Here is a 114446-nt window from a genome sequence, read left to right on the forward strand (position 1 = left end):
CCGGCAAGGGACTTGAGATGCACGCGGGCCACGGCCTGTCCTATGAAACCGTGAAACCCATTGCCGCGATCCCGGAATTGATGGAGCTGAACATCGGCCACTTCCTGGTCGGCGAGGCGATCTTTCACGGGCTGGAGGTTTCCATCAAGGAAATGCGCCGCCTGATGGATGAAGCGCGAGCATAATGAGACCTATGAGCAATCAGAAAACCATTGTCGGCTACACTTTCAAAAGCCCCAGCCTTCTCGAGGAAGCGCTGACGCACCCTTCGCTCTCGGGCTCGCACAACTATCAGCGGCTCGAATTCCTGGGGGACCGGGTGCTCGGGCTGTCGGTCGCGACGCTGCTTTTGGAAGCCTTTCCGGGCGAAGCCGAAGGCAAGCTGAACCGCCGCTTCACAGCGCTGGTGCGCCGCGAAACGCTGGCTGAAATGTCCCGCAGCCTCGGGCTGGTTGATGACCTGATGCTGACGCCCGGCGCGGAAACCGAAGGAACACGAACCAAGGAAGCCGTGCAGGCCGATGTTACCGAAGCGGTGATTGGCGCCATGTATCTGGACGGCGGGTTTGAGGTGGCGGATGCCTTCATTCGCAAGCACTGGGCGCCCCTGATGAAGGAAGGCCCCAGCGTCCACAAGGATCACAAGACACAGTTGCAGGAATGGTGTCAGGCGCGCAGCCTGCCGCTGCCCTACTATAAGATGATTGACCGCTCAGGGCCTGATCACAGCCCTGTCTTCACCATCCAGGCAATTGTTGAGAACAAAGGATCGGCGACCGCGCAAGGCAATGCCAAGCGTCAGGCCGAACAAGCCGCCGCAGCAGATCTGCTGGCGACGCTTACAGGAGAAAGAAAATGACAGAGGCGGCCACGCCTGAAACCCGCTGTGGGTTCGTTGCGCTGATTGGCGCGCCGAACGCGGGCAAATCCACACTGCTGAATGCCATGGTTGGCGCCAAGGTAGCGATCGTGACGCACAAGGTTCAAACCACGCGGACCCGCATCACCGGTATCGCGATGGAAGATGACTTGGGCGCCCAGCTGGTGTTTATCGATACCCCTGGTATCTTCCAGCCCAAGCGCCGTCTGGACCGCGCCATGGTCAACGCTGCCTGGAAGGGCAGTGAGGACGCCGAGGAAACCGTGCTTCTGATCGACGCCAAGAAAGGCCTCAGCGAAGAAGTTGAGCGCATTGTGAAGGCGCTCAAGGATGCAGGCCGCAAAGTGCATCTGGCGATCAACAAGATCGATACAGTCCGTCGCGATAGCCTTTTGGCACTGGCGCAAGAGCTGAGTGAAACCGGCGTGTTCGATGAAATTTTCATGATTTCCGCCATGAAGGGTGACGGCGTTGCAGACCTGAAGGCTTTCCTGGCGAAACGCGCACCCGTGGGCCCGTGGATGTACCCGGAAGACCAGGTGGCGGACGTGACCATGCGCATCCTGGCCGCTGAGGTAACGCGCGAGAAGGTGTTCCTGCGCCTGCACGATGAATTGCCTTATGCCACCACGGTTGAAACCGAAAAGTGGGAAGAGCGCAAGGACGGCAGCGTGCGGATCGAGCAGGTCATCCATGTGCAGCGCGAAACCCAGAAGGGTATCGTGATCGGCAAGGGCGGCACCATGCTTAAGACGCTTGGCCAGATGGCGCGTGAAGAACTTGAAGAGATGTTCGACCGCAAGGTTCATCTGTTCCTGCACGTGCGTGTGACCGAACGCTGGGCCGAAGACCGCACCATGTATCAGGACATGGGCCTCGATTTCGTCGAATAGGGAGCCGTAAAGCGTGGAATGGCAGGATGAAGGCATTGTTCTATCCGCTTCCCGCTTCGGTGAGCATGACGCGCTTCTGGAGCTGATGACCCGGTCGCACGGCCGTGCGCGCGGTTATGTGAAGGCGGGGATGAGCCGGAAGAACAAGGCTAACCTGCAGGTGGGTAACCGCTTGTCCGTGAACTGGCGGGCCCGGATCGAGACCAATCTGGGCCGCTTCACCCACGAACTGATCCACAGCCCCCTGGGCCTGATGATGGGGGACGGCAACCGCATCTCGGCCCTGTCGGCCATCACTGCCGTGGTGGCCAGCACCATGCCGGAACGCGAAAGCCACGAAGGCCTGTTCGACCGGCTTGAAGCGGTTGTGGGGCTCCTGCAGGAACATGACGGCGATATCGCCCTGTGGGCGGGTGCGCTGGCGAAGCTTGAACTGGCGATCTTGAAGGAACTGGGCTACGGGCTTGACCTGAGCGCATGCGCAGGCACAGGCACGACCGAAAACCTCAAATATGTGTCCCCCAAAACCGGGCGGGCGGTCAGCGAAGAAGCGGGTGGGCCCTATAAGGGCAAGCTGCTGCCTTTGCCGCCTTTCATGACGGAAGGCGAGCTTTCGGGCGCCAGCAAGCATGATGCGCTCGACGGCCTCAGAACGACCGGCTATTTCCTGGAACGTAATGTCTGGGTGGTCAGCGGCAAGGGCATGCCGCCCGCCCGCGACCGCTTTATCTCAACGCTGGCGCGTGCTGCGCAATCCTAGCTACTTATTCCATGAGGCGGTGCTGCTTCCTGCGTAGACGCCTATGTTATTTCTTGGCTCGTCTTTCGTTTTCAGCGGCAAACATCGCCTGGATAGCCTGGCCATCGGAAGGGCGCTCATCAAGTGTTTCCGGGTCCCATTCACTGCGTGTTGTATGGAAGAAGTCACCACCATAAATGTGAATGCCGCCAGTGAAGCGTAGCAGGGGATTGGTGACCGAATGCACGATATCATGGCCCAGAGTGCCAACATCGCCTTCAAAGAGAGCTTCAGCACCGTATGCCTCAATCGTATGCTCGTTTTTGCGCCAAAGAATATTGTCCTCGCGCCCCGTATAGATGCCAATGTTCGCCCACATTAGATGATTGTGTGGGAGCAGGTTCATCTGCGGTGTCCACATGGCATTGAAAATTGTCAGGGCAGCAGATTGATGAAGTATTTGAATGCCCGCCTTGTCCGGTTCACCAAGGGCATTCAAAAGGGCACCCGGCTTGGAAACCGCTTTTGCCAGAACCTCACGAACAGCCATTTGGGCATCCGCTTCGTTATTCGCTTCAATACAATCTGCGATAAAGTGATCCAGGTTGACCTTCTTATTCAGATTGACCGGTTTTTTAACAGTCTCCGCCTTGGCCATTGGTGTTCTAATGAGCTGGGTAGACAGAGCTGCAGCAGCCAAAAGAAAAGTTCTTCTGGCTACTAAGTTAGGCGCCTTGGTGGTGGACATGATGATTTCCCCTCAGGATCGAAAAACCATACTACATCTGTCAGATTTTACCTAAGGGACAGATTCTCGGGAGGATTTACGCAGTACCGGACGCTACCCTGTCTGGCTTTCTGCCAGGCATGGGACGCCGCCACGCTGATCTTGCTTCAGCATCCATCAAAAGCCTGAATTACGCCCATAATTCCCGGCAAGGTGGACCCTGAAACAAGTTCAGGGTGACAAGCGGCCCACCATCGGTGAATTTTGCTGTGGATAACCACAATATCTTGTGGAAACGCGCTGTCCACTTGCTATAGTCGGCGCCATGACGACAAATCCTGAGTTTAGCGAAAACATCATCGAGGCCCCGTTCGCAGATGCACTGAGCGAACGCTACCTCGCCTATGCCCTTTCAACCATCATGTCCCGGTCGCTGCCGGACGTGCGCGACGGCCTCAAGCCCGTGCACAGGCGGCTCTTGTATGCCATGCGGCTTCTGAAGCTGGACCCCAAGACCGGCTACAAGAAATGTGCCCGCGTGGTTGGTGACGTAATCGGTAAATACCACCCGCATGGTGACCAGGCGGTCTATGACGCCATGGTGCGCCTGGCGCAGGACTTTTCCGTGCGCTTCCCGCTTGTGGACGGGCAGGGCAACTTCGGTAACATCGACGGCGATAACGCGGCGGCGATGCGGTACACCGAAGCGCGCCTGACCGAAGTGGCGGCTATCCTGATGGAAGGGCTGGAGGAAGACGCGGTCGATTTCCGCGAAACCTATGACGGGGAAGACGAAGAACCTGTGGTGTTCCCGGGTGCCTTCCCGAACCTTCTGGCGAACGGGTCATCCGGTATTGCCGTGGGTATGGCCACCAACATCCCGCCGCACAATGTGGGCGAACTGGTTGACGGCCTGCAGCTTCTTATTGAGGCGCGCCGCAATCCAGCCCGTGAAGTGACGGTTTCTGACCTTCTGGACCGTATCCCAGGCCCGGATTTCCCGACAGGTGGCCAAGTGGTGGAGAACCGCGAAACCATCCTGCACGCCTATGAGACCGGCCGTGGCAGCCTGCGGGTGCGCGCCCGCTGGGAAAAGGAAGAATTGCCGCGCGGTCTCTATAACATCGTGATCACGGAAATTCCGTATCAGGTGCAGAAATCCAAACTGATCGAGAAGATCGCGGAGCTGATCGGCGACAAGAAGCTGCCGATCCTGACGGATGTGCGCGACGAATCCGCCGAGGACCTGCGCATCGTGCTGGAGCCGAAGAACCGCACGGTGGACGAGAAGGTCCTGATGGAAAGCCTGTTCCGGTTCACCGAACTTGAAACGCGTTTCTCGTTCAATATGAATGTGATTGCGCTGGACCAACGTCCACGCGTTCAGTCGCTCAAGGAAATCCTCGATAGCTTCCTCGATCATCAGATCGATGTGCTGCTGAGGCGCAACCGTTTCCGTCTCGAGAAGATCGAGCGTCGGCTTGAGATCCTGTCCGGTTACCTGATTGCATACCTCAACCTTGATGAAGTGATCCGCATCATCCGGGAAGAGGATGACGCCAAAGCCAGCCTGATGAGCACCTTCAAACTGACGGACAATCAGGCCGAAGCCATCCTGAACATGCGCCTGCGTGCCCTCAGGAAGCTTGAGGAAATGGAAATCCGTACCGAGCACGCCAAGCTTGAGGACGAGAAATCCAAGATCCTGGCCCTGCTGGACAGTGAAGAGCTTCAATGGATCGCAGTAGGCGACAAACTTAGCGATATCAAGGAGCGTTTCGGCCCCGAAACAGTGCTGGGTAAGCGTCGGACCCGCTTTGGCGATGCGCCTGTGGCGGAAGTCGTGCCGCTTGAAGCCATGATTGAGAAAGAGCCGATTACGGTTGTCTGCTCGAAGCGCGGCTGGATCAGGGCGCTCAAGGGCCATACCAAGCCTGAGGAAGAGCTGAAATACAAGGAAGGCGATGAGGAGCGGTTCCGCTTCCACGCCCAGACCACAGACAAGATCTTCCTGTTTGCAACCAACGGCAAAATCTTCACGCTGGGGGCTGACAAGCTGCCGGGCGGGCGCGGCAACGGGGAACCCGTGCGCCTGATGGTGGATATGGAAGCCAACGACGAGATCGTTTCGATCCTGCCGTACCAACCGGGTGGCAAGCTGTTCGTGGCATCCTCCATCGGCAAGGGCTTCATCGTTGAAGCCGACAATGCTGTGGCCATGAAAAAGGGCGGTAAGCAAATCCTGAACGTCAAAGGCGATGTGGTGGGTACCCACTGTATCCCGGTAGACGGCGACAGCGTGGCTGTGATCGGTGAAAACCGCAAGCTGCTGGTGTTCGATATCGAGGAAGTGCCGACACTGGCGCGCGGGCAGGGTGTAGCCCTTCAGCGCTACAAAGACGGCGGTATGGCCGATGTGATGATCTTCCACAAGGAAGAAGGCCTGACATGGCCGATGGGTGGCAACAGTGACCGCTGGCGTACAGAAACAGAGCTCGCGCCATGGACCGGTCGTCGCGGCAATGCCGGGCGCCTGCCGCCAATGGGCTTCCCAAGGAACAATAAGTTCCGCTGATGGGCTTGATTTAAGCCAAACGCGAAATAGCTTTATGAAGGTGCCCCGGGCAATCCCGCGGCACCTTTTCTTTTGATGCGAGGGGGTGATGATGGACCAGTTACGGCAAAATCTTCGGGCTTGGTATGATTTCGTTGAAAGCGAAGACGAAAAAGCGCTTTCGAACATGCTGGCAGATGATGTGGTGTTTCACTCCCCCGTGGTCCACACCCCACAGGAGGGGAAAGCCATCACCTTCATGTATCTGGCGGCCGCCGGCAAAGTGCTGGGGCATGACGACTTCTGCTATGTCGGCGAGTATCTGACCGAACGCGGAGCAGTGCTGGAGTTCAACACCCAGATTGACGGCATCAAGATCGATGGCATCGACATGATCACCTGGAACGAAGACGGCAAGATCAGCGAATTCAAGGTGATGATCCGCCCGCTCAAGGCCGTCAACAAGGTCCATGAAATGATGAAAGCCATGCTGGAAAAAGCCATGGCCGGATAAAAGGAAAGGCGCCCTGGAGCGCCTTTGTTTTGTCTACTGACGGAAGTGGAAGAAGTTCAGCTTGTTACCGTCCAGATCCCTGAAATATCCCGCATAAAAGGGGCTGTCGTCATTGTCTCGCGGTCGTGGCCCGGGGCTGCCTTCATCGGTGGCGCCAAGCTCGATGGCCTTGGCATACATTTTATCCACCGTTTCCCTGTCGGGGGCAGCAATGGCAACCATCACGCCGTTGCCGACAGTGGCCTCTTTGCCGTCTGCGGGTTTGGAAATGCAGAACATGGGCCCGCCCGCAGACCAGCCCTTGAAGCCGTCGCTGTCCCAGGCGCGCGCAGGCACACCCATTTCTGCGAACAGCGCGTCATAGAATGCGGCAGCACGGTCCATATCGTTGGTGCCAACAGTTGAATATCCGATCATTGTCTTGTCCCTCACATATATGTCGATATGAATGATATAGGGGAGGTTCTGGGGATGGGTACCTTCAAAAATGAATAGCTGGTCTTTCGCAGGTGAAATGCTCAGCTGATGCCTTGGTCCACAAGGAACGCAGCAATATCATCGGCGGATGTCAGGCCAGCTGCGCGCTCGACCTCCCTGCCGTTCCGGAAAACTACGATCAAGCCCGTGCCCCGATATCCGTGTTCTTCGATGAAAGAGCGATCACGGTCAAAGTCCACCCGCACCGCACGAATGCGTGGCGCGCGGCCTTCTTTCTGAAGGGTCTCAAACGCCCGATGTTGCAGCAGGCAGGTGGGGCACCAGGAGGCATAGATCTCTACCATCACCGGTTCATCACGGGCCATAAGCTCCGCAAAGCGGGCAGGGCTGTATTCCTCCCAGCCGGGCAGGATCGGATCTGCGTCACGGAGGTTCATATAGATGAGGTTGCCAAAGAGCGCGAGGGCGATCAGCCCGGTGACCCCAACGGTGGCCCAGATTTTCTGCATCTTGCTTTTCATGCTGAGTGCCTACCCATTTGAGTCTATGGCGGCAACTGAAACTGTCGTGAGGAAAGCGTGATCTAGCTGCCAAACAGCTTGTTTGGCAACCAGGTGACCAGCTCAGGTTCAAGCGCGATCACAATCAGTGCCAAGACCTGGATGACGACAAACGGAATGACACCCCTGTATATGGCCGTCGTGGGGACACTCTCCGGCACCACGCCGCGCAGGTAAAAGAGCGCGAAGCCAAAGGGTGGCGTCAGGAAGCTGGTTTGCAGGTTCATCGCCATCAGGACACCCAGCCAGATGGGGCCATAGGTGCCGTCCATTGCCAGAAGAGCCGGGGCAACCACAGGCACCACAACGAAGGTGATTTCGATAAAGTCGAGGAAGAAGCCCAGCACAAACATCAACACCATGACCAGAAGGATTGCCGTGAACTGACCACCGGGCAGGCCGTGCAGCATATCCTCAATGATCTCATCACCACCCAGGCCGCGGAACACCAGCGAAAACAGCGCGGCACCTATGAGGATGCCGTAAATCATGCTGGAAATACGGACAGTAGAGCGCATCACTTCGCCCAGCACGCCATTCTTTTGGGTCTTGAACAGGGCAAGGCCCAGCCCGGCTGTGAAAACCAGTGTCAGCAGGATCGCCAGATAAAAGGCGATTGTGTCAACTGTTGGGACCACCTCACGGCTCATCCGCAGGTCCGCATAATTTGCAATCGCCAGCAGCCCAAGAAGGGCAATCAGGGTTGCGATTACGATATTTCGCATGCGTGCCTGCAACCGCGCGGCACCCAGCAGAATTGCGCCAATGGCGCCAACGGACGCGGCTTCGGTTGGTGTGGCAATGCCGGTGAGGATGGAGCCGAGCACCGCAACAATCAACACCAGAGGCGGCATCAGGGCCATGAGCAGGCGGCCATAGAAGGCAGCGTCCAGCTTTTGGCCTTCTTTGGCCGGAATAGCAGGGCTGGCGTCCGGCTTCAGGATAGCGACAATCACCTGGTAGACGATATAGAGACCGACAAGTATCAAGCCCGGCAGCAGCGCGCCCGCAAACAGTTCGCCGGCACTCATGGGTGTTGGGGAGAAGATACCCTGGTTCAGCTGCGCCTGCTGCCATGCGCTTGAAAGCACATCCGCCAGCAGGATCAGGACAATCGAGGGCGGGATGATCTGCCCCAGCGTGCCGGCGGCGGCGATTGAGCCGGTGGCCAGCGACGGGTTATAGCCGCGCTTGAGCATGGTGGGCAGGCTCAACAGTCCCATAGTCACTACGGTGGCGCCGACGATGCCGGTTGAGGCCGCCAGAAGCGCCCCCACGATGGTCACCGAGATCCCAAGGCCGCCACGCAAGGGGCCAAACAGGCGCCCCATATTTTCAAGCAGGTCTTCCGCCACATTGGATTTTTCCAGCATCACCCCCATGGCGACAAACAGCGGCACAGCGAACAGAAGCTCGTTCTTCACCACATTGCCGAACAGCCGGTTGGGCAGGATTTCAAGGAAGGTAGCGTCCAGTGTACCGGTGCCAATGCCAATCAGGCCGAACAATAATCCCGTGCCACCAAGGGTGAAAGCCACCGGAAAGCCGGAGATCAGAAACCCGACAAGCACGAGGAACATGGAAGCGGTCAGGACGAGAGACATATCCATGGCTTAAGTCCTCCGCTTTAGCTTGCCGCCGAAACGGATAAGGTCTGCGACTGCGTGCAGTGAAAGCGTCAGCGCAAACAACAGCAGGGTGGACTTGAGGATGTAAACAAACGGCAGGCCGGAGGCCTCAACGCTGGTTTCCATGATCGACCAACTGTCCAGAACGTAGGGCAGGGCGGAAATCCAGAACAGGATCAGGAACGGTACCAGCAGCAGGAGTGTGCCAAAGAAGTTGACGACCGCCTGGCCGCGTTCGCTCATCCGGCTGTAGAAGATATCTACCCGCACGTGACCGTCCTTGACTGCCGTATAACCGGCGCCGCCCAGGAACATCATGGCGTTGATATATTGCAGGCTTTCCTGCAGCTGGATACTGCCGGTGGCGAAAACATATACCATCAGCACCACAGCAAACTGGATCAGGACAAGGGCAAGCGGCAGAATAGCCAGCACATGGCCGCTCTTTTCCTGGAAGGCGTCAAGCGCTTCAACAACCCTGGCTGTCATCTTGAGATTATTCCTGAATCAGGCCGCGAGCGTGGGCGAAGGCCTGCTCCGAGATCGCACCCCAGCGAATACCGCCCTTGCGTGCTGTCTCGAAACTTTCATAGACGCGGGCGGTGATGGCATCGGATTTGGCTGCATCAGCCAGAACGATGGCGGAAATCCGGCCGAGTTCCCGAAGGATGTCATCACTGAAGCGTTTCAGTTTAACGCCGTGATCATTGATCAGGGTTTCAAGCGCGCGCGCGTTGCCGGCTGTGAACTCGGCATACATGATGTCGTTTTCGGCAGCGGACGCAGCGCGGATGATTTCCTGTTCGTGCGGTGTCATGTCGTCCCACAGGTCCTTGTTGAGGCCCAGCGACAGCGTCGTGCCGGGTTCATGGATGCCTGGGTAGTAGTAATTCTTCACAATGGAATGAAAACCGAAGGCCAGGTCGTTCCAGGGGCCGATCCATTCCGTGGCGTCAATGTTGCCCTGGCTCAGCGCCTGGAAAATCTCACCACCCTGTTTGGTTACCGGCGCGGCACCCACGCGCTTGAGCACTTCACCGCCCAGGCCCGGCATACGGATCCTGAGGCCCTGGAAATCTTCAAGGCTGTTGATGTCTTTCTTGAACCAGCCGCCCATCTGAACGCCGGTGTTGCCGGCCATGAACGGCTTGATGCCGAAGCCGCCGGACAGCTCGTCCCACAGTTCCTGACCACCTTCAAAGCGGATCCAGGCATTCATTTCAGACGCTGTCATGCCCATGGGCACAGCGGCGAAGAAGTTGAAGGCCGGGGATTTGCCCTGCCAGTAATATTCGGCGGCGTGATACATATCGGCCTTGCCCTGGCTGACGGCGTCGAAACCGCCCAGCGCGCCGACAAGCTCACCTGCCGCATAAACCTTCACCTTGATGTTGCCGTCCGAGAGCAGCTCAATGCGTTTGGCCAGACGCTCAGCGCCGGTGCCAAGGCCGGGGAAGTTCTTGGGCCAACTGGTAACCATTTTCAGTTGCCGCTGTTTGGTAACAACGGCGGGGGCGCCCGCGCTGTCCGATTTCTGGCTGTTGTCGCAGGCGGCTACCACAGCTGCCGCGCCAACGAGGCCTGCGCCGCGCAGGATGTTCCTGCGGCTCATGGCTTTTGTTTTGGAAGTCGAAGCCTTGTTCTTTGACGGGCCTTTTGCTGGCTGCTTTTTGGCATCGAAACGCACGTGTAACTCCCCTTACATTGATCTGCGCCACCCTCCCGGTGAGTCGCCGGGGCTCAGTATAGTGCGCCAGCCATGCAGAGCAAGCCCAGTTGGATGTCAAATCATTGGGAAGTCAGGGAAAAGCGGCTTATTTTCCAAGCTCGTCTTCAGTGAGCTCATACCAGCCGTTCTGGCCCAGCCGCTCAAGTGGGCGGAAGCGGCCCTTGTAGCTCATCTTCGGGCTGCTTTTCACCCAGTAACCCAAATAGACATGAGGGTGATTCGCAGCCTTCGCCTTGCCAATATGATCAAGGATCAGGTGTGTGCCCAGGCTGCGGTGGGGCTCTGATGTGTCGAAGAAGCTGTAGATCATCGAATAGCCGTCCGAAAGCTCATCGGTCAGGGCAACAGCCATCAGCTTGCTGTCGATGGCGCGGCGGTATTCCACGAGGATTGTCGGTACGGGGCTTGTTTCCACCATGTCGCAATATTCGTCGGCTGTCATGTCGGCCATGGTGCCATCGGCATGGCGGGTGTTCAGGTAGGCCTGCAATAGTTCATATTGCTCGTCGGTTACCTGTGGTGGGCATACTTCGGACTTTAGGTCGGCGTTCGCGCGCGCAACCCGGCGGTGGGAGCGTGACAGGCGGAAATCCTGGGCCCGAACGCGCACGGAAACACATTCAGAACAACCTTCGCAGGCAGGGCGATAGACAACAGATTGGCTACGGCGGAATCCAACCCGCCCCAGCGCTTCATTCAGCGCCGCTGCGTCTGGTCCTCTAAGTTCAGTAAAAACTTTACGTTCTGTCTTGCCGTCGAGATACGGGCAAGGCGAGGGCGCCGTTACATAAAACTTAGGAAATTGAAGCCCTTGATCGGTCATCGGGCCATGACCTCCTTTCTACAGGAGATCATAATACCACGGAACAAACAGCGTAAAGGTTAACCAGACGACAAAAATTAGCGGTGTCCCCACTCGCATGAAGTCGACAAACCGGTAATGACCAGGCGCCATCACAAGAAGGTTGGTCTGATAGCTCATGGGCGTTGCGAAGCTGCAGTTTGCACCGAAGATCACTGCCAACAGGAACGGCATGGGCGGCACGCCCAGCTCATGGGCTACGGAAACCGCAATGGGAGTAAAAAGCACCGCTGTTGCGTTGTTTGACAGCACGTTTGTCAGGACTGCAACAAGCAGGAAGAAGCCGGACAGGATGACCCAAACTGGTGCACCCATCAGGGCTTCTATCATGCTATGCGCCAGCCATGACGCACCGCCTGTAGCCTGCATGGCTGTACCAAGGGCAAGGGCGGCGCCCACAATAGTGAACACGCGCCGGTCGATGGCCCGTGCTGCCTGCCGCACGTTAAGGCAGCGGGTTACCATCATCAGGGTTGCGCCCAGGAGGGCCGCGACAACAATCGGGAATATTTCAAGTGCGGCTGTTGCAACGACACCGGCAAAGATGGCCAGCGCGCGCCAGGCAAATTCCTGCATGGGCACATCGCTGGCCGAGCTTTCCATTAGCATCACATCGCGGTTGTCGCGGAGCGCCAGCACATTTGTGCGGCTGCCCATGATCAGAAGCACATCGCCTGCTTCAAGGCGAAGGGCAGACAGGGCGGCGCGGATCATACGGCTGCGGCGCTGTACCCCAAGCACAGAACAGCCGGTTTCTGCGCGGAAACCTGTTTGCGCGAGTGTACGGCCATCCATCCGGGAGGCAGGCGCAATGACAGCCTCGGCGATGACGCGGCGTTCGCCAGCTTTATCGTCAACGTCCTCGCCCTCGGCCGACGATACCAGTTCGGGTGACGCATTCAGAAGTTCCGTCATGACCGAGCGCGTCGCGGCCACCAGCACGATATCGCCGGTCTGCAGCGTGATGTCGTCATAAGGCGGCAGCAGTTTTTCGGTACCGCGTTGGATCATCCGAACTGTGACTTCCTTAAGCCCCGGGAACATGCCTGCAATGGCGTTCTGGCCCACGAGTCCGTTGTCGGGTGTCAGTTCCATCTGGAAAAGGAACTGCTTGCCGCCGCCGCTTGCCATGCGTTTTGCCAGGCTTGCGCGGTCCACCAGCAGGCGGGGAGCAATCAGGATCACATAGAAGAAGCCAACAGCTGCCAGCACTGCGCCGGGGACTGTGAAGTCAAAGAAGCCAATGGTGTCGCCGCCAATTTGCTCATACGCCCCAATCGCAAGAAGGTTGGTCGAAGACCCGATCTTGGTCATGTTGCCACCAAGGATAGCCGCAAAGCTGAGCGGCATCATCACCATGGCGGACTTCTTGCCCATACGGTCCGCAAGTGCCGCAAGAATGGGGATGAAAATCACCACCACAGGCGTGTTGTTCATTACAGCAGAAATTACCATCACGATGATCAGGCAGGCCAGAATGACCAGAGCAGGATAATTCTTGCCCCACCGAACCATCAGGCGGGCAGGGCTATTGAGGGCCCCGGTCTGAACAAGTCCTTGGCCCGTGACAAGCAGGGCCATAATGGTGATCAGGGCTGGATCAGCGAAGCCCTGCAACAGATCTCGCGTCGTAATGAGTGAATTTCCGCTGGTGTCTACAAGCGGTAAGACCTCAAACACAAACAGCAGCATCGCGATGGTTGTGATGGAGGAAATCTCAAGCGGGATGCGGTCGTAGGCATAGGCCACGATTGCGCCAAGGACGATGGCAAATGTAAGCCACATCTGGATGGTTGGTTCAATTAATTCCATAAAAGTACCAGGTGCCTATGCTCAATTATTGTTGGATGCCCGACGGTGAGCAGCCCCCCCCTCAGAAAGGACAGAGTGTTACAGAGGAGCCCTATCGGGGACAAGTCAAAAGATGTGCAGCTGACTATATGTGCGAAGGGCTAGGGCCGCCGGGTCCTTATTCGGGTCCGGTCAGGTTTGGCGGCACGACGGGCGCTTCCCGAAGCACCAGGATAGTGATGCGGCGGTTTTCCGTGCGATTTGGTTGGTCCGGATACAAAGGATCGGTGCCTGCCTTGCCCACAACTTCATAGAAACGGTCTTGCGTCACGCCTGAATTATCCAGCACGCGGCGCGCGGAGTTAGCGCGGCTTGAGCTGAGCTCCCAATTTGTTTCGCCGTCTGGACCAACAAATGTGCCGCCATCAGTGTGGCCCTGGATGGTCACGCGGTTCGGCAGGGTTTGGATCGACTGGCCGATTTCAGCCAGCAGCTTGCGGGCGAAATCATAGAGCTCATCGGTTCCGCTTTTGAACATGGCACGACGGTCTTTATCCAGCAGTTGGATTTTCATCCCGTCTTCAGTGATCTCCATGATCAACTGATCCGACATATCCGCAAGATCAGGCGACTGTTGCATAGCCAGCCGCAGTTGTTCCTGCATCTGGGCGAAAGCAGCATCTTCCTGCGCTTGCAAATTCTTCACAGACCGGTCGTTGGGAAAGTTCGGATCACCACCACCCGCATCGGTCTGGCCACGTTTGTCACCGTCTGTCGGGCCGCTTTGTGGCGGGCCTGGAACGGTAATGGCCACGACAGGAGACGGGTTGTTGCCGATCTTGTCGCTGGACGGCGCGTTCACTGCGTCAGACCCAGTGCGCCCGGAAACCGCAGCCGTGGTTGGCGAGAAATAGTCCGCGAGGCCCGCCAGCGTTTCAGGGGGCGCCACATTGAGGAGCCAAAGCAGCATGAAGAAGGCCATCATAGCGGTCGTGAAGTCAGCATAGGCCACCTTCCACGCACCACCGTGGTGGCCGCCAGCCTGGACCTTTTTGATCTTCTTGATGATCGGCCTTACATTTTCTTCGTCTGCCACTCTTGTCTCCCGCCAGCACGTGGCTGCTTAAATTCGCCTCACACGATAGTGCGATCAAATCCTGCTGTTAAGGATAATCTGCAAGGTTAAGCATATGGTTAACGCGCAGGAACCAGTTTCAGGACGTGCCGGCTGTCTTTCGGAACCGCATCCTTGGTTTCAATTTTGAAATAAACGCCGTCCCGCCACAGGGGGAAAAGGTCATCATAATGATTCGATAGCGGATTGCCTGATTGCCCCGTCGGGTGTGCATAAAGTGACTTGTCGAGGTCAGACAAATCAAAGATGCCGCGATAGCTCGGCCCGAAGGTAGACTGGTTCTGGCTGCTGTCTGATTGGCTTACACCGGCGACATTGATGGTGTGGGTGCTGCCGCCAATAGGGGTGGTCAATTCAAAATGCTCCTTCAGGAACGGAACCTGGCTAAGGGGCCGGTGCGCCTGTACGAGGATGTGATCGTCACCCCAGCGCCAGTTTTTCCACTCCGGGCCATATTTTTCCGACAGGCCTTTTATTGTTGACCGCATTGCCTCCACAGCCAGGGAAAGGCAGGTCTCTTCGGTGGCGTCCGTTTGGATATTGTCGCACCACGCCATTGTGCTTTCTCGGTCCAGCGGTGGCTGTTCATAATAGGCCGGAGCTATTTTTGTGCGCTTGATGTCTGACCAGAACAGCGTGCTTTTGATCAGCCGGGTCCGCAGGCGCTTGAAGTCACCATACATATCGCCCAGATCATCCGCCATCAGCGCGGCCTGATAGTGCCTGAGCCAGTCATAGAAGATCAGCGGTTCGGGGCGGTCGGCAGCCATGGTGCCATCCCAAGCGGCTAATGCTTCTGCGACGTCCTTCAATTCGGGGTCGGTTCCGGTAGCCGCAGCCACAAGCGGCGCCAATTCCCGCGCCATATCGGATGTAATGTCCTGCTGGATAGCGGTGAAGCTTGCCAGATCGTGCTTTTCTGTTGCCTCAAGTAGGTGCCTGATTCGGTTGCCGCGATAGGGCTGGGCCCAGTCCCGCGTCATATAATAGGGATAGTCTTCGCCAACGATCTTTTCGTTTGCAGTGGCGATCAGGCCCCCTTCTGGATTGAAGTGGGTAGGTAGTTGATCATAGGGGATGAAGCCCTGCCAGTCATACCTCGCCAGCCATCCGGGTGATGGCAGACGGCCCATGATTTCATTCTCCGGGTGTCTGATGGGCACGAGGGCAGGCGCGTAATAGCCAATGTTGCCGCTGGTGTCGGCAAAGACCATATTCTGCTCTGGCCCGAAATAGAAGCGCCCGGCCGCCTTGAAGGCTTCAAAATTCTTGCTGTGTGCCAGCGCAAGCAACCCGCGCACGGCAGTGTCTTCTTTTTGAAGCGCCGTCCACTGAAGCGCCAGCACATAGCCATCGCGCTTGAATTCGGTGGGAGAGGACAGGGCATCGTCCATCACCGGGCCGTGGCGTGTCTCCCGCACTTTGAGAAGCACGTCCTCGCCGCCCTTCACCTTGATCAGCTCATTGCGGATTATGAAGGGAGCGGGGCCTTCCGGCGTCAGATATTCGTCCTCACCAACAAGCTTTTCGATGAAAAAGTCCTGCACGTCAGGGGCCGTGTTGGTGAAGCCCCAGGCGATCTTATCATTCCGCCCGAGGATGATGGACGGCGACCCTGGGAAGCCCACACCCACGAGGTTGGCGCCGGTGGTATTGTTATGTAGCCGAAGCAGGTACCAGATACTGGGCGTTGTCAGCCCCAGATGGGGATCATTAGCGAGGAGCGGTTTGCCGCTTTTGGTGCGCTCGCCGCTGATCACCCAGTTGTTGGAGCCGATACCTTCTGGCAGTTCGCCGCCGATCATGGCGATGGTTCTTTCAAGCGGCAAGGCGGCGTATATGGCGTCCATATCGGGGAAGGGCGGTTCCATGTCGCCTGGATAAGTTGGATAGATGGTGTGTAGCTGGTCGGCCGACAGGGTGGTCAGCAGGCGTGCGCGGGCCAGTTCCTGCCGCATGTTGCCTGACAGGCTGAGCCACATCATTTTCTGCCATACGAGTGTGTCAATCGGGCTCCAGGGCTCAGGCTTCGTCCCAACCAGCAGGAATTCGGGCGGCAAGGTGCCTTTGTGGGATTTGAGGTAGGCATTGACGCCGTCGGCGTAAGTCTGAAGGGCAGTGCGGGTGTCTTCGTCCAGGGTTTCCCAGGCAGACGCCGCGCGGTCTGCGAAGCCAAGCGTGCGGAAATATCTGTCGATGCTCAACGTATCGGGGCCGAGCATTTCGGACAAGCGCCCGAGGCCAGCACGGCGGCTCATTTCCATCTGCCAGAGGCGGTCTTGCGCGTGGACATAGCCGGTCGCGAAAAACAAGTCGCTTTCGCTGTCGGCAGAGATATGCGGTACACCGTGCGTGTCGCGGGCGATAGTGATCGGTGCGCGGGGACCCTCAAGGATAACGGTGCCATCAAGGGCTGGCAGGCTGCTCCTGACCCAGCCAATTCCAATCACAAGCAATAGCACCACAATTCCTGCGATTGCAGTCAACCAGACCTTAATACTGTTCATTTTACATCCCCATCCGTCTTAATATTGGACACCTGCCTGTTCCCACCCTAAACAGAGTCCACAATCTTCACTAACCATGTTGGACTGATGAGTCCAGTTTCGGAGGCGCGTATGGCAAATGTAGCATTCATCGGACTTGGCGTGATGGGGTATCCCATGGCCGGACACCTCGCGAAAGCCGGACACAATGTGACGGTCTACAACCGGACGGGTGCCAAGGCGGAGCAGTGGGTTGAAGACTATGCCAACACCGAGGGTGTAGAGCTGTTCGCGGCACCAACGCCCGCGGGCGCTGCAGCAGACGCAGATATCGTGTTTGCCTGTGTGGGCGCCGATAAAGACGTTGCTGAAATCTGTGTGGGGGAAGAAGGGGCCTTTGGCGCCATGAAGACGGGCGCGGTCTTTGTTGATCACACGACGGCATCGGCCGAATGCGCGCGCGCTATGGCTGCCGCGGCAAAAGAGGCAGGTGTTGGCTTTGTTGACGCGCCGGTTTCCGGCGGTGAAGCTGGCGCGGTCAATGGTGTCCTAACGGTGATGTGCGGCGGTGATACCGCGTCATTTGAAACGGCTGAGCCTGTCATGCAGGCCTATGCGAAATCAGTGAAGCTTCTGGGCGAAGCTGGGTCCGGCCAGTTGGCTAAGATGGTCAACCAGATTTGTATTGCCGGTGTTGTGCAGGGGCTTTCTGAAGCACTGCATTTTGCCATGGAAGCCGGGCTTGATGCCAAGGCGGTGGTCGATGTGATCTCCAAAGGCGCTGCCCAAAGCTGGCAAATGGAAAACCGGGCATCGACCATGATTGACGGCGAATTCGATTTCGGCTTCGCAGTGGACTGGATGCGCAAGGATCTGGGCATTGTTCTTGGTGAAGCCAACGGGATGGGGGTATCGCTGCCGCTCACGGCGCTGGTGGACCAATTCTATTGTGATGTTCAGAAAATGGGCGGCAACCGGCAGGATACGTCAAGCCTGATCCGACGGTTCCGCGGGTAGGTAGCGGCAGCACAGCCTACCCATGCACCGCTTTCACTTCTTCGGCGATCAGCCGGACGCCCTCGCGCACCGTGGCTTCGTCCTGGGCATAGGAAACGCGCAGGCATTCGTGCTTGTGTGCCCAGTCGTCCTCAATGCCGATGAAGAAGTTTTGGCCCGGTACGACCAATACACCACGTTTCTTGAGACGTTCATACAGGTCCTGGCAGCTGATGGGCAGGCCCTCGATCCATAACCACAGGAAAATGGCTCCCTCGGGTTGGTGGATACGGAACGGCAGGCCCTCAAGTGCTTCCTGGAACCATTTGACAGTTTGTCGGGCGCGCTCTTTGTAAAACGGCTGGATATGCTGCTGGCACATCATATCCATCTGGTTTCCTGCAAATATTTCCTTGCCCAGTGCCGGGCCAACGGTGCTACTGGCCAGATTGACGATGGTGTTGATGTTCACATAGGCTTCAACGACTTCCTCGCTGGCGATCAGGATGCCAGTGCGAATACCGGGCAGTCCCAGTTTCGACAGACTGAGCACCAGGATGGTGTTGTCGTTCCAGTGTGGGGTGGCGTCATTGAAAATGATGCCGGGGAAGGGCAGGCCGTAGGCACCGTCAATGATGAAAGGAATGTCGCGGTCGCGCGCGATGGCGTCGATTGCCAGGATTTCCTCATCTGTCAGCACGTTACCGGTAGGGTTAGTGGGGCGCGAAACACACACTGCAGCAGTGTTGCCGTCCACTGCCAGGCCTTCAAGATCCACATGATATTTGAACATATTGTCAGGCAGGCGCTCGATGGTCGGCTTGGTGGCCGTGAAGGTGATTTCACTGAGGCCGGCATCTTTATACCCGATATACTCGGGCGACAGTGGGAGGTGGATCTTGCGCGAGCTGCCGTCAGCCATCTCACCAGCAAACATATTATACAGCGAAAAGAAAGCCGCCTGGCTGCCGTTTGAGACGGCGATGTTGCGGCTCGTGATCTTCCAGCCAAACTTGTTTGCCAGATAGGAGGCCAGCAGGTCACAGAATTCCTTGTTGCCTTGTGGCGACTGGTAGATGCCGAGCATGGAATGGCGCTTTTCAGGGTCGTTCGCGATGGCCTTCAACTTTTCTGCAAACATGTCTTCAACGGCCGGAATGCGGGCAGGGTTGCCGCCGCCCATGAAAATCATGTTCGGGTTTTCATTCAGCGCACTGCCCAGATCATCCATCAGGGAGACGATGCCGGACCGGCCGGAAAATTTCTGTCCGAATTTGGAAAGCTTCACCAGGGAACTCCAATATTGCTGTTCTATATTCAACGTACCTCAATTTCCCTAAAGATTCCAATTCACTGCTTGTGCCACTTGAAACAAGAAACTCTAACTCCTATACTATAGGGGGTATAGTATAGGAGTTTGACATGATTGCTACCCCGGACAGGAAAGCCATGAAGGCGCGGCTTGCACGAATTGAAGGGCAGCTACGGGGCCTTCAGAAGATGATGGACGCGGAAGACGCGGACTGCATGAAAGTGGCGCAGCAGATGTCTGCGGCCCGGAAGGCGCTGGACAAGGCCGCGCACACGATGCTGGCCTGCATGGTGAAGGAGCATATGGCCGGCACCCTGCCGGACGGCGACGACATGGATATCGAGACATTGATTGGCAAATATGCCTAAGGAGTTTGTGACATGAGTGGTGTGAAGACAATTTCGGCTAAGGCCTTCAAGGAAGCCCATGAAGCGGGAAAGTGCAAAACGGTCATCGACGTGAGGACAGGGGCTGAATATGAAACCTGCCATGTTCAGGGCGCGCAGCTGTTCCCTCTGCAGGACCTCAAGCCCACGGAACTCTTGAAGGCTGCCGGTGGTGATGATGCGCCGCTTTACATGCTTTGCAAGGCTGGTGGGCGCGCGAAAAAGGCCGCAGAGGCCATCGCGCCGCATACCGAACGCGATGTGATCGTGGTTGAAGGCGGCACAGATGCGTGCGTGTCGAACGGCTTGCCTGTCAATACCGGCAAGGACGTTATGTCGCTGGAACGTCAGGTGCGGATTACCGCCGGCGCGCTGGTGGTGCTGGGGGTAGCGCTGTCGCTCATCGTCGCGCCGGGGTTCGTGTGGCTGTCGGCCTTCGTTGGCGCCGGCCTCATGTTTGCGGGCATCACCGACACCTGCGCCATGGGCATGATGCTGGCGCGCATGCCCTGGAATAAGGCGAAAAATGCCTGACCCGGACTGTGAGACGGGTTATTGTCGCTCTTGGCGGCGGTAAAAGCCGCTTTTTGCTTGACTTAGGGCGGGGTTTCCCATATTCCCCGCCCGTTAATGAATGGTTCTGGCAATAACGCTAAGAACCGCACGGGTACCAAAGTGCACTGGTTTTCGGACAGCACACCGCCCGTGGCGCTTATTTGAAAGGAGCGATTCGCATGTCCAAGCGTATCCAAGCGAAATATAAAATTGACCGCCGTATGGGCGAAAACATCTGGGGCCGTGCTAAATCCCCAGTGAATTCCCGTGAATACGGTCCAGGTCAACACGGTCAGCGCCGTAAAGGCAAACTGTCTGACTTCGGTATCCAACTGCGCGCCAAGCAGAAGCTCAAAGGCTACTACGGCAGCATCTCCGAGAAACAGTTCCGTCGCTACTATGACGAAGCTGTGCGTCGTCGCGGCGACACCGGTGAGCACCTGATCGGCATTCTCGAGTGCCGTCTGGACGCAATCGTTTACCGTGCGAAGTTCGTTCCGACCGTGTTCGCTGCACGTCAGTTTGTGAACCACGGCCACGTTCTCGTGAACGGCAAGCGCTGTAACATTCCTTCCCGCCTGCTGAAGGCTGGTGACGTTGTGGAAATTCGTGAGAAATCACGCAACATCCCAATGGTTCTGGAAGCAGCACAAAGCCCAGAGCGTGACGTTCCTGAATATGTATCTGTTGATGGCCACAAAGCTACGTACGTTCGCATCCCAGCGCTCGACGAAGTGCCATACCCAGTGATCATGGAACCAAACCTGGTGGTGGAATTCTACTCCCGTTAATTTTTACGGGTCTGGACATTTCGGGAAGGCCGTCCGGCAGACGCTGGGCGGCCTTTTCTTTTGTTCGGTTGCTGCCCAGGGGTGGTGTAGCTGACGACGAAGCGCATGCATCTATAAGCGGTTGCCCTGCCCATTTAGCATGCGCTGCGACAGCTTGTGCCTTGGCGAGCGCGCGGTGATCGGCTACACAAGCTTCAGAAGTTTAGGGGACGACGTGTGGCACAATCACTTCAGGAAATATGGCAGCAAGCGCAGTACGCCCAGAAGCAGGGAGACCTGGAAAGGGCAGAAACACTGCACAAGCAAATCGTCGGGCGTAAGCCAGATGCCCTGGCGTCGTGGCAATTCCTGAGCGCCCGTGCCGCCAGTCGGGGCGATTTTGCTAAAAGCGCCCACGCAATCCGTAATTATCTGAAGGTTGATAATCTGTCTGCCGAGGGCTGGCGCTCCCTCGGGGTTGCGGAAATGCAGCAGGGCCGTTTTCAAGAGGCGGTGAAAGCGCTTAAGGAAGCACTCAAACTTCAGCCTGGTGCCCTTGCCAACCTGGTGTATTTGGGCGGCGCTGCACAGCAAGCCGGCCAGGATGACCTTGCCGCAGATTGCTTGTCCCTTGCACTTCAGGGAATGCCAGTTGCTGATATCCTTTCGGGCAATGGCAAGGCAGAGCCTATGCTCCGAGCGATTCTGACGAAAGCACCAGCGTTCCTGGAAGGCTATGTTGCCGACCTTGTGTTCGGTGACATTGCGCACGACGGGGCACTTGAGGGCGCACGCTGGCGCTTTCATGAAACAGGGGAGCCCGTTTGGAATGACCCAATGCAGCGACCAGAGCGCTTCTTCTTGCCTGCTCTGCCGCCGCAAGCTTGGTTTGATGGTGCGGATCTTCCATGGGCAAAAGCCATCGAAGATGCCTACGAAGATATCCGTGCAGAGGTTCAGGCAGCGCTCTCTCTCGATGACGCTACGCCCTATATCGCGGCCCATATGGCCGAGGCCGAACACTGGAAAGAGTTTGCAGGGAATATGGATTGGAGCGCCATCCATCTTTATAACGGTGGCACGCCTAATGATCGGGTTCTGGAAAAGTTCCCAAAGACCATGGCGGCGCTTGAACCGCTGCCGCTATGCCGCACAGGGGACCGGCCGGTCGAAGTATTCTTCAGCCTACTGCAGCCAGGCATGCACATTGTGCCGCACTTTGGTACTTCGAACGCCCGGCTGACGGTACACCTGCCGATCATTGTACCCGAGGGCAGTGCCTGTGCCCTAAGAGCAGGGGACGAGACGCGGGTGATGGAGGCAGGAAAGCTGATGGCCTTTGATGACACCTTCGAGCATGAGGCCTGGAACAGGTCAGATGGTTTGCGGGTCAATCTGATTTTCGAGGTCTGGAACCCGGCCCTGACTGAAGAAGAGCAGCAGGAAACAGCTGCCATTATGGACCGCTATGACAAATGGTTCTCCGGCCGTGGACGGCGGATGGATTTTCTGGGTACAACCTTTGCCCAGGCGGCCCAGGCCGAGAAACTCTTCCAGGCGGCGGAGCAGGGTTTGCGGGCCGGTGATGGTCAAGCCTTGGGCTCGATGAAGCAGGTTCTGGCGCTGAGCCCGAAGCATAAAAAGGCGCTTCGGTACCTGGCGGACAACGCGTTCGATAGGGGGCAGGAGTCGGAAGGGCTAGAGTATTTGAGGAGGTTGGCAGCTGAAGCGCCGACCCACGCACCAACGCAGTATAGGCTAGCGGTTGTGGAAGAGCAGATCGGCATGCCCGAGCGCGCTCGGGATGCTTATGCGCGTTGCATCAAGGCGGCTCCAGGCAACATGCTGTCTTATTTATACGCAGGGTATTTCTTTGAGGCTCAAGGCGACAGTGAGGCAGCAGCACAGGTTTATTCCCTTGGCGCCGAAATTGATGCCCGCATGACAACGCTCCACGGCAGCCCGGATGCCGAGCCGGAGACAGCCCGCCGTTCCAAGGCAGCATTTGACAGCATCGCCACAAAAATGTTGGGCTTGCATGCAGGTGCAACGAAAGGGGTGCCGCGCATTGAAGAAGCTAAATGGGTTCAACACCTTGAAGGATTTTCAGGATATCGCGAGGCGGACCAGAAGCCCCATGAATTCTATATTCCCGGAATCCGGCCGCTTCGCTACCTAACCCGTGGTGACATGCTCTGGGCTGATGCGGTTGAGGCGGCATTTGACGACATCAGGGCCGAGCTTCTGGCGGCGCTACCGCATGCAGATGAAGCAGGCAGGCCATATCTTGACGCGGGCCAGCAACTGGGGCCCGAATTTGACCCGATCAACGGCACCATGAATTGGACCGCGCTTGACCTTTACCGTGATGGCAAGCCCAATGAAGCGCTCTTGAAGTCCTTCCCGAAGACATTGGCGGCACTTGGTGCTGCACCATTGGTGTGTGTGGGGGATGAACCGTTCGAAGTGTTCTTCTCACTCCTGAAGCCCCATCAACATATCCCGCCCCATTTTGGTCTTTCCAATCACGGAATTACCGTGCATCTACCACTGATTGTTCCCAAAGATTGTCAGATACGCGTCGGACAGGAGTGGAGGCCATGGGTCGAGGGCGAACTGATTGCTTTCGATGATAGCTTTGATCATGAAGCAAGGAATGACAGCGATGACCTGCGCGTTGTTTTGATTTTTGAAGTTTGGCATCCGGACCTCACTGGTGATGAGGTTGAAGCGGTGCGGGCGAGTTTCAGAGCACGGGCCCAGTGGCTTCAGGCGCGCCGTTTGCCTGAAGTTCTCGAGGATGGAAAGGAATAATAATGCAATTGCGCAGCGTAAAGGACAGCGACCGGGATGGTTTGATCGCGCTGATTGGCGGAATCTTCAGCGAATATGAAGGTGTTCACCTGGAACCGGACGACTTGGACGCCGACCTCCAAGCCTACGCAACTTATATGGACAGTATTGACGGGGAAGGCTTTGTGGTTGATGGCGACGACGGCTCGTTGCTGGCCTGTGTCTCGTACGCCCCACTTGACGGCACACGCTTTCAGCTGAAGCGCATTTATCTTTCAAAAGACCTGCGTGGTTCCGGTATGGGGCTCAAGCTGTTGCATTTTGTTGAGGACAAGGCCCGTGCACGCGGCGCTTCTGAAATGGAATTGTGGTCAGACACTCGTTTCACCCGGGCACATCGCTTCTATGAACGCGAAGGGTATGTGAAGCAAGGCTACACGCGGGACCTGAATGACGTTTCGAATACCACCGAATATTGCTTCATCAAAAATCTTTAGTTGGTTGTGTGTTTTTCGCCTTGGTTGAATTTTTGATCTAAAATTACGACCTCATGCTCAGTTTTTGGGGGCTGGTTTTTTATTATCTGTTGATTAGTGAAAATTTAATTCATTTGGAGGAACTATAGAGACCTAAAGGCTGGACGGCTTGCATAGATTGTTTTGTGTGTGCAAGCGCCAAAAGGATCCATGTAGCCGGCGCTGCAAAATGGGGGATGCCAGCCAGACGACCTTGCTTTGATTGCCCTGCATTCGAAAGAGGTCTTTATATGTTGCACCTGAATGGTCTGCGAATTGCCACGCGGCTGCCCTTGGTTGTCGTACTCATCGTAATTCTTACGTCCGCTGCTGTTTCTATTTTCGCATTTTACCAAGCTGGCTCTGAAGTGGAGGCCGGGGTCAAAAGCCGCCTTGAGGCAGTTCTAGCGTCTCGCAAGTCTGAGCTGGGAGGCTACCTGTCCTCGATTCAGGAGGACTTGCATCTGGTGGCAGAGAATGCAAACACCCGAACGGCTTTGGCTTCCTTCAGTGCTGCGTGGTCAGAGGTTGAAGGCAATCCAAAAGATACCCTTCAACGTCAGTATATCACCGATAATCCCCACCCAACCGGCGAAAAAGACAAACTCTATGATGCAGGTGATGGTTCGGCCTATAACGCGGCACATGTCCAGTTCCATCCATGGTTCCACAGTCTCCAGCAACGGCGAGGCTATTATGATGTATTTCTGTTCGACCTGGGTGGAAATCTTGTTTACTCGGTTTTCAAGGAGCTGGACTATGCCACCAACATGTATAGCGGTGAGTGGCGAGATACGGATCTGGCCAATGCTTTCAAGGCGGCGCTGAAGGAAGGCGTCGGCGGTAGTGACAGCTTCTTTGATTTTGAACCCTATGCACCCAGCCACGGTGCAGCAGCCAGCTTTATTTCACAGGCCATACCTGCAGAGGACGGCTCCACGGCAGGGGTGCTGGTGTTCCAGATGCCCATCGATCGCATCAATAATATCATGCAAAAGAACGATGGCATGGGAGAAAGCGGTGAAACCTATATTGTAGGTTCTGACCGCTTGATGCGGTCTGATTCTCGTTTTTCCGAAGAAAGCACGATTTTGAAGACCCGCGTGACGGGACAGACAGTGGATGCTGGGCTGCGCGGCAAACAGGGCATTGAGATTGTGGAAGACTATCGTGGCATCGACGTGGTCTCGGCCTATGTGCCGTTTGAGTTCCTTGGCGCCAAATGGGTCCTTTTGGGCGAGATTGATGTTGCCGAGATGGAAGAACCTGTTGTCGGGATCGGCTGGATGATGATGACGATTGCTACCGCTGCGGCATTGGTGATGGCGGTTGGCGGTTTCTTCTTCGCCCGGACCATCACCGTTCCGATTCATAAAATGGTTGGTGTCATGGGCAAGCTGGCCGAAGGGAATTCCGATGTTGACGTACCCTATCAGGACCTGAATGACGAAATCGGCGAAATGGCCACTACCGTGCAAGTTTTCAAGGAAAATCTGGTTGAACGCAGGCGCTTGCGTGACGAGGCCCGCCAGGAAGAGGCTGCGAAAGCCGAAAGGGAGGCCGCGAGGGAACGTGAGGCAGCCGAACGCCGCGAAGCGGAGATCGCTCGTGAACGCGAAGAGGCTGAGGCTAAAGAAGCCATGGCCAAGCAGATGACTGATCTGATCCTCGGCTTCGATCAACAGACTGCTGAATTGCTGGAGACAGTTTCTTCCGCCGCTACTGAGCTGGAAAGTACAGCCCGGTCCATGAGTGGCACGGCACAACACACCAACGAGCTGACGGCCACGGTGGCCTCCGCGGCGGAAGAAGCCACAGTCAACGTTCAGACGGTGGCCAGCGCGACGGAGGAATTGAGCGTTTCCATCAGTGAAATCGGGCAACAGATCAGCCGATCAACGGAGGCCAATACTTCGGCCGCGAAGAAGGCGGAAGAGGCAGGCGCGGTCATGAATGAATTGGAGGCCGCTTCGTCAGCTATTACAGAGGTTGTTCAGTTGATCAACGATATCGCCGAACAGACGAACCTGCTTGCGCTCAATGCTACCATTGAGGCAGCTCGGGCAGGGGATGCCGGCAAGGGCTTTGCCGTTGTGGCATCAGAGGTGAAATCTCTCGCGGGGCAGACAGCGAAGGCGACGGACCAGATCGAGCAACAGATTCGCTCGGTTCAGGAAAAAACATCGGTGGCCACGGTATCTATGTCCGACATCCGAAAGGCGGTTCAGGAAACCCTGGAGCTCGCCAGCGCGGTAGCTGCATCGGTCGAACAACAGCGTGCTGCAACGGATGAGATCGCCCGCAATATTCAGGAAGCCGCCAGTGGCACGCAGGAGGTGAACCAGAACATCACCAGCGTGGCGCAGGGGGCTTCGGAAACCATGACAGCATCGGGGCAGGTGCTGGACGCTTCTGGTGAAGTTTCGTCCGTGTCCAACACTCTCAAGCAGTCAGTAGAGCAGTTCCTGAGTAGCGTCCGCAGCGTGATGACCCGCTGAGGACGGTGGGGCAACGGGGCCCCGCAATGATCGTGTCAATGACGGCACTGAGGAAGGAAAAACCTATGCCTATGAGAAGAAACGCCAAGAGGAATGTGACTGCTGCAGCACGCATGGCGCATGGATATTTGTTGCTGACTGCAGGCGGTGTTGTTGTGCTGGCTTTTGCCGCGCCTCAAGCGAAAGCCGATGATGGCGCCGGCTTCAGCCTGTCTGCCAACGCGGCGATCGTCAGTGAATATCGCTTCCGGGGGCTCAGTCTTTCTGATCACGACCCTGCCATCCAGGGTGGTTTCGATGTCACGCACGATAGCGGTTTCTACATAGGTACCTGGGGTAGCTCCATCGAGTCATACGAAGGCTCTGAGTTCGAGCTGGACATCTATGCCGGCTATGCCTCTGAGATTGGCGGCCTGTCTACTGATATTGGCGTGCTGGCCTATACTTACCCAGGGTCGTCAGGCACCCACTATATCGAGCTATATGGCTCCGTAGGGGGAACGGTTCAGGACACGGTGGACTGGACGCTGGGTGCCGCCTATGTATGGGATCAGGATAATGTCGGGGGCACCGACAACATCTACCTGTATCTGGATGGCAGCATGCCACTCGGTGAAACACCATTGTCGCTTGCAGGACACCTGGCGTATGAGGACGGCGCCTTTGGTGACGACAAGTGGGACTGGAGTCTGGGTGTGGCCTATGCTTTCGAGCAATTCGAGTTCAGCGTGTCCTATGTTGACACTAATGTCTCCGGGATTGGCAAAGGCGCCATCGTCGCAGGGCTAAGCGCCAGTTTCTAGGGCTGGCGCCCAGCGGGGTGTCTTTTGGTGGCAATTCTTACCAATCTGCTCTTGATCGGGTCGCCCAAGAGGCGTACACCGGGGGCCTACACACCTGTGTTCCGAGGGGAGCCCCGCTGCCAATAAGGGCGTGAAGGGCTGAGAGTCTGCAAGCAGCGATCACGAGTGGTTTCACAAGCGATCTGACCGCATAACAGTGACCCTTAGAACCTGATCTGGCTAACACCAGCGAAGGAACGGAGCTTATTATGCCTGATACAGCCAATACCGATTTCAAAATCACCACCGGTCCGATCTCCGGCTCGAAGAAAGTCTATGTACGGAGCGAGAACGACCCGAGCGTGCGCGTGCCCATGCGGGAAATCCACCTGCATCCAACCGCCAACGAAGTGCCGGTGCGCGTTTACGACACGTCTGGGCCATACACCGATCCGACCGCGGAGATCGACATCTACAAGGGCCTGCCTGAGCTGCGCAAGGAGTGGATTCTGGCGCGCGGTGACGTGGAAGAATATGAAGGCCGCGACATCAAGCCGGAAGACAACGGCAATGTGGAAGACAAATATCTCGCGCCTGAATTCCCGGTCAAGAAGCGCCCCCTCAAGGCCAAGGAAGGCATGAATGTCACCCAGATGCACTATGCCCGCAAAGGCATCGTGACGCCTGAGATGGAGTTCGTCGCAGTCCGCGAAAACCTGGGCCGCAAAATCCAGGCCGAGAAGCTTGAGCGCTCGGGCGAAAGCTTCGGCGCGGAAATCCCGGATTATATCACTGGCGAATTCGTTCGCTCAGAGATCGCGCGCGGCCGTGCGGTTCTGGTGAACAACGTCAACCACCCGGAAAGCGAGCCACAGATTATCGGCCGGAACTTCCTGGTGAAGATCAACGCTAACATCGGTAACTCGGCTGTCAGCTCTTCCATCGCGGAAGAAGTGGACAAGATGGTCTGGGCCACACGCTGGGGCGCGGACACGGTGATGGACCTCTCCACCGGCCGCAACATCCACAACACCCGCGAATGGATCATTAGGAACTCGCCTGTGCCCATCGGCACCGTGCCAATCTATCAGGCGCTTGAGAAGGTGGACGGCATCGCCGAAGACCTGACGTGGGAGATTTACCGCGATACATTGATTGAGCAGTGCGAGCAGGGCGTTGACTATTTCACCATCCACGCCGGCGTGCGCCTGCCGTTCATCCACCTGACGGCCAAGCGCGTCACCGGCATCGTGTCCCGCGGCGGCTCGATCATGGCCAAATGGTGCCTGGCGCACCATAAGGAAAGCTTCCTCTACACCCATTTCGAGGATATCTGTAAAATCCTGAAGCAGTATGACGTGGCCTTCAGCCTTGGCGACGGCCTGCGTCCCGGTTCCATCGCGGATGCCAACGACGAAGCCCAGTTCGCGGAATTGCGCACGCTCGGGGAACTGACCAAAATCGCGTGGGAGCATGACGTGCAGGTCTTCATCGAAGGGCCAGGCCACGTGCCGATGCACAAGATCAAGGAAAACATGGAAGAGCAGCTGAAGCACTGCCATGAAGCACCTTTCTATACGCTTGGGCCGCTGACGACCGATATCGCGCCGGGCTATGACCATATCACGTCGGCCATCGGTGCGGCGCAGATCGGCTGGTACGGCACGGCGATGCTGTGCTACGTGACGCCCAAGGAACACCTTGGCCTGCCGGACCGCGATGACGTGAAGGAAGGCGTGATCACCTACAAGCTGGCGGCCCACGCGGCAGACCTGGCCAAGGGCCACCCGGCCAGCCAGATCCGTGACGACGCGCTTTCCCGCGCACGGTTCGAGTTCCGCTGGGAAGATCAGTTCAACCTGTCGCTCGACCCTGACCGGGCCCGCGATTTCCACGACCAGACCTTGCCGAAGGAAGCCCACAAGGTGGCGCATTTCTGCTCCATGTGCGGGCCGAAATTCTGTTCGATGAAAATCACGCAGGATGTGCGCGACTATGCCGCCAAGAAGGAAGAGGCCGAGACAGGCATGAAGCAGATGTCGGAAGAATTCGCCAAGCGCGGGGCCGACCTCTATCTGCCCGCCGACGAGGTTGAAGCGGCGGAATAAGCCGTACTTGGTGTGTCGTTGAGAATCTGTTGAAGACCGGAGCGTCTGCTCCGGTCTCATTCTTTTTGGGGCTATCGTGAAGCAGTATAAACAACAAATTCTCAAACACCTGCAGGCGTCAGGGTGGGAGTTGACCAGAGTTGAAGGCAGTTCAGACTGGTGGTTCGAGGAAATTTGGTATCTTCAAAGTGTACTTGAAGCTTGGGGGCGGGAAATCACTCTGACATTTCTGGTCGACCCTTCTTCAGGGACGGCGGACGAGAAGAATCCCTTAATCGATGTGGTTCTGGCATCGACTTCCAAACCCCTGGATAGGTTGGACAACTCAGGCGAAATTGCGGGTCTGTCTATGAGCAAAGGCTTGTTCGAAGACAAGTTGAGGGCCTTCATTACAGCGCTTGAAGCTCACCGAAGACAGGCTCTCGACAGCCCTCAATAGATTAAGGTGGGTGATCCTCTGCCGATAACAGATTTGTGTCCCAAACTAACCCCAAGTTTTATGGCCGCGCATCACGCGCGCGGGTATGGTCCTCTCACGGAAACAAACCATTTTGGAACAATGAGAGGGGGACTTTCATGAAAGCTTTATTCAAAGCCGCGGCGGTGGCTGTATCACTGGGCGGCATGCTTGCGGGCGCTGCCACAGCAGAGCACCATGCCCATGACGCTTCAGCAAAGCTCGATGCCGTGCTCGAGGCCCAGCCCGATGCGATCAAGGCACGCTACCAATATCGTCACCCGAAACAGGCGCTTGAGTTCTTCGGCGTCAAGCCGGGTATGACAGTGGCCGATACGCTGCCGGGCGAATACTATAGCCGCATCCTTCTGCCGTACCTGGGCGACGATGGCGCGCTCATCGGCGTGCAATATTCGCTGGCGCACCGCGCGATCGACTGGAAGGGTGACGCCGAAAAATTGGCCAACCACAAGGGCTGGCCAGCCCGCTTCACCGCTGCGGCGGAACAATGGCGTAGCGGCAGCGAAGCCGATATCAGCGCCTACCTGTTTGGTGATTTCCCGGCCTCGATGGACGGCTCTGTCGATGTGTTCCTGATGGTCCGCGCTACCCACCACCTGCACAAGCATGAAGAAACCGGCGGCACGCTCTCAAGCGCGCTTGCAGACATCATGCGCCTTCTGAAGCCGGGCGGCACGCTTGGTATCATCCAGCACCGGGCGCCAGCGGGTAACAGCGATGAGTGGGCCAAGGGCTTCAACGGCTATGTCAAGCAGGATGCCGTGGTCAAGGCTGTTACGGCCGCTGGTTTCGAGCTGGTTGAAACATCAGAGATGAACGCCAATCCCAAGGACCAGCCAACAGAAAATGATTATGTTTGGCGCCTGCCACCATCGGGTGACGCAAAAGACATTGGCGAAAGCGACCGTATGACCCTCAAGTTCCGCAAGCCGGAATAGGGCCAGATAGATGAAAAGGCTTTTGATCGCGGCTTTATTTGGCCTTTGCGGTTTTGGGGCGGGCAGTGTTGCTGCATCTGACGCATCCACAAAGCTGGATCAGGTTCTGGCCGCGCAGCCAGACCATATGAAGGCGCGCTACAAGTATCGCCACCCCAAGGAAACGCTTGAATTTTTCGGTGTCAAACCGGGGATGAAAGTGGCCGATTTCCTTCCAGGACAGGAATGGTATGGCGGTATCTTGCTGCCGTACCTTGGGGAAAAGGGCACTTATGTGGGCGCGGACCTCAATATGGAATCCTGGCGGGATTACAGCCGCTTTGCTGACGACCCGGACAAATATATTGCTGACCAGGAGACCTGGGTTGGCCGCTTCCGCGAACGGGCGGAAGGCTGGCGCAGCGCAGGGGACGCAAAGGTCGATGCCTTCCGCATGGATGATGTCCCGGCGCGCATTGAGGGCCAGTTGGACGCTGTTCTGGCGATCCGGACGCTGCATCTGGCAACCCGTGTGGACGGCCATTTGCAGCGGGCACTCACCGGCATTTTCAAGGCGTTGAAGCCGGGCGGCGTTTTCGGGGTTGTGCAACACCGGGCACCTGAAGATGCCTCGGATGAATGGGCGCGGGGCTATAATGGCTATGTAAAGCAGTCTGCCCTGATCCGTGAGATCGAGGCCGCAGGCTTTGTTCTCAAGGCCACAAGCGAGGTGAACGCCAACCCGAAGGACCAGCCCACGGAAGGGGACCAGGTCTGGCGCTTGCCGCCCTCCAACAGGTCTGGCGAGAATGATCATATTGGCGAAAGCGACCGTATGACGCTCAAGTTCCGCAAGCCGGAATAGGGAGCGCGCTCTTCGCCATTCGCCGACCTGATCGGCGAATCCATAATGGCGGAAATCATAGACTCACCGGTCAATCCGGTGAGTGACGAACAGACTTAGGCGGTCCTTATGACCTACCTTATTGTGTCAAACAACTAAAACTTGCCAAAGCCCTTGGTGTGAATTGATCACTACAATCAATAATTGTTGTAGGGCGGCTAATTTGAGGTAATCTGAGGGCGCTGTCATTGCTCAAAATTATCAGGGTTTAAAAATATGCATCTCGTTACACAATCTTACTTCGACACCTTTTGTCAGGATTTTGGTGCTTCTTTTGAGGTTACAAAAAATTTTGAAGCTTTCGTAAATTACTGCGTATTTTCAAAGTATTCAGCTGACCGTGTAGAAGTTACTGACCTTGTGTATGAAGGGGCAGACCCTGGAATTGATGGCGCTATGCTGTTCTTAGATGATCGGGCTGTATTTTCCAAGGAGGAGCTAGCGGGGATATTCGACAATAGTCGTAGAGAGTATCAAGTTTCCATTGTTTTAACACAAGCAAAGACATCTACAAGCTGGTCTAAGCTGGAAGTCGATTCATTTGTTGCTGCAATTACGGACTTGTTGTCTGAAGTCCCTGCGCAACCTCTTTCTCAATATCTTCGAGACTTTAGGGAGATGTTTCAGTTACTTTATAAGAACATTGGGCGCATTAAGAATGGACTGCCAAATATTCATGCATACTTCCTTTCGGGAGCGGCTGACACGGATGCTACCGAGATAAATGCTGCATTCTCTATCGGCGAAGCTGCGTTAACGAGATTGGGGTATTCGCATGAGACGAAATACGTTAAGGCACACCGTGACTACATTCACCAGTTATGGTTGAGTGCCGATGGGCCTGTGGAGGCACGATTGGCAACTGTAGGTTATGCCCCTTTTCCCACGGCCCCAGATATTAATAATGCGTATGTAGCAACGGTTTCGGCGAGAAACTTCATCGATACCGTTCTAAAAAATAGCGATGGAACCACTCGAAAGAAACTGTTTGAAGAAAATGTTAGGGACTTTCTTGGGGTTGATGCTGAGGTTAATTCAGAGATTTCCCAAACACTTCGGGAAGCGGAAAAAAAGTCCCGTTTCGGCATGATGAACAATGGTATTACGATTGTTGCGTCAAGTGTGCGTCCTGCGGGACAAGAGATTTTTGTAAGAGACTTCCAGATTGTGAATGGTTGCCAAACATCTAATGTTCTTATCGCTTTAGACGAAGAGGTAGATGACAGCGTTAGCCTGATGGTCAAACTTATTGAGGCTGATGAACCTGCTGTTATTGATGACATAGTTCGTGCAACTAACAGACAGTCCAAGGTTGAGGACGCGCAGTTTACTTCCACCCTAAATGTTCTTAGGGATTTAGAGCGCTTTTTCAATGCGCGGGGAGCTGAAGAATCAAATAGGCTCTATTTCGAAAGGAGAAAAGGCCAATACCGCGTTGAAAATGTTGCGCCAATGCGTATTTTTGACGTCCGCGAAACTGCTCGGTGTTATGCAGCTATTTCTATGATGCGTCCAGATCTAGCGAGCCGCTATCCCAATAGACTTACAGGTGAATTGTTAAACGACGTATTTAGGTCAGGGCATGCTGAGGAAGATTACTATACCGCATGCTATGCCCATTACAGATTGAAGGGGCTAGTTTCCAACAAGAAATTTGATGGGCGCTACTCAAAGCTTCGTTGGCACATTATGTGTGCTGCATCTAAATATTGTAAAGCAAAGTTCAAGGATCTCGGTTGTCAAAGCAAGAACGAAGCTCTGTATAACTTGTTTTCGTATTATGAGGGTGATTGGTTTGAAAAACTCGATACACTTGTACATCAGGCGATACCAGATCCTGATATTTCAAGAGACCTATTAAAATCTCAGCCTTTGACAGCTACAATCCTCAGCAATGTCGATGCACTTCTCTAACTATTGGGCTCGTTCAAACACAAGGATCACCTCATAGCAGTATATCCGGTCATTTTTTTCTTGGTTTCAAGTTGAACTCCCGGTTTCGGTCATTCGGCAATTGCGAAGTTCGTAGGGGCAACAGGTTAACCAATCCCGAACCAATTAGCGGCATCCATCCCGGAGGGGACTCACATCCATTCGCAATTTGTCTAAAAGTTTGCTATAAGCGCCGTGGGGACAATAAGGGGATACTATCGGGGGGATACATGCCTGATATTCAAACTGACAAGGAAGCCCGGCGCGCGCTTGACAAGCAAAAGGCCATGGCTGTGGGGCTCGGCTGTTCGCTGGGGGCTGGCGTAGGCTCGGCTCTCGGGGCTGCTTTCGGAAGCGTAATGAATGATATGGCCGTGGGGATGCCACTTGGGATTTCCATTGGTATGGGGCTTGGTGTGATGGGTGGGTCCATCTACGGCGTGATGCTTGAACGTCAGGCCCGTGCAGATCAAGGTGACGACTGAACGCGACCAATAAGCGCACCGATCCGCCTTTATCGCAGCCAGGATGCCTGATATCCTGCTTTCATTAATCCAATGCATTAATGAAAGGGGGCGCGCCAGTGTTCAACCATATGAAAAGCTACCAAGTGTGGGACCGCACAACACGCCTGTTCCACTGGGTCAACTTCCTCAGCATTCTTGTGCTGATTGCTGTTGGGCTTGTCATCTATAACGGCAAGGCGTTTGGGCTTTCCACTGAAGGCAAGATTTTCGCCAAGGAAGTGCATGTGTACGCGGGCTATGTGTTCGCGGCCAATCTGTTCTGGCGGCTCATCTGGGGCTTTATCGGTGGTACCTACGCCCGGTTCAGCAAAATACTGCCGTTTGGCAAGGGCTATGGCGCTCACCTCAAGGCCTATCGGTCAGGCAACAAGACAGCCTGGCTGGGCCACAATCCCATGGGGCGGTTGGCCGTGACGGCGCTGCTGTTGCTCATGACCGTACAGGCCGTGACCGGCCTTGTGCTGGCGGGCACCGATATCTATTTCCCACCCTTTGGCGGTATGATCGCAGAATGGGTCGCGGCAGACGGGGTAGAGCCCGCAAGCCTTGTGCCCTATGCCAAGGATATGGTTGATGCCGCAGCCTACCAAGACATGCGCGCGTTTCGAAGTCCCTTCATTGACACCCACGAGATTGTTTTCTTCGTCCTGTTGGGGCTGATTGTGCTGCATATCGCTGCAGTGGTCTGGACAGAAATTCGCCATGGGGGCGGCATTGTCTCGGCCATGTTTACTGGCCGCAAGGTATTCGCGGAAAAACCCGCTGACATCGAAGACTGATGCCAAAAACAGGCACCTGAGATTGGCAAGAAAAAGGCGGCACAGAAAACGCCGCCTTTTCGCTTTTTTTACCTGAGACCTATCGGGCGATAAACGGGTCAGAAAAACGCTCGTCCGCCATCAGGCCTTCGCCTGGTCATTTGCGCGAGGCCATCCAGGCTGCAGTCGCGAGCCGGACCGGCAGGAGCCCGAATAGGCTGCTGATAAGCAAGCCTCCAATTGGCCTTGCCCTAACTGATGAGAAGAAGATAGGTGGAAGATAGGGTAATCCAGCTTGCGGCAAAAACCTTAAGGCGCACCGGCCCCAGCATTTCCGCGAAAGAGCGGGCAATGATGCCGCCGGTGATCGCGCCGGGGATGACATACATCAGGATGTCCCACGGCTGGGGCCCGGAAAGCAGATGGTCCCACACGCCAAAAAGCACGCTGACGGCGCTGGCGATGACCGCAAGGGCGGCGGTTGTGATCAGCGGAAAGTTTCGGGTGAACAGGTAAAGCGCCACCAGTTCGCCCACCCCGACACTGAAAAAGGCGGTTGCGATACCCCCGATGACGCTGAGCAGCGCAAGCAGGGCATAATCAGCGCGGGTTGGGTGGGACCGGTTCTGCAACCGGCCGCGCCCCAGCCAGCTGGTTATCAGCACCAGCAGCCCCAGCGCCACGGAAACAGTCTTGAAGGCCCACAGAATGGCTTCCGGCGGGCTGGTGTGCAGGCTCTGGGTGATCAGCATGGCGGGCAGGGCACATGCCAACACCAGGCCCAGCATGCGCAGGAATACAGTGGGCGGTACGCCAGTGTCGGTGCCTCTGGGGTCGTGGATGCGGTGCAGCCACCTGAGGCACCCGGTCGACATGCCGAACGACTGGATGATGAAGCTCATGCCCACAATCTGGCCGGCGACGATGGCAATATGGCCGCCTGCGCCGAGATACTCGAAGGCCGGCAGGAACACGACGCCGCCGCCCACACCGGTTGAGTTGGCGATGGTGGCAGCCCCGAAGCCCACAAGGTACAGAAATAGGCCCTCAAGGGCCGTGAGGGCACTATGGTCCGTATTCATCACCAGGCCCCCATAGGCCGCCACCATGACGGCGGCAGCTCCGGCCGTGAGACGCCGCAGCCAGCGCGGCTTTGCGGGCATTCGTTTCGCAGGCGTTCCGGTGTGGCTCGTGGGGGTGTCCATGGGGTCGAAAAACCTCGGTACAGAAAAAGGGCACACGATGGGCACTATGGGTGTGCCCTTTTGTGCCATAAGGGCACTACCAGTGTGCCCATTTTTTCGCCTTCCGTTCAATAGAAAAGCTCATGCTTTCATGAAGAAATCGTGGCTTTAATGCAGGCGCCTGTGTGCCCATCTCTATAGCTAGGTGAGGATAAAACGGAGGGCGAAATGCCGCGTGATGACGACCCCAAAAAGGCCTTTGATGCATCGGATTTCGAGTTAGCTCAGCTTAACGTGGGCAAGATCAGATATGCCAAGGACAGTCCCGAAATGGCTGATTTCATTGGCGCGCTGGATCATATCAATGGTCTTGCCGAACAGTCGGATGGCTTCGTCTGGCGGCTCAAGGACGAGACGGGCAGCGCCATGTCCTTCTCATTGTTTGACGCGGAAACCCTGCCGAATCTCAGCGTGTGGCGGGACCGGGAAAGCCTGTTCAACTATGTCTACAAGACCGCCCACACCGATTATCTGGCGCGCCGGAAAGAGTGGTTTCACATGCCGTCCGAAGGGCATATGGTGCTGTGGTGGGTGCCCAAAGGCCACCGTCCCGGCCTTGATGAGGCCGCCAGGCATCTGGAATACTTGCGGGAAAATGGCCCGACGCCGATGGCCTTTACCTTCAAGCGGGCCTTTGGCCCGGACGGGGAGCCGGTGACCGGCAAGCCTGCGCTCGTGTCGGTATAGCGCCAGTATCGAAACTGCCATAGGGCTATTTGTCCTACTTTTGGCTCAGTTCATCGCTTTCCTCTGGCGTATTGCGTGCTGGCGCGCATGCTCATAAACTAGGGATGAACTTGAAACGAGTGGGGACATCAGATGATGATTAGAAATTCTTTACGTGCGGGCGCCGCCGCCCTGGCGCTTGGGGCCGCGTTCATGGGGCCGGCGACGGTTCAGGCAGAGCATCACGCGGACGCGATCCAGGCGGCGGTCAACAGCCCTGAGAGGCCAGCGGCAGACCGCGCACGCGACAGCCAGCGCAAACCGGCTGAAATCCTTGAATTTGCTGGGGTAAAGCCGGGCACAACAGTCCTAGACATCAACTCCGCAGGCGGATTCTACACTGAAATCCTGTCCCGGGCTGTCGGTGAAACCGGCAAGGTTTATGCTCATAATGGTGCTGTTTACTGGGCCTTTATGAAAGAAACAGAGCCTGCCCGCTATGCCGAGAACCGCCTGCCGAACGTTGTGCAACTCCATGAAAATAAAGAAACTTTTGGTATCGCGGCGAATAGCGTGGATGTGGCATTCTCCGTCTTGGCCTACCATGATTATTATTTTTCTCACGAGGCTCGCCCAGGGGGCGGATACGAAGATGTGGACGCTGTTCTACAGTCCTTATACCGGGTGATGAAAGAAGGCGGGAAGGTGCTTGTCATCGACCATGTCGCCCCCGCAGGGGCAGGGCCCAACGACTTCGATCGCCTTCACCGCATTGATCCTAATGTAGTAAAAGCTCAGATGGAGAGCGTTGGTTTTCAATTAGTTGCTGAATCAGATATACTTATTAACCTAGGCGATAGCCTAACGTTGTCTCCTTTCAATGCAGAGATCAAAGGGAAAACAAGCCGATTTGTATATCTATTTGAAAAATAGCGGCTCAAAAAGCAAGAGGCGCCAACTACCGGGCGCCTCTGGATTTGCATTTAAAGCTTTGAGTTAACTACTCAGCAAGGCCTTGTTCCTTGAGAAGCTGCTGCAATTCACCTGATTCAAACATTTCACGAACAATATCGCAGCCACCAACAAACTCGCCCTTAACATACAGCTGCGGAATGGTTGGCCAATCAGAAAATTCCTTGATACCTTCGCGAAGGTCAAAGTCTTCTAGGACATTGTATGTTTCAAATGGTACGCCGACATGGGTCAGTACCTGAGAAACTACACTCGAGAAGCCGCACTGAGGAAAGATTGGCGTGCCTTTCATGAACAGCACTACATCGTCCTTGTTGACGTATTCTTTGATTCGATCAAACACTGGATTTTCACTCATTACGTCGTCCTTTAACTTAATCATCTTCGCTACAAGTAATCTTCCTTGGTGTACTTTCCAAGGGGCTGTGCGTTAAAATGTGATAATTCTTATCCGGTTTAGCAGTGGCGGAGGCGATGAGACGCTTATTCGGGGGCGCTCGTCTGGAGCGCGAGGGCGTGTAGTTCGCCGCCCATACGGCCCTTGAGGCTTTTGTACACAAGTTGGTGCTGCTGGACACGCGACAAACCCTTAAAGCCATCATAGACAACATGTGCCGCATAATGGTCGCCGTCGCCGCGTAGATCCTCGATGTGAACTTTTGCGCCTGGCAAGCCCTCTTTGATCAGATTCTCTATTTCTTCTGCGTGCATAGCCATCTGTTTTTCCTTGAATACCCGATTGGTGCGATATCTCAATAACCGCGAACTTCTTATAGCATGTACGCATCCAAGCCGCTTGCTGCCTTTTTAACCACGACCTTTGCTGCTTTCAATCCTTTTGGGATATTCCAGCAAGAAAAATGGCAACTTCCCGTATGACGCATACGCAAAAAAATACCGGTTGACTGCTACGTCGCTGAAGGGCTCAATCTGGCTGCTGCGGCAAATGGGGAATTGTGCTCGTGAAAGCGAACAAGAATAATTTAATTATAACAACACATTACTGCCCTTTGGTCGGTGGGGCTCAAACTGTCTATGATGCTGTCGCTACCTCCAAGCCGGATGAATTTGAAGTTTTTACCGCCTTAAAAGACTATACGACGGGCCAAATTGTTGAGGGGGTGGGGGAGTTTGACCATAGTGCCCTTTATTCGATTACCAGGATCGAAGAGCTGCGCCCGCCGCTGGTGAACGGACGGGTGGGCGTGTTGAGACGCGCCTGGATGGCGGTGCAGGACAGGCTGCTGAGGCGTAAAGTCATCGCCTACTTGAAACAGACATCGTTGGAAAAATCCTATCAAACCATTATCTTAGGGGCACTGGACGCGCTTGGCTGGCTGGTGGAACCCTTGCGGGCGATCTTCCCGGACACCAAAATCGTGATCTATACCCACGGCGAAGAAATATCGCAGGCCTGCTATTCGGCTCGGGCGGAGGAGCGCCGACGGAGGGCCCTGAAGACCGCGGACGGCGTCGTGGCCGTGAGCAGCTTTACGGCGGGCCTGCTGACGAGCAAATACGGCGTGGACCCGGAGCGCATCGAGCTGGTCACCAACGGCGTGGACCTGGATACATACGACCGGTTGCCGAAGGAAAATGTGCGGCCCCACTTCGGGCTGGGGCATGGCCCGCTGGTGCTTGCGGTCGGTCGCCTGGTGCCACGGAAAGGCTTTGACGTCCTTATTGAGGCCTGGCCCCGCATCCTGGCCGCTGTACCCGGCGCTCAGCTCGCAATCGCAGGCACGGGGCCACTTTCGGAGGCGTTGAAGGCTGCCGCAGAACGGCCAGAAATGAACGCCAGCGTCCATATGCTGGGCTTTGTAAAGGATGAGATGCTGCCGTCCCTTTATGCCAGTGCCGACCTGTTTGCGATGCCCAACCGCACCATGCCTGACGGTGACACCGAAGGCTTCGGCCTGGTGTTTCTGGAGGCCGCAGCGGCAGGTACGCCCAGTGTTGGTGGCAAGGCCGGCGGCGCTGTGGACGCCATCCTGGACGGTCAAACCGGCCGGTCGGTGGACGGCGAGGATGTTGGCGCTGTGGCCTATGCCATCACCGACCTGCTGAATGACGAAGTAACGCGCAAACGCATGGCTGAGGCCGCGCACGCCCATGCCCTGACCCAGGGATGGGACAGCAAGGCAGATCAATTGCTGAAGTTTTTCAAGCGCTTACGGGGCGAGGGTTGACGTGCGTGAACTTTTGCAACACCGCTTGATGCGACGGTTGGCCGGCCATTCGGCTTTGGAGCAAATCACCGCCCGTACGCTTGGCCTGTTCCGACCCACCGCGCCGTTGCCGCGCTATCGGCCTGCAGGGTATTTCCCTAATGAAAACAGGGTGTTGGGTGAAAATGGCGCGATTTTCATCACGGCCCGCTTCCGGAGCGGATCAACCCTGTTGTGGCAGGCCTTCGACCGGCTCGCGGGCTTCACCGCCTATTATGAGCCGCTGAATGAAAGGCGCTGGTTTGACCCTTCTACGCGCGGCGAGGGCACAGACGAGACTCATCGGGGTGTCCAGAATTACCATAATAATTACAAGGGGTTGAAGCATCTGTCTGCGCTGTTTTCGGAAAAATGGACCTATCGGAATCTGGCCATGGGCCATAGTGCCCATTCGAGTGCCCTTGAAAAATACATCGCCGCGCTGATTTCACATGCTGCGGAGAGGCCTGTTCTGCAGTTCAACCGGGTCGATTTTCGCCTGCCATTTTTGCGCGCCAAATTCCCGGATGCCAGCATTCTGCACCTGCGCAGAAACCCGCGCGACAGCTGGCGATCGACACTGAAGGGGACCGCGAATAATCGTGACTGGAATCTGATAACTTATTCTGATCACTGCCATTTTTACCTTTTGCCCTGGTATCGGGATCTGGCGATCAGCTACCCGTGGCTGCTTGCAGACGCGCGGAAAACTCATCCCTACCGGGTGCATTACCTGCTCTCGCGCTTCTCTGATCTGTTCGCGGCTGAATGGGCCCACACGTCTATCAGTTACGAGGCCCTGTGCGCCGATTTTGCCGGCACAATAGGGCATCTTTTAATGGAAAATGGGCACACCCATAGTGCCCAAAAATCGCAAAAGGGCACACCCATAGTGCCCAAAGTGTGCCCATTTGACCTGAGCCCGCTTGAGGGCCTGATGGCGCCGCGGCAGGAAGGCTATGACCACAGTGTCGACGCGGACTTTTACACAGCAGAGGAAGCTGCCGCAGAGGCCCTTCTGAAAGCACACCTCCCCAATCCGGATCAGGATTGATTCTGATCCCCAAAGTCGCTAGCGTCCATTTACGAGACTGATCAGTTTGATAAATGGAAGGCACATATGGGGGACTGGACGAACATCGATAACGGCCGCGGGGTCTCTGTCCCTGTATGGTCATTTGAACCCGAGGGGGAGCCAAGGGCGGCGCTGCTGTTGTTGCCGGCCCTTGGTGTGCAGGCACGCTTCTACCGCCGGTTGGCGGAAGGGTTGGCGGGTGCCGGGGTCGGGGTGTGCGTGTTTGAACAACGGGGCCACGGCGAAAGCCCCTACAGGGCCGGGCGAGGCCAAACCTTCGGCCTCAATGCTTTTCTGAACGATGATATTCCCGCGGCTATCGATCACACACAAAACCTGTTCCCTGATGCCCCCTTGTTTCTGGGCGGCCACAGCCTTGGCGGGCACCTGAGTTCCATAACAGCGGGCCAGCGAGACGATATTGCGGGCGTGGTGCATCTTGCGTGCGGGTTTCCCTACCAGGGCTTGTTTCCCGCGAAGCGGGCGCGGCAGATCAAATGGCTTTGTCGCATGCTGCCGGCGCTGATGGCCCTTGTGGGCCATTTCCCGGGAGACCGACTGGGCTTTGGCGGGCGGGAATACAGGCAGTTGATGCTGGATTGGCGCGACTGGGCCATGGGCGGCAGCTATGATGGCCCCGCAACACCAGATGCCATGGACGCGATTGCGGGCTATGAGGGGCGGGTGCTGTCGCTGGCGTTCGAGAGGGATGGTCTGGCCCCCGATACAGCTGTTGCGTTCAGCCGTAGCTGCTTCAAATCGGCAGACCTGACAGGTCGCAAGCTGACGGCAGCGGAACAGGGCGAGTATCTTGGCCATTTTGACTGGGCGCGTCGGCCTGACGGCGTGGTTCGCGAAATCGTGAGCTGGATGGGCTGAGCAAATTCTTGCCGCTGGCCTGCTTTCCCCTATGTCAGGATAAACCACAAGGGAGAAGACCATGAGCCATATCGACCCCGAACGCGAGCAGTTCGAAGCCTTCAAGGACCTGCCGCGGGACCAGCCCATCAATATGCTGAACCTGATCCGATTGAAGGACAAGGCAGAGTATGAGGGCACAGCGCCAGAAGGAGTGGTGACGGGGGCAGACGCCTACAAGGCATATGGCAAGGAAAGCGGCCCCATCTTCGCGCGCGTGGGCGGCAGCATTGTCTGGCGCGGTGCGCCGCAGTTGATGCTGATCGGCCCGAAGGAAGAAACGTGGGACCTGGCATTTGTGGCGCGCTATCCGAATGCCGGCGCCTTCATGGAAATGGTGACAGACCCCGAATACCGCAAGGCGGTGAAGCACCGGCAGGCGGCCGTTCTCGATAGCCGCCTCCTGAGGTGCGCCGAACTGGAGAACAGTGCAGCCTTTGGCTAGCGCGGAATATTTCGTAGCCTTGATCAGAAAACTCAAATTTTAGTAGTTGTTTGCGCGCCCTATAGGTGTGCGATAGCCTATCCGTAGAAGAGATTTTGCTGATGGGGGTATATCCGACATGAAGGCTAAAGAGATTTTCGCCACATTGTTGGCGGCGTTGGTCATTGCGCACTATTACGCAGTGACATCGGGCCCCAACTGGCATGATGCCTATGCTGGCGAAACTTTTCTCGAACTGTTGTGGCGCCGTTTACCACTATTCATGCTTCTGGGTGGCTGCTGGCCGCTTTTTAAAGTCGATTTTTTCCGTTGGTTGCCAATTCCCATTCTGGCAGCAGTTCTATTTTATGCACACCCCATGCTGTCAGAGGTCTTGGGGCTCACAAGCTTTGTTTCAAAGTCTCTTCTGATGATGGCCTTTGGTGTGTGGATCAGTGCCGCGATCGAGTTGTTCACGACAACTGAGGAAACCGTGCTGTGGAAGTCCCAACACAAAACATGGCAATACGTGGATGCAGGCTGGACACCCTATATTAGCATTGCATTTGTGGCTGTATCGCTTGCCGCCTGGTTTACCTTGCCACTGGTTGAGGTGAACCAGCTTTCTATGTCGGGCCGCTTATTGATGCACGTGCCGGTGCTGGCGGCTGCCGCCTTTGCTTTCGTGCCGCGTTCCTCCCATGGCTATTATGTTGGCATACTTATCTGCCTCATTCTCGTTACAGTGATCAGCGTCAGCCTTGCGAACCTATTTAGCTACCCGCTCGGCAATGTCAAAGAAGCCTCCTATGTGCACAGCGCCATGGAACACTGGCCATTTGCACTCTTGGCAGTCACGGTTATTGGTACTGGGTGGTTGGGTAGCAACTATTATCCAGAAACAAAAAAAACCAGGCTGGAAGCCTCTAATGCCTCATCCAAGTTGCAGCAGGGGCGCGTCCAGCCGGCCACGTCACGTCTGCTACCTTCAGCGACCCGCCGGTTCGGCAATCGGAAGCGCTCCTCCAGCGCAGATTGAAAAGATCGCCGTGCCTTATTGCAGGCGTTCCCGCCGTTGGTGGTGGCTTCGATCTAAGCGCTTGTTTTACATCGAGCTTTGGGCGTAGGATGGCGTGGGCTTTAAATAAGAGGGGAGCAATCTCATGAAAATCAGTCTTGGGCGTAATGATATTATCACTCTCGTTGGGTCGCTGATGGTGGCGATTGGCGCGTTTCTGCCGATGGTGGAAATTGGCCGTATTGGCACCATGAGCTATGCAGACGCGGCAGACCCGGAAGTGTATCTACTGGTGGCATTCGCGCTGGCGGCCACGGTTGTGATCTTCCTCGATAAACGCAAATTCAGCCTGTTCGCGGCGATCGGTGCGTGGCTGGTGCTGCTGTGGCCTGTGATCAAGAATATGGGCGGTGACAGCGGTGACGATGGTGGCCTGATGGGCAAGCTCTCGAAGGTGACAGACCCGATTCAGAAAGCCGCATCAGACGTGGCAGGCCGGATTTTCTCGAACGTGTTCGACATGGAAATCGGCGGCCTGATGTTTGTTCTTGGCATGATCGTCATGACGGTCGGTGCGGTGATGGCCTTTATGGCAGCAAAGAAAGCCTAAGGGTAACTCCGTGAAGCAACCGAACAGAAACATCAGTCTTGTGATGTTTGCAGGGGCGCTGATGACCATCATCGGCGCCTTTTCACCGCTGCTGGACGTGATCCACCTGAAGGTGATCAGCTATGCTGACATTGGCAAGCCGCAGCTTTATGTGCTGATTGCCTGTGCGGTGTTGGCACCCGTGCTGGACGCCGTTAAATCCCGCAAGGGCGCTTTCGTCGCAGTCTTGGGCGTTTGGGGCGCACTCTGCTGGCCGCTCATCCGCTGGCAGCTGCATCTTGAGCGCGAGCATGGTTTTTGGGGTGAAGTGGAAAAGCATGTCACGGACCCGCTTGAAGAAGCGGGCGAGCATATCGCCGAACGCCTGTTCCTGCGCATCGATGATTTTGAATGGGGCGGCTATGTTTTCCTGGGCGGCGTGGTGCTGATGACCATTGCGGCCTTGATGGGCCTCAGGAAAGCCAAATAGCGGCTGTGCACACGGCAAAAGAAAAGGCGCCCACAGATTGGGGCACCTTTTCCCATGAAATTGAAAGGACTTAGCCGTTCATGGCAAGAATGTCCTCGAATGTCTTGCCGTCCAGCTTGTCGCCCATTTTTTCATAGAGCGTTTCGGTGAGCGACTTGCCTTCGGCCATTTTCTTGGCTGTGTCCATCAGGCCGCCAGTGCTGGATTCGCCGTCGCTGGCCACCATGCCGGAAAGGGCATCCATCAGCTTGGACTGGTCTTCTTCCGACAGCGAACCTTTCATGGCCGCCAGGCTGGATTTGAACGCGTCGAGCGAGCTGGTGTCCAGCTTCAGCGCTTCTGCCGCCTTGGTCGCCATCTCAGTGGCTTTGTCCATGGAGGATTTTTCAGCAGTGGCTTCCGTCGCAGCCGGGGCCGTCTCGTCAGCCTTCTGCGTGCTGTCGCCGCTATCGCCGCAGGCGGCAAGGGCCAGCAGCATGGCAGTGGCGGTCAGGGGCTTCATAAAGTGTGTCATACGTGATCTCCCTTTTTATGATTGTCTCTGTACGGCCAGACTATACCATAAGATGTGGAGAATTTATGGCATCGTACATGCCTGATGAATTCGCAGCATTGTCGCTGCGGATGTAGGTGAGACCATTGAGGCAGACATGAAGACAGTTCCACATCGGCGCCATCGGCATTCAGAGGGGCCGGGCTATTACAAGTGGGTGATCGCGGGGCTCGCGACTGTCGGGCTGCTGCATCTCTGCTACCTGATCGCCGGAGAGTTTTTCACGGGACTCGGTGGTGCGTTACTGACCATCTGGATCATCCTGCCTATGATTGCTGGCCTGAAGGTGGGGGCGCGTGGCGTCATGCAGGGCGGGATGCCCGCCTTTGTGGGGACATTTCTGCTGACGGCGAATTATGGGTTCCCTTATGTTGGCTATACCGGTTGGCAGGAGCCGCTGGCGATCCCCATCCTGTTGGTGGCCCCGGCAATCCATGGGGCGTTCATCTTCGGCCTTTCCGTGCTCATCAGGGCATTTGAACGGCGCTAGATCCATAGAAAGGCGCCAGTGAATCCTGCACCTCAAAGGGGCATCATTGGCCCCTTGAGGACATTGAAAACAGCTCAGGCCGCGGCTACAGCTTTTTCGAGGTGAAGGACCTTGCGCAGGTGGCTTTCAAGCCGGGCCTTGTGGCTTGCGAACTGCGGGTCTTTGATCACATTGTGGCTGGAGAAATGCGGCAGTTCCGTGAAGCCGCAATATTGGTGGGCCTTGCGCATGGGAAGGATGGCCTCGGCCGGGTTCATGCCGCCAAAGAAGGCATTCCTGTCGTCAAAGGCTTCTGCCGGCGCGTTCCAGGTGGTGGAAAACATCACCTTCCTGCCGTGCATCAGGCCACCACTGCCATACGGGCCATCGTTGTAGGTGAAAAAAGCGTCATAGGCGAACACATCGTCCATATACTGCTTCAACCGCCCCGGCACCATGAACCAGAACACGGGATACTGATAAATCACCAGATCGGCCGCCCGATATTTTTCGATCTCAGCCTGCACATCATAATTGTCTGCCACACGGCTTCTTAGCACGGTCATATGCGGCGCCAGTGCGGCTGCCGCCGCGTCTGCCATGGCCGCGTTAAACTCGCCGCGTGAATAGGCGCTCGGGTCCGCGCCGTTGATAACCAGTGCCGTGGTAATCTGATCCTTCATTTGTCGCTCCTTCGTCTGCATGAAGATGATGCTGGCGAAGGTGGGTACATTGGTTTATAAAATCAACTAGTATACTTTTTGTAACCTAAATTCGAATGCAAACAGGCAGCAATGCGAGTGAGGCAGAAGCGATGGATGCGAGCAACAAACCCGATGGCTGGCTGACACCATGCGCCATTGAAAACGGCATGCGGATCATCGGAGGCAAGTGGAAGGGCACCATCCTGTGGCACCTGAAGGATGGCCCGGTGCGCTTCAATGCGCTTGCCCGGATGCTGCCGGGTGCCAGCAAGAAGATGATCACCCAGCGGTTGAAGGAATTGGAAGACGCGGGCTTGCTGGTGCGCACAGTGATCAGCACAAAACCATTCGCCGTGAGCTACGAGATCACCGACGAAGGGCGGTCGACCCTGCATATCCTGGATGCGCTGAAAGATTGGGCCGAAGCGCGGGGGCTTTAACCTGAATCAGCACGGCGGAGCTTTGGCCCGCAAACAGAAAAAGGCGCCGGGTAGGGCGCCTTTTCCGTGACTAAGTCGTGGTGTCAGCTTAGGCTGACAGCGGCTCTTTCGCCATATAGTTCGGCATCCAGCCCTCATGCGCGGCCGTGAGGTCGCTGAGCGCCAGGTCAAGCGCGCCGCCGTTGACGGTCAGGCGGTCGCCGCCGGTCTCGCCCAGTACGGCCACCGGAATGCCGGCGTCCTTGGCTTCCTTGCGGATGGTCTCTGCCGTCTCGGCGTCGGTGGCCACAAGATAGCGGGCCTGGGTCTCGCTCAGCAGTGCTACGTGAAGCGGCAGGTCGCCCTCGACATCCACACTCACGCCCACACGGCCCGCAATCGCCATGTCGGCGAGGGCTGCGATCAGGCCGCCGTCAGACAGGTCATGACAGGTGGAAACCTGGCCATTTTCAATCAGCGCGCGGACGAAATCACCGTTGCGGCGTTCGATATCCAGGTCCACATGCGGCGGGCAGCCTTCGTTCTTGCCCAGAATCTGCTTCTGGTAGAGGCTGGCGCCCAGCTCGTTCTTGGTCTCGCCGATCAGCACCACAGTCTGGCCCGCGCCCGCAAACGCAATGGTGGCCATCTTGTTGCTGTCGGCCATCACGCCGACGCCGCCGATGGCGGGTGTTGGCAGGATGCCGGAGCCGTTGGTCTCGTTATAGAGCGACACGTTACCGGACACGATCGGGTAATCCAGCGCGCGGCAGGCTTCGCCCATGCCTTCAAGGCAGCCGACGAACTGGCCCATGATGTCCTTGCGCTCGGGGTTGCCGAAGTTGAGGCAGTTGGTGATCGCAAGTGGGGTCGCGCCCACGGCCGTGATGTTCCGCCATGTTTCCGCAACCGCCTGACGGCCGCCTTCAACCGGGTCGGCATAGCAGTAGCGTGGGGTTACGTCAGTCGAGATCGCCAGCGCTTTTTCTGTGCCGTGCACGCGCACAACAGCGGCGTCGCCACCGGGGCGCTGGATCGTGTCGCCCATCACCATGTGGTCATACTGTTCCCAGATCCAGCGGCGCGAACAGAGGTTCGGGCCACCGATCAGGTCCATCACAGCCTTGCCGAGGTCGGCAGGTGCGTCCACGTCCACCGCGTCGCGCTTCGGCGTCGGGATATAGGGGCGCTCATACTCTGGCGCGTCCTCAACGAGGCTGTTGATCGGCATGTCGCCCACCACTTCGCCGCCGAACTTCAGCGTCAGGTTGCCGGTGTCGGTGATATGGCCGATCACGGCAAAGTCCAGTTCCCACTTTTCGAAGATCTTCTTCGCCATGTCTTCACGGCCCGGCTTGAGGACCATGAGCATGCGCTCCTGGCTCTCGGACAGCATCATCTCATAGGGGAGCATGTTGGCTTCGCGCTGTGGCACCTGATCCAGATCCAGCTCAAAGCCCACGCCGCCTTTGGACGCCATCTCAACGCTTGACGACGTCAGGCCCGCCGCACCCATGTCCTGGATCGCGATGATGGCGTCGGTGGCCATCAGCTCAAGGCAGGCTTCAATCAGCAGCTTCTCGGTGAAGGGGTCACCCACCTGAACGGTTGGGCGCTTCTCTTCACTGTCTTCCGTGAATTCGGCAGACGCCATGGTGGCGCCGTGGATGCCGTCGCGGCCGGTCTTACTGCCCACATAGACAACAGGGTTCCCCACGCCCGCTGCGGCGCAGTAGAAGATTTTGTCGGTGTCCGCGAGGCCAACGGTCATGGCATTCACAAGGATGTTGCCGTTGTAGCTTTCGTCGAAGTTGGTTTCGCCGCCCACGGTGGGCACGCCCACGCAGTTGCCGTAACCGCCGATGCCTTCAACCACGCCTGCCAGCAGGTGGCGGGTTTTCGGGTGATCCGGCTCGCCGAAGCGGAGTGCGTTCATGTTGGCCACAGGCCGGGCGCCCATGGTGAACACGTCGCGCAGAATGCCGCCCACGCCCGTCGCCGCGCCCTGGTAGGGCTCGATATAGGATGGGTGGTTGTGGCTTTCCATCTTGAAGATCGCGGCCTGGCCGTCGCCAATGTCGATCACGCCGGCGTTCTCGCCCGGGCCCTGGATAACCCAAGGGGCCTTGGTCGGCAGCTTCTTCAGGTGGAAGCGCGAGGATTTGTAGGAGCAGTGCTCTGACCACATCACGCTATAGATGCCAAGCTCTGTATAGTTTGGCTCACGCCCCATTGCCGAGACAATGCGCGCATATTCTTCTTCGTTCAGCCCGTGTTCCTTGACGAGTTCCGGGGTGATCTTGATTTCGTTGCCGTTATTCATTGCTCTTCCCCTTAGCCCAGTCGGTTCATGACAGATTCGAACAGCTTGCGGCCGTCAGAGCCACCAAGTGCTGGTTCGATCATGCGCTCAGGGTGAGGCATCATGCCAAGGACATTGCCTTTGGCGTTTGTGATGCCGGCGATGCGGCGCTGGGCGCCGTTGATGTCTTCGTTGTACCGGAACGCCACCTGGCCTTCGCCTTCAAGGCGGTCGAGCGTATCAGCGTCGGCGAAATAGTTGCCGTCATGGTGGGCAACCGGGATGGTGATCTCTTCGCCGGCTGCGTAGGCGCTTGTGAACATGGTGTCGGTGTTCTCGACCGTCATCTTCACGTCCTTGCACACGAAATGCAGGCCCGCGTTGCGCATCAGGGCGCCGGGCAGGAGGCCGGTTTCCGTCAGGATCTGGAAGCCGTTACACACGCCGAACGTGGGCACGCCCGCTTCCGCGCGCTTGATCACTTCCTTCATGATGTGGCTGCGCGCGCTCATGGCGCCGCAACGAAGATAGTCGCCGTAGGAAAAACCGCCTGGCAGGGCAATGAAGTCGACCTTGTCGAAGTCATACTCCTGGTGCCAGACCATGAGTGGCTTTTGCCCTGTGATCTTCTCAAGGGCGACAGCCATATCCCGGTCGCAGTTCGATCCCGGGAAAACGATAACCGCGGATTTCATGTGATCTACTCCAGTTCGATGGAATAGTTTTCAATCACGGTATTGGCCAGAAGCTTGCGGCACATTTCGTCCACTTCCTTTTCCGCCGATGCCGGGTCGGTGGACTTGAGGTCCAGCTCGATATATTTGCCTTGGCGGGCGGCTTCGACACCGTCAAATCCCATGTTGCCGAGCGCGTGCTCGATGGCTTTGCCTTGAGGGTCCAGAACGCCGTTTTTAAGGGTCACGTGAATGCGGGCTTTCATTGGGCTCACTTTCTTTCAGTCAGATAATTGTGCCGTTAGGCTTTGGGCTTACAAAAAGGTCGGACCAGAAGCTATTGCTTCTGGCCCTTGTTCTGATGATCTGCAATTTCGGTGATGTCCGCGTTCGGCAGAATGCCAAGGCGGCGCGCGACTTCCTGGTAGGCTTCCATCTCGCCCCCAAGGTCGCGGCGGAAGCGGTCTTTGTCCAGCTTCTCACCGGTTTTCATGTCCCACAGGCGGCAGCCATCGGGGCTGATCTCGTCTGCGAGAATGGTGATGCAGTCTTCGCCTTCATACAGGCGACCGAACTCAAGCTTGAAATCCACCAGCTTGATGCCGATGCCGGCAAACAGGCCGGAGAGGAAATCGTTGATGCGCAGGGCATAGTGCGTCATTTCCTCAAGCTCGATCTCGTCGGCCCAGCCAAACGCCAGCACATGTTCTTCAGCGATCAGCGGGTCGCCCAGCTCGTCGGACTTGTAGCAGAACTCAACAATCGGGCGGGGCAGTGGGGTGCCTTCGTCGATCCCAAGGCGTTTGGAGATGCCACCGGCGGCGATGTTGCGTACAATCACTTCAACCGGGATGATCTCAACAGCTTTAACCAGCTGTTCGCGCATGGACGTGCGCTCGATAAAATGCGTTGGGACGCCGATGTCGGCCAGGGCCGTGAAAATATATTCAGAGATATGGTTGTTCACCACGCCTTTGCCTGCGAGCGTGCCTTTTTTCTCGGCATTGAACGCAGTGGCGTCATCTTTGAAATATTGGATAATAGTGCCGGGCTCGGGGCCTTCGAACAGAACTTTGGCCTTGCCTTCGTAAATCTTGTTGCGGCGGGACATATATTGCCTCTTTTCCTCAGCTTGAGGGATGTCAGTGGGTTGCGCGGGCGCGAACATAAGGGAAAAGGTTCCCTGCGACAATCTTTCTGTAACAAATAACAATAAGTTTCGTCTAAGGTCTGGAAATGTGCGCAGAAATTTCCTTTATAGAGGGAAGCACTATGCTAAATTAGTGGGGTCTCAATCTGAGACTCGGATAAGAGGATGAGTAACAATGACCACGTTCGACAGCCGCGAGAAGGCTTTTGAAGACAAATTCGCCCACGACGAGACCATGATGTTCAAGGCGCGCGCGCGTCGGAACCGCCTGCTGGGCGAGTGGTTGGCCGGTGAGATGGGCCTTTCGGGTGACGACGTAGCGGCCTACGCCAAAGAGGTTGTGAAATCCGACCTTGAGGAAGACGGCGACGAGGACGTGATTCGCAAGGTGCTGGCGGATATCGAAGGCAAAGGCCTGGATATTTCCCGCCACCGTATTGAGAAGCACCTTGAAGAGTTTCTGGGCGAAGCGCAGCAGCAGATCATGGCTGAAGCGAAGTAAGACGTTCTGGAAAATCGAATGATGAAAAGGCCGGTTCGCTCCGGCCTTTTTTTGTAGCAGTAGCTTTTGACAGCGGGAAGTTAACGGAATCTTTAATGCGAAAGCGGTGGTAAACAAATAGTTCAGTATTGTGTCCTTCAAACGCTGCTTTAAGTTAGTAAGTTAATGATTCACAAGGTCAAACAGGAAACGGTAGAAAAAAACCGTTATTGAGGAGGGGGACAATGCGCTTTTGGGGAATAGCGATAGTATGTTTGGCCCAATTTTCCTTTCATGCGAGTGCCGATACAAGCACGTCTTGGCGGGCCTTGAATACGCTTGTTGGCTTCGAGCAACTTTCAGAGACAGAGAAGAAAAATCTGGAATTAATAGACTTAATGGCTTTTGACGAAGCTAACGCGCGGTATGTTGGCATTGGCGGCGGTTTTGTTAGAAACTTTTATGCAGGCACGGCGCACAGAAATAATTCTATTTTCCTCTTCAACGACAGCATGCTCCGAAATTTTACCTACGGTGGAGTTTTTCGAGTGGCGAACGAAGTAGGGCGGGCGAACGTCCTGGTGTTCGGTGTAGAAGATGTTTTGTCGGAGGACTGGAAAACGGGTGGCGAGGAGTTGCTACAGTTTTTCCATAGAGATGTGCCGGGTGACTTGTTTGATTCCATGCGCTGGCTAGATGAGGGGCGCTGCGGCCTATATCGTGAAACAGAAGCTAATGAGTCTGTTCGAACTCTTATTATTATCAACATCCATCCGGACCCGTCCATTAATGATCTGGAAGCAAGAACCGCAGCAATTTCCTGTGTGAACAGGGGGCATTACTATCACTTGGGTTTCTCTAACGCTGTGAACTTGGATAGTGCTCGGTTTGTGGATTACCGGCCAAAGGGCGGCAGGCTCTGGCTGAATATGAAATTTCACCCACTTTTCCCGCAACGTCTAAGGAAGGGGGAGCTACTGGGGTGGAAGCGAGAAGCGGTGCTCTCGGGGCTTATCAAAGCTGCGATAACCGATGGGCGATGAACCTGTCTTGAGGCAGGCCAAGGGAGTTCTCGGCCCTAATACCAGATGCTCCCAAACCCGAAAAAAGGCCGGTTCGTTCCGGCCTTTTTTGTTGGGTAGCAGCAAGGGGGCTATCTGGATTGACCTATGGTGGCACACAACCATCAGTCAATCGTAAGGCGTTAGGCGCTGGGTAGGGTGACGTGATATGTTCAATGCTTAGACGCTGTGTGGGGGCGAGTTGATGGGCAGGTAACTGATGATTTGCTTGCTATTGTTCCGGATCCGTGTTCTAAGCGGTGCAAATGCCGTGTGTAGATGACTTCATCAGCGGCATTCCATTCTCGTCATTGATCCTTCGATTGCTGCCTTGAATAATAGCCAATTTTGGCAAAGAACATACGGCAGCTGATCTACACAGACTTCCCAAACAAAGTGCCTGCTTTCTGTCGCCTCCCGAGGTGATGTGTTGCAGGAGGATTGAAGAGACTATTTGACTTATTTTAAAGACCTCGGCCTTGCTGAGTCAGTCCTGCGCGCTGTTGATGCAGCAGGATATACTACCCCAACACCTATCCAGCGTGATGTAATCCCGGCCATGAACGCGCACAGCGACGTTATTGGCATCGCGCAGACCGGAACCGGTAAAACCGCTTCTTTCGTATTGCCGATCCTGAACCGGATTGCAGCCAGGAAAAAGCGGCATTGGCCAGGAACTTGCGGCGCGCTCATTCTGACGCCGACGCGCGAGCTGGCCCAGCAAATTGCAGAACAAATCCAGACCTTCAGCAAGTTCATGAAAGTGAGCGCCCCTGTTGTTGTCGGCGGCGTCAGCCCCCGGCCCCAGATTGCGGCTTGCGCCCCGGGCGTCGACATCATTGTCGCGACGCCGGGTCGGCTTTTGGACCATATGGTATCGGGCGCGATCCGGCTGGACCAGACGCTTCAGGTGGTGGCCGATGAAGCCGACCAGATGATGGACATGGGCTTCCTGCCTGAACTTCGCAAGATCATGCTGGCACTGCCCAAAGGGCGCCAGACCATCCTGATGTCGGCAACCATGCCGCCACAGATCAGGAAGCTGGCAAATGAATTCATGACCAACCCGACCGAAATTTCAGTTGCGCCGGCATCAACGCCGATCGCCCGCATCTCCCAGATCGTGATGCGTGTTGAAAAGAATGCCAAGAGCCGCGCCCTTCTTGACGTGCTGGCCGACGATACCGTCACAAAGGCCATTGTCTTTACCCGCACCAAACACGGCGCGGACAAGGTCGCGGCCGATCTGGCAGGCGCGGGGCAACCCGCCGAGGCCATTCACGGTGACAAGGGTCAGGTCGAGCGCGAGAAGGCCCTGGCAGGCTTCCGAGACGGCGAAACCAGAATCCTGGTCGCCACCGAGATTGCAGCCCGCGGCATCGACATCGACGACATCTCGCATGTTATCAATTTCGATATGCCCCATGTTCCCGAAGCCTATGTGCACCGGATCGGCCGCACAGCACGGGCAGGGCGAAGCGGCGTTGCCATATCCCTGTGCGATGCATCCGAAGTGAAGCTTTTGCGCGAGATCGAGAAACTCACAGGCCAGCAATTGCTGCCTGCCTCTGATCAGGTCAAAGCTGATCAGGCCAAGGTTGGCGCTGACAGCAGCGACGAGACCCGCACCGCCTCGCAGGCTCGCCCACAGGCAACAAAGGCAACATCAGAGAAGAATCAGAAATCCAGCCGTGGCATTGAAATAAAAAGCAAGCCACAGAGCAGGAAGCCCAGCGCGCCACCATGGCGCAAACCTGGGCCGGAAATGCCCACCGACGGCTTGATGCGCATGCTCGGCAAGAGCAAGTCACTCGCGGCAGGCATCGCCTGAAAAAGGCACACACTAAACAACTAATACCGTTATCCAAAATGTAGACTGAAAGGAAATTCACATGGCTACAGGTACTGTAAAATGGTTCAACCCAGACAAAGGCTTCGGCTTCATCAAACCAACTGACGGCGGTGCTGACGTATTCGTACACATCAGCGCAATCGAACGTGCTGGTCTGAGCGGCCTCAATGAAGGCGACGAAGTTGGATATGAAATCCAGGTCGACGAAATGCGCGGCAAATCTTCTGCTGAAAACCTGCAGTTGACTTAAAGACAAGCCTAAAGACATGAAGGTGAGGCGCTTTGTGCCTCACCTTTTTTTCGGGACAATGCTCGCCCCCCGAAGACTGATACGGCTTGCCAAGTGCGGCTGATCGGCTAAGCTTGACGGGCAATTATGATATCTCAAAAATTCGCCTCTGCCGCCCGGCAGGCGCGCCTTGCCCAGACGCCCATGCTGCAAGGCTGGGCATTAGCAGATATGGAACCGGATAATGCTGAAAATCGTGTCTGTAAAAATCGACGAAATTTACATCCCTACAGCCAGGCGTGGTGAGCTGGACCAAAGCAAGGTGGACGCCGTAACCGAAAAGTTGCTGAATGGCGAAGACCCGAAGCCGATCAAGGTGCGCAACGGCAAAGGTCGTTATGTGCTGGTCGAAGGGATGAACCGCCTGGAGGCCAACAGGGCCCTGGGGGAAACGGACATTGGTGCTTATATCGTTCAGGCCCCAAAATTCTGAAGCCTTTCGTAGCTTGAAACCCTAACAGCCTGGTGTTCAAAGCCATAGAAAAAGGGCCGGATCGTTCCGGCCTTTCTTGTGTCTCATGTTCCTCTTACGCCTTGCGACGTCTGCGTTCGCGCCGCGCCATGTAAATCAGGCCAGGCAGCAGAAGAAGCGCGCCAAGGGGCTCGGGCACCGATGCCGCGTCGTCAATTACCAACGCAGTGTAATCAAAGCCCCGGTTGGTGCTGCCGTCATAGCTGAGGGAACTGTCGCCACCCGGATAACGGATAAGGCCGCCGGGCAGTGTGATGGAAACATCCTTGCCAAGGCTATATTGAGAGCTGGTCACTTCAGCAAGCAGTCCGATATAATAGACACCCGCCGATGTGAAAGGTGAGCCAACACCAGTGTTGACCACGGCAGTCAGGCCGCTGCCTACGCTGTTGCCTGAGAAAGAGGCAAAGGTTGTCCAGCTCCAGGTGTCCCAGTTCCACACTGACCAGGACAGCGAGAATTCGGCATAATCGGTAATGTCGCACCAGGAAAAGGTGCTGGTGCCGCTGGCCGCCCAGATGGAGGTGCCGCACCCGTCAAGCTGTATGTCTTCACCTAGCGCTACCGGGTCGTAGCTGCCCACGTCAGATTTTACATCAATGAAAGGATAGGTGGCGTCCTGGCTGTATGCACTTGTAGATACAGCGAAAAAGGCCGCAAGCCCCGCGCCAAGCATTTTCAAGAATTTCATCGTTCGAACCCCAATTCGCTTTGTACCGCTTATGCCCTATCTATCTGCGGTTGTCATTTTCGACGATGCCCGAAACCGGAATCCTGACTGTAAACCTAGGTTTATCTGCGCCTAAAGGCTCCGGCATTAGCTAAGCTTTCTATTGCATTTGCATAAAATTGTCACGGGAAAATATCGGCTATGTTGTAATCGCGAATGGTTATCACCTATGCTGGATATCACATTATGGGTTTCATGAACTGAATGGGGGTTCGGGCATGTTGAAACAGTTGTCTTTAGTATCGCTTCTGATGCTCGCTGCGTGTGGCGACAACGATGCGGAACAAGATATTGATTATAACGCCGTGACAGACGCGGAGATCGATGCGCTCGTGGACGCAGGCGATTTTCCGATGGTTGTCAAAATCATTGAGGCGCAGGACAAGGCGGATATCGCCGATGTGCATGACTATCTGGTGCTGGCGAAGGTCTATAACGACGTATTGGACGGTGTTGCGGCAGAGGTGGCGCTGGAGAAAGCACGCGAAGCGGGCGCTGATGAGGCGGAGCTTGTGCTGCCGCTGGCTCGTGCCCTTGTAGCCCAGCGGGAAATGGACCGCGCCTGGAAGGTGCTGGTGGAAGGGGACATCCCGCCAGATGACCGGTTTGATGCCTTGCTGCTGAAAGCCGACGTGGCGCGGGACCGGCGCGGCCCGGATGCTGCGCGGGAGTATTTCCAGCAGGCAATCGAGGAACGGCCCGACCATTTCGGCGGTTATCTGGGGCTGGCGACTCTGGCTTTTTCGCAGGGTGATCTGGCAGAGGCCGGGCGACTTGCAGAACAGGCGGGCGAGATGGCCCCGGACGACCCGGGCGTGTTGCACGTGCGCGGCGCCATTGCACGCTATGAAGGGCGCCATGAGGAAGCCGTGGGGCTTTTGAAACAAGCTGTCGCGGCCCGCAGTGGCCACCTGCTTGCGCGTCTGGAACTTGCGGGCACTTATATTGATACCCGGAAATTTGAAGACGCGCAGAAGGAGCTGGATGCGGTTTATGCGCTGTCGCCCGGCAATTCGATGGCGCAATATCATTCGGCACTGATCCTGGCGATGACCGGCAAGCTCGGCGAAGCCGAAGCGCTGTTACTGAGAACGGGGGACCTGACGCGGCTTTATCCGCCGGCTGCGCGCACCTACGGGCATGTGGCGTATCAGCTTGGGAAATATTCCACGGCCAGCATGTATCTGGAGAGGTTTCTGGAGGGTCAGCCGAGTGATCGCTTGACGCGCCTGGCGCTGGCCGAAAGCATTTCACAGCGCGGGCGGGCGCGGGAGGCGCTTGATGTTCTGAAGCCGCTTCTTGAGCAAGAGGGCGGGGACCTTGAAGCCATTTTGATGGCCGCGGCTGCCCATGGGGCACTCGGGGAAGTGGCCAAGGTTCGGGACCGTCTCAGGGAAGCCCGTAGCCTGGCGGCAGAGCGCGGCGCTGACGGTGAAACACTGATGAAGGGGCTGACCCGGCGCCTGGCGCTGGCCCGCTTCTTTGCGGGTGACCAGAAAGGCGCGACCGAGGAACTGCAGGCTTACTATCTGCAGAACCAGGATGATGTGGAAAGCATGGCGGTACTGGCCAACCTGTGGTTGGGGCAGGGCAATTACGCAGCGGCCGAGGATTTGGCGCACAAGATACAGGCGCGGGTGCCGGGGTCTGCCCAGGCGGCGAATATCCTGGGGTCGGTCAAATATCGTCAGCGCGACTTTGAGGCGGCACTTGGCCATTTCGACGCGGCGCTCAAGGAAAATGCCGACTATCAGTCAGCCATCAAGAACCGGGCGTTGGTTTATATCGCCCTGTCGCGGTTTGATGATGCCGAGAAGGACCTGGTGGGGCTGGCGGCCAGTGCGCCCTCGGACGGCCAAATCCATGCCATGCTGGGGCGGGTTTACTTGCAACAGGGCGAAACGCAGAAGGCGATGGCTGAGCTGAGGCAGGCTGAAGAAATTCTGCCGTCTTCTGCCATTGTGGCAGCAGACATGTCGCTGGCGCTTGCGCGTCAGGGCTATTATTCATCCGCGATCAACAAGGCGTCAAAGGCGCAGAAGCTGGCGGAAGGCACTGACGCCGGACTGGTGACCTATCTGGCCGGGCTTGTGGATGGCTGGCAGGAAACCATCAAGGCTGAAGCGGATGCAGAGGCCGAACAGGAGGCCGAGCGCCGCGCCAAGTTTGAAGAGGAGCGCAAAAAGCGTGAAGCTGCGAAACAGAAGCTGATTGATGACACGAGGGGCGATGGCGCGCCTGCGGCTGACGACGCAGATGAAACAGCACCCAAGACAGAACCTGAGACAGGTGACGACCCGCCCAAGGCTGACGGCGGGGCCGGAGGGGAGCCCACTTAGGCATAGGCCACGAGGCGCTGACACGGCTGTTGAGTTATTGGGGTGGAGTGCGTAAAACCGGTCAATGACGTTTCCTGGCCGCTTGCGGCCCAATTCGCCGGATATTTTATGCCGATTCTGTTTCTAGTCGTATTTTTCGTGATGGCGGGCTTTGCCATGCTGTTGCCGTCCATCATGTATGTGCTGGAAAACCTGGGTGCCAGCCAGGCGGAAGCGACGCCGATCCTGGCCAGTTACAGCCTGTCTCAGTTTATCATTGGCCCCGTGTGGGGGCGGTTGTCGGATTGGTTCGGCCGACGCCCCATCCTGATCATCACGCTTGTGGGTGCCTCCGCCTGCTATCTGTTTCTGGCCACCATGGCAGATACGCCGGCCATGGTTCTCCTGGGGCTTACGCTCATCGGCATCTTTTCCGGCAACACGTCGGTGGTGATGGCAGCCGTGAGTGACCTGACAGCGCCCGAGAACCGGGCGAAGGGTCTTGGCCTTATGGGCGCAGGCATCGGCCTTGCCTTCACGCTGGGGCCCGCCGTGGGCGGCATTTTTGGGGGCGGTGACGCACAGACCGCCACCATTTCCGTGCCTGCCGCCATCGCCGCCGGGCTGTTGCTTGTGGGCGCGCTTGTGGTTGCCGTCCGCTTTCGCGAAAGCCACACGGATACTGTGGAAGGCGAAGACCGCATCAGCCGCCTGGAAGCCTTCGGGCGCATTCGCACCCGCCCAATTCTGCTTCAGATCTGCCTGATGATGCTGTGCTTTACCGTGCCGCTGTCGATGATGGAATCGGTGCTCAGCTATTTCATGGAAACGCGCTACCAGTGGGGGCCGCCGGACATGAGCAAGCTCTTCTTCATGATCGGCCTGATCCTGATGCTTGTGCAGGGCGGTCTGATCGGGCGCCTGACGCTCCGGTTTGGCGAGATTTCCCTGGCCCGCGTCGGGGTATTCTTCATGGGGGTGGGGCTGTTCCTGATCATGCTGGTGCCCACAGCGAGCCTTGTTTACCTGGGTATTGCCGCCACCAGCCTTGGGACCGCACTTTTCAACACATCCATGGCGGCACTGGCATCTCACAGGGCGAAACCAACCGAACGCGGCGCGGTGATGGGGGTGTTCCAGTCGATGCAGTCGCTGGGGCGTTCCACCGGGCCACTGACTGCCGGGCTTTTGAACCAGCAGCTCAATGGCCTGCCGCTTCTGGCGGGCGGCTTGATCATGGTGCTGGTGCTATGGTGGGTGGTGTCGCTGCACCGCCAAATCGACAGGACAGGGGTGGTCCGGGCCTAAAAAGCCTTCTTGAGGCGCTATATAGTGATCACAATGTTGACTGGACGGTCAGGCCTCGGTCAGTAAGTTTTTTGGATTATTCACGCCTGTTTTTCAGATAATGCTTTGCATTAGGCATCGGTTTTCGATATCTTCTCGCCTAAATGTGATCACATTATCAAGGGGAAAGAGGATGAATAGATTTTTGCCGCTTGGCGCGCTTCTGCTCGCTGCAGCCTGTGGGGAACAGGCAGGCAAGGCGCCTGCGCCGGCTGACCTGCTGTTGACCGGGGGAACCATCTACACCATTGACGGACAAAAAAGCGTCGCCGAAGCCATGGCCGTCAGGGGCGGCAAGATTATTTATGTCGGGTCAGATGCGGACGCTACTGCCTACAGGGGTGATGCGACCAAGCTGATCGAACTGCAGGGCCAGGCCGTCTTTCCCGGCTTTACCGACAGCCACGCCCACTTACCCGACGGCGGGGGAACACTGCTGGGGCTCGGGCTCCAGGGTATGACCTCGGCGGATGAAGTCCTGGCTGCGGTGAAGGCCTATGCTGAAGCGCACCCCGAACTGGGGGCCATCACCGGCGGTGGGTGGGAGCTGAACCTGTTCCCCGACGCCAACCCATCAAAAGAACTGCTGGATGCTGTTGTTCCGGACAGGCCTGTTTTCCTTGTGGCGGCGGATGGTCACAATGGTTGGGTGAACAGCAAGGCGCTTGAACTTGCTGGCGTTACCAAAGACACGGAAGACCCTGTGAATGGCCGACTTGAGCGCGACGCTGATGGCAACCCGACGGGGACCCTGAGGGAAAGCGCGCAAGGCCTTGTGGCTCACGTATTCCCGGCGCCAGCGGTTGAAGATGTGATCAAGAATCTTGAAGCGGGTATGGCCTATCAGGCCGGTCACGGCATTACCGCAACCATTGATGCGGCCATCATGTCGGATGTGAACGAGCAGGCCTATCTGGCGGCATCGGAACGCGCAGACCTGCCACAACGGGTGCGCGTGTCGCTGCTGGCGGCAAACGAAATGGTGACCTCTGAGGTGACTTTGGACAATGTTGCAGAGACTGTTGACCGTTTGGTGGCGCGCCGTGCGCAGTACCGGGCCCGGAGTGCCGGGCGCCTGGATGCAGAAGCTGTGAAGATTTTTGTCGACGGTGTGCCGGAAAACCATACAGCGGCGCTTCTGGAGCCTTATGTCAACGCCCCGATGGGGCCGGAGCACGCGGGCGAAATCAATCTGAGCGAAGAGGCTTTGAATGCTTATACTGCCCAGCTTGAAGCCAAGGACTTCCAGGTGCATATGCATGCCCTTGGGGACCGGGCCGCTCGCGTCGGTCTTGACGCCTTTGAGGCTGCCATTCAAACAAATGGTGAGCGGGACCGTCGCCACCATATTTCCCATCTGGAAATCGTGCAGCCATCAGACATCGCGCGTTTCGCGCCCCTGGGTGTGACGGCAAACCTTCAAACGCTGTGGCACTTCCGGGATGCTTACATCTCTGAGCTAACAGAACCGTTCCTGCAGGAAGAGCTGCGCGACAGCCTTTACCCGGCGAAAAGCTTTGTCGAGGCGGATGCCCGCATTGTCTGGGGCAGCGACTGGCCGGTATCCACAAGCAATCCGTTTCATTCCATTGAAGTAGCGGTTCTGCGCAAGGACCCTTTGAATGCTGAAGACCAGCGCTGGATTCCCGAGGAGGCGCTGAGTGTTGATGATATGATCCGTGCGCTGACTATTAACGGCGCCTACCTGATGGGGCAGGACGATATCCGTGGGTCTATTGAAGTGGGCAAGGAAGCAGATTTCATCATCCTGGACGCCGACCCCTACAAGATTGTCCCGGAGACGATCAGCGATATCACGGTGATCAACACCTTTATTAGCGGGGCCTGCGTGCACGGCTGTAAATAAGGGATAGCAGAATAGGAAAGGGGCACCCTCGGGGCGCCCCTTTTTTTGCTGAACATCAGCAGAAAGTCAGATGGGGATTGGCTCAGATAGGGTCTGGTCCGGCGCCCATATTGTCTTCAGTGAAGGCATTCAGGCCGATGATCGTGTAGGTGTCCTTGACGCCTGGCGTGGTTTGCACCTGCTGCGTGATGAAGCGGCCGATCTCCTGGTCCGTACCCAGCTGGAACTGGGCCAGAAGATCATAGTTGCCGGATGTGGAATAGACACTGCGAACCTCAGGAATTTCATCCGCCAAATGAGCCGCAACATCATAGGTGCGACCCAGTTCACATTTGATCATAACAAAGACGGTCTTCATTGGCTGAAACCTTAATTGACAAAGAAACTTAATCCGCTTGTAGCGAAAAGGGGCGCGACTGTGAAGGGTAGATTTGGCAATCGGAAAGCCGCACCTGCAAAAATGCCATTGCCCGCACGCAAGGACTGTCGTACCCAACCTGTGGGGACTTTTTTGAGGGAGTGAATCTATGTATGACGTGGCAATTGTCGGCGGTGGCCATAACGGCCTGACCTGTGCAGCCTATCTGGCCAAAAAGGGCCTCAAGGTGGTAGTGCTTGAACGCCGTGACATGCTCGGCGGCGCCGCGGTGACAGAAGAGTTTCACCCGGGTTTTCGCAACAGCTCTGCGTCCTATACCGTCAGCCTCTTGAACCCCAAGGTGATTGCCGACCTGGAATTGCACCGCCATGGTCTTAAGCTCGTGGAGCGGAAGTTGGCCAACATCTTCCCGATGAAAAATGGCGATCACTTGGCTTTTTCCTATGACAGCGAGGAGCAGAAGAAAGAATTCGCCCGCTTTTCCAAACATGATGCCGAGGCGCTGGACCGCTACAGCGCCGATATCACCATGGTGGCCGATGAGCTGAGACAGCTTCTGCTGCAGGCGCCGCCAAATGCGGGCGGCGGACTGCGTGACATTATGAAGGCCGCCAAGCTGGGCCTGAGCGCCATACGCCAGCCGATCGAGGCACAGCGCCTGCTCTTGGACATGGCAACACAAAGCTGCGCCGATATGCTGGACCGCTATTTCGAAAATGATATGATCAAGGCGGCCTTCGCCTTTGACGGGATTGTTGGCGCCTACACCAGCCCCAATGCGCTGGGGACGGCCTATGTGTTGCTGCACCATTGTTTTGGTGAAGTGAACGGCAAGAAGGGTGTGTGGGGGCACGCTATTGGCGGCATGGGCGCAATTAGTGAAGCCATCGCCAAGTCTGCGCTTGAGGCCGGTGCCGAAATTCGGGTTGAAAGCCCGGTCGCGGAAGTCATCACGGAAAAAGGCAAGGTCTGCGGTGTGGCGCTGGAGGACGGCACCATTATCAAGGCGCGCGCGGTGGCGGCCAACGTGGCGCCGAAGCTGCTTTTTGGTAAGCTGGTGGACCCTGAATTGGTGCCGGAAGATTTCGGCAAGCGTATCAAGCATTTGAAAAGTGGGTCAGGCACCTTCCGCATGAATGTGGCGCTGTCGGAACTGCCGCAATTTACCTGCTTGCCAGCCAATGGGCAGGCGCCCCATCATAGCGCCGGCATCGTGATCGGCCCGGGCATGGACTATCTGGACCGCGCCTACCTGGATGCGCAGCTTCAGGGTTGGTCCAAAGAACCCATAGTCGAGATGCTGATCCCCAGCACGCTGGATGATACACTGGCGCCGGAAGGCCAGCATGTGGCCAGCCTGTTCTGCCAGCAATTTGCCCCAAACCTGCCGGACGGCAAGAGCTGGGACGACCACAGGGAAGAGGTGGCTGACCTGATCATTGATACCGTCAGCAAGTATGCGCCCAATTTCAAGAAGGCCGTTATCGCGCGCCAAATTCACTCGCCACTGGACCTGGAGCGAAAGTTCGGCTTGATTGACGGTGATATCTTCCATGGCCAGCTGACACCGAACCAACTGTTCGCATCCAGGCCCGTGCTTGGACATGCAGACCACCGCATGCCGGTTGATGGGCTTTACCTGTGTGGTTCGGGTGCGCATCCGGGTGGCGGTGTAACCGGTGTGCCGGGGCACAATGCGGCGGCGGAAATCATCCGGGATTTCAAGCGTCGGCGGGTATGAGCCCAAATCCCTGAGGGTTGGATGGCACGCCGGCGTTGTACGCTTGTTGTGATTGACCGCCTATCTTATTGAATTATTAAAGTTTTGACGCATAATACCATCTGTGGGTTGGGTGTTATTTCCAATGGGCAGGTGGCCTGGGTCAAGCCTTGGTTGTCTACCCCGTCATTTCAGGCTTTCTGGGCCGAAGGGGGATTTTTATGGAATACCGCATCAAGGATTCAGAGGATGGTGCAATCACAGCGACCTTCACGGGCGACATCACATTTTCCGAAAATGTTGCGTTCCGGCAGTTGCTGAAAGACCTGGCAGACCGCGATATCACGTCCTGTGTGTTTGACCTGTCAGCCGTTGATATGGTTGATTCGGCAGGCCTCGGCATGTTTCTCATTGCCAAAGAGCAGGCCGATACGGCGGGATGGAAGCTGTCTGTTTCCGGCGCGCAGGGGCACGTGGCAAGCATGTTAAAGCTGACCAAGCTTTCTGACCTGCTGCAGTCTTGATGCAGCGTCTGGCTGCCAAGAAACGGCTGCAACGGTGAACAGCGTTGAGAATACGGGCATACCCGGCCGGGTCGAGGAACTCGCAGCCGAAGTTCGGGGTGCCACCATCCTTATTGTGGATGATATGGCGATCATGCGCCAGATCATTGGGCGCTGCCTCGAGCAAGCGGGATTTACCGAACTCTTTTATGCTGCAGATGGTCAGGATGCGCTTGATTTCATTAAGGAAACGCCGCCTGACCTGTTGATTCTTGACCTGAATATGCCAAGGGTTACCGGCTATGAGGTTTGCCGGATATTGCAGGCTGACCCGAAAACGGCTGGAATGCCCATTCTTGTTCAGTCAGCCTCGGAAACCGCGGAAGAGCGCGTGAAGGTTTTCAGCAGTGGCGCGACAGATTTTGTCTCCAAGCCCATCAACCAACCGGAACTGCTGGCCCGGGTGTGTATGCACCTTGAAAACAAGTTCCTGATCAAGAACCTGAGCGATTTCCAGACCCGTATGCAGTCCGAGCTTTCCATGGCGCGGGACATGCAGCATTCCCTTCTGCCCGACAAAGAGTCCCTTGACGCGCTTGAACATATCTCGGGTATGGCGTTTGAAACCCACTATAAGGCCTCGTTTGAACTGGGCGGCGACCTGTGGGGCGGTTGGGCGCTCTCTGACGACGAATTCGGCGTTTTTGTGCTGGATGTTTCAGGCCACGGGGTAGGGGCTGCGCTGAACACCTTCCGCCTGCATGCGACCATGACCCGGTTCGAGATGTACCGCGACGACCCGGCCAGCTTCCTGACGTGCCTGAATGGTGCACTCAAGCCCACATTCCCGCTGGGGCACTTTGTGACCATGTTTTACGCGGTGATCAACCACCGGACCGGCGATATTGTTTATGCCGGAGCCGGCGCGCCAAGGCCGATGATTGTGAATACGGAGGGCAAGGTGCGCCTGCTGGACAGTGCGGGCACGCCGGTGGGTATTCTCAGCCGTCCGGGATATGAAAACAAGACAGCCTGCCTGCGCGCCGGCGAAACGCTCATCTGCTATTCGGACGTGCTTCTGGAAGCTGCGGGGCCGGATGGTGCCTTTTTGGGTGAAGACGGCTTCGTTGCGGAAGTTGAAAGCAAAGCAAAGGCAGGTAAACGCGAAACACTATTGGACCGGTTGCTGAAATCATTCTACGCCAAGTTGCCCGGCGAACTGCCCGATGACCTGACAGCTCTGGCCATTCACCGTGATCAGCACAGTGCGATTTCAGACGATGCTGCCACGGATGGGGTCAAGGGGCGGGTTCTGGTTATGACGCCTGACAACAGCACGCTAGCTGAAGTCGTGGGCGTCAGCCAGCCGGTAGAGTTTGAGTGCCTGCGCGTGGCCGATACCGCCAGTCTTGCAAACGAGGTGCACGGCGATTTGCCTGTGGTTGGGTTTGTCACAGACGCAGAAACGGCACGCCGGGAAGGGCCTGCGGAAATCTGTTTGACGTTGGGCGACGCCTTCATCAAGGCAGGCGGCCCGATTGTGCTATGGGCGGATATTGACCGTGAGCCGGATTTGAAGCAACTGCAGTTTGACCTGAATGTCAGCCGCATTGTCAGCCTGGGTAAGGGGGCTGACGCCTTGTGGGCGGCTGTGCACGCCGAGGCGGACGACTATCTGCTGCGCCTGTCAGCCGCAGATGCTGTTGGGCGGCGGACGGCAGAAATTGGTGATGTGGACCTCGCCAGCTACCGCTTCAGGACGCGGGAAGAGGCCAAGAATTTGGCCACCATGCTCGCGGGGGCGTGCGCGGAACCGGTTCCGGTTGCGCTTGGGTTGACTGAATTGTTCGTCAATGCTGTGGAGCACGGCTGCCTCAACATTGGTCACGGCGAAAAAGGTCGGCTGATCGAAAAAGGTCGGCTGTCGGAGGAAATCAAATACCGGCGGTCATTGCCCGCTTATGCAGACCGGTATGTCACAGTGGAATTTCGCCGTACGGACACTGATATTCTTTTCCGCATCACAGACCCTGGTGAAGGGTTTGATCATCAGGCTTTCACAGGCGTGGAAGGCGGCCACACCAAAAAGCATGGTCGGGGTGTCACCATGGCGGGTGGCTGTTTTGATGAAGTCACCTACATGGGCCGGGGCAACGAAGTGTTGGCCCGATACCGGCTGCGCTAGCTAAGGCCTCAGCTTTTCTTCACCAACAAGCGCTCTGGGCGGCGGTTTTCCGCCTGACGGAACAGGCTGTATGTGCGGTTGGTATAGTTGGATACATCCAGCACCGACTGCATATAGTCCTCAAGTTCCTTGGTGCGCTCGGCCTCAAAAATCCGGACGTTCTGGGTTGGGTCCTGCGTTTCGAACCGGACATAGAACCAGGGCTCGCCGCGCCTGAGGATCAGGTCCTGCGTGGTGTCATGCCATTCGAACGCCCACATGAAGGGGCGCGGCCAGATATGGATCGGAAAGCGCCCGGAAATCATCAGGCCGGGGCGCGGTGTTTTCAGGTAATCCAGATAAGGTGGCAGCTGGTTGATCCACACCGGTTCGTCAGAGATGAACACATAGGGCGTTACGAACTGCAACAGCGGCCTGTCGGGGTGGCGCCATTCGCTTTGCGGGTGCATCAGCATGATCTGGCTCATGACGCTCGAGCGGATCGCCGAATTGGCGCCCTGGACGTTCAAGAGCTGTGGTTTCCCGTCCGGTGAGCGCGTCAGGCGCAGATGCAGGTCATAGGGGCATTTGACCACGAAATGACGGCTGTCGAAATCGATCGCGCCGGGGCATTTCTGTACAGATTTCGCGTCGGGCGATTCCGGTACATTCTGGCGGAAGGGCTCGGGCTCATACCAGACAACACCAGCCTTGGGGGCTTTCATGACCCAGCCAACATCCACCGTACGGCGCATTTTTGCGACACGGTCCCGCCGGGCATAGAGTTTGTTCAGCATCATGTCTTTTCCCCCTGAGGTACGCAGAAATGGCACACATAAAACTTGTCTGGAATGATCTTTAGGTCATGTTGCCGTGCCGTTCAACTGCCTTGGGTGGCTGATGCGGCCTATGGCCCTCAAGCAGCGCCCGCGAAAGCAGCCGCATTGTCCTGCAGCAGGTCCCCAAGATAATCATACATGGCGCGGATGCGCGCGCTGCGCCTGAGTTCCGTGTGGCTCACCAGCCAGATATCTGAGCTGAAGACCACATAATCGTCAAACAGGCGCACAAGGTCAGGGTCGTTGGCGGCGGCGAGGCATGAATAGGCGCCGATGCCATAGCCAGCCTTCACCGCGGCAGACAGCGCCACAAGGTTGTTGGACCGGAAAGCGGCGCCCTTCGGTGCGCCGATGCTCTTGCGGTGCTCGGTCGAGGTGTAGGCGAGAATTTCGTCGTGCGGCAGGATGAAGTCATATTTCTTCATGTCGGACATGGTTTTGGGCATGCCGTGCTCAGCCAGATAATCCTTATGGGCATAATAGCCGTAAGCCATTGAGACCGTGCGTTTGCAGATCAGGTCATTCTGTACTGGGCGGAACATCCTAAGGGCGATATCGGCCTCACGCCTGAGGAGGTCAGACACCGCATTGTCCACCTTCACATCCACTGTGATGCCGGGATACTGCTTGCGGAAACCGATCAGTTTGTCCACAAGCCACAGGGAGCCGATGGCTTCGGTGCAGCTGATTACAACTGACCCCTGCAGGCTACTGTCGTGGCCGGTGATCAGGCGTTCGATGGCGTGCACGTCATCCTGCATGTGGCGGGCGTGGTTCATCATCTGCTCGCCAAGGGCGGTCATCTCAAGCCCCGTACGGGTGCGGGAGAAAATCTCGGCCCCAACATTTTCCTCAAGCGCGGTCAGGCGGCGCGACAGGGTCGGCTGGCTGACATTAAGCTTGCGGGCTGCGGCAGACAGGCTGCCTTGTTCGGCCATGGCCAGGAAGTATTTCAGATCATCCCAATCCAGCATGGGAAGCCTCCACAGAAATCTAGAACAATTCAATTATGAATAGCTAATCTGCATAAATTGTCAATTACATCCAAAAATGAAATTCACATATAGGCCCTATGACACGGGCAACCCTCCCTGAACCCCATTTGCCCGCGTCACGACATGCGACGAGGAGACAAGACATGTGGACGACACGTAAATCACTGGTGGCCGGCGCGGTGCTGGCGGTAGCAAGTTTTTCCGCAGCAGCGAATGCGCAAACCTTTTACGCCGGTCCTGACCGCAATATCGAGCGCGGCACAGATGCCCTGATGCAGGGTGACCTGAAAACCGCTTCCAAATATTTCCACCGGGCGGCGGAGACCAACCTGGGCAAGGAACGCCTTGTACCGCTTCTGAATAACCTGTGCGCCGTTGACTATGCGCTTGGCAAGCTGGATAGTGCCGAAGAAGCCTGTAGCCGGGCTATCGCGGAAGATCGCCATTTCTGGCGCGCTTATGTGAACCGGGGCAATGTCCTGAAAGCCAAAGGCGATTATGCCGATGCGCATCAGGACTATGCCAAGGCTGTACGGCTGAAGCCGAAAAGTGACATCGCACAGCGGGCGCTGGCGCGGCTTCAGGAGGAGCAACCGAAACTGTTTGCTGCGGCCAAATAGAGGCCTGGCAGACCACCAAGGGGGACCATCGGTGGACAAGGCAATTTTCTACCCAATGCTGGGCATGGCGGCGCTGACTTTCAGCGTCGTCACTTTGTTGGCCAAGCGGCGCTTTGCGGCCGTGAAATCTGGTGAAACCAAGAATCCGGCCTTCTTTAAAACTTTTCGCGGTGAAAGCCCGGAGCCCCCGAGCGTGCAGGCAGTACAGCGTAACTTTGCCAACCTGTTCGAAATGCCAATGCTGTTCTACCCCGCGTGTGTGGCCGCCGGAATGCTGGACAAGGTTGATGCCATCAGCCTGAGTCTGGCCTGGGCCTATGTGGCGCTCAGGGTCATCCACACATTGGTGCATGTGACAGGCAATGATGTGCCTACGCGCTTCAAGATATTTTTCCTGAGCAACGTGCCGCTGATGGCCTTGTGGATCTATATCGCGCTCTAGGGCGTCAGGCCTGAACTATTAGGACTGTCCTTTAGGGAAACCGCCCGCGTGCGCCACCATAGAGGGCACCGGGCGGCCCAGTACCTCTTGAACCCAGGCCGAGAGGGCGATCACCTTATCCAGGTCCACGCCTGATGTGATGCCTGAGCGGTCGAGCAGGTAAAGGAGGTCTTCGGTGCCGATGTTGCCAGTGGCGCGCGGCGCGAACGGGCAACCGCCCAGGCCCGCGACCGAACTATCCAGAATGCGCACGCCAGCTTCATACGCCGCCCAGGCATTGGCGATGCCGGTGTTGCGGGTATTGTGGAAATGGGCGCGGAGCGGCATGCCCGGGAGGGCATCCCTGACGGCTTCGAATATCTCGCGCACCCGGATGGGCGCCGCCACACCGATGGTATCGGCAATCGCGATCTCACGCGGGCCGGCGTCGGCCAGTTCCTTGGCCATATCCACCACCACAGAAGGGGGTACCTCGCCCTCGAACGGGCAGCCCCAGGCGGTTGAAATGGTGACCTGTGCCTTGAGGCCTTCCTTGTTCGCCAATCGGATGATGTCCTTGCTGACAGCCACAGACTCCTCCCGTGACTGGCCCTGGTTCTTTTCACCAAAGGTGTTGGAGGCGGTGGCCACGCAGCCCACTTCATCCACGCCGCGCTTGTTACCCTCACGGGTCGCCAGCGCGCGCAGGAGGCCGCGCTTGTTCAGTACCAGGCCGACATATTCAACGCCTTTGATATCCGGCAGGTCAGCAATGACCGCTTCGGCGTCGGCCATCTGCGGGACCAGTTTGGGGTGAACGAAGCTTGCCACTTCAAGACGCTTCAGTCCGGCGTCCATCGCGCGGGTGATCAGCGCCACCTTCTGGTCGGTCGAGAACATGACTTTTTCGTTCTGCAGGCCGTCACGCGCGCCAACTTCAACAATTTCAACCGTTTGGTTCGTCATGGTCCCGTCTCACTCCTGAACATTCCGCAGGGAAAAAGCCTACACATACATGATAAGTCAGCTTCCGATGGTCAAGCGGTTTCACGCTCGAAGGTCCGACTCGGCAACTGGATTTGTCGTGGGGGCGTCAAAGGGCAGGGCATCTGACCTAATAAATTGTGGAGTATGCACAAGGGGTTGTGAACCGTCGTTGCGGCAGCTCCAGTTTTTTTGCGGTGCGCCGTCGCCTCTGGTAGGCTTTTTATCCGCTTACGAAGAACAACATGCCTGTGCCTCGGTCGCTGGTGGAACATTCGGTTTCACCCGGCGGTAAACACGTTTGGGACGGAGGAACAGATGGCCAAAGGCACTCTACACGGCCCGCGGGTGGTTGCGCTCGTGGGCCCCTATTCAAGCGGTAAGACCACGCTTCTTGAAAATATTCTTTTTTTGACAGAAACAACCCGCCGCCGGGCAAATGGCGAGCGGGTTTTTGGTGACGACAGTGTGGAGGCCAAAGCGCTTTCCATGGGGGTCGATACCAATATCGCCTCTGTCCATTATCTGGATGACCGGTATATTTTTCTGGATTGCCCCGGCTCCATCGAATTTATGCAGGAAACAAGGAATGCCCTGCATGCGGCAGATGTCGCCGTGGTGGTGGCTGAACCGGAGCCTGCGAAAATATTCGCCTTAAGCCCCTTGCTCCATGAGCTGGAAGCGGAAGGCATTCCGCATCTGATGTTCATCAACAAGATTGACCATTCGGATGTGCATATCCGCGAAATCGCTGCAGCGCTCGATGAAGTCAGTGCCTTGCCGGCAGTGCTGAGGCACGTACCCATCCGTGACGGCAATGACATCACCGGCTTCGTCGATCTGGCGTCCAAGCGGGCCTACAACTACGGCATGGACGGCAGCAGGGAAATCAAGGACGGCGCCGAGAGCATCCTGGAGCAGATTGCTGAAGACCGCTTCCATATGCTGGAGACGCTCGCGGATTTCCATGACGACCTGATGGAAGAACTGCTGGAGGAGGTAGACCCGCCGAGCGACGAGGTGTTCGCCGACCTGGCCGATGACCTCAAAGAGGGGCGCATCATGCCGGTGCTGATGGGCTGCGCGACGCAAGCATACGGCCTGAAGCGCTTGATGAAGGCGCTGCGGCATGAAATGCCCGGCTTTGAGCTGGCGTCCAAGCGCATGATGCCCAAGAAAACCAAGGAAATAGCCGCCTATATTCTGAAGACACGGCATCTGTCCCATATGGGCAAACTGTCTTTCGCGCGTGTGCTCAAGGGCTCTGTCACTGAAGGGCTGCATGTTGATGGCAACAAGATCAGTGGCCTGTTCAGGATAGCTGGGACGGATCTCAAGAAAGCCACCATGGCCGATGTGGGGGACCTCGTGGCGGTCCCGCGGCTGGATGGGGTCAATACCGGCGAAACGCTTGGTGGCAAGGACGCTCCGATGCCTGAAAAGCTTCAGCCGGTTTATGCCCGCGCCATCGAGGTCAGCGACCGCAAAAATGAAGCGAAGCTGTCTGAAGCGCTGACCAAGCTTGTGGAAGAAGACCCGTCTTATGAGGTGGAGCATAATGAAGATACAGGTGAGCTTCTCCTTTGGGGGCAGGGCGAAATCCACATGCGGGCCGCGATGATACGCCTCAATGACAAATTTGGTGTTGAGGTTCGGTTCGCAGACCCACACGTGGCCTATAAGGAAACCATCCGCCGCAACAAGGTTCAGCACACCCGCTACAAGAAGCAGTCAGGCGGGCATGGCCAGTTTGGCGATGTGGTGATCGAAGTGCGGCCCCGTAGCCTGGGGGCAGGCTTTGAATTCCAGGAAAAGGTCACGGGCGGTGCGGTGCCCAAGCAATATATCCCCAGCGTCGAGGCCGGCGTGAAGGAATATTTGCGCCAGGGCCCGCTTGGCTTCCCTGTGGTTGATGTGGAGGTGACGTTGCAGGACGGCCAGCACCACAGCGTGGACAGTTCCGACATGGCGTTCAAGACAGCGGGCCGCATGGCCATGGCTGACGCGATGCCCGAGTGCGATCCTGTGCTCCTGGAGCCGATTGAGCATGTCCGCGTGATGGTGCCCACAAGCTATATGGCCAAGATCAACGGCATGATCAGTTCCCGACGGGGGCAGATCATGGGCTTTGACGGCCGGGACGGCTGGCCCGGGTGGGATCAGATCGACGCAAAGATGCCCGCGTCCGAAATGCAGGACCTGATCATTGAGCTTCGATCGCTCACGCAAGGCGTCGGCACGTTCGAGCATAAGTTCGACCATCTGGCCGAACTGGCGGGCAGGCAGAAGGACCAGGTCCTGAAGAACCATACGGTGGCGCGCCGCACCGGGTGACGTGCCACGGTAAAATAATCCTGTAAGTTTTTTCGTCCCCTATGGACTGAAAAGCCAAGTGCGTTAGAAACACATAAGGCCAATCACCAGGGGGACGAATTCGGTGAAGACTTTTTCCAAGATCACGACAGCAGGACTGCTGGCGCTTGCGGCGATACTGCCCGCAGGCGCCCAGCAGGATAATGATGCGGCAGGCCAGGACGGTCTGGAACCGTCAGAAGCTTGCTTCATCAAAGGTGTGCGGGAGCGGGTACGCTGCCTTAAAATGGATGTGCCGCTTGATTATGCCAGCCCGGAAGGCGAGCAGATCACGCTGCACGCGGCGATCATTCCGGCCAAAAGCAGCCGGTCGGAACCTGACCCCATCTGGGTGTTTGCGGGCGGGCCGGGTCAGGCCGCCGGTGAATATGGCGTGCTGGCGTCCGCGGCATTTCGGGAAATCCGCCAATCACGCGATATCGTGCTTGTGGACCAGCGCGGCACCGGCAAATCCCACGGCTTGCGCTGTGAGGTTGAGCCAGGCGAGATGATGTCCAGCCTTGACGACTGGACGGCTTTCGTCGCCGATTGCCGCAAAGAGAATGACATTGATGTGCGCCATTTCACCATGGAAAATGTGGTGCGTGACATGGAGGCCGTGCGTCAGGCGCTTGGCTATGACCAGCTGAACCTGTGGGGCGGTTCCTGGGGCACCCGGACGGTCGGGCTCTATCTGAAGCGTCATCCTGAGCATGTGCGCAGCATCATCGTCGATGGTGTCGCGCCGCCGGACGTTTCCCTGTTTGAAAGCGCGCCAGTCTCGGCAGAGCGCGCCAAGCATATGCTGGCCGAAGACTGCCGCAACAGTGAAGCCTGCGCCAGCCGCTATCCGGACTTTGAAGCGCAAGTCGCAGCGTTTCTCGACAAGGCCGCTGCAGGTGATTTGCGCTATACCGGCAATGACCCAATGACAGGCGACGCGCTTGACCTTGAAATCAGCTTTGTGATGGCGGTGGAAAGCATCCGCTCTGTCATGTATTCGGCCGACGCGACTGTGCTATTGCCCTTTGTGGTGGACGCCGCTGCGAAAGGTGACCTGGAGCCACTGATCGCCCTTTATGCGGGCGGTGCCTCTGTGTCCGATAGCATGTATCTGGGGGCCACCCTTTCTATCCTGTGCGGCGAAGAGGTCCCGCGGACGGATATGGATACGCTCGCTCGCGCCGCCGAGGACAGCTTCGCGAAGGATAGCTACTATCAATATTGGAATGCAGGCTGCAAAGCATGGGATGCGCTGCCTGGTGCGCCAGACGCCCATGACGCTGTCACCAGCGATGTGCCTGCGTTGATCCTCAGCGGGGATCTGGACCCCGTGACCCCGCCTTCGATGGGCGAGCATTGGCTCAAGGGCTTCCCGAACGGTCGCCATATCGTGGTCGCGGGCAATGGCCATATCACCAGCAACACAGCCTGCATGCCGCACCTGTTGGATGAATTCGTGACCACACTTGATGCGGGTGCGCTGGACACGGCATGCCTTGGGCATTTGAAACGCCTGCCGGTGGTCACTGGCCTCAATGGTACTGTGAAGTAAGGGGGGGTAAGTTATGATTATTGTTGATAAAATTGCGAAAAATTTTGGTGAGATTCAGGCCGTCAGGGACGTCAGTTTCACAGCGAAGGACAGCACCATCACCACGCTTCTCGGCGCGAACGGGTCGGGGAAATCGACCACACTTCGGACGGTGGCCGCGCTCCTGAAGCCCGACCACGGCCAGGTCACGGTGGACGGCATTTGTGTCCAGAAAGACCCACTTGGGGCGCAGAAACTGCTGGGCATTTTCCCGGACCAGTTTGGCCTCTATACCCGGCTGACGGCGCGCGAGCATCTGGAATATTACGCGGAGCTTCACGGCATGCAGGGGCCGGCGCTTAAAAGCGCCGTGGATGAAGTGATCAGCCTTTTGCATATGGAAGATATCCTGGAGCGCCGCACTGAAGGCTTCAGCCAGGGGCAGCGCATGAAGGTGGCGTTGGCGCGGGCCATCATCCACAAGCCGCAAAATATTGTGCTGGATGAGCCCACGCGGGGTCTCGATGTCATGAGCATCCGGATGCTCCGGCAGATCCTTTTGGAGCTGAAGGCTGCCGGCCACTGTGTGCTGCTGTCGTCCCACGTGATGGCGGAAGTGGAAATCCTGTCGGATCATGTGGTGATGATCGCGGACGGCGTCGTGTGCGCTGACGGCACGCCTGCGGACCTGGTACGCGAAGCGGGCCAGCCGAACCTTGAAGAAGCCTTCGTGGCGCTGACTTCTGCGCACGGGAGGGCCGCCGCATGAACCGCTTGATCAAAGTTGTGTACCGCAAGGAAATGAAAGACATGCTGCGCGACAAGCGCGCGGTGCTGGCCATCGCGTCCTATGCGTTTGGTGTGCCGCTTCTGATGGCCTTCATCTTCTTCCTGATGGCTGACGACCGGGCAGAGACGGCAAGGTCGACCCTCGCGCTTTCAGGCGGGGAACAGGCGCCGGGCATGGTGGCTTTCCTGGAGAAACAGGGGCTTGAAATTACGCCCGTGGTGTCACTCACGGAACCTGACACCCTGCCAGACGGCGCTGACGCCATGGTCGTGCTGCCGGATGACTTCGCACAAAAGCTCCGCATGGGCGAAAGCGTGCCGGTGCAGCTTTATGTGAATGAGGCCTCGCGCCAGCAGGCGGACAGAGGCGGTGAAGTGCGCGCGGCGCTTGATGCCTATAGCCAGCATGTGGCGGGTATTCGGCTGGTGACACGTGGTGTGCCGCTTGGGCTGATGGCGCCGATCATGGTCAATACGTCAGACCTTGCGCCCTCCAGCTTCATCAACAAGATGCTGGGTAACAGCCTGATGCTGGTCTTCATGCTGGCGCCTTTTGTGATGGGCATGAGCGTTGCGCTGGACGCGCTTGCGGGTGAGCGCGAGCGCCAGAGCCTGCAGTGTTTGATGGCGCAGCCCATTTCCACCGGCCATCTGGTGGCGGGCAAATGGGCCATGGTGGCCAGCTTCTGTTTCGGCGGCACGATGCTGGCAGTTACCGTTGACCTGATCCTGCTTCAATTCGTGCCGGCGGATGTGCTGCCGTTCAAGCTGCAGCTGACCGCGGGCGGCTTCGCGCTTGCGGTGGCGGAACTGGCAGCGCTCAGCATGTTTGTGGCGTCGGTCCTGCTCGCGGTCAGCATCCATGCCAAAAGCTTCAAGGAAGGCCAGACCTATATGTCCATGATGATGATGGCGCCGGTGATTGTGGGCTACGCCAAAATGTACGGCGAAAACAAGCTGCCGGCGGTCACCAAATATCTGCCGATCTTCGCGGATGTCGAAAGCCTGGGACGGATTTTCTTCGATGGCACGCCTGATCTGGCGGTCACGGGCTCAGCCTTCCTGTCGGCCATTTTGGGCACCGCCGTGTGCTTGTGGTTGACAAGCCGCCGGCTTTCCAGCGAACAGATACTGTCTGAAGCATAGGGCAAATTCGGTAGGGGCGGGGCGACAAGCGCGTGGATATCAAGGCAGTCTTGCAGGAGCACGGCAACATGCTGGGGCGGATCGTGGCGTCGTATGAGGCCGATCCGTCGCTTCAGGAGGAGCTGATGCAGGAAGTCTCATTGGCCCTGTGGCAGGCGCTGAGGAAATTCCGTGGCGAGGGCAGCCTGAAAGCCTATGCGGCGCGGATTGCCCAGAACCGCTGCATCAGCCATGTGGCGAGGGCGGTGAAGGCCCCGCGTCAGACCGTGCTGGATGACGCCCTGCCAAGCGAGCGGGCAGGGCCCGAGGAGGACGTGGCAAAAGCCCAGCAGCGTGAAGCGCTTCTCTCTGCCGTTCGGGCGTTGCCGTTGCCGCTTAAGCAGGTAACGACGCTGGCGCTTGAAGGCTTCTCCCGCCGGGAGATCGCAGACGCGCTGGGGATCAGTGAAAACAACGCCATGGTGCGTTTCAGCAGGGCGAAGACGGCCCTGAAAGATTTGATGCAAGCATCAGTTGGGAAAGAAGGGCGATGACGGAAAACAGCAACATGCCCGATTGGGATGACCTGACAGACATCTGGAAGCAAAGCCCGGAAGTCGACATGGACAAGATGGCCCGCCACGCCCGCTTCGTCTGGTGGCGCATGCGTATCAATTTCGCGATCGAGGTGGTCCTGTGCCTGGGCGGTATGGCGCTGTTCGGCTGGCATCTGGTGACCGGTGATGCGGCCGATAAAGTGGGCGGTACGGCCTTGTCTATTGCTATGCTTGTGCTGTGTGGCCTCGGCCTTTGGACATCCTGTTTCATTCGCGCGGGCGCCTGGGGGCAGGCGGACGGCACGGCCCAGTCCCTTGTCGACCTGCAGATCAGGCGCGCCCGCTCTTCTGTCCGCTATATGGTCGTGAACAACTGGGGCTGTGGCCTCGGCCTGTTGACCTTCATCTATATCTATTGGTCGTTGATCGAGCGATATGGGGCGATTGATCACCCGGAATTGACCGTCGCGAATTACCTGATGGTAGGCACCATTCTGTTTTTCCTGCTGTTTCCCTTTTTCACCATACCGTTCCTGAAGCGCAAGCGGGATGAAATCGCCCGACTTGAAGCCTTGGCGCAGCAATTGGTGGATGAAGGCGACAGGCCAGAGGACAGTCCAGAGGACAGTCCAGAGGGCACCTAAGCTTTCGAGCGCTTGAGGGTGCGCACCAGGTCACGGAGCGGATGCAGGGGCGCGATCAGGTTGTCCGGCAGCGGCAGCGGGTCACCGCAGATCATGGCGGCCAGATAGTCCCCCAGAATGGGGCCGTATTGATAGCCCTTCGATCCCAGCCCTGCGAGCATATAAAGCCCGTCATGAAGGGGCGGCAGGCCGAGACCGCCCAGTTTAGCGTCCTTGGCCAGTGGGGCGTATTGAGCCCGGGCCTCACCACCTTTCGGGACCGGCCCCGCAAAAGGCAAATGGTCGGCCGTGGTGGCCCGCACGCCCGCCCACGAACGCTCAACCACATCTTCCGCGATTTTCACCCCGACGACGTCATCCAGCATGGACAGGATGCGCGAACGGTCCTCGGTGCTCGGCTCATAGTCGTCCTCAGACACAGCCTCCATCCGGTCGAAGGTGGAGCCGATGGTGCGGAAGCCGTCTGTGGTCGCTGTCACGTAACCGCCATAGGCGATGCTTTCTTCGGGTAGTGTCGGGGCCACATCGGCGCCCACCAGTTCCACCTGTCCGCGGTTGGGCCTGAGTTCAGGGCAGTCTTCTGTTTCCAGTAAGTCTGCTGTGCCAATGCCGGCAGCCAGCACCACAATGTCTGCTGTCAGCACCTGACCGTCCTCGCCGTGCAGGCGCCAGACCGGGCCAGCCTTCTCAATCTTGGTGACGGTCACCTGGGTCTGGGGCACACTGCTGCCGGTTTCTTCAAGGGCCAGACTGGTGTCCACCGACCCGCCGCGCGGCAAGAGGAACCCTTGGTCCGCAGCGCTGAGCCAGTCGCTGCCCCAATGAAGGGCGGTGCGGATTTCATCCAGCCGGTCCGCGTCTGCGGCATTTTTCGGCATCTGATGTACGCCGGGCGCCTCTGCCCAGGCGTTCCGGTAGGCCGGAAAGGCGCAGCTGTAGGCATAGGCGCTGGTGAAAAACTCTGCCGCCGGTGTGCGCTCCCGCATGAAACGCGGCGACAGGATTGCCGCGGGCACCTGGCTGGCGCAAGCGCGGTCTGGCGTACTGACCAGCGTCACTTTGCGGCCGCGCGCCTGCAGGGCCGCGGCTACGCTGGCGCCCGCGATGCCCGCGCCGATGACGGCGACCGAACCCTCAGCGGGTTGGCCGAGGTCTGCCCATTCAGGGCGTGTTGAGGGTTGTGGGTCCAGGTCGTGCGGGGCTTGTGCCTCGCCAACCAGGCGTTCGCGCTTGCGGCCATAGCCGGGTGTCTTCTCAACCAGAAAGCCGCGATCGCGGAGGGCCCGTTTGACAAAACCCGCCGCCGTGAAGGTTGCGAAGCGCGTTCCCACATGCGAAAGCCGCGCAATCTGGTCCATGAGTGCGTCAGACCACATGTCTGGGTTCTTGGCTGGGGCAAAGCCGTCCAGGTACCAGGCATCGACGCTGGCGTTCAGGCGCGCAAACGCTTCCGCAGCTTGGCCGAAGATCAGGATCAACCTGATTTTGCCGTTCGCGAACGACCGGGCGTGAAATCCCGGTGCAGCGGGCGGCCATGCCGCTCGAAGTTCGGCGGCATAGGGCGCGATTTCAGGGAATGTCTGGTGCGCTTCCTCAAGCGCGTCTTCTGACAGCGGGTAGCCTTCCACAGAAATGAACGTCAGTCGTCCTTGGGTGTCACTTTCTTCCCATTTCTTCCAGGTCGCCAGGAAATTCAGCCCGGTGCCGAAGCCGGTTTCCGCAATGACGAAATGATCTTTGTCAGCCCACACTTCAGGCGCGCCAATGCCGGAAAGGAACACGAAATTGGTTTCTTCCAACCCGTTTTCAGCCGAGTAATAGACATCGTCAAACGCTTTTGAGACTGGCGCATTTCCGCGCCATTCAAGCTGGGTCGTTTGATCTTTTGTCGCTTCTTCGTCTGTCATCTCGCACTCGTTCGGAGGTGGAGCCCACAATCCAATGTTGGGCTTTCAATCAGTTTCCTCTATGCTAGCGTGATACTGGGAATGTGTCTGATTTAAAACCTAAATAGAGATTTAGTGCATGATTTATGAACTTGATGGCGTAGCGCCGGAGTGCGCAGACGACAGCGTCTGGATCGCCCCGAATGCAGCCGTGATCGGCAATGTGATCCTCAAAGCCGAAGCCAGCGTTTGGTTCGGTGTCACGATCCGTGGCGACAATGACCCGATCACTATCGGCGAGGGCAGCAACATCCAGGATAATTCCGTTTTACATGCGGATCTGGGCGCGCCGTGCGTTGTGGGCAAGGGCGTTACTGTTGGCCATAAGGTCATGCTGCACGGCTGCACCATTGGCGATCACACCCTGATCGGCATGGGAAGCACCATTTTGAACCATGCCAAGATCGGGGCGGGTAGTATTGTTGGCGCAAACAGCCTGATTACCGAGGGTAAGGAGTTCCCGGAGGGCGTTCTGATTGTAGGTGCGCCAGCAAGGGTTGTGCGCAAGCTAAAGCCTGAAGAACAAGAAATGATTAAGATGTCTGAGCGAATATATACAGATAACGCAGCAAGATTTGCCAAGGGTCTCAAGGAAGTCAGAATTGACTAGGAATTTGCCGTCAAAAAGGGTATCTGGGCGCCAGCCATTCAATGGGCGTGTGGGGCCGATAGCTGTTTTGGGTAGGATCGAATGAGCGTTAATATCAATGATGTCGAAGAATTGAGGCATGTGGATCTGGCCGCCCGCGTGGAGATCGCGCGCAAGGTTGGCAAGATTCTGGCCAAGCAAAACGGTTCTGGCGACAAGGCTGACGCGCTCGAGCTTGCCCAAATTCTGATGGAAGACGCTGCGGTTTCTGTGCGCGAGGCCCTGTCACGCGAGCTCAAAGTCTGCAGTTTTCTGCCCAAAGACCTTGTAGCCAAGCTGGCGCAGGACATCGATCAGGTATCCATGCCGTTCCTGATGGCCTCACAGGCCATGGATGATGCACTGTTGGAAGATATCGTGCGCAGCTGTAGCGAAGGCGCGCAGGAAGCCATTGCGCAGCGTGTAGGCCTGTCTGAAGCTGTCAGCTATGCCATCAGCGATGTCGGGTGCCAGAGCGCGGTTGAATCGCTCGTGGGGAACGACACAGTTGAACTGTCTGAGCGCAGCTGCAATCGGGTTGTTGACCGTTTCCCTGAAGAACGGTCGTTGATGGAAAAGCTGGCCCAGCGGGCCGATCTGCCGGCCGCGGTTGTTGAGCGCATCATCTTCAAGATTTCAAAGCGATACGGCGAATATCTCTCCAGCAAATTCGGCCTGGCGACAGACTATGCGTCTTATCTGGTCTCCATGGCGAACCGCCAAGTGTTTTCACGCACGCTGGAAATGGCGCCGCTGAGCGAGGTCGAAAATTACCTGAAGCAACTGGACCAGGTTGGCAGCCTGACATCAGACGTGCTTCTCAGCTACCTGCAGAATGCCAATGTGAAGCTGTTTACCATGGCGATCGCTGTTTTGCTGGACCGCCCGTATGATGCTGTTGAAGCGCGGCTCAGCAAGGGTGACAAGAAAGTCATGGCGCGTCTTCTCGAGGCCGCTGGCTTTTCCAAATCGGTTATCGGCGTGCTCCTGATCGCCTATGACCGGTTGATCCGCGGCAATTAGCTTTTCTATAACTTTATATTGGAAAAATTCTATTGGTTCCTTGGTTGCCAGCCCTTACCGTGGCTGAAAACAGGAGCCAATAATGATCCTTCCAGCGCAGCGAGACCTTTTCGATATTCCCCGCGACGTTTGTTACGTCAACGCTTCCTATATGACACCGCTCAGCCGTGCGCAGGTGACTGCCGGAGAGCAGGCCCTTCAGCTTTCCTCCCAGCCCTGGCGTATTGGCGCGGATGATTTTTTCAATACCGCTGCTGACGTGTGCGCTGCAGGTGCCGCCTTGATGAGGGCGAAAGCGGATGATGTTGCCATTGTGCCGTCCGCCAGCTACGGCATTTCCACGGCCGCGAAGAACCTGCCAGTGTCCGCGGGCGGCAAAGTATTGGTGATGGCCGAGGAATTCCCGTCGAATGTCTATCCCTGGCAGGAAAGCGCCAAGGCGGCCGGCGGTGAGGTGTTGGCGGTGCCGCAGCCGTCAGACGATGATTGGACATCGGCAATACTCGAGGTTATGGAGCGCGAAGGCGAGGCCATCGATATCGTTTCTGTTGCCAATGTGCATTGGTCGTCTGGCGCGGTGGTTGACCTTGTGGCTGTTTCCGCTGCATGCAAGCGGGCCGGCGCGGCGCTGGTGCTGGACCTGAGCCAGTCGCTGGGTGCCATGCCGATCGACATACCGGCCATCGACCCGGATTTCATGGTTGCTGCGGGCTACAAATGGCTTTTGGGGCCCTATAGCATCAGTCTGATGTATGTGGCGCCGCGCCATCACGGGGGCGTGCCCATTGAAGCGGGGTGGATTACCCGCGAGGGCAGCCGGAATTTTGCCAACTTGGTGAATTACCGCGACGGATTTGAGCCTGGCGCCCGGCGGTTCGATATGGGCGAGCGGGCCAATCATGTTCTGGCCCCCATTTTTCTTGAAGGATTGAACCAGCTGTTGGGCTGGGGCGTAGAGAATATCTATGAAAGCCTGGGTGCCATCACCGGGCGGATGGCAGCGGTGCTTGCGGCCAGGGGCATGGAACCAATCGCATCCGAGCGCAGGGCAGCGCATATCCTGGGCGTGCGTGTCGGCGATAAGGGGCCTGCGCTTGAGGCGACGCTCAAGGACGCCGGTGTGTCGGTCAGCCTGCGGGGGGATTTGCTGCGCTTGTCACCCCATCTGTGGGTCGATGGCGAAGACGAGGATCGGTTCAACAAGGTAGTCGCTGCGTTATAGTATCAAAATGGCACATGTATCATTTTGATACACGATATCGAAATGGTCCAGTGTCCTGATTTGGGACGAAAATATCTATCCAATTGAAATATAAGGGATTTCATTTCTGGCACACCCCTTGCGATTGTTAGAGTACCTTAAAGATTTTTGCCTGAGATCTGCTAAGGTTACTCGAATGAGTATTGGCGCGTTCGCCTTTTGCCTGAGGGTGGATGCCGCACGAACTACGAGGCGGACGGGACCTGGTCCTGTCCGCCCGTTTTTTATTGGGCGCACAATCCGGGGTCGATAGAAAAGCTTGGCGTGTGGGCGGTGCCCGACTATGCTGCGCAACCTTTTTTGTTTGTGAGGCCCCCTGTGTCCAACAGAGTAATCTACGAAAACCGGTTCTTTTCCGCGCTGCTGTATCATACCGGCCGCCTCTTCCTGAAGGCGTTTGGTTGGCGCGTGATTGGTAGGTTCCCAAGTGACGCCAAGTTCGTTGCGATCGCGGCCCCCCACACCAGCAACTGGGATTTCCCCGTATTTATGGCGGCTGTCGGATATTTGAAGCTGCATATCAGCTTCCTGGGCAAGCACACCCTGTTTGAAGGGCCGCTGGGCTGGTTCTTTTACTGGTTGGGCGGCATTCCGGTGAGACGGGAAGGCAAGTCGGCGGCCGATGCAGTCGACAGGGCCGTGGAAGAATTTGAGAAGCGCGACCGCCTGGTGCTGGGGCTGGCGCCGGAAGGCACGCGGTCCAAGGTTACCAAATGGAAAACCGGCTTCTACCGCATTGCCGTTCAGGCGGGCGTGCCGATCCTGCCGGCCTACCTCGATGCCTCGACCAAGGAAATTGGCTTTGGCGACCTGTTTTACCCCACAGGTGACATGGAAGCGGACCTGAAAGTGCTGCAGGCATTCTATGAGGGCAAGCAGGGCATCAACCCCAGGAACCAGTAGTCGCCTTAAACCAAGAGATGTCAGCCGAACAGCGCGCCGGGGTTCAGGATGTTGTTGGGGTCAAGTGCTGCCTTGACGGCGCGCATGGCCGCAAGCTGGGCCGGGTCCTTCAGGCGCGCCAGTTCCGCGCGCTTGAGCGTGCCAATGCCGTGCTCAGCCGAGATCGACCCGCCATAACGGGTCACGATATCATGCACCATGGCGTTCATGGCTTCCCAGCCGTCCAGGAACGTCTGCTTGTCGCCGCCCTTTGGCTGCATCACATTGAAATGGATGTTGCCGTCGCCCAGATGGCCGAACGGTGTCAGGCGTGCACCGGGGCAGGCAGCCAGGACCGCCGCGCCCGCTTCTTCAAGGAAGGCTGGCACTTTCGAGACCGGCACGGAAATATCGTGCTTGATGCTGCCGCCTTCATGCTTTTGCGCTTCCGACATGGTTTCGCGCAGGCGCCACAGGGCTTCGCGCTGTGCCAATGTGCTGGCCACAACGCCGTCCTTGATGGTGCCGGCGGTCATTTCCCGTTCCAGCCAGTCGTTCACCTGACTTTCAAGGGCAGGGTCCATGCTGCTTGATGCGATGTCCGTCAGCACATACCACGGATGGGCTTCTTCAAGCGGATCGGTGGTGCCGGGGATATGTGCCAGCACCAGCTCCAGCCCGAAGCGCGGCATCAGTTCAAAGGCCGATACCCGGTCGCCCGTGGCTTCCCGCGCGCTCCTGAGCAACCTGAGGGCATCCTGGGGGCTGCCCACGGCCAGCCAGCAGCTGTGCAACTGCTTCTCCGCGGGTGCGAGCTTGAAAGTGACTTTGGTGATGACGCCCAAAGTGCCCTCCGCGCCGACCATAAGCTGGGTCAGGTCATAGCCTGTATTGTCTTTCCGAAGCGCCGAGAGGTCGTGCAGGATGCTGCCGTCTGCCAGAACCGCTTCAAGCCCCAGTGTCAGCCCCCGCGTCGTGCCGTAGCGCACCACATGCACACCGCCCGCGTTAGTGGACACCACGCCGCCCGCCGTGCAGCTGCCTTCTGACGCCAGCGATAGCGGGAACAGCAGGTCATGGTCGGCCGCCGCCGCCTGCATTTCCGCGACCGTAAAGCCCGCGTCTGCCGTGATGGTCATGTCATCGGGATCAACCGTGATGCTGCCGCGCATGCGTTTGGTGCTGAAAAGCACTTCATCACGGCCCTCAAGCCCTGGAATGCCCCCGCCCACCAGGCCGGTGTTGCCACCCTGGGGCACGATGGCGATCTTATGGTCATTACAATAGCGCACTAGTTTTGCTGCGGTCGCCGTATCAGCGGGCGCCAGCATCAGGGGCGTCTGGCCGTTGAATTTGTCGCGCCATTCCCTCAGATGCGGGGCAATCTCGCCTGCGTCTGTCGACGCGCCCTTAGGGCCGGCGAGGGCGACTAGCGCATCAATGTGCTTCTGGTCAGTCATGCATCTTTCCTGGGTGCGGCGGCGCGCTTCAGGCGGTCATTGATGGCGATACCAATCCCTTCATTGGGGACAGGGGCAACGGCAATGCGTGTTGATATTTTATCAGCATTTCTTATGGTTTTAAATAGGTTATGGGCGGCTTCTGATAAATTACCTGAGGCACTGAGACTGATATCGCCCTTGATGTCACCGAAGCCGATCAGCAGCTCGCCGTCCCGTTTCTCAGTCGCGTTCAGGCGCACGCTGGCCTCCGGCGCATAGTGACTGAGAAGCTGGCCCGGGGCCGAGATTTCATCTTCATTGCGGTCCAGCACCGGCTGGCCGAGGCGCTCTGCGATTTCGTCCGCGGTGATGGTGCCGGGGCGCAGCAGATAAAACTTTTCGTCTTTCACACCAATGATGGTGCTCTCAATCCCCTCGGGCGCGTCGCCGGCATCAATAATCAGCGGCAGCTTGCCGTCAAGGCTCGCCAGCACGTCCGCCGCGCTGGTAGGCGACAGCTTGCCGGACGGGTTGGCACTGGGCGCCGCGATCGGCTTGTCGAGTTTCCTGATGATCTCCCGCGTGATGCGCTTGTTGGGGCAGCGCACAGCGAGCGTGTCCAGCCCGGCAGAAACTGGCGCCGCAACGGGCGAATCTGGTCTGGCCGGCAACACCAGCGTAAGCGGCCCGGGCCAGTAGATTTCCATCAGTCTTGAAGCCAGTGCCGACACGGTGACAATTTTTTTTGCCATGGCCACATCGGCCACATGGCAGATCAGCGGATTGAAGGAGGGGCGCCCCTTGGCTTTGTATATTTGCTGCACTGCGGCATATTCCGTAGCGTCAGCTGCAAGACCATAAACGGTTTCAGTTGGGATCGCGACCAGGTTTCCAGCAGCCAAATGCTGGACAGCAAGGGAAACAGCCCCATTTTCCGTTTCAGAAACCACTTGTGTTTTAAATGTTGCCATGCACAATTTCGCATTCACGGGACAAAGCAAGTTGGGTCGCAACGCGGCCCGGCCACCTATGCTGATAGGCCAGGTGGCATCATCTGACAACGGAATTTAACAGGATTTTCGGATAATGACTGACTATCGCGCGCCGCTTGAAGAAATACGCTTTGCCCTTGAAACCGCTGGAGGCCTGGCGGACTGGACGTCCATCCCCGCTTTCGAGGAAGCGGGCGACGACCTTGTTGCAGCAATTCTAGAGGAAGCCGGCAAGCTGGCCGGCGGAGAGATTGCGCCCACCAATGTGCCAGGTGACCAGATCGGCGCCAAATGGACGGAAGAGGGTGTCATCAGCCCGGACGTGTTCAAGCCCATGCACCAAGCCTATGTGGAAGGTGGCTGGTCGACACTGTCGGCCAAGCCGGAGCTGGGCGGGCAGGGGCTGCCAAGCACGCTGTCGACCGCCGTTGACGAGATGGTGACATCCGCCAACATGGCCTACAGCCTGTTGCCGATGCTGACATCTGGCGCGATTGAGGCCATTGATGCCCACGGCACGGATGAACAGCGCCACCTGTATCTGCCCAAAATGATCACCGGCGAATGGTCTGGCGCCATGAATTTGACAGAGCCCTCAGCGGGTTCTGACGTCGGCGCCCTGCGCGCCAAGGCTTCAAGGCAGGCCGATGGCAGCTACCTGATCACCGGCCAGAAGATTTTCATCACCTGGGGCGACCATGACCTGGCGGACAATGTGATCCACCTTGTGCTGGCGCGCCTGCCGGACGCGCCGGCAGGCACCAAAGGCATTTCCATGTTTCTGGTGCCGAAGGTACATGTGAACGCGGATGGCAGCCTGGGTGAGCCGAACGACGTCAAATGTGTGAGCATCGAGCATAAGCTGGGCATCCACGCCAGCCCCACCTGCGTGATGAGTTTTGGCGATAACGGCAACTGCGTTGGTTATATTGTGGGCGAAGAGAACCGCGGCATGGCCAATATGTTCACTATGATGAACCATGCGCGCATCAGCGTGGGTCTTGAAGGCGTTGCGATTGCTGAGCGCGCCTACCAGCACGCGGCCTCTTACGCGCTTGAGCGTGTGCAGTCGGCAGCCATTGGCGCCAAAACACGCGACAGCGTCACCATTATCAACCACCCGGATGTGCGCCGGATGCTCCTGACCATGCGGGCGACGGCTGAAGCGTCCCGCGCGATCATTTACCGCAACGTTTGGGCGCTTGACCGGGCGCACGCACTTGAAGATGCAGAGGCCCGCGCTGCTGCGAAGGGCGAGGCTGATCTGCTGACGCCGATCTCCAAGGCTTATTCGACCGATATCGGTGTTGAAGCCGCGTCACTTGGTATCCAGGTGTATGGCGGCATGGGCTTTGTCGAGGAAACCGGCGTGGCACAATATTACCGCGATGCTCGTATCGCGCCGATATATGAGGGCACCAACGGCATCCAGGCGCTTGATCTGGTGGGCCGCAAGCTGAATGCGGACGGTGGCGCCCATTGGCGTGCCCTAATCGCAGAAATGCGCGATTTCGCGGCAGGCGAGGGCAGCACCTATGCGGGTGATCTTGCCCCAGCCGTTGATGCGCTTGAAGACGCTGCCAACACGCTGTTCGAAAACGGATTCGACAAGATTGTCGATACAGCTGCCGCCGCGACACCATACCTTCGGCTGTTTGGCACCGTCCTGGGTGCCTATATGCTCAGCCGACAGGCCGTTGAAGCAGAAAAGCGCCTGGCTGCAGGCGAGGGGAACCCTTCGTTCCTGAAGGCGAAGGTATCCACGGCGGCATTCTACCGCGAACAAATCTTGCCTTCTGCCGTTGCGCTTCTACCTTCAATTAAGGCGGGGGCACGCCACATCACAGATATGGCCGAAGAGGCCTTTCTGCGCCACTAGGGGGTCATGGGGCCCTTTGTATTGAGTATCCAAGCGGGACAAGGGACATATGACCAAAAACAAAGCAGGTGTGAGCAAGGGTGAGGCCAAAGCTCTGGCACAGGCGTCGGTGGCAGACCACCGGCGCGGTGTCGTGGAAGACGACGGCCTTTTGTACCCGCACGGTGATGCGGTGCCTGAAGGCAGCACCGTTATTCCGGTAGCCGACGGTGTCTATTGGGCGCGTATGCCGCTACCGTGGTCGCTGGACCATATCAATGTCTATCTGTTCGATGAAGGCGACAGTTGGTCTGTCGTCGATACGGGTTCCATGGGCAAACGCGGCATCGCGGCCTGGGAAGCGCTTGAAACGGATTTCCTGGGCGGTAAGCCAATCTCTCGCGTCATTGGTACGCACCTCCACCCGGACCATATCGGCCTCGCGGGCTGGCTGGCGGAACGCTTCGGTGCATCGCTCACCATGACCGCCCTTGAGTATATGACGGCCTCCAACCTGTGGATGGGCGGCACCAAGGAAGTGCCTGACAATGAAATCGAGTTCATGCTGAAATCCGGCGTGGACCCGCAGTTCGAGCCCATGATGCGCAGTGCGCGCTTTGATAACTACCGCCGCGGTGTGCACCAACTGCCGCCCCGTTATATCCGCGTTGAGGACGGCAGTGACCTGATGCTTGGTGGCCGGCGCTGGCGCGTGGTGATTGGCCGCGGCCATTCGCCTGAGCATGCCTGCCTGTCGTGCCTGGACGAGCCGCTGTTTATCTCGGGCGATCAGGTTTTGCCCAACATCACCTCGAATGTGTCCGTGCATGCGCGCGAGCCGGAAGCCAACCCGCTGGCGCACTGGATCACGTCCCTGGAGCGGATGAAGGGCATACCGGGAGACCCGTTGGTGCTGCCGAGCCATGGTCGGGTATTCAAGGGCCTGGAAACCCGTCTGACCGCGCTCGTGGACAGCCATCTGGGCAAACTGAAGTCCCTGCATGACTGGTGCAGTGAGGCGCGCACCCCGGTTGAAACTTTCCCATCCCTGTTTCGGCGCAAACTGACGGGCATGGATTTCTATATGGCGCTGGGCGAAGCGCTGGCGCACCTGCACCTGCTGGAATCCTTGTCGCTGATGAAGCGGTCGTTTGATGGTGACGTCTACCGTTTTGAGGCAGTAGGCACATATGATGCCAGTCTGGTGGTAAGCCAGGCCAAGGCGTTGCCCGGCGTCGCCCTGCGTGAGTTGGCCGACATCTACTGATAGAAATCCGCCATTTCTGGCCCTAAAATGAGAGTGGTTCGCAGCAATAACCTTTGCGTCTCGGCATGGGCCATCCTATAACAGCCTCAGATTATGACACACAGGCAATTCTAAGGGCTGAAGGTTCCGGACAATGAACGAAACAGGCAAAGATACCAAAGATTTAAGTGCGCTGAGCTTTGAAGAAGCCATGGCGTCCCTTGAGCAGATTGTGGCCAAGCTTGAATCCGGAAATGCGCCTCTTGAGCAGTCCATTGAGCTTTATACCCGCGGTACCCAGCTGAAGGCTCACTGTGAAGCCAAGCTGAAGGATGCCCAGGCGAAGATCGAAAAGATCACGCTGGACGACAGTGGCGCCGCTGCCGGCACCCAGCCTCTCGAAGTCGAATAGGCGGATTGCTCGTGGAAGATAATGGACCTCTTAACGATGCCCTTGCTGCCACCTCTGCGGCGATAGAACGGGTTCTCGATCCTATTCTGGCACGGAATGGTGGCCCTGAAGACCGCGTGGTGGAAGCCATGCGCTATTCTGTTTTCTCCGGCGGCAAGAGGCTCAGGCCTTTCCTTGTCCTTGCGAGCGCTGAATTGTTCGGTGTGGACCGCCCCCAGGCGCTTCGTGTGGCGGCGGCAATCGAATGTATTCATTGCTATTCCCTGATCCACGATGACTTGCCTGCGATGGACGACGATGACCTGCGCCGTGGCCAGCCGACCGTCCACAAGAAATTTGATGAAGCCACGGCAATCCTGGCCGGCGACGCCCTGATGAGCGTGGCATTCGAGATACTGTCGAGCGACGAGACCCATTCCGACCCCTATGTGCGGCTGGAGCTGGTGAAGCACCTGGCGCGGGCCTCGGGGCACCGCGGCATGGTAGGCGGCCAGATGATTGATCTTCAGGCGCCGGAGCTGGAACTGGACGAAATGGACGTGCAGCGCCTGCAGCAGATGAAAACCGGCGCGCTGATTTGTTTTTCTGCTGAAGCGGGCGCTATCATGGGTCACGCTGGCAAACAGGCGCGGGCATCCTTGCATGGCTATGCCCGTGACTTGGGTCTTGCCTTCCAGATTGCCGATGACCTTCTGGATGTTGAAGGCACTGAAGAACAGGTTGGTAAAGCCATCGGCAAGGACCAGGATGCCGGTAAAGCCACGCTGGTTGGCCTGATGGGCGTGAAGCGTGCCCGCAAGCAGGCCCAGATTTTGGCGGATCAGGCTATTGAACATTTGGCGCAATTCGACGATAAAGCATCGCTTTTGCGCGCCGTCGCGCATTTTGTTATAAATCGCAACGTTTGAGGCCTTTTGGGCCAAAGCGAACCAAGCCTGCGCAGACAGGCCTGTGCCACATGGGCAGATTGCCCAGAGGCTGAGAAGGATAAGAAGTTGAGCGTACGCCCTGAAACGCCTTTGCTGGATAGCGTGCAGACCCCGGTGGATCTGCGCAAGCTCCCCAAGGAAAAGCTGCAGCAACTCGCAGACGAGCTGCGGGAAGAGATGATCAGCGCCGTATCTGTGACCGGCGGCCACTTTGGCGCGGGTCTCGGTGTTGTGGAGCTGACGGTGGCGCTTCACTATGTGTTCAACACGCCAGACGACCGCCTGATCTGGGACGTCGGTCATCAGGCCTATCCGCACAAGATTTTGACCGGACGGCGCGACCGTATCCGCACCATCCGCCAGGGCGGCGGGCTTTCGCCTTTCACCAAGCGTGGTGAAAGCGATTATGACCCGTTTGGCGCCGGGCATTCGTCCACGTCCATCAGCGCCGCGCTTGGCATGGCTGTCGCCAACAAGATGGCGGACAAGCCGGGCAAGGCGATTGCCGTGATCGGTGACGGCGCCATGAGCGCCGGGATGGCCTATGAAGCCATGAATAACGCCGAACAGGCGGGCAACCGTTTGGTGGTGATCCTCAATGACAATGATATGTCGATCGCACCTGCTGTGGGTGGCCTGTCGGCCTATCTGGCGAAGATTGTCAGCTCCCACACTTTCCTGAGCCTGCGCGGCTTCGGCAAAAAGATCATCGAAATGCTGCCAAGGCCGCTCGCGGACCGGGCGCGGCAGGCCGAGGAGTATGCGCGCGGCATGGCTGCGGGCGGCGGGACGCTGTTTGACGAGCTTGGTTTCTATTATGTCGGCCCCATTGACGGCCACAATATGGAACACCTGCTGCCGGTGCTGGAAAACGTGCGCGACGCCATTGACGGCCCGATCCTGGTGCATGTGGTGACGGAAAAAGGCCATGGCCATCCGTTCGCAGAACCGAACCAGGAAAAATATCATGCCGTGCCGCAGTTTGATGTGGTGACTGGCGAGCGTAAGAAATCGACGCCCAAGGCACCGACCTACACCAATGTGTTTGCTGACGCACTGATCAAGGAATCTGAAAAAGATGACAAGATCTGTGCCATCACGGCGGCCATGCCGTCGGGTACCGGCCTCAATAAATATGGCGACCGCTTCCCGGACCGCACATTTGATGTGGGGATCGCGGAACAACATGCTGTGACATTCGCGGCGGGCCTCGCAACCGGGGGCTACAAGCCGTTTGTGGCCATCTATTCCACCTTCCTGCAGCGCGCTTATGACCAGATTGTGCATGACGTGGCGGTGCAGAAGCTGCCGGTGCGCTTCGCCATCGACCGGGCTGGCCTTGTCGGCGCGGACGGCCCGACACACGCGGGCAGCTTTGATGTGACATACCTGGCCAGCCTGCCGAACATGGTGGTGATGGCAGCGGCAGATGAGGCCGAGCTGATGCATATGGTGGCAACAGCCGCTTCCATTGATGACCGCCCGTCCGCTGTGCGCTACCCGCGCGGTGAAGGCTTGGGTGTAGAGCTGCCGGATGAGGGCAAGGTGCTGGAGATCGGCAAAGGCCGGATTGTCAAGAAAGGCAGCAAGGTTGCGATCCTGTCGCTGGGTGCGCGCCTCGGCGAAGCATTGAAGGCCGCCGAAGACCTTGAAAGCCGGGGCCTGTCTACAACAGTGGCCGACGCCCGCTTTGCCAAGCCGGTGGATGACCAACTGATCCGCGACCTTGCGGCAACTCACGACGTACTGATCACGCTTGAAGAAAACGCCATTGGTGGTTTCGGCGCCCATGTGATGGATTTCCTGGCGGAGGAGGGCATTCTGGATGGTGGCACCTTGAAGGTTCGCGCCATGAAACTGCCGGACCAGTTCCAGGACCATGACAAGCCCGAGAAAATGTATGAGGACGCGGGTCTCAATGCGTCCGGCATTGTCGCGACCATTTTGAAAACGCTGGGCCATAACGATTATGGCCAGGCCCTAGGGGACAGCGCAGCCGCGCAGAAACCATAAGGCCGGGGAGGCTACCAGTGGCAGCAAAAGTCAGGGCAGATGTGGCACTGGTGGACCGCGGCCTGGTGGAAAGCCGGGCCAAGGCGCAGGCGCTTATCATGGCCGGCGTCGTTTTTTCAGGCGAAACCAAAATCCTGAAGGCAGGCCAGCAGATCAAAGATGGTCAGGCGCTTGAAGTACGCGGCAAGGAACATGACTGGGTCAGCCGCGGCGGCCTGAAGCTGGAAAAAGGCCTCAAAGAGTTTGAGGTGGACCCGACGGGGCTTGTTGCCATTGATGTTGGTGCGTCTACGGGCGGCTTTACAGACGTACTGCTGCAAGGCGGCGCCCAGAAGGTCTATGCCGTTGACGTGGGCCACGGCCAATTGGCCTGGAAGCTCCGGCAGGATGAGCGCGTGGTGGTGATGGAGAAGACCAATGCGCGTTATCTGGACGCGGAAGCCATCCCTGACCCCATCGATATAGTGGTATGTGATGCCAGCTTTATCTCATTGAAGACCGTGCTGCCCGCCGCCATGGCGCTGGTGAAGCCCGGTGGACGGCTTATAGCACTCATCAAGCCGCAGTTTGAGGTGGGGCGCGAGAATGTGGGCAAGGGCGGCGTGGTGCGCGACCCTGAGCTCCATACGGCCGTCTGCGAAGACATGCAGACCTGGCTGAATAATGAAATGGACGGCTGGACCGCCTGCGGCTTGACCGAAAGTCCGATCAAGGGCCCCGAAGGCAATATTGAATTCCTCCTGTATGGCGAGAAGGCCTGATGGCAAAAGCAGAATTGTTTGACGTTGAAATCACCGCGCTGGGCGCACAGGGCGATGGGGTTGGCGAGCGGGACGGCACGCCGGTGTTTGTGCCCGGCACCGTGCCGGGCGATGTGGCGCGGGTGGCGGCAAAGGACGTGCGCCGGAACGGCATTTATGCCGACCTTGTGGACATCACGAAGGAGAGCGCGGACCGAACAGCGCCCGCGTGCCAGCATTTCGGCACTTGTGGCGGCTGCCAGCTGCAGTTCCTGAAGCCCGATGTCTATGCCGCCTGGGTCAGGGACCGCACGGCTATGGCGCTGGCGCATCACGGCTTTGACGCGAGCCTCGTGCGCGATCCGATCATCACCCCACAGGAGAGCCGCCGCCGGGTGGCCCTGAAGGCGCTCAGGGTGGCATCCGGTGTGGTGCTGGGCTTCAATGCGCGCCAGAGCCACCAGATTGTGGACGCCAAGGAATGCCCGATCGCGCGGCCCGAGCTGACGCGCCTGTTTGCGCCCTTGAGGGCATTGCTTGTGAATATCCTGCCGCAGCGCATGGCAGCGACCGTGCATATGACCGTCACGGCTTCCGGTGTTGACCTGTTGATCGATGCCGCGAAAGCGCTCGATCTGGCGGACCGCGAGGCACTGGTGGATTTTGCCAACACCCACGATATCGCGGCCGTTCACTGGCAGGACCAGGGCTTCCTGGACCCGGTGGCAATCCGCCGCGAAGCGGTGATGGATTTCGCGGGCGCGCGTGTGCCGCTGCCGCCCGCCGCCTTTATCCAGGCGTCGGATGAGGGCGAAGCCGCGCTTGTGAAGGCTGTTGTGGATGCCTGCGCAGGCCATGGCCGGGTGGCGGACCTGTTCTCGGGCATCGGCACCTTTACCTTCCCGCTGGCCAAAGAGCATCAGGTGCTGGCGGCCGAAGGCGCAAAGAACGCGCTGGATGCCATGCAGGCAGCCGCCAATGTGGCCACAGGCTTCAAGCAGATTGTGGCCAAGCATCGGGACCTGTTCCGCAGACCTCTGACGACCAAGGAGCTTGAGATGTTCGAGGCTGTCGTCTTCGATCCGCCGCGGGCAGGGGCCAAGGACCAGGTGGAACAGCTGGCAACATCGACTGTTTCGCGCATCGTAGCCGTGTCCTGCAATCCCAATACTTTCAGCCGCGACGCCCGCACGCTGGCCGATGGCGGCTATGAGCTTGAGAGCGTCCAGCCCGTTGATCAGTTCCTGTGGTCACCCCATATGGAGCTTGTAGGTATTTTCTCAAGAAAATAAAATAAGGCATTATTTTAAATATGAAAATTCGCTTTGAACTCCTGATGTCCATCACCGCCATGATCACGGCAGTCGCTGCTGTGGTGGTGGCTATCGTGCAGACACAGGTGATGCATGACGAGGCGATGATGGAGCGCGAACATGCCCGCCTTTCGGTGCTGCCGAGCATCATGGTGTTCACCGGCAGCCATGTGGGCGACGAGGAGGGCAGCTTCTATATCGGGGCGACCAACCAGGGCATTGGTCCGGCGTCCATTGAGGGGCTGACTGTCAGCGTTGATGGCAAAGCACAAGCAACCTGGACACAGGCTGTGGCGTTGGCCACAGATGGTGCAGTACGTCTGGACGGGCCGGAGCGAAATGTGGATTCCATTGCGGTTACCGATCTGGACCCGGGCGCGCTGATGCCTGCTGACGTCCGTGTTCAGATGATCAAGATGGACACAACGCCCGAAATTGCCGCGCTTATGAGGGGGCAGCTGGATTCTCGTGTCACCGTATCCATGTGTTATTGCTCGCTCTACCGCGAATGCTGGACCGTCGACAATATCAATACCCGGCCCAAGCCGGCGAACAGCTGCAAGGCCCTGGAGGCCGCCTTCTTCCGCAACGAAGAATAAACGCCGATATCAGTCCTGCAGGTCAGCGACGAAGCTTCTGACAGCCGTGGCCGAAATGGCCGGAATTTCCTCCATCGGGATATGACCGATGTTGGGGTAGGTCACCAGCTTGGCGCCTTCGATCTTTTCTGCCAGTATTTGCCCAACTTCCATGGGGATCAGGCTGTCGGCTTCGCCCCAGAGGATCAGCGTAGGCAGGTTGATCTGGGCCACATCAAGGTCAGCCCGGCCGCCGTCCCTGTACCAGGCGAAACGGATGCCAGTGGCACGGCGATTGCCCGGATGGCGCACCAGCTCCCAATAGCGGTCGATCATGGCGTCGTTGATCAGCGTATGGTCAACGATGGAGGTCTTGAGGCCTTCCTCAACAAAGCTGCGCGGGGTGATATTCTCCAAGATCCAGTCGCTGTACCAGCGGCCTGCCAGGTCGAAGGCTTTCGGGCGCTTTATGGGGATTTTGGTGTCTGCGGGCGGGTTCACTCCTGCGGCGTCCACCAGAACGATGCCCTGAAGCTTTTCCCCGTGCGCCAGCGCATAAGCCAGCGTGACACCGCCGCCCATCGAGTTGCCGCCAAGGATGAAATCCTGAAGATTGAGGGCTGATGCGAACTCATCCACGAAAGCCACCATGCCGCCATAGGTGTAATCGTCCGCGGGCGTCGGCCCGGTGAGGCCGTGGCCGGGCAAATCAACGGTGACAACGAAATGGTCTTCGTCAAGCGCGTCCACCCAGCCTTCCCAGGTGTGAAGGGACGCGTTCGAGCCATGCAGCAGCAGGATTGTCGGTCCTTCCGCATTGCCCTGCATGCGGAAATGCGCGCGGGCGCCAGACGGGAGTTCGATGAAATCTGAAGCGCCTGTGGCATATTTTTCGGCCAATGTTTCGTGCGGTATATCCGGCGTCCAGGAAATATAGACCACCAGCGCAAAGCCAAGCATCAGCGCGGCCAGCAGGTATTTCAGCCATTTCATCATCTGTCACTCCCCCGTTTGGCGGGAGCTTACCTGAAGGGGCCTACACGCGCCAGCAGCGATTTTCAGCGCGCTAAACCTTTGGCCCAGTGACAGGCGCGGGCGCGGCTGGTAATGTTATGTCATAACTTTGTGGAGCATGTCATGGAGTCAGGCAAGCAGATGGACCGTCCAATGGACCGCCGGATGGACAGGCGGACGGTTCTGGCGATGCTGGGGGCCGCCGGGCTGTCGCTGGCTGGCCTGGGTGCTGCGCCTGCTGCAAGTGACATGCTGCTGAAACGCATCCCCTCAAGCGGGGAAGCCATTCCGACCATCGGCCTCGGTAGCTGGATCACCTTCAATGTCGGGAATGACCCTTATGGCCTTGAGGCCAGCCAGAAGGTCATCGCGGCCTTCCTAGAGGCGGGCGGTCGCATGATCGACAGCTCGCCCATGTATGGCTCATCCCAGGCCACCATTGGGCGGGCGCTGACGGCCTTGGGCGCGCCGCCCATGCTGATGGCCACCGACAAGGTTTGGATCAACGGCGCGGGCCAGGGCAGGGCGCAGGTTCAGGCGAGCCTCAAGAACTGGGGTGTGCCGCGTTTCAGCCTCTTGCAGGTGCATAACCTGCGTGACTGGCAAGCCCATCTGCCTGTCCTCTTTGAGATGAAGGCCGCCGGTGCCATCGATTATGTAGGCGTGACCACGTCGCACGGCAGGCGGCACGGTGAGCTGGCGACGATCCTTGAGCGCCAGCCGCTCGATTTCATTCAGCTGACCTACAATATGACCAACCGAGAGGCGGAAGACCGCATCCTGCCGCTTGCGCGCGAGCGCGGCATTGGGGTGATCGTCAACCGGCCCTTTGACGGCGGGCGGCTGATCCGCGCGGTCAAACGCCACCCGTTCCCCGCCTGGGCGAAAGCTGAGGGCTTCAAAGGGTGGGCGGATTATCTTTTGAAATTCAACGTATCGCATCCGGCGGTCGTTTGCGCCATCCCTGCCACCACGCAAGTGGCGCATGTGCGGGAAAATATGGCCGCAAGTAAGGGCCGACTGCCGGATGCGACCCTGCGGGCCCGTATGGCTGCCTATGTGAAGGACCTGTAGATGTCCTTCTGGGAGACCCTGCAAAGCTATGAGCTGGCCGATTTCCTGATGTTCTCGCCTGCTGTCTATTTCCGCATGGTGGAAGCCTATGTGGGCAGTTGGTGGCCCCTTGCGTTGGCTTTCGTGCTTGGGTTCTCCGGTACGCTGTGGCTCTGGTACCAGAAAGGTCAGGACTTGCCGGTTTGGGGCTTGTTGGCTGCTGCCTCGGTCATGCCGGTGCCACTGTTTTTTCTTGGCCGTTACGCCGAAATAATGACAGCAGCGCCCGCCTTTGCCACGCTATTTGCGCTTCAGGGGGCTTTGCTGCTGATTGCGCGGGCACATCCTGTCAAAGGTCCGGCGCATGTGTCACCCATTGGGGCGTGGGGCGGCGCTGCTCTTATGATAGTGGCGCTGGTTCTATACCCTGTTGTTGCCATGCTTGCGGGCAGGGCGCCTGCCGCGTTTGAGGCCGTGGCTTTGATGCCCGATCCCGCTGTTCCACTGACGCTTGGCTGGTTCCTGCTTGTGGGCGAACGGCGGCTTCTGCTGTGGGTGATCCCGTTTTTGTGGGTGGTTATATCCGCAGGCATACTGCACACCATGGGCGAGCCTGATTATTGGCTGCTGCCAGTCCTGTTCCTGCTGGCTGCTGTCGGGGCCTTTCTGCTGCCGCGCAGCGGTGCCATCAAAAATTGACACTTGCCAGATTTGACCTTTGTCAGAGACACTTGGGGCCTGACACGGCAACAAGGCAGCATGATGCAGCATATTCTTACCGCCCTTGGGGGCATTGGCCTGTTTCTGTTCGGCATGACGGTGCTGACAGAGGGCTTGCGCGCGCTGGCCGGCGGGGCCTTGCGGGCGATCCTCGCGCGCTATACCACCAATCCGGTCTCAGGCGCTGTCACCGGTGCCCTGACAACGGCCGTGATCCAGTCCTCCAGTGCCACCACGGTGACAGCCGTTGGCTTTGTGGGGGCAGGGCTGATCACCTTCTCGCAGGCCCTGGGGGTCATCTTTGGTGCCAACATCGGCACCACTATCACCGGCTGGCTGGTGGCGCTAATCGGCTTCAAGCTTGAGCTTGGCCTGATGGTGATGCCGCTTTTGCTTGTTGGTGTGCTGATGCGCCTGTTTGGCAAGCCAAAGTTTCGCCACGCGGGCACGGCGCTTGCGGGTTTCAGCCTGCTGTTTATCGGCATTGAAACGCTGCAGCACGGCATGGCAGCCTTTGAAGGCATTGTCACGCCCGACAGCTTCCCGGCGGATACCCTTCTGGGCCGCCTGCAGCTTGTGCTGATCGGTGTGGGGATCACGCTTGTGACCCAGTCATCAAGCGCCGGTGTGGCGACGGCCCTTGTGGCGCTGTCGGCCGGGGCGATTTCCTTCCCGCAGGCGGCGGCCATGGTGATTGGTATGGACGTGGGCACCACCTTCACAGCCGCCCTCGCGACCGTGGGCGGTTCAACCGCCATGCGCCAAACCGGCTTCGCCCACGTGATCTATAACGTCATGACGGGTGTCATGGCCTTCTTCCTGGTAGGGATTTACACCAGCTTTATGGACGCCTGGGTGGCGGGCGGCGCGACGGGCAATGCCCAGATGGCCGTCGTGGGCTTCCACACCATGTTCAATATCCTGGGCGTGATCCTGATACTGCCCTTCACCGGTGCCTTCGCCCGCTTTATCACCCGCCTGGTGCCTGAACAGGTGCCAGCGCTGGAACGCGGGCTGGACAGGCATCTCCTGCAGGAACCCGGCGTGGCCATGGCCACAGCGCTTGAGGTTGCCCGCAGGCTGGGGCAGGAAGCTTTTGCCATCCTTCATAGTCAGTTGCGGCCGGAAACGCGGCAGGCGAGCCAGACGGCAAGACTGGAAGCGCTTCTGCGCGCCACGGAAAACACCCAGCTCTATGTGGAGGAGATCTCATCGAGCGCGCTTGACCCCATGTCGGCGGACCAACAGGTGGCGGCGCTGCATGCGCTTGACCATATCCGCCGCCTGCATCACCGCTGCACGCAGATCACCCGGGTGGGGGCCTTGTCTGCTGACAGGCGGCTGGCACGCTATACGGCCGTGCTGGCGCATGCTGTGGGGCGGTTTGGGCTTGATGGTGATATCTCGGCGGGCAGGGCGGCGTTTGAGCGCCTGCACGGCTTCATGCGCGTCCAACGCCACCGGTACCGCCAGTCAGAGGTGCATAGTTCCATCAAGGAGCATGGTCCGGACACTACGCTGATGGCGCGGCTGGATGCCATGCGCTGGCTGCAGCGCGTAGCCTACCACGTCTGGCGCATAAGCTATCATCTTGGGGAACGAGATCAGCAGGCGGAACCGTCAGCAATCAACCACGAAGATTAACCGCACTGGGCGCGGTGCAGCATCATATGGTCGGCCAGCACCACAGCCATCATGGCTTCGGCGATGGGTACGGCGCGGATGCCCACGCAGGGGTCGTGACGGCCTTTGGTGACCACATCAACGGCTTCGCCACGCGTGTTCACGCTTTTGCGCGGCGTCAGGATGCTGCTGGTGGGCTTCACGGCGAAACGGGCCACGATGGGCTGGCCGGTTGAAATGCCGCCCAAAATGCCGCCCGCGTTGTTAGACATGAATTGCGGCCCACCGTTCGCGCCGGGGACCATTTCGTCGGCATTCTCTTCGCCCGTCAGGCAGGCTGCTTCCATACCGGCGCCAATTTCCACGCCCTTGGCGGCGTTGATGCTCATCAGCGCGGTCGCGAGATCCGCATCGAGCTTGCCGTATACGGGCGCGCCCCAACCAGCGGGCACGCCTTCGGCCACCACTTCGATCACGGCACCAATGCTGCTGCCGGCCTTGCGGATAGCGTCCAGCTCGGTTGCCCACTCTTCGGCGGTTTTCGCGTCCGCACAGAAGAAGGGATTGCGGTCTACCTCAGCCCAGTCGAACCGGCTGCGGTCAATCTTGTGGGCACCCATCTGCACCATGGAGGCACGGATGGTGATACCGTCCCCCAGCACCTTGCGGGCGATGGCGCCTGCAGCCACGCGGGCCGCGGTTTCGCGCGCGCTGGAGCGCCCGCCGCCGCGATAGTCACGGATGCCGTATTTTTCCATATAGGTGAAATCGGCGTGGCCGGGGCGGTAGCGTTCCGCGATGTCGCCATAGTCCTTTGAGCGCTGGTCGGTGTTTTCGATCATCAGCTGCACAGGCGTGCCGGTGGTTTTGCCTTCAAACACGCCCGACAGGATTTTCACAGCGTCGGGTTCCCGGCGCTGTGTGGTGTATTTGCTCTGGCCAGGCTTGCGTTTGTCCAGAAACACCTGGATTTCCTCTTCCGTGATCTCCAACAGTGGCGGCACGCCATCGACGGTGGCGCCCAGCGCCGGTCCGTGGCTTTCGCCCCAGGTGGTGAAACGGAAAAGTCTGCCAAAGGTGTTATAGGACATATGAAAGCCTAGTCTTTGTCTTGTTCGTCGAGAATCTTGATGAAAGCCTTCATCGCGTCATCGTCTGTCGGCATGCAGGTGGTGGAGAAACCACTGTCCACATGGTGGGTTTCGCCGGTCACGCCGGAAGACAGGTCAGACAGGAGGTAAAGGCCGGCACCGGCCACATCATCAAGTGTGATGTTACGGCGCAGCGGTGCGTTTTTCTCGTTATACTTCAGAAGCATACGGAAATCGCCAACACCGGAAGCCGCGAGCGTCTTCATCGGGCCGGCGGAGATGGTGTTCACCCGGATGCCTTTTTCGCCCAGGTCACGGGCCATATAGCGGGTGCTGGCCTCAAGCGCGGCTTTCGCCACGCCCATCACATTATAGTGGGGCACAACCTTTTCCGAGCCATAGTAGCTGAGCGTGACCATGCTGCCGCCGTTGGTCATCATCTTCTCAAGGCGCTGGCCCACGGCGACGAAGCTGTAGGCTGAGATGTTCATGGTCATCAGGAAGTTGTCGAGCGTGGTGTCGATATAGCGGCCGCGCAGCTCGTTCTTGTCGGAATAGCCAACGGCGTGCACGAAGAAGTCGATGCTGTCCCATTTTTCCGCCAGCTTTGCAGCCATGGCGTCGATCGACGCGGCGTCGGAGACATCACACTGTACCAGGAAATCGGACCCAATGGATTCCGCCAGTGGCCGCACGCGTTTTTCCAGGGCTTCACCCTGATAGGAAAAGGCAACCTCGGCGCCTTGCTCCGCGCAGGCCTTGGCAATGCCCCAGGCCATCGAGCGGTCGTTTGCGACGCCCATGATAAGCCCGCGTTTTCCTTCCATCAATTTGGTCATATTCGCCCCCTTTTTATATCTGTTAGGCCGAGAATTCGGCGCATCCTACACGAAGCGCCCCGCCCGTCAATTGTTTTGGCGGAAACTGATTATGCGTCGGTTTCTGCCGGTTTGTCATCGCCATTATTGGCCGCGTCCTTTGCCGTCCGCTTGCTGGCGCGTGCCTCTGCCTTTGCCCTGTCTGCCTCGTCGAACGTATAGGCTGCGTTCAGTTCCGCGCCCAGCACAAAACCGAGGCTGACAAGGAAGCAGAAAAGCTGCATCACCACCACGCCCGCGAGGCTGCCGTAGGTGACGTCATAGTTGCCTGCATATTTGAGGTACACCGACATGCCCTTGGCTGTTGCGATCAACACGGCGACGCTGAGCAGCGTGCCGGGCAGGCGCACCACGTTCTTCACCTTCCTGGGAGTCAGCGACAGGTAGACCATATAAAGCCCCAGCGTCAGCACAGCCGGGCTGACCAGAAGGCTGAGGTATTTCCAGGTGGTGTTGACCCCGTCCATCATGGCGTCCGGGAACAGGCTGGTGATGGCCTTGAGGACCGCCGGGCCCAGCACCATGATCGACATGGCAATCACGATGGCAATGGCGCCAAAAACCACCACGCCCAGGCTTTCAAGCCGCCGGATCCAGATGGCGCGCGCGTGTTCCTTGCCAAACGCCTTGATCAACACTTCCCGCGCTGCTTCCACGCCGTTTCCGGCGGTCCAGATGGCCAGCAGGATCGAACCGGTCAGGATTTCGGCGCCGGTGTTGCTGACAATACCCTTGATCGGGCCGGCGACAACGCTTGAGACTTCGGGCGGCAGGATCGAAAGCATATACTGGATCGCTTCGTGCCCGCGCTCGGATTGCCCCATGAAGCCGGACACAGCGACAAGGAAGATGATGAAAGGAAACAGCGACAGCATCGAGAGGAAGGCCATGTTACCGGCCGCCGCCATGCCCTGATTGCCGAAAAACAGGACGAGGGCACGTTTCCAGGCCCGCTTATGCCGCTCCAGCTCTACCATGTATCAGTATAGCCCCGCTTTCTTGCGGAGGTCAGCACCGTTGCCGCCGGACCATTGTTTCATCAGCTTTTCAAGCTCTGCGTCGCGGTCGGTCGGCAGCATCAGCTTCAGGTTGACATACATATTGCCCACCTCATCACCGCGCTTGACACCCTTACCCTTCAGCCGCAGGCGCTTGCCGCTGGAGCTGTTTTTGGGAATGCGTACTGTCAGGCGGCCTTTGGGGGTCGGCACTTCGATATCACCGCCCAGCACCGCTTCATCAAGTGAGATTGGCAGCTCAAGGTGGATATCCAAATCCTTGCGGGTGAAATAGGGGTGGGGCGCCACGCGAATTTCCACGAGCGCATCGCCCTTGGGGCCCTTGCCGAAGGCCGGGCCGCCTTGCCCGGAAAGCCGGATCACCTGGCCGTCCTTGATGCCGGGTGGGATCTTGATATCCACGTTGCGGTTGTCGTTGAGCGTCAGGCGCCGGGTGCTGCCGTTGATCGACTCGTCAAAACCGATGGTGATCTTGTAGCTGAGGTCCAGACCCCGCTTCCGGCCTGACTGTTCAAACGGGTTGTCCCCGCGCGATGGGCCGCTGCGCCGGCTTGAGGAGCGGAAAAATTCGGTGAAGATATCCTGGGCTTCGTCAAGATCGAAATCGTCGAACCCTGCAGATGCCCGCCGCCTGCCGCCGCCGCCAAACCCAAAGGGGTTCGAATAGGCGCGCTTCTCATTGCCGGTCTCGTCAATCTCGCCGCGGTCATAGCGTTTGCGCTGTTTCTCATTACCCAGAATGGAATAGGCCGCTGACACTTCCTTGAACCGGTCAACAATCTTGGGATTATCCTTGTTGGCGTCTGGATGGTATTTTTTAGCCAAAGTACGATAGGCCTTCTTGACGTCATCCTGGCTGGCGTCGCGGTTTAGGCCCAAAATATCATAAAGGTCGCTCATAGGATTGTATCAAACCCAAAAAACAGATACTGAATCACGTGTCTTGCTATCATATAAGGGGCAGGGCACGGCGTGCAATATTCTTGCATTTATAGATGCTTAGATTTGATATAGCAGACTGTGCAGCCGACGTGCGGAAAAAGATTTTTTTTGACAAGGAATAAGACCGGTGTCCGACAAGCGTGCTTCTTTTGAAACCCCGTTCGAGCAAGTCAACGCCTGGCTTGCCGAAGCCACGGAAAGCGAGCCCAATGACCCGACGGCCATGGCGCTGGCAACAGCAACGCCAGACGGCTTCCCGAGCGTGCGGATGGTGCTTCTGAAGGGCTGCGATGCAGACGGCCTTGTTTTCTATACCAACCTTGAAAGCCGCAAGGGCAGGGAACTGGCAGAAAACCCAAATGCCGCGCTTCTGTTCCACTGGAAAACGCTGCGACGTCAGATTCGGGTCGAGGGTGCTGTCGAGCCGGTAACAGACGCCGAAGCCGATGCCTATTTCGCCTCGCGCCCGCGCGCCAGCCGCATCGGCGCCTGGGCGTCACAACAGTCGCGCGAAATGGAAGGCCGGTTTGAGTTTGAGGGCGCCATCGCGAAATATACCGCCAAGTTTGGCGCCGGCGATGTGCCGCGGCCTGACTATTGGTCCGGCTTTCGGCTGAAGCCGCGCTATTTCGAATTCTGGCGCGACCGCAAGTTCCGCCTGCATGAGCGCATTACCTACCGGTTGGATGAAGCCGCTCAGGACTGGCAGCTGGCGGAGCTTTACCCCTAATATTTCCGTTGTGTGACACCTTATATTGCCCTTGGGGCAGAAGTGTCACTGAAGTGAAATATATCTGTCACAATAGGGATTTACCTTTTCCTCGCACAACAACACTGTGGGCCAGCACGCGTGGCAGGCACCGCATAGCGAGGGTCACTCCATGCGTCTTTCCGTTCGTCTTCGGATTCTCATCGGCTTTGCAGCCGTCATCGTTACGCTTGCGGCGGCGAACCGCATTTCCTCATCCGGTTTGCGCGGGCTCGATACCGCCTCTCAGGCGATTGCCGACAAGACTGACATTGTCAGGCACGTCAATGATTATGCGGCCGATATCGCGGCACAAACCAGCGCGCTCAGGACTTACGCATTCTCAGGCCGGGAGGAAGACAGGCAGCGCCTGACCGAGGCCCAGGCCCGGGCGGAAGAAACCCGCACCGAGGTGGCCGACATCCTGACCCAAACAGGCGAAGCCGAGACGGCAAAAGCCCTTGAGGCCGCGTCCCATGATTTTGATGCTGTTTTCACGGCAGTTGAAAACCGTCTGGGGAACGAAGAGGACGCCCTTCAGGTTGTTGCTGTTGGCATTGGCAAACTGGAAGTGTCAGCCGCCAAGCTGGCCGATTTCCTGAAGTCCAGGGGCGGTGAGGCAGCTGCACTTGCAAGCCAATTAGGGCCGCTTGTGGCACGCTATAACCAGGCCAGCATTGCCTATGTGGCATCGGGCCGTACCGCAGACTTTTCCGAGGCCATTGCCGCAGGTGAAGAACTGGACGGTTTGATCAGGACAGCACAGGTGGCGCTGAAGGGCATACCGCGGCGCGACATGCGGGTGCTGATCTATGCCCGCCGCGACAGCGACGTGATCCGCCAAAGCCTGCGCGCCAAGAATGCGGCAGCCACGTCCTTGCAGGATGCCATGACCCAGCTTGAAGGGGCGGCAACGGCCATTGCAGACATTACGGGCAAGGCAAAACTGGCTGCCCGTGATGAGCAAGGGCTTGCGCTGACCGATATGATCGCAGCCGTGAACAGGGCTGTGGTCCAGAGCCTGATTGGATTGATCGTTGGCGCCGTGATCGCAGCCATTATGGCCTGGTATATCGGTTTTTCGGTCGCGCGCCCGCTTGGCCGTATTACTGACGCGATCAGTAGGCTGGCGGCTGGCGACAAAATGGTTGAAATCCCGGGTCGGGACCGCGGCGATGAACTCGGCCGCATGGCCGAAGCCGCAGGCATCTTCAAAGACAAAACGTTCGAGCTGGAGCGCCTGGCCGAAGCCAAACGCGAGGGCGAGCGCCGGGAAGCTGAAGCCCGGCGCCTTCAGGAAATCGAAGACGCCCGCCGCCTTGAAGAACACAAGCAGGCCGAAGAGCGCGCGCGGCTCGAGCGGCAGGAGGCGCGCCAGCAGCAACGCCTGCAGATGGCCGATGCGTTTGAAGTGGGTGTGATGCGCATCGTGGAAACGGTGGCGAGCGCATCCCGGAACATGGCGGGGGCGGCCAATAAGCTTGTCGGCAACACCGAACGCACTGCGTCGGAAGTCAGCGCGACCCAGCATGCAACGGACGAGGCATCGCGCAACGTTCAGGCCGTGGCAGGGGCGACCGAGGAACTCTCTGTCTCGTTCCGGTCCGTGAGCGATGAGCTTGACCATAGCGCGAAGGTGGCCCTGAGCGCCGTTGATGAAGCCAGCCGCACCACGGAAACCGTGGCGGGCCTGTCGGAGGCCGCACACCAGATTGGCACTGTGGTCAAAATGATCCGCGATATCGCCGATCAGACCAACCTTCTGGCGCTTAATGCGACCATTGAGGCCGCGCGCGCCGGTGACGCAGGCCGAGGTTTTGCTGTGGTGGCGTCCGAGGTAAAGAACCTGGCAGCACAATCAAGCAAGGCAACCGAAGATATCGCGGCCTATGTGGAAAAGATCCAGCTGGTGTCAAACGACGCGTCGGGAGCGATTGAGCGGATCGGCGACATTATTGGCCAGATGAATGATGTGACGCAGTCTGTGGTGGCGGCAGTACAGCAGCAGGCCGCAGCCACCGGCGAGATTGCCCAGAATGTGCAGCAGGTTTCGGCTGGGACAGAACAAGTCCGGGCCAGTGTGTCGATTGTGGACGCGGCCGCCTTTGAGACCCGCACCATGTCCAGCGACCTGCAGACAAGTGCGGAAAGCCTGATGTCTGAATCGGATAGCCTGAAGCGCGAGGTGGATCGGTTCCTGGCTGAAGTGCGCGACACAAAAGAAGAAGAGGCCGTAGCGTCTTCCGACAACGCCGATGAAAAGAGCCACAAGGGCGCAGAGATACATCTGTTGCGGTCAGCCTGATTACTTTAATCATGAAACTATGGAAAAGCCCGCATCTGTGCGGGCTTTTTTCGTTTTGGCCTTTGAAGTCCGGCGCTGCCGAACTACACTTTAATGGAACACATTGCCTTTGGGGAAAGGCAGCTTTTCAAAGGGGGAAAAGACCATGGACGGCATGACGCTCAACGAGACGCCAGCGGAAGACATCGCAGCCAAGCTTCAGGCCCAGCGCCACAGCTATCTGGCTGAAGGCTTGGTAAGCGCGGATGTGCGCAAGGACAGGCTGAGGCGCGCGCTTAAATGCCTGATGGATCATAAGGATGACTTTATCCGCCTGATTTCGGAAGATTTCGGTAACCGGTCCGCCGAGACCACCTTGTTCGCTGATGTAGCGGCAAGCTCTGGCGCCCTCAAGGATGCCATCAAGCATGTGGACAAGTGGATGAAACCCTCTAAGCGTAAGCTGCAGTTCCCGCTGGGGCTGTTGGGTGCCAAGGCGCAGGTGGTGCCGCAGCCGAAAGGTGTTGTGGGGCTGATTACGCCCTGGAACTTCCCGCTGACCATGGTTTTCGTGCCGCTTGCACAGATGCTGGCGGCGGGTAACCGGGTGATCATCAAGCCAAGTGAGCACACACCGCGCACTTCCAACTTCTTCAAAGAAGTGTTCGCTCAAAACTTCGATGAAACCGAAGTGGCGGTTGTGACAGGGGCGGTGCAAACCAGCCAGGCCTTCGCCAGCCAGCCATGGGACCACCTGATGTTCACGGGCGCGCCGGTGGTGGGCAAGCTGATCATGCGGGCGGCAAGCGAGAACCTCACGCCCGTGACGCTGGAGCTGGGTGGCAAAAGCCCTGTCGTGGTGGGCAAAAGTGCGGACCTGGATATGGTTGCCGAGCGTGTCGCCACCTTCAAGCATATGAACGCCGGACAAATCTGCCTGGCGCCCGACTATATCAATATTGATGCCGACCGGCGCGACGCCTTTGTCGACACATATACCAAAACAGTTTCGCGCATGTATCCAACCATGCTGGCAAATGATCAATATACCTCGATCATCAGCCCGCGGCACCGGGAGCGGCTCGAAGGCTATATCGAGGACGCCAAGGCCAAGGGCGCGGATGTACGCATCATCAACCCCGCGGATGAGGACTTTACAGGCCAGAACCAGGCCAACAAGCTGCCGTCAGCCCTGATCCTGGACCCGACCGACGACATGAAGGTGATGCAGGAAGAAATCTTTGGCCCGATCCTGCCAGTGCGTACCTATGAAAAGACGTCTGAGGTGATCGACTATGTCAACGCGCGGGAACGCCCGCTGGCGCTGTATTATTTTGGTGAGGACAAGGCCGAGGAAGCCGAAGTGCTGACGCGCACGACATCCGGCGGCGTGACAGTCAACGATGTGCTGTGGCACGGGGCCCATGAAAACCTGCCGTTCGGCGGTGTGGGTAACAGCGGCATGGGTCATTATCACGGCTATGACGGTTTTCTGGAGTTCAGCCACCAGAAATCGGTGCTGAGGCACCCGAAACTGTCGATCGGCAATCTCCTTGGGATCGTCCCACCATACACGGACAAGCTTCGCAAGAATGTGGAGCGTCAGATCAAGTAACAGGTTAACCAGCAGTTAGGAGTGGCGGACATGATCGCCTATAATTTCAACAGCGTCTCATCGATTTTGGTTGAGGACGGTGCGGCCCACAATTTGGGCGCAACCCTCAAGGCCCGGTTTGGGTGCCAGAAACCCATGGTCATCACGGACATGGGGTTGGTGCGCCTTGGCATGGTCGGGTCAGTTATGCAGGCGCTGGAAGAAGCGGAATTGCATCCGTCGCTCTATGACGGTGTGGAGGCCGACCCGTCTGAGAAAGTGGTGCTGGAAGCCGTGAAGGCGGCCAAGGCGCACGGCTCTGACCTGATTGTCGGTTTTGGTGGCGGCAGTTCGATGGACGTGGCCAAGCTGGTGGCGATCCTGTGCACAGGCAAACAGGCGCTTGGCGATATCTATGGCCTTGACCAGGTGTCTGGCGGGCGTCTGCCGCTGGTGCAGGTGCCGACAACGGCGGGCACGGGGTCTGAAGTGACGCAGATTGCCATTGTCACGACGGGCGAAAGCACCAAGATGGGCGTGTCCGACAAGACGCTACTGGCGGACCTGGCCATCCTTGATGCGACGCTGACGAAAGGTTTGCCACCCCATATCACGGCGGCGACGGGTATTGACGCCATGGTGCATGCCATTGAGGCCTACACCTCCAAGATCAAGAAGAACCCCATTTCAGACGGCCTCGCACGCCAGGCGCTTCTGATGCTGGGCGCCAATATTGAGGTCGCCTGCAAGGAAGGCGACAATATGGAAGCCCGCCGGGGCATGCTGGTGGGAGCAACGCTGGCAGGGCAGGCCTTTGCCAACGCACCGGTCGCGGGCGTGCATGCGCTGGCCTATCCGCTGGGCGGGCATTTCCATATCCCGCATGGGCTTTCGAACGCGTTGGTGTTGCCGCATGTGCTTCGGTTCAACGAACCGGTAGCGGGCGGCCTGTATGCCGAACTGGCCGAGCTTGTGGGGGCTGGGAACAGTGCCGCCGCGCTGATCGACTGGCTCGAACGTATCGCGGATGATGTGGGTATTGAAAAGCGCCTCAGAGATGTGGGCGTGAAGGAAGGGGCGTTACCGATGCTGGCGGATGATGCCATGCTTCAGGAACGCCTGTTGGTCAACAACCCGCGTGAGATTACCCGGGGTGACGCCCTCGCGATTTATGAGGCGGCCTGGTGAGCGAGAAAGTAGCCCTGCGCAGCGTGACCGCATACCCGCATGTGTCTGATATCCAGACCCGCTGGATGGACAATGACGTCTATGGCCATGTCAACAATGTGGTCTATTACAGCTTCTTTGATACCGCCGTGAACCGCTTCCTGATCGAGGGCGGCGTGCTGGATATCCACGAAGGCGGGGTGATAGGCCTTGTGGTGGAAACCAACTGCCGCTATCTCAAACCGCTTGAGTTCCCACATCCCGTGCGCGCCGGCATTGCGGTCTCTCACATTGGCACCTCCAGCGTGCGCTACGAGATCGGTCTGTTTGCCGGAGACGCGCAGGAACCTGCCGCGCAGGGACATTTTGTCCATGTTTATGTGGACAGAAAGACGCGTCGCCCCACTTCATTACCAAAGGACTTCAGGGCCTTGTTGGAGACCATCCATCTCGGCCCCTGAATATTGCCAGGAGGGGAGTTTGTAATGGATGTGAAAGACAAGGTTATTGTGGTGACAGGCGGTGCCAGCGGTATCGGTGAGGCGCTCGCGAAGCTGTTTGCCGCCGAGGGCGCGAAAGCTGTTGCCGTGGCGGATATGGACGCAGCGGGCGCAGAGCGGGTGGCCGGTGAGATCGGCCCGAACGCCAAGGCCTACAGGCTGGATGTGACCGATGAAGCGGCCGTGAAGGCAATGGTTGAGGATGTCGAAGCCTCATCTGGCCCTGTCGACCTCTACTGCTCGAACGCAGGCATTATCTTCTCCGACGCGCCAGACTGGACGGTGATCAGCCGTTCGAACGCCGAATGGCAGAAAATCTGGGAAGTCAATGTGTTCGCCCACATCTTGGCGTGCCGGGCAGTGTTGCCGGGCATGGTTGAGCGCGGCTCAGGCGGTTTCCTGATCACCGCAAGCGCGGCCGGGCTCCTGAGCCAGATTGGCGACAGCAGCTATTCCACCACCAAGCACGCAGCGGTGGGCTTTGCCGAAAGCCTGGCCATCAGCCATGGCGACGACGGCATCTATGTCGGTTGCCTGTGCCCACAGGCCGTGACCAGCAAGATGACAGCCGGTGCAGAGAAAAGTTCTGCCGCCGCAGACGGCATCATGCCCGCCGAGGAACTGGCGAGCCGCACACTTGCCATGATGCGGGAAGGGCGCTTCATGATCCGCCCGCATGAGCAGGTGGAAGGCTATTTCAAACACAAGGCCAATGACTATGACCGCTGGGTGGGGGGCATGCGCAAATTCCGTCGCCACCAGCTGGAAACCACCGGTCGTCCGATCTGATTTCAGGGAGTATTCTCAATGGATTATACCAAACTAATGGATTTCACCGACAAGGTGGTTTTTGTCTCCGGTTCCTCGCGCGGTATTGGTGAAGCCATCGTGCGCGCTTTTGCCGCCAATGGGGCGAAGGTCATCGTCTCCTCCCGTGACCAGGACGCCTGTGAGGGCGTTGCTGAAAGCATCCGGGCGGATGGTGGTGACGCCAAGGCCAAGGCAGCGCACGCCGGCAAGATGGAAGATGTGACGGCGGTGTTTGAATGGATCAAGGCGGAATATGGCCGCCTGGACGTGCTGGTGAACTGCGGTGGCACCAACCCCTTTTATGGCCTGATTGGCGAAACGCCGGAAGCCGCGTTCGATAAAACCATCGACGTGAACCTGAAAGGCCCTTTCTATCTGTCCGCTGAAGCGGTGAAGATGATGAAAGAGCAGGGCGGCGGCGCCATTGTCAATGTGGCGTCCATCAACGGTATCTCGCCGGGGCACTTGCAGGGCATCTATTCAATGACCAAGTCGGCCATGATCAATATGACCAAGGCCTACGCCCGCGAATATGGCCATGACGGCATTCGTGTGAATGCCATCTGCCCGGGGCTGGTGGATACCAAGATGACGGCCGTGTTCACGTCGAATGAAGATATGCTGTCCCAATACACCAGCCAGTTCCCGATCCCGCGCGCGGGCAAGCCGGAGGATATGGTGGGCGGCGTTCTGTATCTGGCGTCTGATGCGGCGGCTTTCACCACCGGCACCACGCTGGTGATGGACGGCGGTTGGACGGCGTAAGGGAGGCAGACATGACAGAATCGCTCAATAAAACGGTCAATGTGCGTGAAGGCGAGGAGCTGGACAGCCATCTGATCGACAATATCATCAAAGAGCATATTGGCGGGCTTGAAGGCACGCCGACGATCCGCCAGTTCGCCAGCGGCCATTCGAACCTGACCTATTCGATCCAGTACCCGAACAAAAGTCTGGTTCTCAGGCGCCCGCCACATGGCACGCGTCCCAAATCAGGTCACAGCATGATCCGCGAGTATAGCGTGATGAATGCCCTGAAACCGGTCTTCCCGGCGGTGCCAGAAACCTACTTCCATGTGCCGGACGAAGGCAGCCCCTTGGGCGCTGAATTTTACGTGATGGAACAGGTGGACGGCCGCAAGCTGGACCGCACGATCCCCGCAAGCTGGGGTTTTGGCGAAGAAGAAGGCCGCAAACTGTGCCTGTCTTTCTTCAACAAACTGATCGAACTGCATCAGGTTGACTATAAGGCGGCGGGACTTGGTGACTTCGGCAAGCCTGAAGGCTATGTGGAACGCCAGGTGACAGGCTGGAACCGCCGCTATGAGCGCGTGATCACCGATGACGTCGAAGATTTTGCCGATGTGCGCAAGTGGCTGGAAGACCATATGCCGCCGGGTGAGGTTGGCCACGCGGTGCTGCACGGCGACTATAGGCTCGATAATGTGATCCTGTGCGAAGACAACCCGTTCGAGATCAAGGCGATCCTGGACTGGGAAATCAGCGCGCTGGGCGACCCATTGATGGACCTTGGTAACACGCTGGCCTACTGGTCGCAGCCCGGTGACCCGGACGAGATGATTGCCATGTGCATGCAGCCTTGCATGGCGCCCGGTATGCTGACCCGCGAGGAAATCTGTGAGCTCTATGCCGAAAAGACCGGCTATGACCTGGCCAAGTTCGACTACTATCTGGTGTACGGCGTGTTCCGCCTGGCGGTGATTTTGCAGCAAATCTATTATCGCTATTACCATGGCCAGACCAAGAACAAGGCGTTTGCAGGGTTTGGTGGGCGAACCAACCAGATCGGCAACTATGCTCGCTTACTGATTGAAAAATCTGGCATTTAGCGAAAAATCTATGGTATAGGGTGAAGCCTTCGGTGCAGTGCGTCGGAGGCTTTATTCTTTCAGGCAAATATTCTCAGGCTTTCGTACTCAGCTACAATTGTGGCGAGTTGTTTAACATTGGTTCACTTTCTGTCGTTATTCTGCGGCTTATGGACCAAGCACGGCAGAGGGGACATTTGTGGCTGAAAAACTAGCTTTCTCGCTCGCACTGGATTTGCTCTTCAATGGGCAGAATATGGACTATTGCGAGCGTCCGATCAGCCTGGACATCATCGAAGACATGGCCATGTTCAGTGACCTGCCCGGCAGGGCGCGGGTTGGTGTGATTGGCCCGGGCGGCGGACGGTTGGTGAGAACCATGGTCGAGCGCGGTTATACGGTGGATGCCTATGAGGGCAGGGTCGAATGCCGCGAGCACTTGGAACGTATGTTCGTCGGCACAAGTGCAGCCAAAATTCATCCGGCCCATCATCTGGACGACCCAATGCGGCGCGAGAAGATGAAGTTTGACGCGCTCTTCTGCATGGATGACCTGCGCGCTTTCCGCGAAGACCATGAATGGACGGCCCATGTGCAGGCCATGGTGCGCGCGGACGGTTATTTTGTCTATTCACAGGTCTCAAACAATCTGCCAGCCAAAAAGAACACGCTGGATCAGTATTTTGATCTCGTCGGCAACTATAATGTCAGCGAGGAAACTGCTGTGCAGATTCGCGACAGCTATATGGCGCTGGATACGTGGGAACCGGACGAGAAAGACAAGAAAATGGCCATCGAGACCCTCGATATGGTCAAGTCGGCCTCAGGGCTGAGGCGCAGTATCATGAGCGGCGTTGAAGTGCGCTATGTGGTCTGGCGCAAGAAATACGGGCTCAAGTAAGCCCCCAAACAAGTAACAAGCCAAAGAGGCCCTTCCGGTTAGGAAAGGGCCTCTTTTTCTTCTTGTTTGAGCCGCAGCAGGCACTCCTGTGCCGTGGAGGCCAGCAACCGGCCCGTGCGGTCATAGAGCGCACCCCGGGCGAGGCCGCGGCCCTTGCCGGTCCAGTAGCCGTCAGTTTTGTAGTAAATCCAGTCGTCCACACGGAAGTTTTCCCGGTGGAACCACATGCCGTGATCGAGGCTGGCCACAGTCTTCAGGCGCGGATCGCGCGGGATCATGGCGTGCGGCCTGAGGTTCGCTGACAGGAAAGCGAAGTCGGAGATATAGGCCATCAGGCGGGCATGCAGCGCTTGGTCACCATCAATTTTTTCCTTCAAGCGGAACCAATAGCCTGTTTCCGGGCTTTTGGGCTGCGGGTTTTCAAGGTCCATCCGGTCAATGGAGCGCATCTCGAAAGGCATGAAAGGCTTGTCCTTGGGCTGTTTGCCAAAGGCGCGCAGCACGCGGGCATAATAGGCCTCATCATCGTCCAGGTCTTCCGGCTGGGGCACATCTGGCATATCTATCTGGTGTTCAACGCCTTGTTCGCCCACATGGAAGGACGCCGCGATCGTGAAGATCGCCTCACCGTTCTGGATGGCAACGACCCGCCGGGTCACAAAACTGCGACCATCGCGGATCGGGTCCACATCATAAAGGATCGGTTGGGTGGCGATGCCCGGCCGCAGGAAGTAGCAGTGCAACGAATGCAGCTTATAGCCTTCCCCGACCGTCAGCGTTGCGGCTTCCATGGCCTGCGCAATAACATGGCCACCAAACACATGCTGGTTCGGCCACTGGTTTGGTGTGCCGCGAAACAGCAGCTTATCCAGCCGTTCAACGGCCAGTTGGTCAATAATCGGTTGAACCTTGGTCATAAAACCCCTGGTGTTAAATCAAAAGCTAGTCACGGAAGCTTGGGTCAAGCCGTTCCATTTTCCTCAGAATAGCGGGCCAGACGAAATTGTCAGCCCCGTTTGCACCGGCCACGACGCGGAGGTCCCGAAGGGCATTGTCGATCGATTCCTGGCTTGGCTTATAGATGGCAGCGCCGGTGGACTGGGTCAGGATCTGGATTTTACAGGCGCGCTCCAGGAACCACATGGCTTCAAACGCTTTTGCAACCGTGTCACCGACTGTGAGCGTGCCGTGATTCCTGAGGATCAGGGCGTTCTTGGTGCCGAAGTCTGCAACCAGACGCTCTTTTTCGCCGTCGTTTACCGCAAAGCCTTCATAGTCATGATAGGCCACCATGGCCCAGGGCACGATGCTGGTCTGGCACATGGGCAACAGTCCATCTTTCTGGTTCGATACCGCAATGCCGTAATCTGTATGCAGGTGCATCACGCAGTTGGCGTCATCGCGCGCCTCGTGGATGGCGCTGTGGATCACGAAACCGGCAGCGTTGGGGATGAAGGGTGTGTCCATCAGCTGGTTGCCGTTCAGGTCTACCTTCACAAGGCTTGAAGCCGTGATTTCCTCGAACATCAGCCCCAGCGGGTTGATCAGGAAATGGTGGTCTGTCCCCGGAATGCGCATCGACAGGTGGGTGTAGATCAAATCGTCCCAGCCCATATAGGCCATCATGCGGTAAGCGGCGGCAAGGTCCACGCGGGCCTGCCATTCTTCTGCCGATACCTGATCCTTGACGCTTCTGATGTCCAGCATGCCTGGTTTTGCCATTTTCCCCTCCTTTGATTGGGGCCGTGCCCCGACGTCTTCCAGTCATGAAACTAGGCCAATTGGGGGCCATGTCCAAAGCTTGGCTGTAAATTTGTGATTATGGCTGTTTTTCTACGGTTTCGCGGCGGCCAAAGAAGCTGCGGACCGGGCCGCGGCTGATGCCCGCCACTGACTGCAGTGCGCTTGGCGCATGGGGGTGGCGCT

General features: G+C 57.7%; 111 protein-coding genes and 1 riboswitch (2 of these 112 only partly in view). Of the genes, 75 read left to right on the plus strand and 36 right to left on the minus strand.

The window, feature by feature from the left end; genetic code table 11:
* The 4 genes in view from B3Z17_RS16955 to recO are tightly spaced (at most 13 nt apart) and all read left to right on the plus strand, a layout consistent with a single transcriptional unit that may run on beyond the window.
* Nucleotides 1-185: the final stretch of a pyridoxine 5'-phosphate synthase gene (locus B3Z17_RS16955; protein ID WP_286830911.1), read on the plus strand. It extends 550 nt beyond the left edge of the window; only the last 185 of its 735 coding nucleotides appear in the window; its start codon lies beyond the left edge, outside the window; its stop codon occupies nt 183-185.
* An 8-nt stretch (nt 186-193) separates the two neighbouring features.
* Nucleotides 194-859, plus strand: a complete 666-nt coding sequence (gene rnc, locus B3Z17_RS16960; RefSeq protein WP_286830912.1) for a ribonuclease III — start codon at nt 194-196, stop codon at nt 857-859.
* Nucleotides 856-1773, plus strand: coding sequence for a GTPase Era (era, locus tag B3Z17_RS16965; RefSeq protein ID WP_286830913.1), 918 nt, complete (start codon nt 856-858; stop codon nt 1771-1773). Before rnc ends, era begins: the two co-directional genes overlap by 4 nt.
* Nucleotides 1774-1786: 13 nt before the next feature.
* The gene (recO, locus tag B3Z17_RS16970) at nt 1787-2533 is read left to right on the plus strand and encodes a DNA repair protein RecO (protein WP_286830914.1); all 747 of its coding nucleotides are present in this window, start codon (nt 1787-1789) and stop codon (nt 2531-2533) included.
* Between the two features lie 46 nt (nt 2534-2579).
* On the opposite strand, the gene B3Z17_RS16975 is transcribed toward recO, so the two are convergent.
* Nucleotides 2580-3260, minus strand: a complete 681-nt coding sequence (locus B3Z17_RS16975; RefSeq protein WP_286830915.1) for a hypothetical protein — start codon at nt 3258-3260, stop codon at nt 2580-2582.
* A 304-nt stretch (nt 3261-3564) separates the two neighbouring features.
* Between B3Z17_RS16975 and parC the strand changes: the two genes are divergently transcribed.
* Both parC and B3Z17_RS16985 read left to right on the plus strand, forming a co-directional pair.
* A complete protein-coding gene (gene parC / locus B3Z17_RS16980) occupies nt 3565-5814 on the plus strand; it encodes a DNA topoisomerase IV subunit A (protein WP_068306964.1) in 2250 nt (749 codons plus the stop codon).
* 91 nt (nt 5815-5905) lie between these two features.
* Nucleotides 5906-6307 (plus strand): nuclear transport factor 2 family protein, encoded by a 402-nt coding sequence (locus tag B3Z17_RS16985; protein ID WP_068306963.1) that lies wholly within the window; start codon nt 5906-5908, stop codon nt 6305-6307.
* Nucleotides 6308-6340: 33 nt separating this feature from the next.
* On the opposite strand, the gene B3Z17_RS16990 is transcribed toward B3Z17_RS16985, so the two are convergent.
* The 9 genes from B3Z17_RS16990 to B3Z17_RS17030 form a co-directional block, all read right to left on the minus strand.
* Complete coding sequence (locus tag B3Z17_RS16990; RefSeq protein ID WP_068306962.1) at nt 6341-6724, minus strand: VOC family protein; 384 nt, start codon at nt 6722-6724, stop codon at nt 6341-6343.
* A gap of 101 nt (nt 6725-6825) precedes the next feature.
* The gene (locus B3Z17_RS16995; protein WP_068306961.1) at nt 6826-7266 is read right to left on the minus strand and encodes a thioredoxin family protein; all 441 of its coding nucleotides are present in this window, start codon (nt 7264-7266) and stop codon (nt 6826-6828) included.
* A gap of 62 nt (nt 7267-7328) precedes the next feature.
* Nucleotides 7329-8915: a TRAP transporter large permease gene (locus B3Z17_RS17000; RefSeq protein WP_286830916.1), complete on the minus strand. Its 1587-nt coding sequence runs from the start codon at nt 8913-8915 to the stop codon at nt 7329-7331.
* 3 nt (nt 8916-8918) lie between these two features.
* Nucleotides 8919-9422: a TRAP transporter small permease subunit gene (locus B3Z17_RS17005; protein ID WP_286830917.1), complete on the minus strand. Its 504-nt coding sequence runs from the start codon at nt 9420-9422 to the stop codon at nt 8919-8921.
* A gap of 7 nt (nt 9423-9429) precedes the next feature.
* Nucleotides 9430-10545: a TRAP transporter substrate-binding protein gene (locus tag B3Z17_RS17010; protein ID WP_349680339.1), complete on the minus strand. Its 1116-nt coding sequence runs from the start codon at nt 10543-10545 to the stop codon at nt 9430-9432.
* A gap of 202 nt (nt 10546-10747) precedes the next feature.
* Nucleotides 10748-11485 (minus strand): arginyltransferase, encoded by a 738-nt coding sequence (locus tag B3Z17_RS17015; protein WP_068306958.1) that lies wholly within the window; start codon nt 11483-11485, stop codon nt 10748-10750.
* Between the two features lie 18 nt (nt 11486-11503).
* On the minus strand, nt 11504-13336 hold the full coding sequence (locus B3Z17_RS17020; protein ID WP_068306957.1) for an SLC13 family permease: 1833 nt from the start codon (nt 13334-13336) through the stop codon (nt 11504-11506).
* A 157-nt stretch (nt 13337-13493) separates the two neighbouring features.
* On the minus strand, nt 13494-14411 hold the full coding sequence (locus B3Z17_RS17025; RefSeq protein ID WP_068306956.1) for a flagellar motor protein MotB: 918 nt from the start codon (nt 14409-14411) through the stop codon (nt 13494-13496).
* Nucleotides 14412-14509: 98 nt separating this feature from the next.
* On the minus strand, nt 14510-16957 hold the full coding sequence (locus B3Z17_RS17030) for a penicillin acylase family protein (RefSeq protein ID WP_286830919.1): 2448 nt from the start codon (nt 16955-16957) through the stop codon (nt 14510-14512).
* Nucleotides 16958-17068: 111 nt separating this feature from the next.
* Here B3Z17_RS17030 and B3Z17_RS17035 point away from each other — a divergent pair, with 111 nt between their 5' ends.
* The gene (locus B3Z17_RS17035) at nt 17069-17953 is read left to right on the plus strand and encodes an NAD(P)-dependent oxidoreductase (protein WP_286830920.1); all 885 of its coding nucleotides are present in this window, start codon (nt 17069-17071) and stop codon (nt 17951-17953) included.
* Between the two features lie 16 nt (nt 17954-17969).
* On the opposite strand, the gene B3Z17_RS17040 is transcribed toward B3Z17_RS17035, so the two are convergent.
* Nucleotides 17970-19220, minus strand: coding sequence for a valine--pyruvate transaminase (locus B3Z17_RS17040; protein WP_286830921.1), 1251 nt, complete (start codon nt 19218-19220; stop codon nt 17970-17972).
* 134 nt (nt 19221-19354) lie between these two features.
* On the opposite strand from B3Z17_RS17040, the gene B3Z17_RS17045 reads away from it, so the two are divergent.
* The 14 genes from B3Z17_RS17045 to B3Z17_RS17110 all read left to right on the plus strand — a co-directional run bounded on the left by B3Z17_RS17045 (nt 19355) and on the right by B3Z17_RS17110 (nt 35188).
* On the plus strand, nt 19355-19612 hold the full coding sequence (locus tag B3Z17_RS17045) for a metal-sensitive transcriptional regulator (protein ID WP_068306953.1): 258 nt from the start codon (nt 19355-19357) through the stop codon (nt 19610-19612).
* A 12-nt stretch (nt 19613-19624) separates the two neighbouring features.
* Nucleotides 19625-20164: a rhodanese-like domain-containing protein gene (locus B3Z17_RS17050; RefSeq protein ID WP_286830922.1), complete on the plus strand. Its 540-nt coding sequence runs from the start codon at nt 19625-19627 to the stop codon at nt 20162-20164.
* A 200-nt stretch (nt 20165-20364) separates the two neighbouring features.
* Nucleotides 20365-20976 (plus strand): 30S ribosomal protein S4, encoded by a 612-nt coding sequence (rpsD, locus tag B3Z17_RS17055; protein WP_068306951.1) that lies wholly within the window; start codon nt 20365-20367, stop codon nt 20974-20976.
* A 216-nt stretch (nt 20977-21192) separates the two neighbouring features.
* A complete protein-coding gene (locus B3Z17_RS17060) occupies nt 21193-23769 on the plus strand; it encodes an aspartyl/asparaginyl beta-hydroxylase domain-containing protein (protein ID WP_286830923.1) in 2577 nt (858 codons plus the stop codon).
* A gap of 2 nt (nt 23770-23771) precedes the next feature.
* Nucleotides 23772-24245 (plus strand): GNAT family N-acetyltransferase, encoded by a 474-nt coding sequence (locus B3Z17_RS17065; RefSeq protein ID WP_286830924.1) that lies wholly within the window; start codon nt 23772-23774, stop codon nt 24243-24245.
* A gap of 269 nt (nt 24246-24514) precedes the next feature.
* On the plus strand, nt 24515-26761 hold the full coding sequence (locus B3Z17_RS17070) for a methyl-accepting chemotaxis protein (protein WP_286830925.1): 2247 nt from the start codon (nt 24515-24517) through the stop codon (nt 26759-26761).
* Nucleotides 26762-26826: 65 nt separating this feature from the next.
* Nucleotides 26827-27564 (plus strand): TorF family putative porin, encoded by a 738-nt coding sequence (locus B3Z17_RS17075; RefSeq protein ID WP_286830926.1) that lies wholly within the window; start codon nt 26827-26829, stop codon nt 27562-27564.
* A gap of 94 nt (nt 27565-27658) precedes the next feature.
* Nucleotides 27659-27818, plus strand: a riboswitch (TPP riboswitch).
* Nucleotides 27813-29651 (plus strand): phosphomethylpyrimidine synthase ThiC, encoded by a 1839-nt coding sequence (thiC, locus tag B3Z17_RS17080; RefSeq protein WP_286830927.1) that lies wholly within the window; start codon nt 27813-27815, stop codon nt 29649-29651. Its footprint overlaps the riboswitch before it by 6 nt.
* Nucleotides 29652-29727: 76 nt before the next feature.
* A complete protein-coding gene (locus tag B3Z17_RS17085) occupies nt 29728-30090 on the plus strand; it encodes a hypothetical protein (RefSeq protein WP_286830928.1) in 363 nt (120 codons plus the stop codon).
* A gap of 137 nt (nt 30091-30227) precedes the next feature.
* Nucleotides 30228-31067 (plus strand): class I SAM-dependent methyltransferase, encoded by an 840-nt coding sequence (locus B3Z17_RS17090; protein WP_286830929.1) that lies wholly within the window; start codon nt 30228-30230, stop codon nt 31065-31067.
* A 10-nt stretch (nt 31068-31077) separates the two neighbouring features.
* Nucleotides 31078-31911, plus strand: coding sequence for a class I SAM-dependent methyltransferase (locus B3Z17_RS17095; RefSeq protein ID WP_286830930.1), 834 nt, complete (start codon nt 31078-31080; stop codon nt 31909-31911).
* A 255-nt stretch (nt 31912-32166) separates the two neighbouring features.
* A complete protein-coding gene (locus tag B3Z17_RS17100; protein ID WP_286830931.1) occupies nt 32167-33864 on the plus strand; it encodes an AIPR family protein in 1698 nt (565 codons plus the stop codon).
* Between the two features lie 248 nt (nt 33865-34112).
* Entirely contained in the window at nt 34113-34367 is a 255-nt protein-coding gene (locus B3Z17_RS17105) for a hypothetical protein (protein WP_068306941.1), read from the plus strand.
* Nucleotides 34368-34465: 98 nt separating this feature from the next.
* The gene (locus tag B3Z17_RS17110) at nt 34466-35188 is read left to right on the plus strand and encodes a cytochrome b/b6 domain-containing protein (RefSeq protein WP_286830932.1); all 723 of its coding nucleotides are present in this window, start codon (nt 34466-34468) and stop codon (nt 35186-35188) included.
* Between the two features lie 230 nt (nt 35189-35418).
* Here the strand turns inward: B3Z17_RS17110 and B3Z17_RS17115 are convergent, their stop codons facing one another.
* The gene (locus B3Z17_RS17115) at nt 35419-36330 is read right to left on the minus strand and encodes a sulfite exporter TauE/SafE family protein (RefSeq protein WP_286830933.1); all 912 of its coding nucleotides are present in this window, start codon (nt 36328-36330) and stop codon (nt 35419-35421) included.
* Between the two features lie 249 nt (nt 36331-36579).
* Here B3Z17_RS17115 and B3Z17_RS17120 point away from each other — a divergent pair, with 249 nt between their 5' ends.
* Nucleotides 36580-37098, plus strand: coding sequence for a DUF3291 domain-containing protein (locus B3Z17_RS17120; protein WP_286830934.1), 519 nt, complete (start codon nt 36580-36582; stop codon nt 37096-37098).
* A gap of 132 nt (nt 37099-37230) precedes the next feature.
* Nucleotides 37231-38010 (plus strand): class I SAM-dependent methyltransferase, encoded by a 780-nt coding sequence (locus B3Z17_RS17125; RefSeq protein ID WP_286830935.1) that lies wholly within the window; start codon nt 37231-37233, stop codon nt 38008-38010.
* Nucleotides 38011-38077: 67 nt separating this feature from the next.
* Here the strand turns inward: B3Z17_RS17125 and grxD are convergent, their stop codons facing one another.
* Together grxD and B3Z17_RS17135 are read right to left on the minus strand one after the other, a co-directional pair.
* Nucleotides 38078-38407: a Grx4 family monothiol glutaredoxin gene (grxD, locus tag B3Z17_RS17130; protein ID WP_068306937.1), complete on the minus strand. Its 330-nt coding sequence runs from the start codon at nt 38405-38407 to the stop codon at nt 38078-38080.
* Nucleotides 38408-38532: 125 nt separating this feature from the next.
* On the minus strand, nt 38533-38766 hold the full coding sequence (locus B3Z17_RS17135; RefSeq protein ID WP_068306936.1) for a BolA family protein: 234 nt from the start codon (nt 38764-38766) through the stop codon (nt 38533-38535).
* A gap of 404 nt (nt 38767-39170) precedes the next feature.
* Between B3Z17_RS17135 and B3Z17_RS17140 the strand changes: the two genes are divergently transcribed.
* The 7 genes from B3Z17_RS17140 to B3Z17_RS17170 all read left to right on the plus strand — a co-directional run bounded on the left by B3Z17_RS17140 (nt 39171) and on the right by B3Z17_RS17170 (nt 44770).
* On the plus strand, nt 39171-40238 hold the full coding sequence (locus B3Z17_RS17140) for a glycosyltransferase family 4 protein (RefSeq protein ID WP_286830936.1): 1068 nt from the start codon (nt 39171-39173) through the stop codon (nt 40236-40238).
* A 1-nt stretch (nt 40239) separates the two neighbouring features.
* Nucleotides 40240-41310 carry a sulfotransferase gene (locus tag B3Z17_RS17145; RefSeq protein ID WP_286830937.1) on the plus strand — a complete coding sequence of 357 codons (1071 nt, stop codon included), beginning with the start codon at nt 40240-40242 and terminating at the stop codon, nt 41308-41310.
* Nucleotides 41311-41376: 66 nt separating this feature from the next.
* Complete coding sequence (locus B3Z17_RS17150; RefSeq protein WP_286830938.1) at nt 41377-42210, plus strand: alpha/beta fold hydrolase; 834 nt, start codon at nt 41377-41379, stop codon at nt 42208-42210.
* A 61-nt stretch (nt 42211-42271) separates the two neighbouring features.
* The gene (locus B3Z17_RS17155; RefSeq protein ID WP_286830939.1) at nt 42272-42694 is read left to right on the plus strand and encodes a DUF1330 domain-containing protein; all 423 of its coding nucleotides are present in this window, start codon (nt 42272-42274) and stop codon (nt 42692-42694) included.
* Between the two features lie 118 nt (nt 42695-42812).
* A complete protein-coding gene (locus B3Z17_RS17160; protein WP_286830940.1) occupies nt 42813-43712 on the plus strand; it encodes a hypothetical protein in 900 nt (299 codons plus the stop codon).
* Between the two features lie 124 nt (nt 43713-43836).
* Nucleotides 43837-44301, plus strand: a complete 465-nt coding sequence (locus B3Z17_RS17165; RefSeq protein ID WP_068306930.1) for a hypothetical protein — start codon at nt 43837-43839, stop codon at nt 44299-44301.
* A gap of 10 nt (nt 44302-44311) precedes the next feature.
* Nucleotides 44312-44770: a hypothetical protein gene (locus tag B3Z17_RS17170; protein WP_286830941.1), complete on the plus strand. Its 459-nt coding sequence runs from the start codon at nt 44312-44314 to the stop codon at nt 44768-44770.
* 70 nt (nt 44771-44840) lie between these two features.
* Here the strand turns inward: B3Z17_RS17170 and B3Z17_RS17175 are convergent, their stop codons facing one another.
* A complete protein-coding gene (locus tag B3Z17_RS17175) occupies nt 44841-45284 on the minus strand; it encodes a DUF6694 family lipoprotein (RefSeq protein WP_286830942.1) in 444 nt (147 codons plus the stop codon).
* A 136-nt stretch (nt 45285-45420) separates the two neighbouring features.
* Here B3Z17_RS17175 and B3Z17_RS17180 point away from each other — a divergent pair, with 136 nt between their 5' ends.
* Nucleotides 45421-45813: a hypothetical protein gene (locus tag B3Z17_RS17180; protein WP_286830943.1), complete on the plus strand. Its 393-nt coding sequence runs from the start codon at nt 45421-45423 to the stop codon at nt 45811-45813.
* Nucleotides 45814-45887: 74 nt separating this feature from the next.
* On the opposite strand, the gene B3Z17_RS17185 is transcribed toward B3Z17_RS17180, so the two are convergent.
* Nucleotides 45888-46475 (minus strand): NAD(P)H-dependent oxidoreductase, encoded by a 588-nt coding sequence (locus B3Z17_RS17185; protein ID WP_286830944.1) that lies wholly within the window; start codon nt 46473-46475, stop codon nt 45888-45890.
* Between the two features lie 131 nt (nt 46476-46606).
* Between B3Z17_RS17185 and B3Z17_RS17190 the strand changes: the two genes are divergently transcribed.
* Complete coding sequence (locus B3Z17_RS17190) at nt 46607-46936, plus strand: winged helix-turn-helix transcriptional regulator (protein WP_068306919.1); 330 nt, start codon at nt 46607-46609, stop codon at nt 46934-46936.
* A gap of 88 nt (nt 46937-47024) precedes the next feature.
* On the opposite strand, the gene purL is transcribed toward B3Z17_RS17190, so the two are convergent.
* From purL to purC, 4 genes are all read right to left on the minus strand, one after another.
* Entirely contained in the window at nt 47025-49238 is a 2214-nt protein-coding gene (gene purL / locus B3Z17_RS17195; RefSeq protein WP_286830945.1) for a phosphoribosylformylglycinamidine synthase subunit PurL, read from the minus strand.
* 11 nt (nt 49239-49249) lie between these two features.
* The gene (gene purQ, locus B3Z17_RS17200; protein ID WP_286830946.1) at nt 49250-49912 is read right to left on the minus strand and encodes a phosphoribosylformylglycinamidine synthase subunit PurQ; all 663 of its coding nucleotides are present in this window, start codon (nt 49910-49912) and stop codon (nt 49250-49252) included.
* Nucleotides 49913-49917: 5 nt separating this feature from the next.
* On the minus strand, nt 49918-50157 hold the full coding sequence (gene purS, locus B3Z17_RS17205) for a phosphoribosylformylglycinamidine synthase subunit PurS (RefSeq protein WP_286830947.1): 240 nt from the start codon (nt 50155-50157) through the stop codon (nt 49918-49920).
* 71 nt (nt 50158-50228) lie between these two features.
* Nucleotides 50229-51002: a phosphoribosylaminoimidazolesuccinocarboxamide synthase gene (purC, locus tag B3Z17_RS17210; RefSeq protein WP_068306909.1), complete on the minus strand. Its 774-nt coding sequence runs from the start codon at nt 51000-51002 to the stop codon at nt 50229-50231.
* Nucleotides 51003-51216: 214 nt separating this feature from the next.
* Here purC and B3Z17_RS17215 point away from each other — a divergent pair, with 214 nt between their 5' ends.
* From B3Z17_RS17215 to B3Z17_RS17235, 5 genes are all read left to right on the plus strand, one after another.
* The gene (locus B3Z17_RS17215; RefSeq protein ID WP_068306907.1) at nt 51217-51543 is read left to right on the plus strand and encodes a DUF1476 domain-containing protein; all 327 of its coding nucleotides are present in this window, start codon (nt 51217-51219) and stop codon (nt 51541-51543) included.
* A 224-nt stretch (nt 51544-51767) separates the two neighbouring features.
* Nucleotides 51768-52565 carry a hypothetical protein gene (locus B3Z17_RS17220; RefSeq protein WP_286830948.1) on the plus strand — a complete coding sequence of 266 codons (798 nt, stop codon included), beginning with the start codon at nt 51768-51770 and terminating at the stop codon, nt 52563-52565.
* 472 nt (nt 52566-53037) lie between these two features.
* Entirely contained in the window at nt 53038-54414 is a 1377-nt protein-coding gene (locus B3Z17_RS17225; protein ID WP_286830949.1) for a DEAD/DEAH box helicase, read from the plus strand.
* Between the two features lie 61 nt (nt 54415-54475).
* Nucleotides 54476-54685, plus strand: a complete 210-nt coding sequence (locus B3Z17_RS17230) for a cold-shock protein (RefSeq protein WP_068306903.1) — start codon at nt 54476-54478, stop codon at nt 54683-54685.
* A gap of 223 nt (nt 54686-54908) precedes the next feature.
* Nucleotides 54909-55157, plus strand: a complete 249-nt coding sequence (locus B3Z17_RS17235) for a ParB N-terminal domain-containing protein (protein ID WP_286830950.1) — start codon at nt 54909-54911, stop codon at nt 55155-55157.
* Between the two features lie 94 nt (nt 55158-55251).
* Here the strand turns inward: B3Z17_RS17235 and B3Z17_RS17240 are convergent, their stop codons facing one another.
* Entirely contained in the window at nt 55252-55887 is a 636-nt protein-coding gene (locus B3Z17_RS17240) for a hypothetical protein (protein ID WP_068306899.1), read from the minus strand.
* Nucleotides 55888-56144: 257 nt separating this feature from the next.
* On the opposite strand from B3Z17_RS17240, the gene B3Z17_RS17245 reads away from it, so the two are divergent.
* From B3Z17_RS17245 to B3Z17_RS17255, 3 genes are all read left to right on the plus strand, one after another.
* Nucleotides 56145-58265 (plus strand): tetratricopeptide repeat protein, encoded by a 2121-nt coding sequence (locus B3Z17_RS17245; protein ID WP_286830951.1) that lies wholly within the window; start codon nt 56145-56147, stop codon nt 58263-58265.
* Nucleotides 58266-58307: 42 nt separating this feature from the next.
* Nucleotides 58308-59552, plus strand: a complete 1245-nt coding sequence (locus tag B3Z17_RS17250; RefSeq protein ID WP_074519458.1) for an MFS transporter — start codon at nt 58308-58310, stop codon at nt 59550-59552.
* A gap of 172 nt (nt 59553-59724) precedes the next feature.
* A complete protein-coding gene (locus B3Z17_RS17255) occupies nt 59725-61458 on the plus strand; it encodes an amidohydrolase (RefSeq protein WP_286830953.1) in 1734 nt (577 codons plus the stop codon).
* Nucleotides 61459-61540: 82 nt separating this feature from the next.
* Here B3Z17_RS17255 and B3Z17_RS17260 read toward each other — a convergent pair whose 3' ends face one another.
* Nucleotides 61541-61816: an Lrp/AsnC ligand binding domain-containing protein gene (locus B3Z17_RS17260; RefSeq protein ID WP_068306891.1), complete on the minus strand. Its 276-nt coding sequence runs from the start codon at nt 61814-61816 to the stop codon at nt 61541-61543.
* 169 nt (nt 61817-61985) lie between these two features.
* Here B3Z17_RS17260 and B3Z17_RS17265 point away from each other — a divergent pair, with 169 nt between their 5' ends.
* From B3Z17_RS17265 to B3Z17_RS17275, 3 genes are all read left to right on the plus strand, one after another.
* Entirely contained in the window at nt 61986-63578 is a 1593-nt protein-coding gene (locus B3Z17_RS17265; protein WP_286830955.1) for a phytoene desaturase family protein, read from the plus strand.
* Between the two features lie 200 nt (nt 63579-63778).
* Nucleotides 63779-64081, plus strand: coding sequence for an STAS domain-containing protein (locus tag B3Z17_RS17270; RefSeq protein WP_068306886.1), 303 nt, complete (start codon nt 63779-63781; stop codon nt 64079-64081).
* A 34-nt stretch (nt 64082-64115) separates the two neighbouring features.
* Nucleotides 64116-66245, plus strand: coding sequence for an ATP-binding SpoIIE family protein phosphatase (locus B3Z17_RS17275; RefSeq protein WP_286830956.1), 2130 nt, complete (start codon nt 64116-64118; stop codon nt 66243-66245).
* Nucleotides 66246-66253: 8 nt separating this feature from the next.
* Here the strand turns inward: B3Z17_RS17275 and B3Z17_RS17280 are convergent, their stop codons facing one another.
* A complete protein-coding gene (locus tag B3Z17_RS17280) occupies nt 66254-67024 on the minus strand; it encodes a hypothetical protein (RefSeq protein WP_206594940.1) in 771 nt (256 codons plus the stop codon).
* 116 nt (nt 67025-67140) lie between these two features.
* Nucleotides 67141-68037: a LysR family transcriptional regulator gene (locus B3Z17_RS17285; protein WP_068306882.1), complete on the minus strand. Its 897-nt coding sequence runs from the start codon at nt 68035-68037 to the stop codon at nt 67141-67143.
* 164 nt (nt 68038-68201) lie between these two features.
* Here B3Z17_RS17285 and B3Z17_RS17290 point away from each other — a divergent pair, with 164 nt between their 5' ends.
* Nucleotides 68202-68678 (plus strand): tetratricopeptide repeat protein, encoded by a 477-nt coding sequence (locus B3Z17_RS17290; RefSeq protein ID WP_286830959.1) that lies wholly within the window; start codon nt 68202-68204, stop codon nt 68676-68678.
* Nucleotides 68679-68709: 31 nt separating this feature from the next.
* Nucleotides 68710-69120, plus strand: a complete 411-nt coding sequence (locus tag B3Z17_RS17295) for an MAPEG family protein (RefSeq protein WP_082714643.1) — start codon at nt 68710-68712, stop codon at nt 69118-69120.
* 18 nt (nt 69121-69138) lie between these two features.
* Here the strand turns inward: B3Z17_RS17295 and B3Z17_RS17300 are convergent, their stop codons facing one another.
* On the minus strand, nt 69139-70065 hold the full coding sequence (locus tag B3Z17_RS17300) for a hydroxymethylglutaryl-CoA lyase (protein ID WP_068306878.1): 927 nt from the start codon (nt 70063-70065) through the stop codon (nt 69139-69141).
* Between the two features lie 336 nt (nt 70066-70401).
* On the opposite strand from B3Z17_RS17300, the gene B3Z17_RS17305 reads away from it, so the two are divergent.
* The 6 genes from B3Z17_RS17305 (at nt 70402) to B3Z17_RS17330 (ending at nt 77084) form a co-directional block, all read left to right on the plus strand.
* Nucleotides 70402-72417, plus strand: coding sequence for an elongation factor G (locus B3Z17_RS17305; protein ID WP_286830961.1), 2016 nt, complete (start codon nt 70402-70404; stop codon nt 72415-72417).
* 103 nt (nt 72418-72520) lie between these two features.
* Entirely contained in the window at nt 72521-73990 is a 1470-nt protein-coding gene (locus tag B3Z17_RS17310) for an alpha/beta fold hydrolase (protein ID WP_286830962.1), read from the plus strand.
* Between the two features lie 13 nt (nt 73991-74003).
* Nucleotides 74004-74738: an ATP-binding cassette domain-containing protein gene (locus tag B3Z17_RS17315; protein WP_286830964.1), complete on the plus strand. Its 735-nt coding sequence runs from the start codon at nt 74004-74006 to the stop codon at nt 74736-74738.
* A complete protein-coding gene (locus tag B3Z17_RS17320) occupies nt 74735-75904 on the plus strand; it encodes an ABC transporter permease (protein ID WP_286830966.1) in 1170 nt (389 codons plus the stop codon). The genes B3Z17_RS17315 and B3Z17_RS17320 overlap by 4 nt, the downstream gene beginning before the upstream one ends.
* Before the next feature lie 32 nt (nt 75905-75936).
* Nucleotides 75937-76437 (plus strand): RNA polymerase sigma factor, encoded by a 501-nt coding sequence (locus B3Z17_RS17325; protein ID WP_286830968.1) that lies wholly within the window; start codon nt 75937-75939, stop codon nt 76435-76437.
* Nucleotides 76434-77084, plus strand: a complete 651-nt coding sequence (locus tag B3Z17_RS17330; protein ID WP_286830970.1) for a hypothetical protein — start codon at nt 76434-76436, stop codon at nt 77082-77084. The genes B3Z17_RS17325 and B3Z17_RS17330 overlap by 4 nt, the downstream gene beginning before the upstream one ends.
* Here the strand turns inward: B3Z17_RS17330 and mnmD are convergent.
* Nucleotides 77081-78991: a tRNA (5-methylaminomethyl-2-thiouridine)(34)-methyltransferase MnmD gene (gene mnmD, locus B3Z17_RS17335; protein WP_286830971.1), complete on the minus strand. Its 1911-nt coding sequence runs from the start codon at nt 78989-78991 to the stop codon at nt 77081-77083. The genes B3Z17_RS17330 and mnmD overlap by 4 nt on opposite strands.
* Before the next feature lie 118 nt (nt 78992-79109).
* On the opposite strand from mnmD, the gene B3Z17_RS17340 reads away from it, so the two are divergent.
* The 4 genes from B3Z17_RS17340 (at nt 79110) to B3Z17_RS17355 (ending at nt 82845) form a co-directional block, all read left to right on the plus strand.
* Nucleotides 79110-79640: a gamma carbonic anhydrase family protein gene (locus B3Z17_RS17340; protein ID WP_286830973.1), complete on the plus strand. Its 531-nt coding sequence runs from the start codon at nt 79110-79112 to the stop codon at nt 79638-79640.
* 81 nt (nt 79641-79721) lie between these two features.
* Nucleotides 79722-80681, plus strand: a complete 960-nt coding sequence (locus B3Z17_RS17345) for a DUF2336 domain-containing protein (protein ID WP_068306864.1) — start codon at nt 79722-79724, stop codon at nt 80679-80681.
* A gap of 82 nt (nt 80682-80763) precedes the next feature.
* Complete coding sequence (locus B3Z17_RS17350; protein ID WP_286830975.1) at nt 80764-81903, plus strand: aminotransferase class V-fold PLP-dependent enzyme; 1140 nt, start codon at nt 80764-80766, stop codon at nt 81901-81903.
* A 357-nt stretch (nt 81904-82260) separates the two neighbouring features.
* On the plus strand, nt 82261-82845 hold the full coding sequence (locus B3Z17_RS17355; RefSeq protein ID WP_286830977.1) for a lysophospholipid acyltransferase family protein: 585 nt from the start codon (nt 82261-82263) through the stop codon (nt 82843-82845).
* Nucleotides 82846-82865: 20 nt separating this feature from the next.
* On the opposite strand, the gene B3Z17_RS17360 is transcribed toward B3Z17_RS17355, so the two are convergent.
* Both B3Z17_RS17360 and B3Z17_RS17365 read right to left on the minus strand, forming a co-directional pair.
* Nucleotides 82866-84284 carry an FAD-binding oxidoreductase gene (locus tag B3Z17_RS17360; RefSeq protein WP_286830978.1) on the minus strand — a complete coding sequence of 473 codons (1419 nt, stop codon included), beginning with the start codon at nt 84282-84284 and terminating at the stop codon, nt 82866-82868.
* On the minus strand, nt 84281-85237 hold the full coding sequence (locus B3Z17_RS17365) for an L-threonylcarbamoyladenylate synthase (RefSeq protein WP_286830980.1): 957 nt from the start codon (nt 85235-85237) through the stop codon (nt 84281-84283). Before B3Z17_RS17365 ends, B3Z17_RS17360 begins: the two co-directional genes overlap by 4 nt.
* Nucleotides 85238-85352: 115 nt before the next feature.
* Here B3Z17_RS17365 and B3Z17_RS17370 point away from each other — a divergent pair, with 115 nt between their 5' ends.
* The 8 genes from B3Z17_RS17370 to B3Z17_RS17405 all read left to right on the plus strand — a co-directional run bounded on the left by B3Z17_RS17370 (nt 85353) and on the right by B3Z17_RS17405 (nt 94368).
* Nucleotides 85353-87137: an acyl-CoA dehydrogenase C-terminal domain-containing protein gene (locus tag B3Z17_RS17370; protein ID WP_286830982.1), complete on the plus strand. Its 1785-nt coding sequence runs from the start codon at nt 85353-85355 to the stop codon at nt 87135-87137.
* A gap of 49 nt (nt 87138-87186) precedes the next feature.
* The gene (locus B3Z17_RS17375) at nt 87187-88383 is read left to right on the plus strand and encodes an MBL fold metallo-hydrolase (protein ID WP_286830984.1); all 1197 of its coding nucleotides are present in this window, start codon (nt 87187-87189) and stop codon (nt 88381-88383) included.
* A 133-nt stretch (nt 88384-88516) separates the two neighbouring features.
* Nucleotides 88517-88774, plus strand: coding sequence for an exodeoxyribonuclease VII small subunit (locus B3Z17_RS17380; RefSeq protein WP_068306849.1), 258 nt, complete (start codon nt 88517-88519; stop codon nt 88772-88774).
* 11 nt (nt 88775-88785) lie between these two features.
* Entirely contained in the window at nt 88786-89682 is an 897-nt protein-coding gene (locus B3Z17_RS17385; protein WP_286830985.1) for a polyprenyl synthetase family protein, read from the plus strand.
* A gap of 87 nt (nt 89683-89769) precedes the next feature.
* Complete coding sequence (gene dxs / locus B3Z17_RS17390) at nt 89770-91716, plus strand: 1-deoxy-D-xylulose-5-phosphate synthase (protein ID WP_286830987.1); 1947 nt, start codon at nt 89770-89772, stop codon at nt 91714-91716.
* A 17-nt stretch (nt 91717-91733) separates the two neighbouring features.
* Nucleotides 91734-92477 (plus strand): TlyA family RNA methyltransferase, encoded by a 744-nt coding sequence (locus B3Z17_RS17395; RefSeq protein WP_286830988.1) that lies wholly within the window; start codon nt 91734-91736, stop codon nt 92475-92477.
* Nucleotides 92477-93748 (plus strand): 23S rRNA (uracil(1939)-C(5))-methyltransferase RlmD, encoded by a 1272-nt coding sequence (gene rlmD / locus B3Z17_RS17400; RefSeq protein WP_286830989.1) that lies wholly within the window; start codon nt 92477-92479, stop codon nt 93746-93748. The genes B3Z17_RS17395 and rlmD overlap by 1 nt, the downstream gene beginning before the upstream one ends.
* A gap of 20 nt (nt 93749-93768) precedes the next feature.
* Entirely contained in the window at nt 93769-94368 is a 600-nt protein-coding gene (locus B3Z17_RS17405) for a hypothetical protein (RefSeq protein WP_286830991.1), read from the plus strand.
* Between the two features lie 9 nt (nt 94369-94377).
* Here the strand turns inward: B3Z17_RS17405 and B3Z17_RS17410 are convergent, their stop codons facing one another.
* The gene (locus B3Z17_RS17410; protein WP_286830993.1) at nt 94378-95343 is read right to left on the minus strand and encodes an alpha/beta fold hydrolase; all 966 of its coding nucleotides are present in this window, start codon (nt 95341-95343) and stop codon (nt 94378-94380) included.
* 141 nt (nt 95344-95484) lie between these two features.
* Between B3Z17_RS17410 and B3Z17_RS17415 the strand changes: the two genes are divergently transcribed.
* Genes B3Z17_RS17415 through B3Z17_RS17425 form a run of 3 tightly spaced genes read left to right on the plus strand, consistent with a single transcriptional unit; the run spans nt 95485 to nt 98778 of the window.
* Nucleotides 95485-96435, plus strand: coding sequence for an aldo/keto reductase (locus B3Z17_RS17415; protein ID WP_286830994.1), 951 nt, complete (start codon nt 95485-95487; stop codon nt 96433-96435).
* Nucleotides 96436-97113, plus strand: a complete 678-nt coding sequence (locus B3Z17_RS17420; protein ID WP_286830995.1) for a hypothetical protein — start codon at nt 96436-96438, stop codon at nt 97111-97113. It abuts the gene before it with no gap.
* A 60-nt stretch (nt 97114-97173) separates the two neighbouring features.
* Nucleotides 97174-98778, plus strand: coding sequence for a Na/Pi cotransporter family protein (locus tag B3Z17_RS17425; protein ID WP_286830997.1), 1605 nt, complete (start codon nt 97174-97176; stop codon nt 98776-98778).
* On the opposite strand, the gene aroC is transcribed toward B3Z17_RS17425, so the two are convergent.
* The 4 genes from aroC to B3Z17_RS17445 form a co-directional block, all read right to left on the minus strand.
* The gene (gene aroC, locus B3Z17_RS17430; protein WP_286830999.1) at nt 98775-99848 is read right to left on the minus strand and encodes a chorismate synthase; all 1074 of its coding nucleotides are present in this window, start codon (nt 99846-99848) and stop codon (nt 98775-98777) included. The genes B3Z17_RS17425 and aroC overlap by 4 nt on opposite strands.
* 8 nt (nt 99849-99856) lie before the next feature.
* Nucleotides 99857-100687 (minus strand): enoyl-ACP reductase FabI, encoded by an 831-nt coding sequence (locus B3Z17_RS17435; protein ID WP_068306823.1) that lies wholly within the window; start codon nt 100685-100687, stop codon nt 99857-99859.
* Nucleotides 100688-100776: 89 nt separating this feature from the next.
* Nucleotides 100777-101703: a YihY/virulence factor BrkB family protein gene (locus tag B3Z17_RS17440; protein ID WP_286831002.1), complete on the minus strand. Its 927-nt coding sequence runs from the start codon at nt 101701-101703 to the stop codon at nt 100777-100779.
* A gap of 3 nt (nt 101704-101706) precedes the next feature.
* A complete protein-coding gene (locus B3Z17_RS17445; protein WP_286831004.1) occupies nt 101707-102645 on the minus strand; it encodes a DnaJ C-terminal domain-containing protein in 939 nt (312 codons plus the stop codon).
* A 160-nt stretch (nt 102646-102805) separates the two neighbouring features.
* Between B3Z17_RS17445 and pdxH the strand changes: the two genes are divergently transcribed.
* From pdxH to B3Z17_RS17490, 9 genes are all read left to right on the plus strand, one after another.
* Entirely contained in the window at nt 102806-103417 is a 612-nt protein-coding gene (gene pdxH / locus B3Z17_RS17450) for a pyridoxamine 5'-phosphate oxidase (RefSeq protein ID WP_414672781.1), read from the plus strand.
* Nucleotides 103418-103568: 151 nt separating this feature from the next.
* A complete protein-coding gene (locus tag B3Z17_RS17455; protein WP_286831006.1) occupies nt 103569-105740 on the plus strand; it encodes a methyl-accepting chemotaxis protein in 2172 nt (723 codons plus the stop codon).
* 145 nt (nt 105741-105885) lie between these two features.
* A complete protein-coding gene (locus B3Z17_RS17460; protein WP_286831008.1) occupies nt 105886-107334 on the plus strand; it encodes a coniferyl aldehyde dehydrogenase in 1449 nt (482 codons plus the stop codon).
* 30 nt (nt 107335-107364) lie between these two features.
* On the plus strand, nt 107365-108501 hold the full coding sequence (locus B3Z17_RS17465) for an iron-containing alcohol dehydrogenase (RefSeq protein ID WP_286831009.1): 1137 nt from the start codon (nt 107365-107367) through the stop codon (nt 108499-108501).
* Complete coding sequence (locus B3Z17_RS17470) at nt 108498-108941, plus strand: acyl-CoA thioesterase (protein WP_286831010.1); 444 nt, start codon at nt 108498-108500, stop codon at nt 108939-108941. Before B3Z17_RS17465 ends, B3Z17_RS17470 begins: the two co-directional genes overlap by 4 nt.
* A gap of 24 nt (nt 108942-108965) precedes the next feature.
* Entirely contained in the window at nt 108966-109769 is an 804-nt protein-coding gene (locus B3Z17_RS17475) for an SDR family oxidoreductase (RefSeq protein WP_286831011.1), read from the plus strand.
* An 18-nt stretch (nt 109770-109787) separates the two neighbouring features.
* Entirely contained in the window at nt 109788-110555 is a 768-nt protein-coding gene (locus B3Z17_RS17480; RefSeq protein WP_286831012.1) for a glucose 1-dehydrogenase, read from the plus strand.
* Nucleotides 110556-110566: 11 nt separating this feature from the next.
* On the plus strand, nt 110567-111640 hold the full coding sequence (locus B3Z17_RS17485) for a phosphotransferase family protein (RefSeq protein WP_286831014.1): 1074 nt from the start codon (nt 110567-110569) through the stop codon (nt 111638-111640).
* Between the two features lie 178 nt (nt 111641-111818).
* Nucleotides 111819-112520 (plus strand): hypothetical protein, encoded by a 702-nt coding sequence (locus B3Z17_RS17490; protein ID WP_068306797.1) that lies wholly within the window; start codon nt 111819-111821, stop codon nt 112518-112520.
* Between the two features lie 38 nt (nt 112521-112558).
* On the opposite strand, the gene B3Z17_RS17495 is transcribed toward B3Z17_RS17490, so the two are convergent.
* The 3 genes from B3Z17_RS17495 to B3Z17_RS17505 form a co-directional block, all read right to left on the minus strand.
* Complete coding sequence (locus B3Z17_RS17495) at nt 112559-113437, minus strand: acyl-CoA thioesterase (protein ID WP_068306794.1); 879 nt, start codon at nt 113435-113437, stop codon at nt 112559-112561.
* Nucleotides 113438-113462: 25 nt separating this feature from the next.
* On the minus strand, nt 113463-114242 hold the full coding sequence (locus B3Z17_RS17500) for a class II aldolase/adducin family protein (protein WP_286831017.1): 780 nt from the start codon (nt 114240-114242) through the stop codon (nt 113463-113465).
* 97 nt (nt 114243-114339) lie between these two features.
* A protein-coding gene (locus tag B3Z17_RS17505) for an MATE family efflux transporter (RefSeq protein ID WP_286831018.1) crosses the window boundary here: on the minus strand, nt 114340-114446 show its final stretch. 1315 nt of this gene lie beyond the right edge of the window; only the last 107 of its 1422 coding nucleotides appear in the window; the start codon falls outside the window, past its right edge; the stop codon is at nt 114340-114342.

Origin of the sequence: Kordiimonas sp. UBA4487, from assembly GCF_002389025.1 — a bacterium.
Lineage (GTDB): Bacteria > Pseudomonadota > Alphaproteobacteria > Sphingomonadales > Kordiimonadaceae > Kordiimonas > Kordiimonas lacus.

Bases quoted from the DNA above. Each gene is read 5' to 3' on its own strand.
- rnc (WP_286830912.1), top strand. From the start codon at position 194: ATGAGCAATCAGAAAACCATTGTCGGCTACACTTTCAAAAGCCCCAGC.
- era (WP_286830913.1), top strand. From the start codon at position 856: ATGACAGAGGCGGCCACGCCTGAAACCCGCTGTGGGTTCGTTGCGCTG.
- B3Z17_RS16975 (WP_286830915.1), bottom strand. From the start codon at position 3,260: ATGTCCACCACCAAGGCGCCTAACTTAGTAGCCAGAAGAACTTTTCTT.
- parC (WP_068306964.1), top strand. From the start codon at position 3,565: ATGACGACAAATCCTGAGTTTAGCGAAAACATCATCGAGGCCCCGTTC.
- B3Z17_RS16985 (WP_068306963.1), top strand. From the start codon at position 5,906: ATGGACCAGTTACGGCAAAATCTTCGGGCTTGGTATGATTTCGTTGAA.
- B3Z17_RS16990 (WP_068306962.1), bottom strand. From the start codon at position 6,724: ATGATCGGATATTCAACTGTTGGCACCAACGATATGGACCGTGCTGCC.
- B3Z17_RS16995 (WP_068306961.1), bottom strand. From the start codon at position 7,266: ATGAAAAGCAAGATGCAGAAAATCTGGGCCACCGTTGGGGTCACCGGG.
- B3Z17_RS17000 (WP_286830916.1), bottom strand. From the start codon at position 8,915: ATGGATATGTCTCTCGTCCTGACCGCTTCCATGTTCCTCGTGCTTGTC.
- B3Z17_RS17005 (WP_286830917.1), bottom strand. From the start codon at position 9,422: ATGACAGCCAGGGTTGTTGAAGCGCTTGACGCCTTCCAGGAAAAGAGC.
- B3Z17_RS17010 (WP_349680339.1), bottom strand. From the start codon at position 10,545: ATGAGCCGCAGGAACATCCTGCGCGGCGCAGGCCTCGTTGGCGCGGCA.
- B3Z17_RS17015 (WP_068306958.1), bottom strand. From the start codon at position 11,485: ATGACCGATCAAGGGCTTCAATTTCCTAAGTTTTATGTAACGGCGCCC.
- B3Z17_RS17020 (WP_068306957.1), bottom strand. From the start codon at position 13,336: ATGGAATTAATTGAACCAACCATCCAGATGTGGCTTACATTTGCCATC.
- B3Z17_RS17030 (WP_286830919.1), bottom strand. From the start codon at position 16,957: ATGAACAGTATTAAGGTCTGGTTGACTGCAATCGCAGGAATTGTGGTG.
- B3Z17_RS17035 (WP_286830920.1), top strand. From the start codon at position 17,069: ATGGCAAATGTAGCATTCATCGGACTTGGCGTGATGGGGTATCCCATG.
- B3Z17_RS17045 (WP_068306953.1), top strand. From the start codon at position 19,355: ATGATTGCTACCCCGGACAGGAAAGCCATGAAGGCGCGGCTTGCACGA.
- B3Z17_RS17050 (WP_286830922.1), top strand. From the start codon at position 19,625: ATGAGTGGTGTGAAGACAATTTCGGCTAAGGCCTTCAAGGAAGCCCAT.
- rpsD (WP_068306951.1), top strand. From the start codon at position 20,365: ATGTCCAAGCGTATCCAAGCGAAATATAAAATTGACCGCCGTATGGGC.
- B3Z17_RS17065 (WP_286830924.1), top strand. From the start codon at position 23,772: ATGCAATTGCGCAGCGTAAAGGACAGCGACCGGGATGGTTTGATCGCG.
- B3Z17_RS17070 (WP_286830925.1), top strand. From the start codon at position 24,515: ATGTTGCACCTGAATGGTCTGCGAATTGCCACGCGGCTGCCCTTGGTT.
- B3Z17_RS17075 (WP_286830926.1), top strand. From the start codon at position 26,827: ATGCCTATGAGAAGAAACGCCAAGAGGAATGTGACTGCTGCAGCACGC.
- thiC (WP_286830927.1), top strand. From the start codon at position 27,813: ATGCCTGATACAGCCAATACCGATTTCAAAATCACCACCGGTCCGATC.
- B3Z17_RS17090 (WP_286830929.1), top strand. From the start codon at position 30,228: ATGAAAGCTTTATTCAAAGCCGCGGCGGTGGCTGTATCACTGGGCGGC.
- B3Z17_RS17095 (WP_286830930.1), top strand. From the start codon at position 31,078: ATGAAAAGGCTTTTGATCGCGGCTTTATTTGGCCTTTGCGGTTTTGGG.
- B3Z17_RS17100 (WP_286830931.1), top strand. From the start codon at position 32,167: ATGCATCTCGTTACACAATCTTACTTCGACACCTTTTGTCAGGATTTT.
- B3Z17_RS17105 (WP_068306941.1), top strand. From the start codon at position 34,113: ATGCCTGATATTCAAACTGACAAGGAAGCCCGGCGCGCGCTTGACAAG.
- B3Z17_RS17115 (WP_286830933.1), bottom strand. From the start codon at position 36,330: ATGCCCGCAAAGCCGCGCTGGCTGCGGCGTCTCACGGCCGGAGCTGCC.
- B3Z17_RS17120 (WP_286830934.1), top strand. From the start codon at position 36,580: ATGCCGCGTGATGACGACCCCAAAAAGGCCTTTGATGCATCGGATTTC.
- B3Z17_RS17125 (WP_286830935.1), top strand. From the start codon at position 37,231: ATGATGATTAGAAATTCTTTACGTGCGGGCGCCGCCGCCCTGGCGCTT.
- grxD (WP_068306937.1), bottom strand. From the start codon at position 38,407: ATGAGTGAAAATCCAGTGTTTGATCGAATCAAAGAATACGTCAACAAG.
- B3Z17_RS17135 (WP_068306936.1), bottom strand. From the start codon at position 38,766: ATGGCTATGCACGCAGAAGAAATAGAGAATCTGATCAAAGAGGGCTTG.
- B3Z17_RS17150 (WP_286830938.1), top strand. From the start codon at position 41,377: ATGGGGGACTGGACGAACATCGATAACGGCCGCGGGGTCTCTGTCCCT.
- B3Z17_RS17155 (WP_286830939.1), top strand. From the start codon at position 42,272: ATGAGCCATATCGACCCCGAACGCGAGCAGTTCGAAGCCTTCAAGGAC.
- B3Z17_RS17160 (WP_286830940.1), top strand. From the start codon at position 42,813: ATGAAGGCTAAAGAGATTTTCGCCACATTGTTGGCGGCGTTGGTCATT.
- B3Z17_RS17165 (WP_068306930.1), top strand. From the start codon at position 43,837: ATGAAAATCAGTCTTGGGCGTAATGATATTATCACTCTCGTTGGGTCG.
- B3Z17_RS17175 (WP_286830942.1), bottom strand. From the start codon at position 45,284: ATGACACACTTTATGAAGCCCCTGACCGCCACTGCCATGCTGCTGGCC.
- B3Z17_RS17180 (WP_286830943.1), top strand. From the start codon at position 45,421: ATGAAGACAGTTCCACATCGGCGCCATCGGCATTCAGAGGGGCCGGGC.
- B3Z17_RS17185 (WP_286830944.1), bottom strand. From the start codon at position 46,475: ATGAAGGATCAGATTACCACGGCACTGGTTATCAACGGCGCGGACCCG.
- B3Z17_RS17190 (WP_068306919.1), top strand. From the start codon at position 46,607: ATGGATGCGAGCAACAAACCCGATGGCTGGCTGACACCATGCGCCATT.
- purL (WP_286830945.1), bottom strand. From the start codon at position 49,238: ATGAATAACGGCAACGAAATCAAGATCACCCCGGAACTCGTCAAGGAA.
- purQ (WP_286830946.1), bottom strand. From the start codon at position 49,912: ATGAAATCCGCGGTTATCGTTTTCCCGGGATCGAACTGCGACCGGGAT.
- purS (WP_286830947.1), bottom strand. From the start codon at position 50,157: ATGAAAGCCCGCATTCACGTGACCCTTAAAAACGGCGTTCTGGACCCT.
- purC (WP_068306909.1), bottom strand. From the start codon at position 51,002: ATGTCCCGCCGCAACAAGATTTACGAAGGCAAGGCCAAAGTTCTGTTC.
- B3Z17_RS17215 (WP_068306907.1), top strand. From the start codon at position 51,217: ATGACCACGTTCGACAGCCGCGAGAAGGCTTTTGAAGACAAATTCGCC.
- B3Z17_RS17220 (WP_286830948.1), top strand. From the start codon at position 51,768: ATGCGCTTTTGGGGAATAGCGATAGTATGTTTGGCCCAATTTTCCTTT.
- B3Z17_RS17230 (WP_068306903.1), top strand. From the start codon at position 54,476: ATGGCTACAGGTACTGTAAAATGGTTCAACCCAGACAAAGGCTTCGGC.
- B3Z17_RS17235 (WP_286830950.1), top strand. From the start codon at position 54,909: ATGCTGAAAATCGTGTCTGTAAAAATCGACGAAATTTACATCCCTACA.
- B3Z17_RS17240 (WP_068306899.1), bottom strand. From the start codon at position 55,887: ATGAAATTCTTGAAAATGCTTGGCGCGGGGCTTGCGGCCTTTTTCGCT.
- B3Z17_RS17245 (WP_286830951.1), top strand. From the start codon at position 56,145: ATGTTGAAACAGTTGTCTTTAGTATCGCTTCTGATGCTCGCTGCGTGT.
- B3Z17_RS17255 (WP_286830953.1), top strand. From the start codon at position 59,725: ATGAATAGATTTTTGCCGCTTGGCGCGCTTCTGCTCGCTGCAGCCTGT.
- B3Z17_RS17260 (WP_068306891.1), bottom strand. From the start codon at position 61,816: ATGAAGACCGTCTTTGTTATGATCAAATGTGAACTGGGTCGCACCTAT.
- B3Z17_RS17265 (WP_286830955.1), top strand. From the start codon at position 61,986: ATGTATGACGTGGCAATTGTCGGCGGTGGCCATAACGGCCTGACCTGT.
- B3Z17_RS17270 (WP_068306886.1), top strand. From the start codon at position 63,779: ATGGAATACCGCATCAAGGATTCAGAGGATGGTGCAATCACAGCGACC.
- B3Z17_RS17280 (WP_206594940.1), bottom strand. From the start codon at position 67,024: ATGATGCTGAACAAACTCTATGCCCGGCGGGACCGTGTCGCAAAAATG.
- B3Z17_RS17285 (WP_068306882.1), bottom strand. From the start codon at position 68,037: ATGCTGGATTGGGATGATCTGAAATACTTCCTGGCCATGGCCGAACAA.
- B3Z17_RS17290 (WP_286830959.1), top strand. From the start codon at position 68,202: ATGTGGACGACACGTAAATCACTGGTGGCCGGCGCGGTGCTGGCGGTA.
- B3Z17_RS17300 (WP_068306878.1), bottom strand. From the start codon at position 70,065: ATGACGAACCAAACGGTTGAAATTGTTGAAGTTGGCGCGCGTGACGGC.
- B3Z17_RS17305 (WP_286830961.1), top strand. From the start codon at position 70,402: ATGGCCAAAGGCACTCTACACGGCCCGCGGGTGGTTGCGCTCGTGGGC.
- B3Z17_RS17315 (WP_286830964.1), top strand. From the start codon at position 74,004: ATGATTATTGTTGATAAAATTGCGAAAAATTTTGGTGAGATTCAGGCC.
- B3Z17_RS17320 (WP_286830966.1), top strand. From the start codon at position 74,735: ATGAACCGCTTGATCAAAGTTGTGTACCGCAAGGAAATGAAAGACATG.
- B3Z17_RS17330 (WP_286830970.1), top strand. From the start codon at position 76,434: ATGACGGAAAACAGCAACATGCCCGATTGGGATGACCTGACAGACATC.
- mnmD (WP_286830971.1), bottom strand. From the start codon at position 78,991: ATGACAGACGAAGAAGCGACAAAAGATCAAACGACCCAGCTTGAATGG.
- B3Z17_RS17340 (WP_286830973.1), top strand. From the start codon at position 79,110: ATGATTTATGAACTTGATGGCGTAGCGCCGGAGTGCGCAGACGACAGC.
- B3Z17_RS17345 (WP_068306864.1), top strand. From the start codon at position 79,722: ATGAGCGTTAATATCAATGATGTCGAAGAATTGAGGCATGTGGATCTG.
- B3Z17_RS17350 (WP_286830975.1), top strand. From the start codon at position 80,764: ATGATCCTTCCAGCGCAGCGAGACCTTTTCGATATTCCCCGCGACGTT.
- B3Z17_RS17360 (WP_286830978.1), bottom strand. From the start codon at position 84,284: ATGACTGACCAGAAGCACATTGATGCGCTAGTCGCCCTCGCCGGCCCT.
- B3Z17_RS17365 (WP_286830980.1), bottom strand. From the start codon at position 85,237: ATGGCAACATTTAAAACACAAGTGGTTTCTGAAACGGAAAATGGGGCT.
- B3Z17_RS17370 (WP_286830982.1), top strand. From the start codon at position 85,353: ATGACTGACTATCGCGCGCCGCTTGAAGAAATACGCTTTGCCCTTGAA.
- B3Z17_RS17375 (WP_286830984.1), top strand. From the start codon at position 87,187: ATGACCAAAAACAAAGCAGGTGTGAGCAAGGGTGAGGCCAAAGCTCTG.
- B3Z17_RS17380 (WP_068306849.1), top strand. From the start codon at position 88,517: ATGAACGAAACAGGCAAAGATACCAAAGATTTAAGTGCGCTGAGCTTT.
- rlmD (WP_286830989.1), top strand. From the start codon at position 92,477: ATGGCAAAAGCAGAATTGTTTGACGTTGAAATCACCGCGCTGGGCGCA.
- B3Z17_RS17405 (WP_286830991.1), top strand. From the start codon at position 93,769: ATGAAAATTCGCTTTGAACTCCTGATGTCCATCACCGCCATGATCACG.
- B3Z17_RS17410 (WP_286830993.1), bottom strand. From the start codon at position 95,343: ATGATGAAATGGCTGAAATACCTGCTGGCCGCGCTGATGCTTGGCTTT.
- B3Z17_RS17415 (WP_286830994.1), top strand. From the start codon at position 95,485: ATGGAGTCAGGCAAGCAGATGGACCGTCCAATGGACCGCCGGATGGAC.
- B3Z17_RS17420 (WP_286830995.1), top strand. From the start codon at position 96,436: ATGTCCTTCTGGGAGACCCTGCAAAGCTATGAGCTGGCCGATTTCCTG.
- B3Z17_RS17425 (WP_286830997.1), top strand. From the start codon at position 97,174: ATGATGCAGCATATTCTTACCGCCCTTGGGGGCATTGGCCTGTTTCTG.
- aroC (WP_286830999.1), bottom strand. From the start codon at position 99,848: ATGTCCTATAACACCTTTGGCAGACTTTTCCGTTTCACCACCTGGGGC.
- B3Z17_RS17435 (WP_068306823.1), bottom strand. From the start codon at position 100,687: ATGACCAAATTGATGGAAGGAAAACGCGGGCTTATCATGGGCGTCGCA.
- B3Z17_RS17440 (WP_286831002.1), bottom strand. From the start codon at position 101,703: ATGGTAGAGCTGGAGCGGCATAAGCGGGCCTGGAAACGTGCCCTCGTC.
- B3Z17_RS17445 (WP_286831004.1), bottom strand. From the start codon at position 102,645: ATGAGCGACCTTTATGATATTTTGGGCCTAAACCGCGACGCCAGCCAG.
- B3Z17_RS17455 (WP_286831006.1), top strand. From the start codon at position 103,569: ATGCGTCTTTCCGTTCGTCTTCGGATTCTCATCGGCTTTGCAGCCGTC.
- B3Z17_RS17460 (WP_286831008.1), top strand. From the start codon at position 105,886: ATGGACGGCATGACGCTCAACGAGACGCCAGCGGAAGACATCGCAGCC.
- B3Z17_RS17465 (WP_286831009.1), top strand. From the start codon at position 107,365: ATGATCGCCTATAATTTCAACAGCGTCTCATCGATTTTGGTTGAGGAC.
- B3Z17_RS17475 (WP_286831011.1), top strand. From the start codon at position 108,966: ATGGATGTGAAAGACAAGGTTATTGTGGTGACAGGCGGTGCCAGCGGT.
- B3Z17_RS17480 (WP_286831012.1), top strand. From the start codon at position 109,788: ATGGATTATACCAAACTAATGGATTTCACCGACAAGGTGGTTTTTGTC.
- B3Z17_RS17485 (WP_286831014.1), top strand. From the start codon at position 110,567: ATGACAGAATCGCTCAATAAAACGGTCAATGTGCGTGAAGGCGAGGAG.
- B3Z17_RS17495 (WP_068306794.1), bottom strand. From the start codon at position 113,437: ATGACCAAGGTTCAACCGATTATTGACCAACTGGCCGTTGAACGGCTG.
- B3Z17_RS17500 (WP_286831017.1), bottom strand. From the start codon at position 114,242: ATGGCAAAACCAGGCATGCTGGACATCAGAAGCGTCAAGGATCAGGTA.